At 70.3% G+C, this 115,343-nt stretch carries 102 protein-coding genes, 1 tRNA gene and 1 riboswitch (1 of these 104 running past the window's edge); of the genes, 42 read left to right on the top strand and 61 right to left on the bottom strand.

What is annotated here, in order from left to right; genetic code table 11:
- The 3 genes from ABD987_RS38485 to ABD987_RS38495 all read right to left on the bottom strand — a co-directional run.
- On the bottom strand, positions 1–1,867 hold a 1,867-nt coding region (locus tag ABD987_RS38485), incomplete at its 3' end, for an ALF repeat-containing protein (RefSeq protein WP_345406337.1).
- 341 nt (positions 1,868–2,208) lie between these two features.
- On the bottom strand, positions 2,209–3,570 hold the full coding sequence (radA, locus tag ABD987_RS38490; protein WP_345406341.1) for a DNA repair protein RadA: 1,362 nt from the start codon (positions 3,568–3,570) through the stop codon (positions 2,209–2,211).
- 31 nt (positions 3,571–3,601) lie between these two features.
- Positions 3,602–4,288: a copper chaperone PCu(A)C domain-containing protein gene (locus tag ABD987_RS38495; protein ID WP_345406344.1), complete on the bottom strand. Its 687-nt coding sequence runs from the start codon at positions 4,286–4,288 to the stop codon at positions 3,602–3,604.
- A 299-nt stretch (positions 4,289–4,587) separates the two neighbouring features.
- Between ABD987_RS38495 and ABD987_RS38500 the strand changes: the two genes are divergently transcribed.
- The 12 genes from ABD987_RS38500 to ABD987_RS38555 all read left to right on the top strand — a co-directional run bounded on the left by ABD987_RS38500 (position 4,588) and on the right by ABD987_RS38555 (position 14,873).
- Positions 4,588–5,079, top strand: coding sequence for a CarD family transcriptional regulator (locus ABD987_RS38500; RefSeq protein WP_345406347.1), 492 nt, complete (start codon positions 4,588–4,590; stop codon positions 5,077–5,079).
- Positions 5,080–5,133: 54 nt separating this feature from the next.
- Positions 5,134–5,787, top strand: a complete 654-nt coding sequence (locus tag ABD987_RS38505) for an IspD/TarI family cytidylyltransferase (RefSeq protein ID WP_345406350.1) — start codon at positions 5,134–5,136, stop codon at positions 5,785–5,787.
- Positions 5,784–6,260 carry a 2-C-methyl-D-erythritol 2,4-cyclodiphosphate synthase gene (ispF, locus tag ABD987_RS38510; RefSeq protein WP_345406353.1) on the top strand — a complete coding sequence of 159 codons (477 nt, stop codon included), beginning with the start codon at positions 5,784–5,786 and terminating at the stop codon, positions 6,258–6,260. The genes ABD987_RS38505 and ispF overlap by 4 nt, the downstream gene beginning before the upstream one ends.
- 28 nt (positions 6,261–6,288) lie before the next feature.
- Complete coding sequence (locus tag ABD987_RS38515) at positions 6,289–6,681, top strand: PPOX class F420-dependent oxidoreductase (protein WP_345406356.1); 393 nt, start codon at positions 6,289–6,291, stop codon at positions 6,679–6,681.
- Positions 6,682–6,715: 34 nt separating this feature from the next.
- Positions 6,716–7,111, top strand: a complete 396-nt coding sequence (locus ABD987_RS38520; RefSeq protein ID WP_345406359.1) for a PPOX class F420-dependent oxidoreductase — start codon at positions 6,716–6,718, stop codon at positions 7,109–7,111.
- A gap of 100 nt (positions 7,112–7,211) precedes the next feature.
- Positions 7,212–7,901, top strand: a complete 690-nt coding sequence (locus ABD987_RS38525; RefSeq protein ID WP_345406362.1) for an HAD family hydrolase — start codon at positions 7,212–7,214, stop codon at positions 7,899–7,901.
- Between the two features lie 63 nt (positions 7,902–7,964).
- On the top strand, positions 7,965–9,356 hold the full coding sequence (gene cysS / locus ABD987_RS38530) for a cysteine--tRNA ligase (protein ID WP_345406365.1): 1,392 nt from the start codon (positions 7,965–7,967) through the stop codon (positions 9,354–9,356).
- Between the two features lie 38 nt (positions 9,357–9,394).
- Positions 9,395–10,351 carry a 23S rRNA (guanosine(2251)-2'-O)-methyltransferase RlmB gene (gene rlmB / locus ABD987_RS38535; protein ID WP_345406368.1) on the top strand — a complete coding sequence of 319 codons (957 nt, stop codon included), beginning with the start codon at positions 9,395–9,397 and terminating at the stop codon, positions 10,349–10,351.
- 377 nt (positions 10,352–10,728) lie between these two features.
- The gene (locus ABD987_RS38540) at positions 10,729–12,162 is read left to right on the top strand and encodes an MBOAT family O-acyltransferase (protein WP_345406371.1); all 1,434 of its coding nucleotides are present in this window, start codon (positions 10,729–10,731) and stop codon (positions 12,160–12,162) included.
- A gap of 420 nt (positions 12,163–12,582) precedes the next feature.
- The gene (locus ABD987_RS38545; RefSeq protein ID WP_345406772.1) at positions 12,583–13,464 is read left to right on the top strand and encodes a hypothetical protein; all 882 of its coding nucleotides are present in this window, start codon (positions 12,583–12,585) and stop codon (positions 13,462–13,464) included.
- A gap of 5 nt (positions 13,465–13,469) precedes the next feature.
- A complete protein-coding gene (locus ABD987_RS38550) occupies positions 13,470–14,108 on the top strand; it encodes a hypothetical protein (RefSeq protein WP_345406374.1) in 639 nt (212 codons plus the stop codon).
- Between the two features lie 87 nt (positions 14,109–14,195).
- Positions 14,196–14,873, top strand: a complete 678-nt coding sequence (locus ABD987_RS38555) for an HD domain-containing protein (RefSeq protein WP_378214098.1) — start codon at positions 14,196–14,198, stop codon at positions 14,871–14,873.
- Positions 14,874–14,885: 12 nt separating this feature from the next.
- On the opposite strand, the gene ABD987_RS38560 is transcribed toward ABD987_RS38555, so the two are convergent.
- The 6 genes from ABD987_RS38560 to ABD987_RS38585 all read right to left on the bottom strand — a co-directional run bounded on the left by ABD987_RS38560 (position 14,886) and on the right by ABD987_RS38585 (position 20,927).
- Positions 14,886–15,533 (bottom strand): class II aldolase/adducin family protein, encoded by a 648-nt coding sequence (locus ABD987_RS38560; protein WP_345406380.1) that lies wholly within the window; start codon positions 15,531–15,533, stop codon positions 14,886–14,888.
- The gene (locus ABD987_RS38565; protein ID WP_345406383.1) at positions 15,534–16,982 is read right to left on the bottom strand and encodes an FGGY family carbohydrate kinase; all 1,449 of its coding nucleotides are present in this window, start codon (positions 16,980–16,982) and stop codon (positions 15,534–15,536) included.
- Positions 16,979–18,019, bottom strand: a complete 1,041-nt coding sequence (locus ABD987_RS38570) for a 2-hydroxyacid dehydrogenase (protein ID WP_345406386.1) — start codon at positions 18,017–18,019, stop codon at positions 16,979–16,981. The genes ABD987_RS38565 and ABD987_RS38570 overlap by 4 nt, the downstream gene beginning before the upstream one ends.
- A 74-nt stretch (positions 18,020–18,093) precedes the next feature.
- The gene (locus ABD987_RS38575) at positions 18,094–18,549 is read right to left on the bottom strand and encodes an RpiB/LacA/LacB family sugar-phosphate isomerase (RefSeq protein WP_345406389.1); all 456 of its coding nucleotides are present in this window, start codon (positions 18,547–18,549) and stop codon (positions 18,094–18,096) included.
- A 1-nt stretch (position 18,550) separates the two neighbouring features.
- On the bottom strand, positions 18,551–20,242 hold the full coding sequence (locus tag ABD987_RS38580; RefSeq protein WP_345406392.1) for a dihydroxyacetone kinase family protein: 1,692 nt from the start codon (positions 20,240–20,242) through the stop codon (positions 18,551–18,553).
- A 1-nt stretch (position 20,243) separates the two neighbouring features.
- Positions 20,244–20,927, bottom strand: a complete 684-nt coding sequence (locus ABD987_RS38585; protein WP_345406395.1) for an HAD family hydrolase — start codon at positions 20,925–20,927, stop codon at positions 20,244–20,246.
- A 74-nt stretch (positions 20,928–21,001) separates the two neighbouring features.
- Between ABD987_RS38585 and ABD987_RS38590 the strand changes: the two genes are divergently transcribed.
- The 4 genes from ABD987_RS38590 (at position 21,002) to ABD987_RS38605 (ending at position 25,616) form a co-directional block, all read left to right on the top strand.
- A complete protein-coding gene (locus ABD987_RS38590) occupies positions 21,002–21,619 on the top strand; it encodes a histidine phosphatase family protein (RefSeq protein WP_345406398.1) in 618 nt (205 codons plus the stop codon).
- Positions 21,620–21,623: 4 nt separating this feature from the next.
- Positions 21,624–22,415 carry a DeoR/GlpR family DNA-binding transcription regulator gene (locus ABD987_RS38595; protein WP_345406401.1) on the top strand — a complete coding sequence of 264 codons (792 nt, stop codon included), beginning with the start codon at positions 21,624–21,626 and terminating at the stop codon, positions 22,413–22,415.
- 427 nt (positions 22,416–22,842) lie between these two features.
- Positions 22,843–24,177 (top strand): MFS transporter, encoded by a 1,335-nt coding sequence (locus ABD987_RS38600; protein WP_345406404.1) that lies wholly within the window; start codon positions 22,843–22,845, stop codon positions 24,175–24,177.
- Entirely contained in the window at positions 24,174–25,616 is a 1,443-nt protein-coding gene (locus ABD987_RS38605) for an FGGY-family carbohydrate kinase (protein ID WP_345406407.1), read from the top strand. The genes ABD987_RS38600 and ABD987_RS38605 overlap by 4 nt, the downstream gene beginning before the upstream one ends.
- Positions 25,617–25,623: 7 nt before the next feature.
- On the opposite strand, the gene ABD987_RS38610 is transcribed toward ABD987_RS38605, so the two are convergent.
- Positions 25,624–26,481 (bottom strand): coiled-coil domain-containing protein, encoded by an 858-nt coding sequence (locus tag ABD987_RS38610; RefSeq protein ID WP_345406410.1) that lies wholly within the window; start codon positions 26,479–26,481, stop codon positions 25,624–25,626.
- Between the two features lie 134 nt (positions 26,482–26,615).
- On the opposite strand from ABD987_RS38610, the gene ABD987_RS38615 reads away from it, so the two are divergent.
- The 3 genes from ABD987_RS38615 to ABD987_RS38625 all read left to right on the top strand — a co-directional run bounded on the left by ABD987_RS38615 (position 26,616) and on the right by ABD987_RS38625 (position 30,495).
- Positions 26,616–27,845 (top strand): DUF445 domain-containing protein, encoded by a 1,230-nt coding sequence (locus ABD987_RS38615; RefSeq protein WP_345406413.1) that lies wholly within the window; start codon positions 26,616–26,618, stop codon positions 27,843–27,845.
- A 117-nt stretch (positions 27,846–27,962) separates the two neighbouring features.
- Positions 27,963–29,138, top strand: coding sequence for a DUF445 domain-containing protein (locus ABD987_RS38620; protein WP_345406775.1), 1,176 nt, complete (start codon positions 27,963–27,965; stop codon positions 29,136–29,138).
- A 58-nt stretch (positions 29,139–29,196) separates the two neighbouring features.
- Positions 29,197–30,495, top strand: a complete 1,299-nt coding sequence (locus tag ABD987_RS38625; protein WP_345406416.1) for a DUF445 domain-containing protein — start codon at positions 29,197–29,199, stop codon at positions 30,493–30,495.
- Here ABD987_RS38625 and ABD987_RS38630 read toward each other — a convergent pair.
- From ABD987_RS38630 to ABD987_RS38640, 3 genes are read right to left on the bottom strand one after another with little or no spacing between them, the layout of a single operon-like run.
- A complete protein-coding gene (locus ABD987_RS38630) occupies positions 30,482–31,372 on the bottom strand; it encodes a metal ABC transporter permease (protein WP_345406419.1) in 891 nt (296 codons plus the stop codon). The two genes, ABD987_RS38625 and ABD987_RS38630, sit on opposite strands and share 14 nt — an antisense overlap.
- Before the next feature lie 3 nt (positions 31,373–31,375).
- Entirely contained in the window at positions 31,376–32,224 is an 849-nt protein-coding gene (locus ABD987_RS38635; RefSeq protein ID WP_345406422.1) for a metal ABC transporter ATP-binding protein, read from the bottom strand.
- Between the two features lie 2 nt (positions 32,225–32,226).
- The gene (locus ABD987_RS38640; protein WP_345406425.1) at positions 32,227–33,135 is read right to left on the bottom strand and encodes a metal ABC transporter solute-binding protein, Zn/Mn family; all 909 of its coding nucleotides are present in this window, start codon (positions 33,133–33,135) and stop codon (positions 32,227–32,229) included.
- 188 nt (positions 33,136–33,323) lie between these two features.
- Here ABD987_RS38640 and ABD987_RS38645 point away from each other — a divergent pair, with 188 nt between their 5' ends.
- The 4 genes from ABD987_RS38645 (at position 33,324) to ABD987_RS38660 (ending at position 36,992) form a co-directional block, all read left to right on the top strand.
- Complete coding sequence (locus ABD987_RS38645; RefSeq protein WP_345406778.1) at positions 33,324–34,424, top strand: LacI family DNA-binding transcriptional regulator; 1,101 nt, start codon at positions 33,324–33,326, stop codon at positions 34,422–34,424.
- 128 nt (positions 34,425–34,552) lie between these two features.
- Positions 34,553–35,056 carry a beta-class carbonic anhydrase gene (locus ABD987_RS38650; RefSeq protein ID WP_345406428.1) on the top strand — a complete coding sequence of 168 codons (504 nt, stop codon included), beginning with the start codon at positions 34,553–34,555 and terminating at the stop codon, positions 35,054–35,056.
- Between the two features lie 10 nt (positions 35,057–35,066).
- The gene (locus tag ABD987_RS38655; RefSeq protein WP_345406431.1) at positions 35,067–35,942 is read left to right on the top strand and encodes an HhH-GPD family protein; all 876 of its coding nucleotides are present in this window, start codon (positions 35,067–35,069) and stop codon (positions 35,940–35,942) included.
- 87 nt (positions 35,943–36,029) lie between these two features.
- A complete protein-coding gene (locus ABD987_RS38660) occupies positions 36,030–36,992 on the top strand; it encodes a peptidoglycan recognition protein family protein (RefSeq protein WP_345406434.1) in 963 nt (320 codons plus the stop codon).
- A gap of 67 nt (positions 36,993–37,059) precedes the next feature.
- Here ABD987_RS38660 and ABD987_RS38665 read toward each other — a convergent pair whose 3' ends face one another.
- A complete protein-coding gene (locus tag ABD987_RS38665; RefSeq protein ID WP_345406437.1) occupies positions 37,060–37,833 on the bottom strand; it encodes an alpha/beta fold hydrolase in 774 nt (257 codons plus the stop codon).
- A 70-nt stretch (positions 37,834–37,903) separates the two neighbouring features.
- Here ABD987_RS38665 and ABD987_RS38670 point away from each other — a divergent pair, with 70 nt between their 5' ends.
- Entirely contained in the window at positions 37,904–39,340 is a 1,437-nt protein-coding gene (locus ABD987_RS38670; protein ID WP_345406440.1) for a M1 family metallopeptidase, read from the top strand.
- Between the two features lie 80 nt (positions 39,341–39,420).
- On the opposite strand, the gene ABD987_RS38675 is transcribed toward ABD987_RS38670, so the two are convergent.
- On the bottom strand, positions 39,421–40,641 hold the full coding sequence (locus ABD987_RS38675; RefSeq protein ID WP_345406445.1) for an FAD-dependent monooxygenase: 1,221 nt from the start codon (positions 40,639–40,641) through the stop codon (positions 39,421–39,423).
- A gap of 90 nt (positions 40,642–40,731) precedes the next feature.
- Here ABD987_RS38675 and ABD987_RS38680 point away from each other — a divergent pair, with 90 nt between their 5' ends.
- Both ABD987_RS38680 and ABD987_RS38685 read left to right on the top strand, forming a co-directional pair.
- Complete coding sequence (locus ABD987_RS38680; RefSeq protein WP_345406448.1) at positions 40,732–41,040, top strand: antibiotic biosynthesis monooxygenase family protein; 309 nt, start codon at positions 40,732–40,734, stop codon at positions 41,038–41,040.
- Complete coding sequence (locus ABD987_RS38685; protein ID WP_345406451.1) at positions 41,033–41,884, top strand: SIR2 family NAD-dependent protein deacylase; 852 nt, start codon at positions 41,033–41,035, stop codon at positions 41,882–41,884. The genes ABD987_RS38680 and ABD987_RS38685 overlap by 8 nt, the downstream gene beginning before the upstream one ends.
- A gap of 27 nt (positions 41,885–41,911) precedes the next feature.
- On the opposite strand, the gene ABD987_RS38690 is transcribed toward ABD987_RS38685, so the two are convergent.
- Entirely contained in the window at positions 41,912–42,865 is a 954-nt protein-coding gene (locus ABD987_RS38690; RefSeq protein ID WP_345406454.1) for an endonuclease/exonuclease/phosphatase family protein, read from the bottom strand.
- Positions 42,866–43,041: 176 nt separating this feature from the next.
- Between ABD987_RS38690 and ABD987_RS38695 the strand changes: the two genes are divergently transcribed.
- Entirely contained in the window at positions 43,042–44,019 is a 978-nt protein-coding gene (locus ABD987_RS38695) for an ATP-binding cassette domain-containing protein (RefSeq protein ID WP_345406457.1), read from the top strand.
- The gene (locus ABD987_RS38700) at positions 44,016–44,819 is read left to right on the top strand and encodes an ABC transporter permease (RefSeq protein WP_345406460.1); all 804 of its coding nucleotides are present in this window, start codon (positions 44,016–44,018) and stop codon (positions 44,817–44,819) included. Before ABD987_RS38695 ends, ABD987_RS38700 begins: the two co-directional genes overlap by 4 nt.
- Before the next feature lie 32 nt (positions 44,820–44,851).
- Here ABD987_RS38700 and ABD987_RS38705 read toward each other — a convergent pair whose 3' ends face one another.
- On the bottom strand, positions 44,852–48,055 hold the full coding sequence (locus ABD987_RS38705; RefSeq protein ID WP_345406463.1) for an ATP-binding protein: 3,204 nt from the start codon (positions 48,053–48,055) through the stop codon (positions 44,852–44,854).
- A 177-nt stretch (positions 48,056–48,232) separates the two neighbouring features.
- Here ABD987_RS38705 and ABD987_RS38710 point away from each other — a divergent pair, with 177 nt between their 5' ends.
- Positions 48,233–49,678, top strand: a complete 1,446-nt coding sequence (locus ABD987_RS38710) for a M1 family metallopeptidase (protein ID WP_345406466.1) — start codon at positions 48,233–48,235, stop codon at positions 49,676–49,678.
- 77 nt (positions 49,679–49,755) lie between these two features.
- Entirely contained in the window at positions 49,756–50,397 is a 642-nt protein-coding gene (gene pcp / locus ABD987_RS38715) for a pyroglutamyl-peptidase I (protein ID WP_345406469.1), read from the top strand.
- 10 nt (positions 50,398–50,407) lie between these two features.
- Here pcp and ABD987_RS38720 read toward each other — a convergent pair whose 3' ends face one another.
- Together ABD987_RS38720 and ABD987_RS38725 are read right to left on the bottom strand one after the other, a co-directional pair.
- A complete protein-coding gene (locus ABD987_RS38720) occupies positions 50,408–52,231 on the bottom strand; it encodes an Hsp70 family protein (protein ID WP_345406472.1) in 1,824 nt (607 codons plus the stop codon).
- Positions 52,232–52,517: 286 nt separating this feature from the next.
- Positions 52,518–55,076 (bottom strand): ATP-dependent Clp protease ATP-binding subunit, encoded by a 2,559-nt coding sequence (locus ABD987_RS38725; RefSeq protein WP_345406475.1) that lies wholly within the window; start codon positions 55,074–55,076, stop codon positions 52,518–52,520.
- 386 nt (positions 55,077–55,462) lie between these two features.
- Here ABD987_RS38725 and ABD987_RS38730 point away from each other — a divergent pair, with 386 nt between their 5' ends.
- Positions 55,463–56,287 carry a (2Fe-2S)-binding protein gene (locus ABD987_RS38730; RefSeq protein WP_345406478.1) on the top strand — a complete coding sequence of 275 codons (825 nt, stop codon included), beginning with the start codon at positions 55,463–55,465 and terminating at the stop codon, positions 56,285–56,287.
- An 857-nt stretch (positions 56,288–57,144) separates the two neighbouring features.
- Here ABD987_RS38730 and ABD987_RS38735 read toward each other — a convergent pair.
- Both ABD987_RS38735 and lysS read right to left on the bottom strand, forming a co-directional pair.
- Positions 57,145–57,498 carry a histone-like nucleoid-structuring protein Lsr2 gene (locus ABD987_RS38735; RefSeq protein ID WP_345406481.1) on the bottom strand — a complete coding sequence of 118 codons (354 nt, stop codon included), beginning with the start codon at positions 57,496–57,498 and terminating at the stop codon, positions 57,145–57,147.
- Positions 57,499–57,648: 150 nt separating this feature from the next.
- Complete coding sequence (gene lysS / locus ABD987_RS38740) at positions 57,649–59,160, bottom strand: lysine--tRNA ligase (protein WP_345406484.1); 1,512 nt, start codon at positions 59,158–59,160, stop codon at positions 57,649–57,651.
- A gap of 93 nt (positions 59,161–59,253) precedes the next feature.
- Here lysS and ABD987_RS38745 point away from each other — a divergent pair, with 93 nt between their 5' ends.
- The 4 genes from ABD987_RS38745 to ABD987_RS38760 all read left to right on the top strand — a co-directional run bounded on the left by ABD987_RS38745 (position 59,254) and on the right by ABD987_RS38760 (position 61,791).
- The gene (locus tag ABD987_RS38745) at positions 59,254–60,027 is read left to right on the top strand and encodes a class I SAM-dependent methyltransferase (protein ID WP_345406487.1); all 774 of its coding nucleotides are present in this window, start codon (positions 59,254–59,256) and stop codon (positions 60,025–60,027) included.
- Between the two features lie 89 nt (positions 60,028–60,116).
- Positions 60,117–60,803, top strand: a complete 687-nt coding sequence (locus ABD987_RS38750) for a class I SAM-dependent methyltransferase (RefSeq protein WP_345406490.1) — start codon at positions 60,117–60,119, stop codon at positions 60,801–60,803.
- Positions 60,804–60,893: 90 nt separating this feature from the next.
- A riboswitch (guanidine-III (ykkC-III) riboswitch) is annotated at positions 60,894–60,957 on the top strand.
- A gap of 25 nt (positions 60,958–60,982) precedes the next feature.
- Positions 60,983–61,297 (top strand): DMT family transporter, encoded by a 315-nt coding sequence (locus tag ABD987_RS38755; protein ID WP_345406493.1) that lies wholly within the window; start codon positions 60,983–60,985, stop codon positions 61,295–61,297.
- 68 nt (positions 61,298–61,365) lie between these two features.
- On the top strand, positions 61,366–61,791 hold the full coding sequence (locus ABD987_RS38760) for a DUF6640 family protein (RefSeq protein ID WP_345406496.1): 426 nt from the start codon (positions 61,366–61,368) through the stop codon (positions 61,789–61,791).
- A 119-nt stretch (positions 61,792–61,910) separates the two neighbouring features.
- On the opposite strand, the gene ABD987_RS38765 is transcribed toward ABD987_RS38760, so the two are convergent.
- The 7 genes from ABD987_RS38765 to ABD987_RS38795 form a co-directional block, all read right to left on the bottom strand.
- On the bottom strand, positions 61,911–62,693 hold the full coding sequence (locus tag ABD987_RS38765; RefSeq protein WP_345406499.1) for a type III pantothenate kinase: 783 nt from the start codon (positions 62,691–62,693) through the stop codon (positions 61,911–61,913).
- 44 nt (positions 62,694–62,737) lie between these two features.
- The gene (gene panD, locus ABD987_RS38770) at positions 62,738–63,232 is read right to left on the bottom strand and encodes an aspartate 1-decarboxylase (protein ID WP_345406502.1); all 495 of its coding nucleotides are present in this window, start codon (positions 63,230–63,232) and stop codon (positions 62,738–62,740) included.
- Positions 63,233–63,244: 12 nt separating this feature from the next.
- On the bottom strand, positions 63,245–64,156 hold the full coding sequence (panC, locus tag ABD987_RS38775; RefSeq protein ID WP_345406505.1) for a pantoate--beta-alanine ligase: 912 nt from the start codon (positions 64,154–64,156) through the stop codon (positions 63,245–63,247).
- The gene (locus ABD987_RS38780) at positions 64,153–65,106 is read right to left on the bottom strand and encodes a Rossmann-like and DUF2520 domain-containing protein (RefSeq protein WP_378214097.1); all 954 of its coding nucleotides are present in this window, start codon (positions 65,104–65,106) and stop codon (positions 64,153–64,155) included. Before ABD987_RS38780 ends, panC begins: the two co-directional genes overlap by 4 nt.
- Positions 65,107–65,283: 177 nt before the next feature.
- Positions 65,284–66,450, bottom strand: a complete 1,167-nt coding sequence (locus tag ABD987_RS38785; RefSeq protein WP_345406511.1) for a PrsW family intramembrane metalloprotease — start codon at positions 66,448–66,450, stop codon at positions 65,284–65,286.
- Between the two features lie 63 nt (positions 66,451–66,513).
- A complete protein-coding gene (locus ABD987_RS38790) occupies positions 66,514–68,559 on the bottom strand; it encodes a DUF6779 domain-containing protein (RefSeq protein ID WP_345406514.1) in 2,046 nt (681 codons plus the stop codon).
- Positions 68,560–68,628: 69 nt separating this feature from the next.
- The gene (locus ABD987_RS38795; protein ID WP_345406517.1) at positions 68,629–69,090 is read right to left on the bottom strand and encodes a DUF3180 domain-containing protein; all 462 of its coding nucleotides are present in this window, start codon (positions 69,088–69,090) and stop codon (positions 68,629–68,631) included.
- A 101-nt stretch (positions 69,091–69,191) separates the two neighbouring features.
- Here ABD987_RS38795 and ABD987_RS38800 point away from each other — a divergent pair, with 101 nt between their 5' ends.
- Positions 69,192–70,133: a helix-turn-helix domain-containing protein gene (locus tag ABD987_RS38800; RefSeq protein WP_345406519.1), complete on the top strand. Its 942-nt coding sequence runs from the start codon at positions 69,192–69,194 to the stop codon at positions 70,131–70,133.
- 324 nt (positions 70,134–70,457) lie between these two features.
- On the opposite strand, the gene folK is transcribed toward ABD987_RS38800, so the two are convergent.
- From folK to dacB, 13 genes are all read right to left on the bottom strand, one after another.
- A complete protein-coding gene (gene folK / locus ABD987_RS38805; protein WP_345406522.1) occupies positions 70,458–70,952 on the bottom strand; it encodes a 2-amino-4-hydroxy-6-hydroxymethyldihydropteridine diphosphokinase in 495 nt (164 codons plus the stop codon).
- Positions 70,949–71,326, bottom strand: a complete 378-nt coding sequence (folB, locus tag ABD987_RS38810; RefSeq protein ID WP_345406525.1) for a dihydroneopterin aldolase — start codon at positions 71,324–71,326, stop codon at positions 70,949–70,951. The genes folK and folB overlap by 4 nt, the downstream gene beginning before the upstream one ends.
- Entirely contained in the window at positions 71,316–72,125 is an 810-nt protein-coding gene (gene folP / locus ABD987_RS38815) for a dihydropteroate synthase (protein ID WP_345406781.1), read from the bottom strand. Before folP ends, folB begins: the two co-directional genes overlap by 11 nt.
- Before the next feature lie 38 nt (positions 72,126–72,163).
- Positions 72,164–72,772 carry a GTP cyclohydrolase I FolE gene (gene folE, locus ABD987_RS38820; protein WP_345406528.1) on the bottom strand — a complete coding sequence of 203 codons (609 nt, stop codon included), beginning with the start codon at positions 72,770–72,772 and terminating at the stop codon, positions 72,164–72,166.
- Positions 72,747–75,161 carry an ATP-dependent zinc metalloprotease FtsH gene (gene ftsH / locus ABD987_RS38825; protein ID WP_345406531.1) on the bottom strand — a complete coding sequence of 805 codons (2,415 nt, stop codon included), beginning with the start codon at positions 75,159–75,161 and terminating at the stop codon, positions 72,747–72,749. Before ftsH ends, folE begins: the two co-directional genes overlap by 26 nt.
- Before the next feature lie 196 nt (positions 75,162–75,357).
- Entirely contained in the window at positions 75,358–76,197 is an 840-nt protein-coding gene (locus tag ABD987_RS38830) for an ESX secretion-associated protein EspG (protein WP_345406534.1), read from the bottom strand.
- 88 nt (positions 76,198–76,285) lie between these two features.
- Entirely contained in the window at positions 76,286–77,086 is an 801-nt protein-coding gene (locus ABD987_RS38835; RefSeq protein ID WP_345406537.1) for an ESX secretion-associated protein EspG, read from the bottom strand.
- A 58-nt stretch (positions 77,087–77,144) separates the two neighbouring features.
- A complete protein-coding gene (locus ABD987_RS38840; protein WP_345406540.1) occupies positions 77,145–78,551 on the bottom strand; it encodes a hypothetical protein in 1,407 nt (468 codons plus the stop codon).
- A 23-nt stretch (positions 78,552–78,574) separates the two neighbouring features.
- A complete protein-coding gene (locus ABD987_RS38845; protein WP_345406543.1) occupies positions 78,575–78,940 on the bottom strand; it encodes a hypothetical protein in 366 nt (121 codons plus the stop codon).
- A 181-nt stretch (positions 78,941–79,121) separates the two neighbouring features.
- Entirely contained in the window at positions 79,122–79,673 is a 552-nt protein-coding gene (gene hpt / locus ABD987_RS38850) for a hypoxanthine phosphoribosyltransferase (protein ID WP_345406546.1), read from the bottom strand.
- Positions 79,674–79,676: 3 nt separating this feature from the next.
- Positions 79,677–80,654, bottom strand: coding sequence for a tRNA lysidine(34) synthetase TilS (tilS, locus tag ABD987_RS38855; RefSeq protein ID WP_345406549.1), 978 nt, complete (start codon positions 80,652–80,654; stop codon positions 79,677–79,679).
- Positions 80,651–81,676: a zinc-dependent metalloprotease gene (locus ABD987_RS38860; RefSeq protein WP_378214095.1), complete on the bottom strand. Its 1,026-nt coding sequence runs from the start codon at positions 81,674–81,676 to the stop codon at positions 80,651–80,653. Before ABD987_RS38860 ends, tilS begins: the two co-directional genes overlap by 4 nt.
- Positions 81,677–82,445: 769 nt before the next feature.
- Positions 82,446–84,728, bottom strand: coding sequence for a D-alanyl-D-alanine carboxypeptidase/D-alanyl-D-alanine endopeptidase (gene dacB / locus ABD987_RS38865; RefSeq protein WP_345406555.1), 2,283 nt, complete (start codon positions 84,726–84,728; stop codon positions 82,446–82,448).
- Between the two features lie 170 nt (positions 84,729–84,898).
- On the opposite strand from dacB, the gene ABD987_RS38870 reads away from it, so the two are divergent.
- On the top strand, positions 84,899–85,417 hold the full coding sequence (locus ABD987_RS38870) for an inorganic diphosphatase (RefSeq protein ID WP_345406558.1): 519 nt from the start codon (positions 84,899–84,901) through the stop codon (positions 85,415–85,417).
- An 83-nt stretch (positions 85,418–85,500) separates the two neighbouring features.
- On the opposite strand, the gene ABD987_RS38875 is transcribed toward ABD987_RS38870, so the two are convergent.
- Together ABD987_RS38875 and ABD987_RS38880 are read right to left on the bottom strand one after the other, a co-directional pair.
- The gene (locus ABD987_RS38875; protein WP_345406561.1) at positions 85,501–87,156 is read right to left on the bottom strand and encodes an MDR family MFS transporter; all 1,656 of its coding nucleotides are present in this window, start codon (positions 87,154–87,156) and stop codon (positions 85,501–85,503) included.
- A 91-nt stretch (positions 87,157–87,247) separates the two neighbouring features.
- Positions 87,248–88,201 (bottom strand): Lrp/AsnC family transcriptional regulator, encoded by a 954-nt coding sequence (locus ABD987_RS38880; protein WP_345406564.1) that lies wholly within the window; start codon positions 88,199–88,201, stop codon positions 87,248–87,250.
- Between the two features lie 71 nt (positions 88,202–88,272).
- Here ABD987_RS38880 and ABD987_RS38885 point away from each other — a divergent pair, with 71 nt between their 5' ends.
- Entirely contained in the window at positions 88,273–89,178 is a 906-nt protein-coding gene (locus tag ABD987_RS38885) for an inositol monophosphatase family protein (RefSeq protein WP_345406567.1), read from the top strand.
- Here ABD987_RS38885 and ABD987_RS38890 read toward each other — a convergent pair.
- The 5 genes from ABD987_RS38890 to ABD987_RS38910 all read right to left on the bottom strand — a co-directional run bounded on the left by ABD987_RS38890 (position 89,166) and on the right by ABD987_RS38910 (position 93,656).
- On the bottom strand, positions 89,166–90,434 hold the full coding sequence (locus ABD987_RS38890) for a serine hydroxymethyltransferase (RefSeq protein ID WP_345406570.1): 1,269 nt from the start codon (positions 90,432–90,434) through the stop codon (positions 89,166–89,168). The genes ABD987_RS38885 and ABD987_RS38890 overlap by 13 nt on opposite strands.
- A 182-nt stretch (positions 90,435–90,616) precedes the next feature.
- Complete coding sequence (locus tag ABD987_RS38895) at positions 90,617–91,045, bottom strand: uL11 family ribosomal protein (RefSeq protein ID WP_345406573.1); 429 nt, start codon at positions 91,043–91,045, stop codon at positions 90,617–90,619.
- Between the two features lie 47 nt (positions 91,046–91,092).
- Entirely contained in the window at positions 91,093–91,617 is a 525-nt protein-coding gene (locus tag ABD987_RS38900; RefSeq protein WP_345406575.1) for a gamma carbonic anhydrase family protein, read from the bottom strand.
- Positions 91,618–91,712: 95 nt separating this feature from the next.
- The gene (locus ABD987_RS38905; protein WP_345406784.1) at positions 91,713–92,939 is read right to left on the bottom strand and encodes a M14 family metallopeptidase; all 1,227 of its coding nucleotides are present in this window, start codon (positions 92,937–92,939) and stop codon (positions 91,713–91,715) included.
- Positions 92,940–93,068: 129 nt separating this feature from the next.
- Complete coding sequence (locus tag ABD987_RS38910; protein ID WP_345406577.1) at positions 93,069–93,656, bottom strand: TetR/AcrR family transcriptional regulator; 588 nt, start codon at positions 93,654–93,656, stop codon at positions 93,069–93,071.
- A gap of 133 nt (positions 93,657–93,789) precedes the next feature.
- Between ABD987_RS38910 and ABD987_RS38915 the strand changes: the two genes are divergently transcribed.
- Positions 93,790–94,248, top strand: coding sequence for a GreA/GreB family elongation factor (locus ABD987_RS38915; protein WP_345406580.1), 459 nt, complete (start codon positions 93,790–93,792; stop codon positions 94,246–94,248).
- On the opposite strand, the gene ABD987_RS38920 is transcribed toward ABD987_RS38915, so the two are convergent.
- Together ABD987_RS38920 and ABD987_RS38925 are read right to left on the bottom strand one after the other, a co-directional pair.
- Positions 94,185–94,634 (bottom strand): hypothetical protein, encoded by a 450-nt coding sequence (locus tag ABD987_RS38920; RefSeq protein WP_345406583.1) that lies wholly within the window; start codon positions 94,632–94,634, stop codon positions 94,185–94,187. The two genes, ABD987_RS38915 and ABD987_RS38920, sit on opposite strands and share 64 nt — an antisense overlap.
- 350 nt (positions 94,635–94,984) lie before the next feature.
- Positions 94,985–95,061: transfer RNA gene (locus ABD987_RS38925), tRNA-Thr, on the bottom strand.
- Positions 95,062–95,198: 137 nt separating this feature from the next.
- Between ABD987_RS38925 and ABD987_RS38930 the strand changes: the two genes are divergently transcribed.
- On the top strand, positions 95,199–96,878 hold the full coding sequence (locus ABD987_RS38930) for a hypothetical protein (protein ID WP_345406586.1): 1,680 nt from the start codon (positions 95,199–95,201) through the stop codon (positions 96,876–96,878).
- 72 nt (positions 96,879–96,950) lie between these two features.
- Here the strand turns inward: ABD987_RS38930 and ABD987_RS38935 are convergent, their stop codons facing one another.
- From ABD987_RS38935 to topA, 6 genes are all read right to left on the bottom strand, one after another.
- Complete coding sequence (locus tag ABD987_RS38935) at positions 96,951–98,156, bottom strand: DNA polymerase III subunit delta' (RefSeq protein WP_345406589.1); 1,206 nt, start codon at positions 98,154–98,156, stop codon at positions 96,951–96,953.
- Positions 98,153–100,264: a bifunctional MFS transporter/dTMP kinase gene (locus ABD987_RS38940; protein WP_345406592.1), complete on the bottom strand. Its 2,112-nt coding sequence runs from the start codon at positions 100,262–100,264 to the stop codon at positions 98,153–98,155. The genes ABD987_RS38935 and ABD987_RS38940 overlap by 4 nt, the downstream gene beginning before the upstream one ends.
- A 138-nt stretch (positions 100,265–100,402) precedes the next feature.
- Positions 100,403–101,029 (bottom strand): hypothetical protein, encoded by a 627-nt coding sequence (locus ABD987_RS38945; protein ID WP_345406595.1) that lies wholly within the window; start codon positions 101,027–101,029, stop codon positions 100,403–100,405.
- A 293-nt stretch (positions 101,030–101,322) separates the two neighbouring features.
- A complete protein-coding gene (locus tag ABD987_RS38950; RefSeq protein WP_345406598.1) occupies positions 101,323–102,108 on the bottom strand; it encodes an ESX secretion-associated protein EspG in 786 nt (261 codons plus the stop codon).
- On the bottom strand, positions 102,101–102,892 hold the full coding sequence (locus tag ABD987_RS38955; RefSeq protein WP_345406600.1) for an ESX secretion-associated protein EspG: 792 nt from the start codon (positions 102,890–102,892) through the stop codon (positions 102,101–102,103). The genes ABD987_RS38950 and ABD987_RS38955 overlap by 8 nt, the downstream gene beginning before the upstream one ends.
- 277 nt (positions 102,893–103,169) lie before the next feature.
- Positions 103,170–106,040: a type I DNA topoisomerase gene (gene topA, locus ABD987_RS38960; RefSeq protein WP_345406603.1), complete on the bottom strand. Its 2,871-nt coding sequence runs from the start codon at positions 106,038–106,040 to the stop codon at positions 103,170–103,172.
- Positions 106,041–106,364: 324 nt separating this feature from the next.
- Between topA and ABD987_RS38965 the strand changes: the two genes are divergently transcribed.
- Positions 106,365–107,201, top strand: a complete 837-nt coding sequence (locus ABD987_RS38965; protein WP_345406606.1) for a S1 family peptidase — start codon at positions 106,365–106,367, stop codon at positions 107,199–107,201.
- Between the two features lie 6 nt (positions 107,202–107,207).
- On the opposite strand, the gene ABD987_RS38970 is transcribed toward ABD987_RS38965, so the two are convergent.
- The 3 genes from ABD987_RS38970 to ABD987_RS38980 form a co-directional block, all read right to left on the bottom strand.
- Positions 107,208–107,834 carry a hypothetical protein gene (locus ABD987_RS38970; protein WP_345406608.1) on the bottom strand — a complete coding sequence of 209 codons (627 nt, stop codon included), beginning with the start codon at positions 107,832–107,834 and terminating at the stop codon, positions 107,208–107,210.
- Positions 107,835–107,882: 48 nt separating this feature from the next.
- Positions 107,883–108,362: a hypothetical protein gene (locus tag ABD987_RS38975; protein WP_345406611.1), complete on the bottom strand. Its 480-nt coding sequence runs from the start codon at positions 108,360–108,362 to the stop codon at positions 107,883–107,885.
- A gap of 282 nt (positions 108,363–108,644) precedes the next feature.
- A complete protein-coding gene (locus tag ABD987_RS38980; protein ID WP_345406614.1) occupies positions 108,645–110,945 on the bottom strand; it encodes a sodium-translocating pyrophosphatase in 2,301 nt (766 codons plus the stop codon).
- 413 nt (positions 110,946–111,358) lie between these two features.
- Between ABD987_RS38980 and ABD987_RS38985 the strand changes: the two genes are divergently transcribed.
- Positions 111,359–113,980, top strand: a complete 2,622-nt coding sequence (locus tag ABD987_RS38985) for a DEAD/DEAH box helicase (protein WP_345406787.1) — start codon at positions 111,359–111,361, stop codon at positions 113,978–113,980.
- A gap of 31 nt (positions 113,981–114,011) precedes the next feature.
- Here the strand turns inward: ABD987_RS38985 and ABD987_RS38990 are convergent, their stop codons facing one another.
- Positions 114,012–114,638: a bifunctional DNA primase/polymerase gene (locus ABD987_RS38990; protein WP_345406617.1), complete on the bottom strand. Its 627-nt coding sequence runs from the start codon at positions 114,636–114,638 to the stop codon at positions 114,012–114,014.
- Between the two features lie 404 nt (positions 114,639–115,042).
- Positions 115,043–115,343, bottom strand: partial view of an Rv3654c family TadE-like protein gene (locus ABD987_RS38995; RefSeq protein WP_345406620.1) — the 3' portion only. 83 nt of this gene lie beyond the right edge of the window; 301 of the gene's 384 nt are visible here — the last part of the coding sequence; its start codon lies off the right edge, out of view — the gene reads right to left on this strand; the stop codon is at positions 115,043–115,045.

The raw sequence follows: 115,343 nt of genomic DNA on the forward strand, positions 1-115,343 counted from the left end.
CGCCGGTGGCCGTGTTCGCCGCGCACCTGGCCGCGCTCGCCGCGGTCCGCGCGGTGGTCGCGTCGTCGCGGGCCTGCCTTGCCGCCGCGTCCGCGGGCACCTGGTAGCCGCCCCCACGAGCCGCCGCGGCGCCCGCCTCCATGGCCGCCGCGCGTGCCTCGGCCGCCAGTTGTGCCTTCTCTGCCGCGAACGCGCGGTCACGGGCTCGGTTGGCGTTGGTCTCCTCATCGCCGGCCTTACGCTCGTAGTCGGCGGTGATCCCGTCCTGCCTCTCGGCGTCCTGCCGCGCCCCCAGCGCGATACCGGCCTGGCGATCGGCTTCCCGCCGCGCCGCGTGCGCGGCCGCTGCCTGCTTCTCGGCCTTTCCCCGTGCCGCGGCGGCGTTCGCACGTTCCCGCTCCGCAGTGGCGCGCGCGGCCGCCGCGTTCTGTGCTTCACGTTCGGCGGTGATCCGGGCGTTGCGCGTCCGCTCCGCCGCCGCCCACGCCCGCGACTCGGCGGACTCGGCTGCCTGCCGGGCCGCCTTCGTCCTGGCCGCAGCGTCCTTCGCGGCGTTGGCCTGCGCACGGGCAGCTTCGGCGAGCTGAGCCGCCGCCTTCGCATGTTCCTCGGCGTGCAGACGCCACTGCTTCGCTTCTTCGGCGTGCCGCTCGGCCTTCTGCTGCGCGTCGCGTGCCTGGTCGGTGTAGGCGGTCGCGTCGATCGCGTGCTGCGCGGTCTCGGCCGCGTGCACCGCGGCCTGTGCCGCGTCCGCCATCCCCTTGGCGATCTCGGCCCACTGCGTGCCGTACGTCAGCCCGGTTTCGACGAGGATGTTCGCCTGCACCTGGGCGGAAGCCGACGCCTGCTGCGCCGAAGTCGCCGCCTGCCCCGCGTATCCGAGCTGACGGGCGACCTCGTCCTTCACCCCGTTGAACGCGTCCACGGGGTGCTGGCCGCCGGCGTTGTTCGCCGCGAGGATCTGCGCGGCCTTCCGCGCCTCGTTTCCCGCCGACACCAACGCGTTCGACGCGTTCTCCAGTGCGCGCACGCCGTTTCCGTGTGCCACCAGCAGATCGCGCCGCGCCTGAGCCGCCCGCGCGGCCTTGCGCGCCAGCTCGGACGCTTCCTCGGCGGCCTTGTTCCGCGCCTCCTCGTCCTTGATCTGCTGTTCGCGCGCGTCGGCGTCGGCCTTCGCCGCCGTGAGGTAACCGGTGTTCAGGAACTCGATGATCGCCGCGTCACCGGCGTTGAGTGCCTGCTGCGCCGCCGCCTTCACCGCGGGGCTGCCCACCCCGGCCAGTATCTGCACCCTTGTCCGGAGTTCCGCCGCCCGGCGCTGTGCGTCCTGGGTGACCTCCGCGTCCCGCTGCCGCGCGATGTCCTTGCCGTAGGCCAGGAACAGCATCCGATCGGAGTCCGTGCCCGCGAGCACACGCTCGACCTCGGCGTTGAAGTACGGGCCGCCGGTGCCCCGCATCGGCTCGATCTCTGCGCGGTCCTTCCGCGCCTGCTCCTGTTTCCGCGCGGTCGCGCGCCGCTGGGCCTCGGTGAGTCCGCTGTTGAGGAACGCCATGATCGCGTCGTTGCCACCGGCGAGTGCGGCCGACGCGGCGTCCCGGACCTCCTGGTCCTCGGCCAGTTCGGCGTTGTCGACGACGATCTGCCGGATCCGCGGATCGACCAGCAGCTCCGGCGGGATTCCGGTCTTCCCGTCCCACTCGCGATAGAGCGGCTCCGAAGGCGGGTCCGGCACCGGATCACCGTCACCCGCCACGGACGACGCGGCGAGACTCGGCTGGGAAACGGGTGCCGCGGACGGTTGCAGCAGTCCGGCGAACACCGCAACGGCCATGGCGGCAGCCACGGCGGATCTCTTCAGGCTCATGATTCCCCTCACGGAAAGGCATGGCTGGGTGTCCTAAGCAGACAAAGCTCACTCAGGGCATTCAGGCCGTTCTTTTCCACACCCCAGACGAATTCACTCGGCCGATCAGCCCAGTGCGCAACACGCATTCGGACCACTCACCACAGTGCCGAAACCGCCGTGTTTCAAAAGCGGTTTCGGTAAAGCTGAGGTAAGCAGAACACTCACGGACACGGCAAGAGGGAAGAACATCACGATCTCGCCCGTCCGGTAACCAGTAACAAACCGGCCTTCGCGGCGATGAGAAGAAAGATCCCGGTCAGCGATCCATATCCGCTTCCCGGTGAAAACCGTGCCCGGAATCAGCGGGCGTGGCCTGCCGCGTTGAGCGCGCTGGCGACGTCGCCGACTTCGAGAACGCGGATGCCCGACGGGAGCTTTCCGGAGTCCGGCGGCACCAGCGCGTGCGTGAACCCGAGCCGGGCGGCCTCGGCGAGGCGACGGCCGACGTTCGGGACGCGCCGGACCTCCCCGGCCAGCCCCACCTCACCCACCGAGACCAACCGCGGCGAAAGCGCCACGTCACCAATCGAGGAAGACAGCGCGAGCACCACCGCGAGGTCGATCGCCGGTTCGGTGATCTTCATCCCGCCCACGGTCGCCACGTAGACGTCCTTGTCCCCCATCTTGAGCCCGCCGCGCTTCTCCAGCACCGCGAGCACCATCGCGACCCGCGCCGAGTCCAGTCCGCTCACCGCGCGTCGCGGCTGCGGCATCGACGACTGCGAGACCAGCGCCTGCACCTCGCCCAGCAGCGGTCGCTTGCCCTCCACGGTCACCGTGATCGCCGTCCCCGGCACCGGCTCGGCGGTGTGGCTCATGAACAGCCCGGACGGATCGGGCACCCCGGCGATGCCGTCCTCCCGCAGCTCGAAACAGCCGATCTCGTCCGCGGCGCCGAACCGGTTCTTGATCCCCCTGACCAGCCGCAGCGTCGAGTGCTTGTCGCCCTCGAACTGCAGCACGACGTCCACCAGGTGCTCCAGCACCCGCGGCCCGGCGACCGATCCGTCCTTCGTGACGTGCCCCACGAGCACGACCGGCAGCCCGCGTTCCTTCGCCAGCGCGACGAGCCCGGAGGTCACCGCGCGCACCTGCGTCACCCCACCGGGCGACCCTTCGACCTGTGGGGAGGCCATCGTCTGGACCGAGTCGACGATCAGCACGCCCGGCTTGACCGCGTCGACGTGCCCGAGGATCGCCGCGAGATCGCTCTCCGCGGCCAGGAACATGTCCTGGTGGACGTTCCCGGTGCGTTCGGCACGCAGCCGGACCTGCCCCGCGGACTCCTCACCCGTGACATACAGCGCCCGATCGACGGTGGCCGCCCACTGGTAGGCCACTTCGAGCAGCAATGTCGACTTGCCGACACCGGGTTCCCCGGCGAGCAGCACCACCGCCCCGGGCACCAGCCCGCCCCCGAGCACCCGATCCAGCTCGGACACCCCGGTCGGCCGGGCCCGCGCCGTCTCGACGTCGACCTCGGCGATCGGCCGGGCGGGTGCGCTCGGCGCCCCGGCCGCGACCCGCGTGATCGCCGGGCGCGAGGACCCACGCTCCTCAAGCGTGCCCCAGGCATGACATTCCGGACAGCGGCCCAGCCACTTGGCCGCCTCGTACCCGCATTCGGCGCAGCGGTACGCGACGCCGCCCTTCTTCACCACCCGCGCAGGCTAACGGCCGGCACCGACAGAATCAGTGACCCTCGGCCTTGGCCTCGCCGCCGCTGGTGCGCGCGTGCGCCGGCGCGGCGACGGGCAGCTCGACGGTGATCGGGCCGGCGTTCTGGAACACGAACGTCACCTTGATCGTCTGGCCGGGCCACAGCGGGTTCTTCAGGCCCTGCAGCGCCACGGTCCCGACGCCGACGACGTCGCCCGCGGCCGCGCTGCTGCTCGGCGCGGCGCTGGAGGACGGTGCGCCCGACGAGGACGGGGCACCGCTCGACGAGGGGGCGCCACTCGAACTCGGCGTGCTCTGCGGCGAGGACGACGGGGCCTTCTCGGTGGTCGACTCGACCGCGTCACCGGGGCCGATGACGAGGGAGTGCCCGGCCACGACGGCCTTCGAGCCGCCGAGAGCGGCGTTTCCGGTCGCGGCCTCCGAGGTGACCGACACCAGCGTGTCGTCCTGCTTGCCCTGGTTCACGATCGTCAGGGTCAGCGGCGCCGCGGCACCGGCCTGGTAGGCCGCGCCCTTCGCCGGGTACTGCACCGCCGCGTTGCGCAGCGACAGCGTCTTCACCTGCGCGAGGGTGCCGTTGACCGCGGGCTCCTGCGTGTCCGTCTGGGTGATCTGACCGGCACCACATCCGGCGAGCGCCAACGCGGCGCCGAGCGCCAGCACGCCCGCGCCGAACACGCGACGATTCTGCAGCCTCACGTCCGCGGTCCTTCCCTTTCGCCGACTCGTCACCGCGAAGACTAGCCGGGCGTATCCGCCGGGGCAGAACCACCTCCGCGTTGCGAAGCACCGCCATCCAAGATCAACCGTCCACAAAGGAATTCGAACGGGATTCCATGGCTGTCGCGAAAAGCTTTCGGGCTCACCTGCGTGAGCACGGGGCGTTGAGGTTTGTCAACCCCCGCTCAGGCCGCTGACCTGCGAGGACTGCCCCGGGGCGCTAGGTGGGCGTCAACGGCACGTGCTAGGATGGAGTCAGCGAAAGGGGCAGAGGACACATGGTTTTCAAGGTCGGAGAGACCGTCGTCTACCCGCACCACGGTGCCGCACTCATCGAAGCCATCGAAACCCGCGTGATCAAGGGCGAGGAGAAGAAGTACCTCGTCCTCAAGGTCGCGCAAGGGGATCTTACGGTTCGCGTGCCCGCTGACAACGCCGAGATCGTCGGCGTTCGCGATGTCGTCGGGCAAGAAGGACTGGACAAGGTTTTCGACGTACTGCGTGCTCCCCACACCGAGGAGCCCACCAACTGGTCTCGTCGGTACAAGGCCAACCTCGAGAAGCTCGCCTCCGGCGATGTGAACAAGGTGGCCGAAGTGGTGCGCGACCTCTGGCGGCGAGAGAAGGACCGCGGACTTTCAGCTGGTGAGAAACGTATGCTGGCTAAAGCGCGGCAAATTCTGGTCAGCGAGCTCGCGCTCGCGGAGGGCACCGACGAGGGCAAGGCTGAGGTCCTCCTCGACGAGGTCCTGGAAACCGCGACGGCCTGATCCCCGGACGTCCGGAGGAGGCGCCGGACGACCACACTCTACGATCGCGATCTGATGAACTCCGTCGCGTTCGTGACCGTCGCACACCACGCGGCCGACACCGAGCTCGCGCTCACGCCGGTCCACGGTGAAGCTCTACTCACGCATACCGTTCGGGGGCTGCTCGACGTACCGGATTTTCACCCGGTGGTCGTGGTGGCCCCCGTTCGTTGTGCGCCCGCTTTCCGCGAGGTCCTCGCCGGGCTCCCGCGGCGCTGCCGGGTGCTGCCCGGCGACTCGGTCCGCGGTGCCTTCGCGGCCATCGAGGCCGAGCTTTCCCCTGAAGCCATCGTGCTGGTGCACGACGCCCTGCGCGCCTTCACTCCTGCGGAAACGTTCCGTGACGTGCTCGCCACCGTCCGCTCAGGCGCACCGGTCGTCATCCCGGTGCTGCCCATGGCCGACACCGTGAAGGTGACCGACGAGGCCCGGCTGATCACCCGCACCGAGGACCGCACGCACCTGCGCACCGCGCAGACCCCGCTCGGATTCTCCGCCGACGCGTTCCGCGCCGTGTGCGCCGAGGGGGAACCCGATCTCGCGGCCGCGATCCGCGCCGGGGCCGTCACCGTCGACGGCCACCCGGACGCGATGCGCGTCGACAGCCCTTTCGCGCTGACACTCGCCGAGGCCATCGCGGCCGCGGCCGGCACCGAGGAGACCCTGTGAGGATCGGCAACGGCGTCGACGTGCACCCGATCGAGCCCGGCCGGGACTGCTGGATGGCCGGGCTCCACTGGCCGGGCGTCGACGGCTGTGCCGGGCATTCCGACGGTGACGTCGCCTCGCACGCCCTGTGCGACGCGCTGCTGTCGGCTGCGGGGCTCGGCGACCTCGGCGCGGTCTTCGGCACCGGCGATCCCCGGATGGACGGGGCACACGGGGCCGAGATGCTCGCCGAGGTCCGGGAACTGATCACGACGCACGGCTGGCGGGTCGGGAACGCGAGCGTGCAGATCGTCGGCAACGCGCCGCGGATCGGGAAGCGCCGCGACGAGGCGCAGCGCGTGCTGAGCGAGGCCGTCGGCGGCCCGGTGAGCGTCGCCGGGACGACCTCGGACGGGCTCGGGCTGACCGGGCGCGGCGAGGGCATCGCCGCGTTCGCCACGGCGCTGCTCCTACCTGATGGGAACCCGGAATGACCGATCGCCGTCGAGGGTTTTCCCTGGCATGGGAATCCCTCTCGACGAAGCCGTCCGCGAGCTGGTCGACGGCAGGAACTTCGCCACCGCCGCCACGGTGAACCCCGACGGCAGTCCGCAGACCTCGATCATCTGGGTCGGCCGCGACGGCGACGACGTCCTGTTCTCCGCCACCGAAGCGCGGCTGAAGGTCCGGAACCTCCGCCGCGACCCGCGGATCAGCCTGTCGATCCTGGACGGCGAGAACCCGTACCGGTACGCCGAGATCCGGGGCACGGTGACGATCGAAGACGACCCGGCGAGGAGCCTGCCGACAGCGCTTTCGCACAAGTACCTCGGCAAGCCCTACCCCGAGGAGCCGCCGGAGGTCGTACGCGTGATCGTGCGCGTCCACGCCGAGAAGATCGTCTCCTTCCCGTGAACCGGACGGACCGGCGGCGTTTAGGCTCGGCGACATGGCATTGACCTTCAACGAGGCCACCAGGGCCCTCCTCGACGGCAAGAACTTCCCGGTGCTGGCCACACTCAACAAGGACGGCTCGGCCCAGACCTCGGTCCTGTGGGCCAAGCGCGACGGTGACACGCTGATCTTCGCGACGGTGCGCGGCAGGCTCAAGGAACGCAACATGACCCGCGACCCGCGGGTGTCGGTGTCGGTCTTCGATCAGGACGACCCGTACAGCTACGTGGAGATCCGCGGCCGTGCCGAGTTGACCGACGAGGGCGGCCGCGAGCTGATCGACGAGCTGTCGCACAAGTACCTTGGCAAGCCCTACCCCGAGGAGCCGCCGGAGGTCGTACGCGTGCTGGTGCGCGTCATCCCGGAAAAGATCGTCGGCAACGCCGCCTGATTGCACCCTCCGCAACTCGCCGCCGAATGGCTGGATTCCAGTGCGGGCGACGCCACAATTCGGCGGCGAGTCGCAGGTGGACGCGGCTAATGTGGCGGACGTGACCACGATTCGGGCTGTGCTCTTCGACTTCTCCGGCACGTTGTTCCGCCTCGAGCAGGACGAAACCTGGCTGACCGATCTCACCGACCACGAGGGCGAGCGGCTCGACATCGAGGCGCAGGCCGAGCTCATGCGGCGGATGACCGCCCCGGTCGGCCAGGTGGTCGACCTCGATCCCGACCATCTGCACGCCTGGCACAACCGCGACCGCGACCCCGGCCTGCACCGGAAGGTCTACCTCGAAGTGCTGCGCCAGTCCGGCGTCCCGCGTCCCGAGCAGGCCGCCGCGCTGTACGAACGCCTCATCGATCCCGGCCAGTGGACGCCCTACCCCGACACCGAGACCGTGCTCAAGAGCGCCGCGGAGAAGGGGCTGAAGGTGGGTGTGCTGAGCAACATCGCCTTCGACATCCGGCCCGCGTTCACCCAGCGGGGCTGGGACACCCACGTCGACGAGTTCGTCCTGTCCTACGAGGTCGGCGCGATCAAACCGGAGCTGGAGATCTTCCGGAAGGCGGTGGGGAGCCTCGGCGTGCGCGCCGAGGAGACGCTGATGGTCGGCGACAGCGAGGAGGCCGACGGCGGGGCGAGGGCCCTGGGCTGCGAGTTCGCGCTGGTCGACCCGCTGCCCACGACCGAGCGGCCGGACGCCCTGCTCGCGGCCCTGCGAGCGCACGAGCTTTTGTGAGCACCCCCGGTCGCGCGCTGACCGGTTGCGACATCGCCCACACCGACCCCGTACCCTTTGAGGGTGACCCTCCACCTTTTCGACACCGCGACCCGGAGCGTGCGGGAGTTCCATCCCGTCCGTAGCGGAACGGCGTCCATCTATGTGTGTGGGGCCACCGTGCAGGGCGTTCCGCACATCGGGCACGTCCGCGGCTCACTGAACTACGACGTGCTGCGCCGCTGGCTTGTCCACAGTGGACTCGACGTTTTCCTGGTACGCAACGTCACCGACATCGACGACAAGATCCTGACCAAGGCCGCCGACCACGGCAGGCCGTGGTGGGAGTGGGCGGCCACGCACGAGCGCGCGTTCGAGGACGCGTACGACCGGCTCGGCTGCCTGCCGCCGTCGATCAACCCCCGCGCGACCGGGCACGTCACCCAGATGGTGCAACTCATGGAGCGCCTGATCGACCGCGGCCACGCCTACGCTGCGGACGGCGACGTGTACTTCTCGGTCAAGTCGTTCGACGCCTACGGCGCGCTGTCCGGGCAGCAGCTCGACGACGTCCAGCAGGGCGAGACGCCGACCAGGGGCAAGCGCGACCCGCGCGACTTCGCGCTGTGGAAGAGCGCGAAACCCGGCGAGCCGTCGTGGCCGACGCCGTGGGGTGACGGGCGTCCCGGCTGGCACCTGGAGTGCTCGGCGATGGCGACGGCGTACCTCGGCGCGGAGTTCGACATCCACGGCGGCGGCGTCGACCTGGTGTTCCCGCACCACGAGAACGAGCGGGCGCAGTCGAACGCGGCGGGTGACCCGTTCGCGCGGTTCTGGCTGCACAACGCGTGGGTCACCATGTCCGGCGAGAAGATGTCAAAGTCGCTGGGCAACACCGTGTCGATCCCGCAGATGCTGGCGGACTACCGGGCGCCCGAGCTGCGGTACTACCTCGTCCAGCCGCACTACCGCTCGACCATCGAGTACTCCGACGGCGCGCTGTCGGAGGCCGCGCAGGGCTATCGGCGGATCGAGCAGTTCCTCCGCCGCGCCGCGAGCCAGGCCGGGGTGGTGCCGATCGGCGCGCTCCCCGCCGAGTTCACCGCCGCGATGGACGACGACCTGGCCACTCCGCAGGCGTTCGCCGTGGTCCACAACACGGTCCGCGACGGTAACGCCGCGCTGGACGCGGCCGACACCCCCAAGGCACTCGAACTCGCCGCCGCCGTGCGCGCGATGACCGACGTGCTCGGTCTCGACCCGCTCTCCGCGCGCTGGTCCGAGGCGGGCGGTTCCGAGACGCCCACCCGCCAGGCGCTGGCCGGACTCGTGGAAGGGCTGCTCGCCGAACGGCAGCGAGCCCGCGCCGAGAAGGACTTCGCCCGCGCGGACGCCGCCCGTGATCGCCTCCAGGAGGCGGGCATCGTGGTGGAGGACACCCCGAACGGTCCACAGTGGACTGTCAGGAACTCCTGACCGTCCACGGCCGTAACCGAGAACAAGGATCTTTCAGCATGGCAGGCAACTCCCGGCGCCAGGGCGCTATCCGCAAGCCCGGTACGAAGAAGGGCCAGGTCGTCGGCTCCGGCGGGCAGCGCCGGAAGGGCCTGGAGGGCAAGGGCCCGACGCCCAGGGCGGAGGACCGGCCGGGGCACAAGGCGTACCGCGCGGCCAACGCGGCGAAACGCCGTGACGAGCAGCGCGCGAAGAAGGCCGACAAGCCCGAGCTGATCGCCGGGCGCAACCCGGTGGTCGAGGCGCTGCGTGCCGACGTCCCGGCGGTGGCGCTGTACGTCGCGCTGAACATCGAGATCGACGACCGCGTCAACGAGGCCGTGCGGCTCGCGGGCGACAAGGGCATCTCGATCCTGGAGATCCCGCGTGAGGAGCTCGACCGCAAGACGAACCGCGCGATGCACCAGGGGCTCGGCCTGCAGGTGCCGCCGTTCGACTACGCGCACCCGGACGACCTGATGGCGGTGGCGCGGGACTCAGGCCAGACCCCGCTGTTCGTCGCGCTCGACGGCGTCACCGACCCGCGGAACCTGGGCGCGGTGATCCGCTCGGCGGCCGCGTTCGGTGCCCAGGGCGTGCTGCTGCCGGAGCGTCGCAGCGCCGGGATGACCGCGGTCGCCTGGCGGACCAGCGCCGGGACCGCGGCGAAGCTGCCGATCGCGGTGGCGACGAACCTGACCCGTCAGCTCAAGGCGTGGGCGAACGACGGCCTGATGATCGTCGGTCTCGACGCCGACGGCACGGTGGACATCGACGAGCTGGCCCTCGCCGCCGACCCGCTGGTCGTCGTGCTCGGCTCGGAGGGCCGCGGGCTGTCCCGGCTCGTGCGGGAGACCTGCGACGCGACCGTGTCCATCCCGATGGCCGCGGGCGTCGAATCGCTGAACGCCTCGGTCGCCGCCGGTGTCCTGCTCGCCGAGGTCGCCCGCCGCCGCCGCATCGCCGGCCGCGTCTGAGGTTCTTCCGGGGACGAGCGCCCCAATGTGGCATTGGGTGCTCCACTCCTTGCCCCCACCACCACCCTCAACGGAGACGCTCCGCGCCCAGCCCCCAATCCACGCACCCAATGTGGCGTTCGGTGCGTCCAACGCACCGAACGCCACATTGGGGCGCATGAGCCGCGCCGGGGACGGGAGCGAGGGACCTTCGCTACCGCGCCATCGGAGCAGGGGACCTTTACTATCGCGCGGCGGGAGCAAGGGACCTTTGCTACCGCTTCGGCCCCGACCAGCGGGAACGTGACGCTCGTCGCGGCGTGATGCCCGGGCTTCGGCCCACGGGCGTGGGCTATCAGGTTAAGGTCACCAGCGGATAACCGAGGGGGTCCGCGACCGTGTCGTTCATTTCGCCACTGTTCCTGTGGTACTTCATGCCGGCGGTGCTGCTCGCCGTCCTGGTGTGCCCGCGGAGCTGGCGCAACGGCATCGTCGCGGTCGGCAGCCTGCTGTTCTACACGATCGGCGCCGGTTCCTGGCTGCTCCTGCTGCTCGGCTGCATGGTGGTGAACTTCTTCGCCGGGCCGCTGTTGGAGGCCAGCCCGTGGGATCTGCACGGGAAGCGACGGAAACGGATCCTGATCGCCGTCATCGCGTTCGACGTGACGATGCTGGTGATCTGGAAGTACGCCGGGTTCGCGACGCAGCAGATCGCGGCCGTCACGCACTGGTTCGGCGGCGACTTCCCGGTGGCGCACCTGGTGGTGCCGATCGGGATCTCGTTCTACACCTTCCACCACATCTCCTACGTGGTGGACATCTACCGCGGCGAGCGGCACGCGCTGCGCAACCCGGTCGCCTTCGCCGCGTACATCGCGATGTTCCCGCAGCTGGTCGCGGGGCCCATCGTGCGTTACCGCGAGATCGCCGACCAGCTCCCGCAGCTGCGTTCGCACCGTCTCGACGACATCGCGGCGGGATTCCCCCGGTTCGCGCTCGGGCTGTGCAAGAAGGCGATCATCGCCGACTCGCTGAGCCCGATGGTCGAAGCCTGTTTCGCCACCCCGAGCGACCAGATGACGTTCGCGACCGCGTGGCTCGGTGCCATCGGCTACACGCTCCAGCTGTTCTTCGACTTCTCCGGGTACTCCGACATGGCGATCGGGCTGGGCCGGATGCTCGGGTTCCGGTTGCCGGAGAACTTCGCGCGGCCGTACTCGTCGGTGACGATCACCGAGTTCTGGCGACGCTGGCACATGTCGCTGTCGCGCTGGTTCCGCGACTACGTCTACATCCCGCTCGGCGGCAACCGCCACGGCGCCGGGCACACCTACCGCAACCTGTGCGTCGTGTTCGTACTGACCGGTTTCTGGCACGGCGCGCAGTGGACGTTCCTGGTGTGGGGCTGCTTCCACGGCGCGCTGCTGGTCATCGAGCGCGCGTTCGGCCTCGACCTCCAACCGGCGAACCGCGGGGCGCGTATCGCCCGGCGGGCGCTGACGCTGGTGCTCGTCGTGTTCGGCTGGGTGTTCTTCAAGTCGGCCGATCTACCGCACGCGCTGAACATGATCGGCCACATGCTCCTGCCGGACTTCGGCGGCCTCGGTGCCGCCGTCGAAAGCGCGCTGACCAACCAGCGGCTGGTCATCCTGCTCGCCGCGCTCGCCGTCGTCTTCCTGCCTTCGCACCCGGTGACCGGACCGCTGCTGGAGTCCTCCCGCAGCAGGCCCGCCACCGCACTGCGCATCGGCGTCATGACGGTCGGGCTCGTCTACGCCGCCATCCTCGTCGCGACCGGCACGTTCAGCCCGTTCCTCTACTACCAGTTCTGAGCCCGGACGCCGCCCGCGTATTCCCACGCGGTTCTTTCTTGATCCGAAAAAACCTCCTTGCCCTGCCGCCTTTCCGCTGGTGAGAAGCGTCGAACCGCCTTACGACACAGCCCGGGGTTTCGCGCGTTTGGCGGTTAACCACTCACTGACTACGCTTGCACAGCGTGACTTGGTCACTGTCCGGCATTCCCCCGAATTTCTTATTTCATCGTTCACTCCGGGCGCGTAAAGTGACTCCCCGCGCTCGAACAGATACGCACCGCACTTTTTCGTTCGAGCGATCCAAGGAGGTGACCTGTGGCAGCGGACGCCGGGCGGCTCCGCCGTACTCCATTGCACGAGATCTTCTGGACCAGGACGAGTCTTCTGTTGTTCGTGCTCGTCGTGGTCGCCGGCCTCAGTCTGTGGATCGCGAGCACCATGGACGCCGGCGCGGGCAAAACCCTGCTCACGTCATTGGGAAACGGCACCCTGATCTCCGCCGTGGTCGGATTCGGCCAGACCCTGATCACCGCGAGCGCCTCCCAGCGCGCGCTGGTGACGCCGGTGATCGAGGAAAGCCGCCGAGCCATGGAGGATCTCAGCGCCGAATACCGTTCGCTCAACAAGGAGTTCTTCCCGACCCACGTCTTCGAAGCGACCACCGATCCCGACCCCGCCTTCAACCGGGTGCTCATGGCCGACCTCGACGCGACGCGGCAGTACTTTTTCCGCGGCTTCTCCGGTCGGCACGCGGCGGCCCGATTGTTGTTGTCCCGCACGGAAAGGGAGCTCCGGGCCGTCATCGCCGACCCGCGCGACGCCGGGGCGATCAGCGGACGGGCCCGCTACCTGCTGCGCCGCGAGGCGGGCGAGGTCGACCTCGAAGAAATCCAGGGCAGGCTCGACGAGGAAATCCACATCGGTCTCGCCGGCCTGTTCCTCGCGCGCAGCCGATGCGCGCAGGTCGACATCACCGTGATCGCCGATCCGCCGCTGGATCGGCTGGAGATGTTCGACGACAGCGTGTGGGTGACGCTGTACAGCGATGTCCGCGGCGCGACCAAACTGTATCCGCGCACGTTGCGGTTCACCGCGGGTTCGTTCCTCTACAACATGGAGCGGGCCGAGTTCCTGCGCGTGTCGCAGGCACGCACCGGCCGCCAGTTCCGCATCACGCCCGCCACCACGCGGGCGGATTTCCTTGCCCTGTTCGAAAAAATCACCGGATCGGCCTTGACGCCGGAGCATTTCCGCGAGCTGGAAGACAAGTTCCACGCCTTCCGGGCGGAATTCTCCGCCGCGGCCGAGCTAGGGAGCTGAACGACTTGCTCACCCGTCTGTCCCCTCTCACCCCGTTGGCCACCCAGTTGCGATCGGCTGCCTTTCCGCTGACGCAGGACTGGGGCGTAGTGGACGCGTGGTTTCGTGCCTGGGTCGCACAGACCGTCCTGCGTGACGAACTCCGCGGCTGGCTGCGCGCGCTGGACCACAAGAAGGCCGAGGCCATCCTGCGTGGTTCCCGGGAAACGACCACCCATTTCGCCTGGTGCCTGCGCGACGTCCAGGGCGAACCGTTTTCCTTCTGGCTGCACGAGTACAAGGCGCTGGAGGACTGGCGCGAAGGCTACGCCGATTCGGTGCACAACCACAGGTATCACTTCTGCACCACAATTCTCAGCGGAAACTATCTGCACGAGCGTTACAGCACGACACGGGATCCGCTGACCGGAATGATCACCGGGGCCCAGCTCCGGCGGCGCACGGTGTGCCAGACCGGTTCGTGCTCGGTGATGCACGCGGACGAATTCCACCGGATCCCGGAGGCCGCCGAGCGGACGATGACCTTCCTGGTGAAATCACGCCCGGTATCCAGTTTCAGCCTCTCCTTCGATCCGGCCACCGGAACCGGGCATCGTCACATTCCGGTCGAGGTCCGATTGGGGGAACTGGCAACTCGCCTCTAGCTACACCCCGACGTCAAAACCGCATACCATTACTCCACCCGTCTTAACCGAAAGCCGGGATCGGAGAGGTGTATGCGTACGCATCAGATTCCGTTACAGAATCGGACTATTCCCCCGTCGGTCGTCACCGCGGTCGAGCACCGGGTGCGCCAGTTGTGCTGGCGTTACGCCAAGCGACTGCCCTTCCACGGCTGGCATCACGTCAGCTTCGTGCGGGCGAAGGCGCTCGGCTTCGCGGGATACAACGGCGCCGACGGTTCCGTCGTGGAGGTGGCCGCCCTCGTCCACGATGTGAACTACCTGGTATTGCGGAACTCCCCGGCCGCCGCCGGCCGGGACCTGCGGCTGGACATCCTCGCCGAATGCGGCGTGCCCGAGAAGGTCGCACGGTGGATCGACAGGATCGTCGACGAGGCGGAGATGGCCACCCGCGGCCGCGACATCTCGCTGGAGGCCCAGGCGCTGAGCGACGCCGACACCCTGTTCAAGGCGCTTCCGGTGACCCCGGTGGTGCTGGCCCACCGCTACCTCCGCGAGAACGACCTGAGCCTCCGCGAGCTGGCGGACAAGATCGTCGGCGAGCAGTGCGACGTCCACGACGAGGGCTACTACTTCTACAACCCGGAAGCCGCCGCGACCTACTCGCGGTGGGCGATGGCGAACCTCCAGTTGTGGCAGTGCATCAAGGAGGCCGTCGACGATCCGACGGTCGCCGAACTGCTCGACGCGGTCCACGCCGTGGACGCGGAAGCGGCCGCCTCCTGACGCTCCGGCCCGTTATTGGCCGTAGCCGCGCAGTTTCTCGACCACGTGCTCGATCTCCGCGGGTGGCAGCAGGCTCGGGCTGCCCGCGGAGCGCGCGAGCAGCCAGAGCTGGCACACCCATTCCAGCTGCTGTGCCCGGTGGTACGCCGCACCCGGCCCGTCGCCGTAGGTGATGGTGCCGTGGTTGGCCAGCAGGCAGCCGCGACGCTCGTCGAGGGCTTCGAGCATCGCCTTCGCCAGTCGTTCCGTGCCGTAGGTGGCGTAGCGGGCCACCCGCGCGGTGGGCCCGATCGCCGCCAGCATGTAGTGGATCGGCGGGACCTCGTTGACCAGTGTCGACACCGCCGTCGCGTACACCGAGTGGGTGTGCACGACGGCGGTCACCGGTTTGCCGTCCGGATCGGCGGCCTCGTTGTACACGGTCAGGTGCATCGGGAGTTCGCTGGTGGGCTTGAGATCCCCGGCCACGACCGTGCCGTCGAGCGCGACCACCGGGATGTCCGCCGCGGTGAGCGTGTCGTAGTCGACCCCGGTCGGGGTCACCGCGACCCGATCGCCCGCGCGCACGGACACGTTGCCCGAGGTGCCCACGACCAGCCCGTCGGCGGTCATCCGGCGTGCGTACGCGCAGACCTCCGCCCGTTCTTCCGCCAGGATCATTCAGAGCCTCCAGAGTCCGCGCGCGGCCGCGAGACCCGCTTGGTAGTCGGCGTATCCACGCTCGTAGACCTCGATCTCGCCCGGCCGGAACTCCACGGTCCGCGCGTTGTCCGCCCAGCGATCACGATCGTACGGCCGCCCGAGTGCCTCGGCCGCGGTGAGCACCGCGCCGCGAGCACCGACGCCAGGATCGCCGGGAACGACGATCGGACGGCCCAGCACACCGGCGAAGATCCTCGTCCACTCCGCGGAGCGCACTCCGCCGCCGCAGGCGTACAACCGGCCGGAGAGCCCGGCCGCCTCGAAGCAGTGCCGTGCCGCGTACGCGACCGACTCGCACAGCGCGCGCACCAGTTCCGCGCGCCCGGTTTCCAGGCTCAGCCCGGAAAACTGCGCCCGCGCCGTCGCGTCGACGAACGGCGCGCGTTCCCCGGACACGGACAGGAACGGCAACGCCCGCACCCCACCGGCGCCGGGGGGCGAACTCGCGAGAAGCGGGTCGATGTCCGCCACGTCGATACCGAGCAGCCGGCACACCCAGTCGATCCCGGCCGTGCCCACCATCGCGGGCATCGCCCGCAGGTACTCGCCGGGTTCGGGAGTGCACAGGAACATGCCGGCGGGCTCGCCGTCCGGATCGAACCTCGCCTCCCGGGTCAGCACCTGACAGGCGAGGGTGGTGCCCGCGGTGAGGATCCCGTCACCCGGCTCCCGCACACCCGCGCCGATCGCGCTCGCCGGGAGGTCGAACGGGCCCGCCGTGACCGGCAGCCCCGCCGGAAGGCCGAGTAGCTCCGCACCCCGGTCGTCCAGGCGGAAGACGGACTTCGCGGGCGCGGGTTCGGCGAACAGCGCACGCCGGTGGGTGAGACCGCAGGCCGCGATCGCGCTCTCGTCGTACTTCCGCGTCACCGGGTCGAGGAACGGCAGCGAAGCGTCGGAGACGTCGACCGTGATCTCGCCGGTGAGCCGCTGCAGCACCGCGTCCACGCAGTACCCGGCGACCACGGCCCGGTCGAGCACCTCCGGCTCCTGAGTGTCCAAAAAGGACATGATGGCCGCCGCGCAGCCGGGGAACATCCCCGAGCCCGTGCGCCGGAACACCTCGCGGGTGACGCCGTCCGCCTGCCACTTGGCCAGCAGCGCGTTCGCGCGCCCGTCCAGCCAGGAGACGGCGGGCCGCACGGCGGCGCCGCTCTCGTCCCGCAGCCACAGCCCGTCGCCCTGGCCGGTGAGCGCGAGCGCGGTGACCGGCTCCGGGAGCTGGGCGGCGACCTCGCGGACGACGGTGGCGACGGTGCCCAGTACCTGGTCGAGATCCTGCTCCACCCGGCCGCCCGGCAGGTGGTGTACCTCGGACCGGGTGCACGCGCTCACGATCGACACCCCGGCCTCGTCGAAGACCACCGCCTTGGTCAGCGAGGTGCCGATGTCGACGCCGACGATCATGGCCGCTGCCCGAGCACCTCGGGGTTGGCGAGGTTCGCGAGCGCCTCCCCGCGCGCGTACCGGCCGACCTCGGCGGCCACGATCGCGGCGGCTCGCTCGGCGGTCTGCCTGCTGGCGCCGGCCAGGTGCGGGGTGGCGACCACGTTCGGCACGTCACGCAGGGCCCAGTCCGCGGGCGGCGGTTCGACGTCGTACACGTCCAGCGCCAGCGCGCCGAGCCTGCCGCTGCGCAGGGCCGCCGGGAGCGGGGCGTAGTCGAGCAGGCCACCGCGGGCGGTGTTCACCAGGACCGCGCCGTGCGGCAGCAGGGCGAGCTTCTCCGCGTCGATGAGGTGCCTGGTCTGCTCGGTGAGCCGGGCGTGCAGGCTGACGACCTGGCTGTTCCGCAGCAGTTCGTCCAGCTCGACGACCCGGGCACCGTCGACCGTCACCGCGGCCGGATCGGCGTACGGATCCGCCACCAGCACCTTGGCGCCGAACGCGACCAGCACCTTGGCCACCCGCGAACCGATGGCGCCGTAGCCGACCAGGCCGACCGTCGTGCCGTTGAGTTCCAGCCCCGCCTGGTCGTAGGCGTAGTAGTCGCCGCGCCAGGTGCCGCCGAGCAGCTCCGCCGAGGACGTGGAGATCCGCCGCATCGCGGCGAGGATCATGCCGATCGCGAACTCGGCCGCGGCGCCGGCGTTGCGGCCGGGCGCGTAGGTGACCGCGACACCGGCCTCCGTCGCCGCGGCCAGGTCGACGTTCACCGGCCCGCCCCGGCACACCGAGACCAGCTTCAGGTTCTCCGCAGCCGCGAAGACCTGCTTGGTGAAGGGCGCCATCTGGGTCACCACGACCTCGGCGCCGCCCAGCGCGTCGATCACCTGCTGTTCGGTGCCACTGGCCTCGTGTACCTCGGCGACCGGGCCGAAGGGCTCGACCGGCCACGGCAGTTTCAGCTCGGTGATCTCGTGGTCACCACCCAGCTCCGACCGGACCGCACCGACCAGCAGGTCGGGGCCCACGAAATGGTCTCCCGCAGCGAGAATGCGCAACGCTGCTCCTTTCCTCGCCGTTCCAGTAAGAACCCGCACCGCTCGCTCGTCAACCGCGCGGCGGACGTCCGCCCTCAGTGAGCTTTCTCGTACTCGGTGATGTGCGCGACCTTGCTCGCGCTCGGCGATCCCGGGTCGAACCGGTAGCCCACCCATTCGGTGACGATCTTCTTCGCCAGCTCGGGCCCGATCGCGCGGGCGCCGAACGTGATCACCTGGCAGTCGTTCGATTTGATCGACCGCTCCGCGGAGTAGGAGTCGTGTGCCACGGTCGCGCGCACACCGGGCACCTTGTTGGCCGAGATCGCCATGCCGATCCCGGTACCGCAGACCAGCACCCCGCGATCGGCCTCGCCACGGGCGATCGTCTCCGCGGCCGCCAGTCCGAGCAGCGGGTACGCCCGCTCGTCGGCGCCGCTGGCGACACCGAGATCGGTCACCTCGTCGACACGTTCGTCGGCGAGCAACAGGTCCCGCAGCTGATCCTTCAGCCCGACCCCGGCGTTGTCCGCCGCCACCACGATCCGCATGTCAGTCGTTTTCCTTTCCCACAACCGCGCCGACGGCCGTGACCAGCAACGAGAAGGAGACCGCTCCCGGATCGGGGTGCCCCTTGCTCCGCTGTGCCAGCCGCGCCGCACGTCCCTTGGCGGGCACCAGATGCGCGCTCGCTTCGGCCGCGGTCACCGCCGCCGAAGCCGCCTTCCGCCACGCCTGCCCGACGTCGGCGCCCTCCTCGGCCTGCTCCCGCAGCACCGCGCGGAAGGGCTCGATCGCGTCGAGCATCGTCTTGTCACCGGGTTCGGCGCCGCCGAGTTCGACGAAGGCCAGCACGGCCTTGTCCACCGCCGTCGCGAGCCGGACCGCGGTGATTTCGTCGCCGCCGAGGCCACTCAGCCCGGCGCCGGTCTCCGCGAGCAGCACGCCGTACAGCGCACCGGACGCGCCACCCGCCGCGTCGGCGAACGCCGTGCCCGCCGCGAGGAGCGCGCCCGAAATCGACTCGCTGTCCCGGCGCGCCGCGGCGACCGCCGCACGCATCCCCCGGGTCATGCCGAGCCCGTGGTCACCGTCCGCCGCGACGGCGTCCAGCCTGCCCAGCTCGTCTTCGTTCGCCTCGATGCTGTGCAGCGCCGCCGTCAGCGCCCTGTCCACGATCGTGTTTCCCGGCCGCGTTTCGGCCAGCAGCTCGTCCACTGTGGACTCCACGGCGACCGGTGCCAGCGCCGGGCCGGTGGTGCGGTAGCCCGGGGTGTCACACGGCGCGGCGTACAGCTCGGCCAGCTCGTCGTCCAGCACCATGACCGACAGCGAAACGCCCGCCATGTCCAACGAGGTCACGAATTCCCCGACCTCGGTGTGCAGCGGGCTCAGCCCCGCCGCGGCCAGCCGCTCGTGCACCCGGGTGTAGGTGACGAACATTTCCTCGTACTTGGTGCGGCCCAGACCGTTGAGCAGCACCACGATCCGGCCGTCGCCCTCGGGCAGCTCGGGCAGCAGCCCGTCGACCAGCTCGTCGGCCAGTTCGGCCGCGGACAGCCTGCCGACCGTGCGCACGCCCGGCTCGCCGTGGATGCCGAGTCCCAGCTCCATCTCCCGCTCGCCGACGGTGAACAGCGGCTCGGCGGCACCGGGCAGCGTGCACCCGCCGAAGGCAACACCGAACGTCCGGATCCGCGCGTTCGCCTTCTCCGCCGCCGCGTACACCCCGGCGAGATCGTCACCGCGCTCGGCGGCGGCGCCCGCGATCTTGAACACCAGGAAGTCACCCGCGACACCACGCCGTCGCTCGGGATGCTCGGCCGGGCCACTCGCGACGTCGTCGGTGACCAGGATCGTGCGGCTCTCGATCCCCTCGGCGGCCAGCCGGCGCGCGGCCAGTCCGAAGTGGAGCACGTCGCCCTGGTAGTTGCCGTAGCCGAACAGGACTCCGGCACCGTTCTCGGCCGCCCGCGCGGTGCGGTACACCTGCTCGGCGCTCGGGCTGGTGAACACGTCGCCCACCACCGCGCCGTCGGCGAGGCCGGGCCCGACCAGCCCGGCGAACGCCGGGTAGTGCCCGCAGCCACCGCCGATGACCACCGCGACCTTGCCGGGCCGGGTGTCCTCGCGGCGCACGACACCGTAGGCGCCGGGCACCTTGCGGACCGTGCGGCCGTAGGCGGTGGCGAACCCGTCCAGCCATTCGCGCTTGAACGTCTCCGCGGTACCGAGAGTCGTCATTTCAGTCTCCTGCCGCCACCGGCTCACCGGCCAGGTAGGCCAGGAGTTTCACGCGGACGTCGTCGTTGCTTCCCGCCACCGCGCTGGCGAGCTCCAGCGCGTCCGGCTTCGGCGGGTAGGTCGGGTTCGGCAGCGCGATCACGGTGAGGCCGGCCGCCGCGGCCGCGCGGATCCCGTTGCTGGAGTCCTCCACGCCGAGACAGTCCGCGCCGGACCGGCCCAGCCGGGCGGCGGCCTCCAGGTAGACGTCCGGGCTGGGCTTGCCGCGCGCCACCTCGGCACTCGACACCGTGGCGGTGAACTCGCCTGCCAGCGCGTGCTTTTCGAGCACCGCGTCGATCACGCGGCGGGCCGCGGAGGAGGCGAGCGCGACCGGCACCCGCGCGCTGACCTCGCGCACCATCTCCCCGGCGCCCGGCAGCAGCGGTGCCTCACCGGCCTCGATCGAGGCGATCATGCCGTCGACCACGGCCTGCTCCACCTCGCCCGCACGGTCCGGCACGCCGCAGCGGCGCGCCAGGTAGGCGGCCCACTCGGGCGCGCTCATCCCCTGCACCGACGCGGTGTCCTCGGCCGTCCACTCGATCTGGTGCCGGGCCGCGTAGGCGACCCAGTTCTCCTCCCAGAGGTGTTCACTGTCGACCAGGACGCCGTCCAGATCGAAGACCACCGCACCGAGCCCCATCGAGATCCCCTTTCACACGGATGATGTTAAGTTAACATCGAAGATGAGATATTGGCAAGCGCGAGGAGGGCACCGTGGTCGCACGTCTACTGCTGGCCAGGCACGGGCAGACGGAATGGCACGCGGACAACAGGTACGCGGGCAGCAGTGAGGTGCCGTTGACCGAGGAGGGGCTCCGCCAGGCGGAGGCACTGGCGCGGCACGCCGCCGAGCTGAAGCCGACGGCGTTGTTCTGCTCCCCCCAGGCACGCGCCGTGCGGACCATGGCTCCGGCGGCGACCGCGCTCGGGATGACCCCGGCGATCGTGGAAGGACTGCGGGAAGCACACTTCGGCATCGCGGAGGGGCGAACCCGCGAAGAGCTGCGCGAGAGCGATCCCGTTGCACTGGAACGTTTTCTGGCGGATCCGGTGGACGGCGCGTTCCCCGGCGCCGAGTCCCCCGCCGGGGTGGCCGCCCGCGGGGCCGCCGCGCTCCGCGGGATCGCCGCGGACACCGACGGCGGCACCGCGCTCGTCGTCGCACACAACACGCTGCTCAGGCTGACCCTGTGCGCGTTGCTGGACATTCCACTGCGGACCTACCGCTCGGTGTTCCCCCGCGTGGACAACGTCGCGCTCACCGAACTGCGGATCGACGGCGAACACACCGCACTGCTCCGCTTCAACAACCCGGTCCCCGCGCGATACTGAGCACATGACCAGTGAGAAACCGACGAGCGGCAGCGGGCACTCCCGGGACCGTCGCCAGCAGTTGCTGGTCGACACCATCTTCGCGAAGGGCTCGGCGTCGATCCTCGAACTGGTGGAGCTTTCCGGCGTCAGCCACATGACCGTGCACCGCGACGTGGACGAGCTGGTGCGCCGCGGCCTGGTGCGCAAGTACCGCGGCGGGGTTTCGGCCATGCCCTCGACGGTGTTCGAGAGCAACGCCGAGTACCGGATGAACGCGCACGCGGAGGCCAAGGCGTCGATCGCGCGGCGGGCGCTGGAGGAGGTCGAGCCGGGGATGTCGGTCCTGCTCGACGACTCGACCAGCGCGCTGGCGCTGGCCAAACGGCTGGGCGAGGTCACGCCGCTGACCGTCGCGACGAACTACCTCGGCGCCATCGACCTGCTCAAACAGCTCGAAGAGGTCCGGCTCATCTGCATCGGCGGCGACTACTCGAACACGCACGACTCGTTCCTCGGCATGCAGAGCCTGGAGGCGATCGAACGGCTTTCGGTGGACGTCGCCTTCGTCTCGACCTCGGCGATGAACACCGAGCAGACGTTCCACCAGGAGCCCGAGATCGTGATGATCAAGCGCGCGATGCTCGCCAGTGCGCGGCAGAAGGTGCTGCTGATGGACGCGAGCAAGATGTCACGCGCCGCGCTGCACCGGCTCGCCCCGCTTTCGGACTTCGACCTGCTGATCGTCGACGCCGGCACGGACCGGCACGTACTCGACGAGTTGCGCAACCGGGTGAAGGTCGCCGTCGCCGACTGAGATCGCCGGGTTTCCGGCGCTAGTGCCGTGAAGGCCTCCTTCACAGCGGTGAGCGCCGCGAAGGAGGCCTGCACGGTCTTGGGCTGTTTGCCGCGCGGCCTCGCGAAAGCACCGTTCGGGGGCGTACTCGACGCGCCGGGGCCGATGAGCCGAGGGACGCCCTGGGTGCACTGAACGCACCGAGGGACGCCCTCGTCGCAGCCAATGCACCGAAGGCGTCCCTCGGCACTGCCAGGCGGTCGATTGCAGTGAAGGGCGCCCTCAGGGCACTCGATGCCCCGAAGGGGCCCTTCAGCTCATCCAAGATCGACGCGGTGGGTAGCCGCTCGACGACACCCCGAGTTAACAGGAACAAGTTCGAACTAACATCTTGTGTGCGAAGTTAACACGGTCCATGATACGTTGAACTCGACGCATGGAGGCGTGCATGAGCCAGACAACATCGGGGTTGTCCCCGGCGCGAAGCGGGTTCGCTCGCTTGCTCACGAAGTGGGGCCTGCCCGCCCCGCTGTTCCTCGGCTACGTCGGCCTGCTGCTGTTCATGATCGGCGACGGGGTCGAATCCGGCTTCATCGCGCCGTTCATGGCGAACAACGGCGCGGGCACCGAGATCAGGGCGTCCTATGTGATCACCGTGTACGGCGTCGCGGTGATGCTCGCGTCCTGGCTGTCCGGCGCGCTGTCGGACCTGTGGGGGCCACGCCGGGTGATGATGGCGGGCCTCGTCATCTGGCTGGTGTTCGACGTCCTGTTCCTGGCGGCCGCGGTCGGCACCGAGAACTACCCGCTGATGCTGGTCTTCTACGGCATCAGGGGCTTTGGCTACCCGATGTTCGCCTTCGGCTTCCTGGTGTGGATCACCGCGGTGGCCCCGGTCGCGCGGCTCGGCGCGGCGGTCGGCTGGTTCTACTTCGCCTTCACCGGCGGGCTGCCCACCCTCGGCGCGCTCGTCGCGAGCTTCACCAACCCGCTGCTCGGGCACTACGGGACGTTGTGGGTCTCGGTCGGGCTGCTCGCGCTCGGCGGCGTGCTCGCGATCTTCGGCGTCCGGCAGCGCACCGGGTACACCCGGCTGGCCCCGCCGGAGGTGAAACCGGTGCAGAGCCTGGTGTCCAGCGTGTCGATCGCGTGGAAGAAGCCCCGCATCGGGATCGGCATGATCGTCCGTGTCATCAACACCGCGCCCGAGTTCGGCATGCTCGTGTTCTTCCCGACGATCTTCATCAGCCAGATCGGGTTCGGCGAGAGCCGCTGGCTGCTGCTCGTCTCGGTGATCTACGGGACGAACATCTTCTTCAACCTGATCTTCGGCGTGCTGAGCGACAAGATCGGCTGGCGCACCACCATCTTCTGGTTCGGCGCGATCGGCTGTGCGATCTCCATCCTGCTGCTGTACTTCGTCCCGGTGGCGATGGGCGCGCAGTACTACTGGCTCGCGCTGCTCGTCGGCGCGCTGTACGGCGCGACGCTCGCCGGGTTCGTGCCGATCTCGGCGCTGCTTCCCTCGCTGGCACCGGAGCACAAGGGCGGCGCGATGGCGCTGCTCAACCTCGGCGCGGGCGCGGCCGCGTTCGTCGGACCGGCGATCGTGAGCCTGTTCCTCGGCCCGGCGGGCGCCGCCGGCGTGGTCATCATCTTCGCGGTGCTCTACCTCGTCGCGGCGGTCCTGGTGCGTTTCCTGAAACTGCCCGAGGAAACCGAAAAGGCGATCGCCGAGGACGCGAGCCTGCAACAAGCCGGAGAGAAGGTCGCGACAGCGTGAACGAACCGGTCACCATCGGCCTCGACGTCGCCACCGCGGGGGTCCGTGCCCTCGCGGTGCGCGGCGGCGCCGTCCTGGCCACCGCCGCCGAACCGCTCCCCGCGCCGGTCCGGGACGGGCGCGGGCACAGCGAGCAGGACGCGAGGTCGTGGTGGCCCGCCGCGGAAGCGGCGCTGGGCCGGGTCACCGCGGCGCTGCCGGGGAACGGCTCCGAGGTGGTCGCGGTGGCGATCGCGGCCACCTCGGGCACCATCGCCGGTGTCGACTCGCGCGGCGAGCCGGTCGGCCCGGCGCTGATGTACGACGACCGGCGCGGCGCCGGGTACAACGCGAAGGCGGCGGAGCTGGGCGCCGAGCGCTGGCGGGCGCTCGGATCCGGGGTGTCGGCGACCTCGGCGCTCGGCCGGATCGCCTGGCTCGCCGAGCACCACCCCGAGGTCACGAAGATCCGGCACACCGCGGATCTGATCGCCGCGAAGCTGACCGGCGGCCCGGTCGCGGCCGACTGGTCACACGCGTTGAAGAGCGGCTACGACCCGCGCGCCCGGGAGTGGCCGCACGAGGTGTTCGCCGGGCTGGGCGTGCCGGAAGGCCTGCTCCCGCCGGTGGTCCCGCCCACCACCGTGCTCGGCCGGGTCCCCCGGCCCGTCGCCGGGCTTCCGGCGGGATGCGCGGTGGTCGCCGGCATGACCGACGGCTGTGCCGGGCAGCTCGCGGCCGGCGCCGTCGCACCCGGTCAGTTCGTCGGGATTCTCGGCACCACGTATGTCCTCAAGGGAGTGACCGCCGAGCTGGTCCCGGATCCCAGCGGGGTCGTCTACAGCCATCGCCATCCCGACGGCTGGTGGCTGCCGGGCGGGGCGTCGAACACCGGCGGCGAGGCCGTGTCCGATCAGGCGGACCTGCCCGCGCTCGACGCCGCGGCGGCCGCGCGGGGGCCCGCCGGGATCGTCGCCTATCCACTGCGGCGTACCGGGGAACGTTTTCCGTTCGGCAGCGCGGAGGCCACCGGGTTCGTGCTCGGCACCCCGGCCGACGAGGCCGAGCTGCACCGGGCGCGGCTGGAGGGTGTGGCCTTCCTCGAACGGCTCGCACTGGATCACCTGCGCCGGCTCGGCGCGCGGGTGACCGGCCCGTTGCTGGCGGCGGGCGGCGGCAGCCGCAGTCCACTGTGGACACGTATCCGGGCGAGCGTGTCCGGGCTCGGGCTGCGCGTCGCCCCGAACGCCGAGACGGGGTACGGCGCGGCGTTGCTCGCCGCCGCCGGGGTGCTCCCGGGCGGGCTCACCGCAGTGTGCGGGGAGCTGCCCGGGGGCACCGTGATCGAGCCCGTCGTGGCCGAACAGGACGCGCTTTCCCAGTCCTATCACCGTTTCTGCGCGGCCCTGCACGAACGGGGGTGGATCGGCAGCGAGTTGTACGCCGCCACGCGGAGCTGACCCGCGCTCAGTCCTCGCGTGCGGCGGCCTCGTCCGAGGCGGCGGGTTCGGCGGCAGCGGTTTTGGCGGCGGCTTCGGCGGCGGTGTCCTCCTCCGAGGGCGTCAGCAGCCGGACCGCTTCCTGCACGGCGGCGTCGGTGGCGGCGAGCCGCTCGGCGACCTTCGCGCGGAGTTCGAGCGCCAGCGTCCGCTGCTTGTCGGCCTCGGCCTGTTTGGCGGTCGCGTCGGCGAGCGCGGCGTCGGTCTGCGCCTTCTTGGCCGTGATCTCCTCGGCCGCGACGCGGTCGGCCTCGGCGCGCCGGGCGGCCGCCTCCTCCTCAGCCTTCTTGTCCGCCTCGGCCCGCGCGTCCTGCGCGGCCTTGTCGAGCTGCGCGCGCTGCTTACCCGCCTCGGCTTCGAGCCGCTCGATCTCGGCGCGGGCGTCGGCCAGCAGCCTTTCGCGCTCGTCCTGCGCGTCCTTGGCCTGCTTGTCGCTCGAACGCTGGGTCTCGCGGGCGTACTTGTCCGCTTCCTCCCGGGTCGAGGCGGCGTCGGCCGAGGCGGCGGTTCGCAGCTCGGTGGCCTCCTCCTCGGCGAGTTGCATCATCATGCGCACCCGCTCGGCCATCGCACCGGCGCCGGTGGGGCTGGAGTTCAGCCGCACCAGCGCGGCCTTGGCCTCCGCCAGCTCCTGCTGCGCGTAGCTGAGCGCCTTCGAAAGTTCTCCGGATGTCGCGACGGCCTCGTCGCGGCTGTGAGCCGCCTCCTTGAGCTGACCAGTCAGCTCCGTGAGGCGTTCGTCGACCTGACGCTGGTTGTAGCCCCGGACGGTGACCGCGAACTGCGCGGTCTTGGGGCTGGGCTCGGACTTCTCGGGAGCTACCATTGCGCCACCTTAGTGAGCACGGGACCGCGCGGAAATACCGCCGAACGGCTTCATTACGATATTTGGTCCCCCCGGTCACCCATGGCATCCTGCTCTGTTGACGGTGCGCTAGCAGTGGGCGGCGGGAGGCCACAGTGGACATTCCGGCGATCCTCGACGACATCCGCGTCCACTGGCACGTCTACGCCACGATGCCGCTCATCGCGGCCCTCATCGGCTACCTGACCAAGCGCGTCGCGATCGAGATGATGTTCCGCCCGCTGGAGTTCGTCGGGATCCGGCCGGTCTTCGGCTGGCAGGGCGTGATCCCGGCGAACGCGCGGCGGATGGCCACCACCGCCGTCGATCTGCTGACCAAGAACCTCGTCGACCCGCGCGAGATCTTCTCGCGCCTCGACCCGGAGGAAATGGTCAAGGAACTCGAAGAGCCACTGCTGAAGGCCGTCGACGACGTCACGCGGGAGGTGATGGAGCAGTACCAGCCCCGGCTGTGGGAACTGCTGCCCGCCCAGGCGCAGCGGATGCTGATCGGCCAGGTCCGCGCGCAGGCGCCCAAGGCCGTCAAGCGGCTGCTGCGTGAAGTCTCGACGAACATCGACGACGTTCTCGACGTCAACGACATGCTGATCAACGCGATGGTCCGGGACAGGTCGCTGACCAACCGGCTCATCCGCGAGGTCGCCGCGCCGGAGTTCAGGTTCATCGCCCGCTCCGGCGTCTACTTCGGATTCGTGATCGGGCTCGTCCAGTTCGTCGCGTGGGCGCTGACAAAGCAGCCGTTGATCATGCCGGTGTTCGGGTTCGTGACCGGGTTCGTCACCGACTGGCTCGCCCTCAGGATGATCTTCTACCCCCGCGAGCCGCGCGGCTTCGGGTTCTTCCGCTGGCAGGGGATGTTCCAGAAGCGGCGTCGTCAGGTCGCGGCGGACTACGGCGCGCTCATCGCCGACGAGGTGCTGACCGTGCGCAACGTGCTGGAGGCCGTGCTCACCGGGCCGAAGTCGGACCGGCTGTTCGCGCTGATCACCCGCGAGGTCCAGCGGACCGTCGACGCGCAGACCAGCATCGCGAAGCCGCTCGTCGCGCTGACCGTCGGCGGACGGCAGTACCAGGAGATGAAACGCGCCGCCGCGGCGAAGGCGATCGCGTACCTGCCGGAGACCGTGAAGCACGTGGAGAGCTACGCCACCGACGCGCTCGATGTCCGCAACACCATCGTCGAGAAGATGCAGCAGCTCACCCCGATCGAGTTCGAGGGGATCCTGCGGCCCGCGTTCCGCCAGGACGAATGGAAACTGATCGCCGTCGGGGCGATCATCGGCGGTCTGGTCGGTGAGCTCCAGGTGCTCCTGCTGCTGCACTGACCGGCCGGTGCCCCTTCCCGGGCCCGAATCCGGAGCGCCCGCCCCGCACGGGATAACGTTCCGGGAGTGGATGCCGTCATCGCGGACCTGAGCCAGCACTGGCAGGTCTACCTCACGATGCCGTTCATCGCCGCGCTCATCGGCTACGTCACCAAGCGCGTCGCGATCGAGATGATGTTCCGCCCGCTGGAGTTCGTCGGGATCAAGCCGGTCTTCGGCTGGCAGGGCGTGCTCCCCGCGAACGCCGAGCGGATGGCGACCACCGCCACCGACGTGCTGACGACGAACCTGGTCGATCCGAAGGAGATCTTCGCCCGCCTCGACCCGGCCCAGGTCGCCAGGGAGATCGAGCAGCCGCTGCTGCGGGTGGTCGAGGACGTCACCCGCGAGGTGATGGAGCAGTACCAGCCGCGGTTGTGGGAGATGCTCCCCAACACCGCGCAGCGGATGCTGCTCAAACGCGTCCAGGCCGAGGCGCCGAAGGCGATCACCAAGATCATGCGGGAGATCTCCGAGAACATCGAGGACGTGCTCGACCTCAAGCACATGGTCGTGGAGAACCTGGTCCGCGACAAGGCGTTGCTGAACCGGCTGATCCGCGACATCTCCCGGCCGGAGATGCGGTTCATCGCCCGCTCGGGCATCTGGTTCGGTTTCTCCCTCGGCTGCGTGCAGCTGGCGGTGTGGGCGCTGACGAAGTCGCCGATCGTGCTGCCACTGTTCGGGCTCGGCATCGGCTGGTTCACCGACTGGCTGGCCCTGAAGATGATCTTCCTGCCGCGTGAGCCGAAACGCTTCTTCGGCCTCTACACCTGGCAGGGCATCTTCCAGAAGCGCCGGGACCAGGTCGCCGCCGACTACGGCGACATGATCGCGCGAGAGATCATCACGATCCCGAACCTCCTGGAGGCGGTGCTGCGCGGGCCGAAGTCGGACCGGCTGTTCACGATGATCACCCGCGAGGTCCAGCGGACGATCGACCAGCAGGCCAGCGTCGTCAAACCGTTCGTCGCGATCGCCGTCGGCACGAAGCGGTTCCAGGAGATGAAGCAGGTCGCGGCGACGAAGGCGGCGGAACGCGTCCCGGAGACGATCCGGCACGCGGAGGCGTACGCGGTCAACGCGCTCGACGTGCGCAACACCATCGTCGACCGGATGCGCAGGCTGAGCGCGCTGGAGTTCGAGCAGCTGCTGCGCCCGGCGTTCCGGCAGGACGAGTGGAAGCTGATCGCGGTCGGCGCGCTGATCGGCGGACTCGTCGGTGAGCTGCAGGTTCTCGCCCTGTTGCACTGACTCGCCCGGTCCACCGCGTACCCGCTAGGGTTCGGGCTGTCGGCGGGAGGGAGGTCGCGTGGGCGCAGTCCTTGACGACCTCGCGCGGCACTGGCAGCTCTACGCCGCGATGCCGTTCATCGCCGCGCTCATCGGCTACGTCACCAAGCGCGTCGCCATCGAGATGATGTTCCGCCCGCTGGAGTTCGTCGGCGTCAAACCGATCTTCGGCTGGCAGGGCGTCGTGCCGAAACACGGCGGGCGGATGGCCGCGGTCGCCACCGAGCTGCTGACCGCGAACCTCCTCGATATCAAGGAGGTCTTCGCCCGCCTCGATCCGGCGATCGTCACGCGTGAGCTGGAACAACCGCTGTTGCGCGCGGTCGACGACATCGCCCGCGACGTGCTCGAAAAGCACCAGCCGCGGCTGTGGGAGGCGATGCCGACACTGGCGCAGGACCTGCTGATCAAGCAGGTCCAGGCCGGGGCGCCGCGGCTGGTGCGGGAGTTCCTCGACGAGGTCCGCGAGCACCTCGACGACGTGCTTGATGTGCGGCAGATGACTGTCGAGCGGCTGACCAGGGACACTGAGGCTGCCATGAGCGACACTGGCGAAGCCCCCGCTCGTGGCAGCCGATCGGGTGCGGGTGCCCCGCAGGGCACAGCGTTGCTGGTCCGGCTCATCCGCGAGACCTCCCGGCCGGAGATGGCGTTCATCGCGCGGATGGGGATCTACTTCGGCTTCGGGCTGGGGCTCGTCCAGACCGTGGTGTGGGCGCTGACCAAACAGCCGTGGGTGCTGCCGGTCTTCGGCGGCTGCATCGGGCTGTTCACCGACTGGCTGGCGATCAAGCTGATCTTCGTGCCCCGCGAACCGGTGCGGATCGGGCGCGTGATCCTCCAGGGCAAGTTCCAGCGCCGCCGGGCCGAGGTCGCGCGCCAGTACGGCGAGCTGATCGCGAACGAGGTGCTGACCGTGCCGAACCTGCTCGACGCGATCCTCCGCGGCCCGAGGTCGGACCGCCTCGTCGCGCTCGTCGAACGGCTGGTCTCCCAGGCCGTCGACGAACGGGCCAGCGTTGCGAAGCCGATGCTGGCGCTAGCCGTCGGCGGCCGTCAGCTACGGGAGATCAAGCACGCCGCCGCCGAAAGGGCACTCGCCCGGCTGCCGTCGACGGCGCGGTACGCCGAGGGTTACCTGACCGAGGCGATGGACGTCGCGAAGATGGTCGAGCAGCGGATGCTCGCGCTGACCCCGATCGAGTTCGAGGGCCTGCTGCGCCCGGCGTTCCGGCAGGACGAGTGGAAACTGATCGCGGTCGGCGGCGTCATCGGCTTCCTGGTCGGTGAGCTGCAGGTCCTGCTCATGCTCGGGTGAGCAGCTCGCCAAGGGGTTCGGGCGTGGTGGCACGGACGTCCGAACGCCGGTCCCGCACCCACGCGGCGATCCGGCAGATCACGTAGATCAGGAACGAGATCGCGGTGACGAACGCGCTCACCGGGAGCCCCGGCGCGAGGGACAGCACGATCCCGCCCAGCGCGGCGACCTCCGCGAAGACGATCGAGAGCACCGTCGCCTTCCACGGGCTCGCGGTGATCCGCACGGCCGCGGCCGCGGGCGTCACCATCATCGCCACCACGAGCAGCGAACCGACGACCTGGACGCTCAGCGCGGTCGCGACGCCGACCAGCACCGAGAACAGCACGGTCAGCATCGAGACCGGGACGCCGCGCGCGACCGCGACGTTCCGGTCGACGCTGGCGAACAGCAGCGGCCGGTAGACCAGCGCGAGCACCAGCAGGATGGCGGCCGAGGCCACGATGAACATGGTGAGGTTCGTCGAGTCGATGGTGATGATCTGCCCGGTCAGGATGCCGAACTTGTTCGCCGACCGTCCTTTGTAGAGCGACAGCAGCAGCACGCCCATGCCCAGCCCGAAGGACAGGATCACGCCGATCACCGAATCGCGGTCGGCGTCGCGGGTGCCGAGGATGCCCAGCAGCAGCGCGGCCACCACCGCGCCGGCGAGCGCGCCGTACTCGACACCGACGCCGAGCAGCAGCGCCGCGGCACCACCGGTGAGCGCCAGCTCGGAGGTGCCGTGCACGGCGAAGGACATCCGGCGCATCACGATCAGCGGGCCGAGGAACCCGGCGACGACGGCGAGCACCGCGGCGGCCAGCAGCGCGATCTGGACGCCCTGGATCTCGGTGATCAGTTCCCAGGTCTTGGCGAAGTCGAACAGGTTGTCCACGGCTCAGCTCACCCGCTCGTGCTCGTCGTGATGCGGCTGGTCCTCGCACAACGCGCTCTGCGCGCCCGCGATGTGGATCTGTCCGCCGACCTTGAGCACCTCGATCCGCGTCCCGTACAGCTCCGACAGCGTCTCGGAGCTCATCACCTCGTCCGGCTTCCCGATCCGGAACTGGCCGTTGACCAGGTAGAGCACGCGGTCGACGAACCGCAGCACCGGGTTGATCTCGTGGGTCACGAACAGCACCGCGGTGCCCGCCGTGCGCCGCCGCGCGTCGATCAGCTCGCTCACCGCGCGCTGGTGCGCCAGGTCGAGCGAGAGCAGCGGCTCGTCGCAGAGCAGCACCTCGGGGTCGCCGACGAGTGCCTGCGCGACCCGCAGCCGCTGCTGTTCCCCACCGGAGAGTTTCCCGACCGGCTGCCGGGCGTAGCGCGCGGCGCCGACGGCCTCGACCGCTTCGGCGACGCGCGCGTGCCGCGCCCGGATGCCGAACAGTCCGGTGCCCCAGCGGTGTCCGTCGAGGCCGAGGCCGACCAGGTCGACACCGCGCAGGGTCAGCGAATCGTCGATCGCCCGCTGCTGCGGGATGTAGCCGACGTTGCGGTTCGCCCCGCCGGGGCGCCCGCCCGCGATCTCCACCGATCCCGAGGACAGGGCCTGCACGCCGAGCAGCGCCTTGAGCAGGCTGCTCTTGCCGGAGCCGTTGGGCCCCAGCACGGCGAGGAACTCCCCCGGCTCGACGTCGAGGTCGAGCCCGGACCACAGGGTCCGGTTCCCGAAGGCGAGCCCCGCCCCGCGGATGCGCACCGCGGGACGGACCTCCGATCGGACACCGCCGGCTGCCGCGGACACGGTTACTTCACGGCTCCTGCCAGCGTGTCGACAGTCTTGGTCATCCAGTCAATGTAGCCCGTGACACCGGCGGGAAGCGTCTCGGCCACATCGACCACCGCCACCCCGGCGCCCTTCGCGTCGGCCACCACCTGCTTGGTCACCGCGGTCTCCGTCTGCACGTTGTTGACCAGGGCCTTCACCTGCTTGCCGGTGATCAGCTTGCGGAACTGGTCAAGCGCGGCGGCGGGCACGTCGGACTCGTTCTCGACCGCCTTGGCGAACGCCTCCGGGGTCGCGTCGGTGATCTTCGCGGTCCGCAGCAGGTAGTGCGCGACCGGTTCGGTGGCGACGACCTTGGTGTCCGGGTGCGTGGCGCCGATCTCCCCTGCCTTCTTGACCAGGGCGTCGAGCTTGCCCTTGAACGCCTTCGCGTTGTCTTCGAAGGTCTGCTTCGAGGCGGGCTGGATCTCCCCGAGCCCGGCGGCGACCTGGTCGGCGATCTTCCCGACGCCCGGCAGGTCGTACCAGACGTGCTCGTTCTCGTTGCCGGGCGCGGCGATGTCGTAGGCGACGAGCTTCTTGGCGCCGCCGGCCTGACCGGCGAGCTTCTCGAAGAACTTGTCGTAGCCGCCGCCGTTGGCCAGCGTCAGCTTCGCGTTCTTGGCGGCGAGCGCGTCGTCAGCGGTGGTCTCGTAGGAGTGCGGGTCGGCCGACGAGTCGTGGATGATCGAGGTGACCTGGACCTTGTCGCCGCCGATGGCGGCCACGACGCTGCCCCAGACGTCGGTCGCGGCGACGACCTTCACCTTGTCCGTGGCCGAGGCGGCCGGATCCGCCTTGTCGCCGCTGGAGCACGCGGCCGCGCCCAGTGCGAACAGGGACAGCGCCGAGGCGGCGGCGAGCACTCTCGTGGTGCGGCGGAAACTCATCGAAACACTCCTGCGGGATCGAGCCATAGAGCTAATGGAAACCGTTGTCAGATTCACTTTACCCCATCCGGATGATCATGGGGCCATTCGTCCGGGGTGGCCCAGCACACGGAGTAGCGGGAAACGACCGACAGGACTCACATGGGGTGTCGCTTCTGCAAAACGATCTGAACCGTTACGGTTTGCTGATGGGCCGTCCTATTCGCACCAGGAGGCAGGCGACGCTGGCGTCGCTCGCGGCAGAGCTCGGTGTGTCCAGGACTACCGTGTCGAATGCATACAATCGACCGGATCAACTGTCCCCGGAACTGCGCCGACGCGTACTCGAGACCGCCCGGCGGCTCGGCTACCCGGGTCCCGACCCGGTGGCCCGTTCGCTGCGTACCCGCAAGGCGGGCGCGGTCGGGCTCCTGCTGACCGAAAACCTCTCCTACGCCTTCCGTGATCCCGCCGCCGTCGGCGTTCTCGAAGGGCTCGCGCTCGCGTGTGAGGACGCCGGGGTCGGGCTGCACCTGGTCCCCGCCAGCCCCGGCCGCGAGGACGTCGCCGCCGTGCACCGCGCGGGCGTCGACGGGTTCGTCGTCTACTCGGTACCCGACGACGATCCCCACCTCGCCGCGGTCATGGAGCGCCCGGTGCCCACCGTGATCATCGACCAGCCCCGCATCGAGGGCGTCGACCGCGTCGGCCCGGACGACGCGGCCGCGGTGACCGCGATCGCCGAGCACCTCGTCTCGCTGGGCCACCGGCAGGTCGGGGTGGTGTGCATGCGGCTGGCCCGCGAGCGCAACGACGACTTCGTCGATTCGGAGCGGCAGAGCAGCGCGCACTTCCACGTCCAGCGCACCCGGCTGGAGGCGCTGGCCACGGCGTTCTCCTCGGCGGGCGTGGACTGGGCCGGCGTGCCGGTGGTCGAGCGGTTCGACCACACCGTGGACGACGGCGCGTCCGCCGCGCGGCAGCTGCTCGACGCGTACCCGCAGATCACCGCGGTGATCTGCACCTCGGACATCCTCGCGCTCGGCGCGCTCGCCGAGGCCGAACGCCGGGGCCTGCGGGTGCCGCAGGACCTCACGGTGACCGGCTTCGACGGGATCTCCGAGGCAGAACGCGCTGGGCTCACCACGGTGCACCAGCCGGTGCTGGAGAAGGGCAAGGTGGCGGGCAGGCTGCTGCTCGGCTCGGCCGAGCGGGTCGGGCCGAAGGTCATCACGCTGCCCACCGAGCTGCGGGTCGGCCGGACCTCGGCGCCGCCGCGCACGGTCGAGGAGCCCTGGTTCGGCGGCTGAGCGGGGCGCTTCGCACGTATCGGCCCCGTGATGTGCAACAGAAAATATTGCCGTGAGGGGGGCCGGGCGGTTCCAATGGGAGGGACCGCCCGCGACGCGGGGACCTTCCAAGGCCGAAGGAGGCCTCGATGACCTCCATCGACATCCTGCTCAAGCGCAACGAAGAGCTGGGCAATGTCGTCCCCGGTGACCGTTCCTCTCCCCGGCCCTCGCTGCAGGTGGCCATCCTGACCTGCATGGACGCCCGGGTCCGGGTGTTCGAGATCTTCGGCCTGATCCAGGGCGAGTCCCACGTGCTGCGCAACGCGGGCGGCGTCGTCACCGACGACATGATCCGTTCGCTCGCGCTGAGCCAGCGCAAGCTCGGCACCCGCGAGGTGCTGATCGTGCAGCACACCGACTGCGGCCTGTCGATGGTGACCGAGGACGAGTTCAAGGACGAGCTGGAAGGCGCGACCGGACTGCGGCCGACCTGGTCGGTCGAGGCGTTCCGTGTCGTCGAGGACAGCGTCCGGCGTTCGGTGGAGCGGGTCCGGCGCAGCGACTTCCTGCCGCACCGGGACAACGTGCGCGGCTTCGTCTACGACGTCAAGACCGGGACACTGACCGAGGTCGCACCGCAGGGCAACTAAGCTCTGGCGAGTGCCTGTAGACGCCGAGATCCTGCTCGACTGGTTCGCCGCACACGGTCGCGAGCTGCCATGGCGCGAACCGGACTGTTCCGCGTGGGGCGTGCTGGTCAGCGAAATCATGCTCCAGCAGACGCCGGTTTCCCGTGTCCAGCCGATCTGGCTGGAGTGGCTGGCGCGCTGGCCGGTGCCCTCGGCACTGGCCGCCGAGCCGCAGGGCGAGGTCGTGCGGGCATGGGGCAAGCTCGGCTATCCGCGCCGCGCGCTGCGGCTGCACGAGGCCGCCGGGGTCATCGCGGCCGAGCACGGCGACGTCGTACCGTCCGATGTGGACACCCTGCTCGCGCTGCCGGGCATCGGGGCCTACACCGCGCGCGCGGTGGCGGCGTTCGCCTACGGCAAGCGGGCCCCGGTGGTCGACACGAACGTCCGGCGCGTGGTGGCGCGCGCGGTGCACGGTGCCGGGGACGCCGGGCCCGCGTCGAACACCCGCGACATGGCCGACGTCGAAGCGTTGCTGCCCGCCGCCGACGCGCCCGCGGCGAAGTTCTCGGCGGCGCTGATGGAACTCGGCGCGCTGGTCTGCACCGCGCGCTCGCCCCGCTGCGCGGACTGCCCGGTCCACGCCGACTGCGCCTGGCAGCGCGCGGGAAAGCCCGCCTACGCCGGGCCCGCCAAACCGGTCCAGAAGTTCGCGGGCACCGACCGCCAGGTGCGCGGCCTGCTGCTCGACGTCCTGCGCGGTACCGAGGGGCCGGTCGAAAAGGGCAGGCTGGACGTGGTGTGGCACGACGCGGGACAGCGGGATCGCTGCCTGGATTCACTGCTCGTGGACGGCCTGCTGGAGCAGACCGCGAGCGGGCTTTTCGCACTCCCTGGCGAACACTAACGCACCACTACAAAAGTTGGTCAATAGTTGTCATTGACCCGTTCGGGGGCTAACTTCTGCTGAACGCTTTCGGCGAGGGAGGTCCCAATGACCGAGTCGGGTATGGGCCGTCGTTCCTTCTTCAAAGGGGGGCTGACGGTCACCGCCGTGGGGGCGCTCGGGCTGGGCTGGGCGGGCAGAGCCGCCGCGGCCGCCGTGCCGACGCCACGGATCTACAGCACTTCGGAGTGGAACGCGCGCCCGGCGTCCGGCGCGATCACCGTGGAAAACCACAAACCGACCTACATCGTCGTGCACCACACGGTCGATCCGGGCAACAGCTCGGAAACGTCGCTGGAGCACGCGTTCAAGATCTCGCGCGACATCCAGAACTTCCACATGGACACCCGGGGCTGGATCGACACCGGGCAGCAGTTCACGAACAGCCGGGGCGGGCACGTCACCGAGGGCAGGCACAGAAGCCTGGAAATCCTGCGAGGCGGCAAGCAGCACGTCCAGGGCGCCAACGTCGGCAACCACAACAGCGAATGCCTCGGCATCGAGAACGAGGGGCTCTACAGCAAGGAAGACGTGCCGCCCGCGCTGTGGAACTCGCTGGTGAACCTGGTCGCCTACATCGCGCACCAGTACGGCATCGCCCCGGCGATGATCAAGGGCCACCGGGACTTCAACTCCACGGAGTGTCCCGGCACGGTGCTCTACAACCGGCTGCCGGAACTGCGCACCGCCGTCGGCAAGGTCCTCGGTTCGGCCGTCGAACGCGAAGAACCCACGTGGCCGCTGCTCAAACCGGGCGATTCCGGGCGAAACGTCCTCCGGGCCCAGCGGTTGCTGCGGGCCAAGGGCGCCGACGTCCCGGCCGACGGGGTGTTCGGCGCGTCCACAAAGGATGGCGTCGCGGCGTTCGCGGCGCAGCACGGGCTTTCCCGGGACATCTGCGCCGCGACAGCGGCGACCGACGAGACCGGCTTCCTCGGCTCCGACGTCTGGCCCCTGCTGGTCCCGCCCGGTGGTTCCGTGTCCGCCCTGCGCGCCGATCTCAGCGCGTGAAGATGGTCCGTGGGGGCCTCCTTGAGGGACCCCAGGTCCCTCAAGGAGGCCCCCACGGACCGCTAGCTCAGCGACCGAGGACTTCGGAGAGGAAGGCCTCGACGGCGCCGCGGTAGGTCTCCGGCGCCTCGTCGTGCACGATGTGGCCGGAGTCCGGGACGACGAGGTGCCGGGCGCCGGGGACGCGCAGGGCGATCCCGGCCTGCTGCCCGGCGGGCATCGCCGTGCGCTCGCCCTCCAGCACCAGCAGCGGGCAGCGCACGGCGTCCACAATGGACCAGAAGTCGCGGCGCCCCCATTCGGCGGCGATCTCGTAGAGACTGTCCATGTCGGCGATGAGGTGATAGCCGTCCTCGCGCTCCTCGACGCACTCGACGAAGTAGTCCCCGACCTCGCCGAAGAACTCCCGCACGTGCGCCAGCGACCCGAACGGCACCGGCCAGCTCTCGAAGTACCCGCGCCAGGTTTCCACCGTGCGGCCGCGCTGGTCCGGTGCGAAGTCCTCGGACACCACCGCGCGCACCAGCTCGGGGTACTTCGCGGCGGTGGCCCAGGCGTGCAGCCCACCCATGGAGTGCCCGATCAGCACGGCCGGTGTGTCGCCGATCGAGCGCACCGCGTCCGCGACGTCCTCGGCGAACCGCTCGGTGGTCCACGGCCCGGTGCGTACCGCGCGGCCGTGCCCGCGCGCGTCAAGTCCGTACACCCGTCCGTATGGCTTGAGCCACTGGGCGACACGCCACCACGTCCTGGCCCGGCCCATCAGCCCGTGCAGCAGAACGACGGGCACGTGACCCGTGCCGCCGAAGTCGACGAGCATCCCGCCTCCTGTCCCGATCATCGCCGCCGACGCTACCCGGTCGGCCGAACGCGCCCGGCCGGTCGCCGGGCCCCGCCCTAAGCTGGCCCATATGCGCCAACGCGGAATCGCCCTCGTCGCCGGCTGTGTGGTGTTGCTGGCCGCGAGCTGCACCGCCGCGGACAGCAACCCGACGCCGCCACCGCCACCGCCGATGCACCCGGCGCCGGGCGCGGCGAGCGCGGGCGATCCCTACTACCCCGACGACGGCAACGGGGGTTACGACGCGCTCGACTACCACGTCGACGTCGGCTACGACCCGGCGAGCGGCAGGCTCGACGGCGACACCACGGTCACCGTGAAGGCGACCCAGGATCTGAACCGCCTCTCGTTCGATCTGCGTGGTTTGGACGTGCGGAGCGTCGAGGTCGAGGGCAAGCCGGCGACGTTCGCCAGGGAAAAGGGTGTCAAGCTGCTCGTCACGCCCGCCGAGCCGCTGCGTTCGGGAGGCACGTTCCGCGTCCGCGTGCGCTACGACGGCGATCCGGCCAAGACACCGCACGGCGGTGGGAGCGAGAACGGCTGGCAGCGCTCGAAGGACGGCGGCGCGTACATGGTCGGCGAGCCGCACTCGGCCGCGTTCTGGTATCCGGTGAACGAAACCCCGCGCGACAAGGCGACCTTTTCGGTCACCGCACACGTTCCGGACGGCTGGACGGTGCTCTCGAACGGCCGTGAGCAGGGCAGCAACTCGGCGGGTGGGAAGACGACGACGTCGTGGGCCGAACCGAACCCGGTGGCGAGCTACCTGACCACGATCGCGATCGGCAAGTTCACCGTGGACCGGATGACGCTGCCCGACGGCACCCCGATCGTCAACGCCTACGCGCCCGATTCGAGCGGCCACGGCGAACCGTCGATCCGGCTCCCGGAGATCATCGCGTTCCTGGCGAGCAAGTTCGGCCCCTACCCGCAGAGCGCGGCGGGCGGGATCTTCCTCAACGAGGACATCCACTTCTCCCTGGAGACGCAGGGCAGGCCGACCTACGCGAAGTGGGCCGAGCTGCTGACCGTGGTGCACGAGACCGCCCATCAGTGGTTCGGCGATTCGGTGAGCCTGAACTCGTGGTCGGACATCTGCGTCAACGAGTGCATCGCGTCGTACGCGCAGTGGCTGTGGGCCGAGGCCAAGGACAACCAGAACCTCGACGACCGCTACCGCGCGGCCGTGGAGATCTTCGGCAACAGCACGGAGTTCTGGGCGTCGAAGCTGGTCGACATGGGTGCCGGGCACGAGTTCCAGGGCGTCTACGGCAAGGGGATCCTGGCCATCCACGCGCTGCGCCGCAAGATCGGCGAGGACGCCTTCACCCGTGTCCTGCGGGCATGGCCGGCCGAGCACCGGCACGCGAACGCGTCGTGGGCGGACTTCGAGGCCCTCGTCAGCAGGACTTCCGGGCAGGATCTGCGTGCCTTCTTCGACGACTGGTTCCGCGGCACGAAGAAGCCCGCCGACGAGAACCTCTACCCGGGCGCGTTGAAAGGCTGAGAATCCGGCACCGCCGACTTCTCGTCCCGGCAAGTCCGTGAATGCCACATTGAGGGACTCTGAGTCCCTCAATGTGGCATTCACGGACCTTGGGAGCCGACCAGCAGATGCCGGTAGTCGGGGAGTTCGATGCCGTTGAACACCTTGCGCAGGTTGCCGGACATCAGGAGTTTGCCGGGCAGCAGCGGCAGGACGCGCATGAGCTGGTTTCGCAGCCAGATCCCGGCTTTGGTCATGGGCTGCATCAGCTTGAGGTTGGACCGCCCGAAGCGCTGCGTCAGGTCCACCCATGCGCGCATCCGGTGTTCGTAGGCCCGCAGGCCGGCCGCGTGGTCACCCTCGGCGGCGGCGAGTTCGCCCGCGAGGATGTAGGCGCCGACGATCGCGAGGCTCGTGCCCTGCCCGGAAATCGGGGACGCGCAGAACGCGGCGTCGCCGAGCAGCCCGATCCGGCCCTTCGACCAGGACTCCAGGACGACCTGGCTGCAGGAGTCGAAGAAGAAGTCGGACGCCTCGTCCAGCCGCGCGATCAGGTTCGGTGTCTGCCACGCCATTCCGGCGGCCCCGGCACGGACCAGGTCCTTCTGCCGCTCGATGTCGCGGTAGTCGTACTCCACCGCCGCGGACCGGTAGGACAGGTAGACCATCACCTGGGTGTTGTCGTGGATCGTGCGGAGTCCGGCGCCGCGGCCGGGCTCGTCATAGCCGATCGCCCAGTTTTCCAGGCCGAAGGTGTTTTCGGCCGACCAGAACGACAGGTACATCCCCAGGTGCCGGAGAAAACGCGACTCCTCGCCGAAAACCAGCGCACGCACCCCGGAATGCAGCCCGTCGGCGCCGATCACGACGTCGAACCGCTCCTCTTCACCACGTTCAAAGGTGACGTGCACGCCGTCGTCCCGCTCGTCGAGCGCGGTGATCCGGTCGCCGAAGACGTAGTTCACGTCGTCCCTCGTCGCGGTGAGGAACACCTCGGCCAGGTCGCCGCGCAGGATCTCGTACTCGGCGATCAGCCCGTCACCGCCGTAGCTGTCCGCGGTCTGGGTGGACAGGGTCCTGCCGTACCGGTCGACGAACGACAGCCCGCCGGTCTCGGTGCAGGCCGCGCGCACGCTCGGCTCCAGCCCCATCAGCTCGACGGCCCGCCTGGCGACGCCCCTGATGTCGACGGCCTGCCCGCCGGGACGCGGTGAAGGCGCGCGTTCCACCACCGTGACGTCCGCGCCGAAGCGGTGTAACCAGAAGGCGAGCGCCGGACCGGCGATGCTCGCACCGGAGATGAGAACCTTCGTCCCCCGCATATGAGACCCCCCTCACTCCCTTTCCAAGGTAGCCAGCCCTGTGACGGCCGCCAACCCGATTTCGGGCGGCGAAATCAGTACGCTGGGGACATGACAGTCGTGAAGATCAACGCCATCGAGGTACCCGAGGGCGCGGGCCCTGAGCTGGAGAAACGGTTTGCCGCGCGGCTGCACTCGGTCGACGAGCAGCCGGGGTTCCTCGGCTTCGAACTGCTCCGCCCGGTCAACGGGGAAACCCGCTACTTCGTTTACACGAAGTGGGAGACCGAAGAGCACTACCAGGCCTGGGCCGCGGGGCCCGCGCGCGAGGCGCACGCCGGCGAGCGCGCCAAGCCGGTCGCCTCCGGGGCGAGCCTGCTGGAGTTCGAGGTCGTCACGGCCAGTAAACCGGGTGAGTGACCTCGGCAGAGCCGCGGAGCTGATCGCCGGCGCCGGTGCGCTGCTCGTCTGCGCCGGCGCCGGGATGGGCGTGGACTCCGGGTTGCCGGACTTCCGCGGCGGTGAGGGTTTCTGGCGCGCCTACCCGCCGTACGCCCGGCTGGGCCTGCGGTTCGAGGAACTCGCCGACCCCCGGCACTTCGCCGCCGATCCCGAGCTGGCGTGGGGTTTCTACGGCCACCGGCTCGACCTGTACCGGCGGACGGCGCCGCATCCGGGGTTCGGGCTGCTGCGCTCGTGGGGTTCCCGTACCCCCGGCGGCGTCCGCGCCTTCACGTCCAATGTGGACGGACAGTTCCAGCGGGCGGGCTTCGGCGCGGTGGCCGAGGCACACGGGTCGATCCACCACCTGCAGTGCCTGGACGGCTGCACCGACGAGATCTGGGCGGCCGACACCGCCGAGGTCGAGGTCGACGAAGACACCATGCGCGCCCGGTCGCCGCTGCCGTCCTGCCTCCGCTGCGGTGGCCTCGCGCGGCCCAACATCCTGATGTTCGGCGACTTCTCCTGGCAGCCCGCGCGCAGCGAGGCCCAGCTGACCGAGCTGACCGCCTGGCGGCGGGCGCACCGGGACGTCGTGGTCGTCGAGCTGGGCGCCGGTCGCGCCGTGCCGACCGTGCGCCGCTACGCCGAGCTGGCGAGCGCGGCGACCGGCGCGTTGATCCGCGTCAACCCGCGCGAGCCGGAGATCCGGCACGGCCGGGGCGTGTCGATCGCCGCCGGTGCGCTGGAGACGCTCACCGCGCTGGACGAGCTGCTGCGTCAGCCCGCCGCGGTCCGTGGGGGCCTCCCCGAGGGACTCTAGGTCCCTCGGGGAGGCCCCCACGGCGCGTCAGGGGAGCTGGATCTCGGCGTAGACCGCCCGGTGGTCGCTGCCCGGCACCTTGAACACCCGGAAGTCCCGCACCGCGGCCCGCCGGTCCACGACGACGTGGTCGAGCGCGACCAGCGGCGCCGCGGTGTGCCAGGTCGGGGTGAGCGCGTCGCCGCGCTGCTCGGCCGCGTCGAGATAGCCCCTGGACAGCACGGTCCGGAAGGCGGCGTGGTCCAGCGTCGCGTTGAAGTCCCCGGCGAGGATCCGGATCCCGTGCTCGCCCTCGGCGGCGGAGAGGTCCTTCAGCTCCCGCTCCCAGCGCCGAGAGTCGATGTCCGGCGCGATCGGGTGCACCGCGACCACCTCGACCACGACACCGTCGCCGAGATCGACCCGCGCGCCCGGCTGCTTGACCGAGGAGTCCCCGGCCAGATGCGTCTCGGCCAGCGGGAAGCGCGACACGATCCCCGAGCCCTCCACACCGGGATCCGTGTGCAGCACGCGGTAGGGCAGCAGGGTGAACAGCCCGGCCTCGTCCAGCCGCCGGAGTACGTCCGGGGTCAGTTCGACGAGGTTGAGCACGTCGACCTGGTTGGCCCGGACGAGGTTCACCACCTCCCTCGGGTCGGCCGAGCCGATGTACAGGTTCGAAGCGAGCACCCGCAGTGTCCGTCCGTGCGCCGCGCGCTGGTCGATCGCGGACAGCCTCGGCACCACCAGTGCCGCCACCGCGCCGGCCACCATCAGCGCGAGCACCCCGATCCACCAGCGCCGGAGCAGCATCGCGAGCACCGCGAGCAGCACCCCGACCGGCACGACGTAGGGCGTGAGCGACAACGGGGCGATGACGTACCAGTTGCCGTCGAAGCCGACGAACCGCAGCGCGGCCACCCCGGCCAGTGCCAGCAGCACAAGCGTCAGCAGGAAGGTGACCCACCCGCGCCGCGCCCGGACCTCTCCTTCGACCACCATGCGGCCGAGTATGCCGATCCCCGGCCGTCGAGGGCGGCGCACCGGCCGGACCTCCACAAGACCTCCACACCGCGCACGCGCCCTGTCAGCCACCACCGGCCGCTGACAGCGCGGTGTGCGCGGGCTGTCAGCCCCGGGGTCCACAGTGATCCCAAGCGACAGCGAAGGGAGACGTGATGTCGCACGCGATCCGGGCCGAGGGCCTGGTGAAACACTTCGGGGAGACGAAGGCGCTGGACGGGGTTGACCTCGAAGTTCCGTTCGGCAAGGTGGTGGGCGTGCTGGGCCCGAACGGCGCCGGGAAGACGACCGCGGTCCGCATCCTGGCGACACTGCTGCGGCCGGACGGCGGACGCGCGGAGGTCGCCGGTTACGACGTCGTCAAGGATCCGGTCCGGGTCCGCTCGATGATCGGGCTGACCGGGCAGTACGCGTCGGTCGACGAGGACCTCAGCGGTACCGAGAACCTGGTGCTGATCGGCCGGCTGCTCAACCTGTCGCGCCCGAACGCCCGCGCCAGGGCGGCGGAACTGCTGGAGCGCTTCGAGCTGACCGACGCGGCGAAGCGGCCGATCAAGACCTACTCCGGTGGGATGCGGCGGCGGCTGGACCTGGCCGCGAGCCTGGTCGGCCGGCCGGAGGTGATCTACCTCGACGAACCGACCACCGGGCTGGACCCGCACGTGCGCAACGAGGTGTGGCAGGTCGTGCGCCAGCTGGTCGCCGACGGCGCCACGGTGCTGCTCACCACGCAGTACCTGGAGGAGGCCGACCAGCTGGCCGACTCGATCACCGTGTTCGACCACGGCCGGGTCGTGGCCAACGGCCGCGCCGACGAGCTCAAGCGCCGGGTGGGCAGCCAGACGCTCCAGGTCCGCCCCACCTCGGCGGCCGATCTGGACGTGGTGGGCCGCATTCTCGGCGAGCTGACCGGCACGCGTCCACACCGTGACGACGGCACCGGGCTGCTCACCGCGCCGGTGTCGGATCCGGTGCTGCTGTCCACTTTGGTCCGCAGGCTGGACGAGGCGGGGATCACCGCCGACGAGCTGGCGCTGCGACTGCCCAGCCTCGACGAGGTTTTCCTCGCACTGACCGGCCACACGGCCGAAGAGTCCACTCCGGACAAGACACTCGAAGGGAGCGTGGCATGACCGCGGCCGTCGCCGGCGCACCGGCGTCGCACATCAGCCCCGCGCGGGGGCTCCAGAACGCGCTTTCCCTGGCCTGGCGGGGAATCCTGAAGATCAGGAAGAATCCGGAACAGCTGCTCGACGTCACGCTGATGCCGATCGTGTTCCTGGTGATGTTCACCTACCTGTTCGGCGGCGCGCTGGGCGGCAACGTCGGGGCCTACCTGCAGACGCTGGTCCCCGGCGTGCTGGTGATGAACATCCTACAGGCCAGCATGACCATCGGCACGCAGATGAACACCGACATCACCAAGGGCGTGTTCGACCGGTTCCGCAGTATGCCGATCGCGCGCTCGGCCCCGCTGGTCGGCGCGGTGCTCGCGGACATGGTGCGCTACGTCGTCTGCCTGACCGTGCTGATGATCGTGGCCACCGTCATGGGTTTCCGGATCACCACCGGGCCGGCGGAGTTCGTGCTGGCCGTCCTGCTGGCGATCGCGTTCGGGCTGTGCTTCTGCTGGCTCTCGGTGTTCGTCGGGATGGCACTGCGCAGCAGCGGCGCCGTGCAGGGTGTGATGTTCCTGTTCATCATGCCGCTCACCTTCGGCAGCAACGTGTTCGTCGCCAACACCTCGACGATGCCCGGCTGGCTACAGGCCTGGGCCGACATCAGCCCGGTGAGCCAGCTGACGAACGTGATGCGCAGCCTGCTCACCGGGGCACCGATGGGTGGCTCGCTCGCCGGCTCGCTGGCCTGGATGGCAGGCGCCGTACTGGTGTTCTTCCCGCTCGCGACCTTGGCCTACCGCAAGCGGGTGTAAAGGGGAAGGCGCGCCGCGAGTAGGACGATGTCCTACTCGCGGCGTCGCGCGTCGGCAATCGAATCCACAGTGGACATCAGCCGATCGAGAACGTCCGTTTTGGACAGACTTTGGGCCTCGGTGACGATTTCCTCGTAACGCGCGTCGGAAAGCTCACCGCGGAGCGTCTCGATCAGCCGGCGGGTTTCCGGGTCACCGAAGTCGAAGATGCCACGGACCCGCGCGGCGAGGCCGAGCACGGTCGCCGCCTCCTCCGGCCGCCCGCGCCGCAGCAGGATCACGGCGAGCACGTCGGCCGACGAGGCGAGATCCGGGAAGTCCGGGCGCTTGGCGCTCTTCCGCATCGCGGCGAGTGCCCAGGACTCCGCGTCGTCGAGCCGGTCTTCCCCGATGTCCAGCCGGGCCGTGCTGGCACCCAGCCACTCGTCCAGGATTTCGAGGGGAATCGAAAGCTGTTCCGAGCGCTGCCTGATCGCGGGAAGCAGTTCGCGCGCGTTCGCGTAGTCACCGCGCTGCACCAGCGTTTCCAGCTCGCCGAGCATGGTGATGACGTCCAGCTGACGGTTGCCCGTCCCCGCCGCGTACCGCCGCGCGGCCTCGATCTCCCGCTCCGCCGTGGCGAGATCACCCACCCGCACGTACTCGAGCATCAACCGCCACCACTGCTGCGCGGTGTCCTCCGGCGACTTCAGTTCGAGGGCGAGCCGGAGCCCCTCCTGGTACGCCTCGATCGCCTCCGCGCCGTTCCCGCGCCGGGAAAGGTTCATCGCCTGGAAGCTCCGGGCCATCGCCGTCCCCCAGCGGTCCCCGACCTGCCGGAATCCGGCGATCGAGTGATCCAGCGCGACATCGGCGTCGTCCAGCTTTCCCTCGTCGAGCAGGATGAAACCTTCGGCCCAGTGCCCGCCGGCGCGCATCCACGGATCGGCGGCGCCCTTGGCCCGTTCGACTTCTCGCTGGGCCAGTTCCCGGTCACCGCTGAGGAAAGCCATCATCGGGATCGCGATGACGAACGCGGGAAACCGCGCATGCGCGTCCGTGCGCACGCAGTCGTCCAGCAGCACCGCCATCCGTTCCGGCGACGGCAGCTCTGACGGGATGAGCATCATGGCTTCACTCAGGTTCATCGCCGCGTGAACGTCCGGGCGCAGCCGGTCGCCGAACGCGAGCAGCTGCTTGACCAGCTTTTCGGCCAGTTCGCCGTGGCCGAGAGTGACCAGATACCAATACATCCCGCCCATCAGCCGGGACGCGATATCCACTTCGGACAGTGAGATCGCCGAACGCAGCGCGGCGATCAGGTTGGCGTTCTCCTCCTCGTACCGCGCGATGACGTCGAGCTGGTCCCGGCTGCGCAGCCTTGGCTCCAGCCGCTCCACGAACCCGGCGTAGTAGTCGAACATCCGCGTCCGGACGACAGCCTCTTCGTCCACTTCGGACAGTCGCTCCCGCGCGTACACCCGGATCGTCTCCAGCATCCGGTACCGAGGCTCACCCCTGCCGTCCTCCACAGCGTCCACAATGGACTTCTCGACGAGCGAGCCGAGGACGTAGAAGACATCCTGCTCGGGCAACACGCCGTCCGCGCAAACCGCCTCGATCGCTTCGAGACTGGCGCCCGCGGCGAACACCGACAGGCGCCGCGCCAGCGTCAGCTCGGCCTCGGTGAGCAGGTCCCAGCTCCACTCGACCACCGCGCGCAGGGTCCGCTGCCTCGGCAACGCTGTCCGGCTGCCCGAGGTGAGCAACCGGAAGCGGTCGTCGAGCCGGAGGGCGATCTGCGCGACGGTCATCGAGCGCAACCGCGCCGCGGCGAGTTCGAGCGCGAGCGGCATCCCGTCGAGACTGCGGCAGATCCGCGCCACGTCGTCCACAGTGGACGCGTTGAGCACGAAGTCGGGCCGCACCGCGACGGCCCGGTCCAGGAACAGCCGCATCGCGCCCAGCTCGCCCGCCTCCTCGACGGAGGCCCGCTCACCCGGCACCGGCAGCGGCCCGAGCGGGCAGAGCACCTCGCCGGTGATCGCCAGCGGCTCCCGGCTGGTGGCGATCACCCGCACCGAGGGCACCCGGTGCAGCACCGTGTCCACCAGCCGCGCGGCGGCCTCGATCACGTGCTCGCAGTTGTCGAGCACCAGCAACGATTCCGCGCTGCCGAGGAGATCGAAGGCACGCTCCGTCGGCGTTTCGACCGGCTTGCGCCGGATATCCACCTCGGGACCGCGCAGCTCACGGATTTCGAGCGCGTTCAGCAACGCGCCGAGCACGTCCTCCTGATCGCGGACACCCGCCAGCGGCACGAACCACACCCGGCCCCGGTGCTGGGCGGGATGCCGCGACGCGGCTTCGAGCGCGAGCCGCGTCTTCCCCGCACCGCCCGGCCCGACCAGGGTCACCAGGCGTGCCCCGTCGAGCAGTTCGGCGAGCAGTTTCAGCTCGTCGTCCCTGCCGACGAAGGTGGTCAGCCGGGTCGGGAGCCGATCGGCGGCGGACGCGAGCGGGGTGAGCTCGCCGCGCAACGCGGCGAGATGGATCTCCTGCAGTTCGGCGGAGGGATCGACACCCAGCTGGTCGGCGAGCGTCTCCCGGATGGCCGCGTACACGGCCAGCGCCTCGGACTGCCTGCCCGCGGCGGCCAGCGCCCTGATCCGCAGCCCCGCCAGCCGCTCCCGCAGCGGATGGCCGTCGGCCAGCGTGGTGAGGTCGGCGAGCACGGCGGCGTGCTGGCCACCGCGGATCCGCGCGTCGAAGAAGTCTTCGGCGGCTTCGACCCGCAGCTCTTCGAGCCGGGTCGCGGGCGCCGGCGCGTACGGAGCGTCGAGGACGTCGGCGAGCGCGGCGCCGCGCCACAGGTCCAGCGCCTCGGCCAGCAGTTCCGCCGCCCGGCCGTCCCGGCCCTCGGCGAGTTCGCGGTGGCCGTCGGCGGCGAGCCGTTCGAACCGGTGCGCGTCGACGTCCTCCGGCCGAAGCGCCAGCCGGTATCCGGCCGCGCCGGACTCGACGACGCCCGCGCCCAGTGCCTTGCGCAGCCTGGACACCAGCGACTGGAGCGCGTTCGCCGCGTCGGTGGGCGAGGCGTCGCCCCACAGGCCGTCGATCAGCACCTCGGCCGGGACCGGCCGCCCGGCGTCGAGAGCCAGCCGGGCCAGGAGCGTGCGGAGCCGCGCGCCGCCGATCTCGATCGGGGTGCCGTCGTCCTCCACCGCCCGCAACGGGCCCAGCAGCGCCACGCGCATGACACCAGCTTTCCAGAACGGCCCCGCACCAGGTGCCCGACCTGCCCGGAAGCATGCCCGAAGGGCCCGACGTAGGTGTGAATTTTCCGGACAAAAGCGGCGGACGCCCGGGATTCCCGTGGTCCGGGAGATACGTTGCAGCGAGTTCGTGCCCACGCGAGATCGACAGGAGCTTTGATGAGTGGTCAGCGCCGCTGGCGTAAACCGGCCGTGACCGTGGCGGCCGTGCTCGCCGGGATCAGCCTGAGCAGTGGGGTCGCGGTCGCGGGCGAGGACGGCTGGGGGAAGCCGACGCCGGGAAGCGACGGAGCGGGAGACAGCTACTACCCGCAGGACGGCAACGGCGGCTACGACGTCGCCGACTACAACCTCAAGGTCTCCTACGACCCGCCGACGCGTCAGCTCACCGGGGTGCAGGACATCACCGCGCGGGCGACGCAGTCGCTCAGCTCGTTCGATCTGGACCTGAAGGGACTCACCGTCGACTCGGTCGAGGTCGACGGGCGCAAGGCGACCTTCACCCGCACCGGCGACCACGAGCTGGTGATCACCCCGGCCCGGCCGATCCACCGCGGCCAGGGCTTCCGCACCCGCGTCGCCTACCACGGCGTCCCCGCCGCGATCAACGATCCGAGGCTCGGGCCGAACGGCTGGCAGTTCGGCAAGTCCGGCGGCGCGTTCGCCGCTGGCGAGCCGAAGTCCGCGACCACCTGGTACCCGGTCAACGACACCCCGCTGGACAAGGCCACGTTCCACCTGGCTATCACCGTGCCCGACGAATGGGGCGTGATCTCGAACGGCCGCGAGCGCGGCACCTTCAAAACGCCGAAGGGCACCACGCACGTCTGGGCCGAGGAAACCCCCGTGGTGCCGTACATGACCACGGTCGCCATCGACAAGTGGACCTTCGAACGCTCCAAGCGGGCCGACGGGACGCCGATCGTCAGCGCGTACGCGCCGGGCACTTCGGACGCGACCAAGCAGGCCGAGGCCAGGCTCCCGGAGGTCCTCGACTTCCTGGAGTCGAAGTTCGGGCCGTACCCGGTGGACGCGGCGGGCGGGATCTTCCTCGCTGAGCCGATCGGGTTCTCGCTGGAGACGCTCAGCAGGCCGATCTACTCGGGCCGGGCGGGCAACATCGGCACGATCGTGCACGAGAACGCCCACCAGTGGTACGGCGACTCGGTCGCGGTCGAGCACTGGAAGGACGTCTGCCTCAACGAGTGCTTCGCCTCGTACGCGACGTGGCTGTGGTCCGAGGCGAAGGACGGCAAGGACCTCAAGGCCCAGTACCTGAACACGGCGAAGACCGCGCCGGACTCGTTCTGGGCGGGCAAGCTGTACGACATGGGGCCGGGCAACGAGTTCACCTCCGTGTACTCGAAGGGTCCGCTCATGCTGCACGCGTTGCGGAACACCATCGGCCAGCGGGCGTTCGACCGCGTGCTGAAGACCTGGCCGTCGCTGCACCGCGACGGGAACGCGAACATGCAGGAGTTCCAGCGCTTCACCGAACGCGTCGCGCACCAGAACCTGAAGGGCTTCTTCGACGCGTGGATCTACGGGAACGGCAAACCCGCCGACCAGTACCTCTACCCGGGTGACCTGAAGCCCACCGCCTGACCGCAAGCCTCTGAAGGCCACCTTGAGGGAACTAGAGTCCCTCAAGGTGGCCTTCAGCGACTTCGAGGAGTTTGACCGTGGCAAAGGTGCTGGTGACGGGGTTCGCGCCGTTCGGCGGCGAGGCGGTGAACCCGTCGTGGCAGGCGGTGTCCGCGCTGGCGGCACACCGTGACGACGTCGCGGCGGTCGAACTGCCCTGCGAGTTCGGCGCCTCGCTTCCCACGCTGCGCCAAGCGATCGAGCGACACGGCCCGGAACTCGTGGTGTGCGTCGGTCAGGCGGGCGGCCGCCCGGACGTCACCCCGGAGCGGGTCGCGGTCAACCTCGTCGACGCGCGCATCCCGGACAACGCCGGTGCCCAGCCGGTGGACGTCCCGGTGATCGACGGCGGTCCGGCGGCGTACTTCAGCTCCCTGCCGGTCAAGGCCTGTGTGGCGACGATCCGCGCCGCCGGGGTACCCGCCTCGGTCTCGCACACGGCCGGCACGTATGTGTGCAACCAGGTCTTCTACGGCCTCATGCACCTGCTGACCACGGACTTTCCCGGGCTGCGCGGCGGTTTCGTGCACGTGCCCTTCAGCCCGGAGCAGGTCGCCGCCGCCGGGACGGCCGCCCCGAGTCTCGACGTGACACGCACGACCGAAGCGCTCGCGGCGCTCGTCGACACGGCCCTGTCGGTGGCCGAGGATCTCGCCGTCCCGGCGGGCGCGCTGCACTGACGCGGGCGCCTCAGGCCGGTTTGACCTGCTCGGTGAAGTACTTGGCCATGCTCTGCGCGGTCGGCATGGTGGTCCGGTCGAGCAGCACGACGACGCCGACCGCGGGTGTCCCTTCGGCCTGGAACAACACGAATCCCGCGTCCCCGCTGGGCGCGCCTGCCACGTAGCTGCCGCGCAGGCCACTGCCGGTCCAGGTCCCGGTGACGTTGCCCGCCGCGCCCAGGTTCAGGCTCGCCCGCGCGGCGACCGCCGGGGTGTCGATCCCCTGGTAGTAACTGATCGTCGTGACGCGGGAGGCCGTGCCGGACGTGTCGATGGGCACCGTGCAGTCGACCGCCGCGACGGCGTTCAGCGTTTTCGCGGCCGTCGCGTTGCCGGAGCACCGGGTCCGGTCGGGCACGGTCCCGGCCAGCGGGCGCAGGCAGGGCGTGAAGCCGAACTGGTCGAAGGTGCCCGCGGCGGTGCAGTTGTCCGCGGGCTTCGCCGTCGCCCCGCCCCCGCTGTTCACCAGGAGCACCGTGGTCACCGCGATGGCGATCACCACCAGCACGGCGGCACCGATGAGCAGCGGCTTCTTCGCCGAACGCCGGGGCGCGGGTTCCGGTGGCCGCCACGGCCCCGAGCCCGGCGCGGGAGGCGCGGCGGATGGCGGGCCGGGCCGTTGGGGCGCGGGCGGCGGGCCCGGCCAGGACGGCTGGGGCCTCGGCGGCGTCGGTGTCGTCGCCGGACGGACCGGTGCGAAGGCGGGCACGGTGAGGTTCGCGTCGGCACCACCGAGCGGCACGTGGTGCAGCCCGAACGCCACCGCCGTCTCCGGCTGGTCCTGTGTCGTCGGCACGACACCGAGTTGCTGGGCGAGCAGCCCCGCCAGCAACGGCATCCGGCTGGGGCCGCCGACGAGGTAGATGCCGCCGAGCCGCGCGGGCGTCAGCCCGGCCCGTCCGACGGTGGCCGCCAGCAGTTCGGCGCTGCGCAGCAGGCTCGGCCGGACCAGCGCCTCGAGTTCGTCCCTGGTCACCAGGACGTCGCCGAACGGCTCCGGCATCGGCACCTCGGTCCGCGGGTGCCGCGACAGGCTTTCCTTGGCGTCGCGGAGATCCTGCAGCAGTGAACGGCGCAGCCTGCGGTCGGCCGTGGTGCGCGGGCGCAGCAGCCGCTGCCACTGCGCGGGATCGGCGTGCGACACCGACCGTCCGATGTGGACAAGAAGCGCCTGGTCGATGTCGAGGCTGCCGAGGTCGGGCAGCCCGTCCTCGGCGAGCACCGCGAATCCGTGCTCGGTGATCCCGACGACCGAGCAGTCGAAGGTCCCCGCCCCGAGGTCGTACACCGCGATCGGGCCGAGACGGCGGGAGGTCTGGCCGCCCAGCGCCGCGTAGTGCGCCGCGGCCGCCACCGGCTCCGGCACGAGCCGGACGTCGGACAGCCTGGCCTTGACCGCGCTGCGCCGCAGGATCTCCTGCCGGGCCGCGCCCCAGCCCGCCGGATGGGAGATGCGCACCTGGTCCGGTGGCCGGTTCAGCTGACGCTCGGCCTCCTCGCCGATCCGCCGCAACACCGCCGCGAACGCGTCGGCCACCTCGACGACCGTGTCGCCCAGCAACAACGTGCCCTCGTCGATACGGCGCTTGGGATTGGGCTCGAACCGGCTCGGTTCGAGCCGTGCCCGGCGCTCGGCGTCCTGCCCCACGACGAGCAGCCCGTCCTCGGCCGCGTACACCGCCGACGACATCGTGACCGACCCGTCGATCTCGATGGCCCGCGGCCCGCGCCCGAACGCCGACAACACACCCACGGTGCTCGAAGTGCCGAAATCGATCGACAGCACGTCCACGCGCCTCACCCTCCCCGGACCGGCCAGCGCATCGTCTCACGCCGTGAGAGGTGGAGGTTCGCCACCGGCCCACCGCGTCGCGAATGCCGTGAAGGCCTCCTTGCCTACCTTGAGCGCTGGGAAGGGGGCTTTCACGGACGTGCCATGTCCCGAACGCATCGTTCAGGACGCTGAACGTCTCGAACGGAGCTTTCGGGGCATGAACCCGCACAACCCCGCCCGCGCATAGCGAAAGGGCGGTTCCCCGTTCGGGGAACCGCCCTTTCACGTCAGGCTCGGACCGGGATCAGTCGTTCTCGGCCTCGGTGGTGTCCTCACCGCTGCTCGCGCCGATGCTGACCGGCGGGGCGTCGGGAACCGACGTCGGCTTCTTCTCACCGCGGAAGGTGAAGTGTGCCTTGTCGTCCTTCTCGTCCGGGTCGCCGTTCCAGCCCTCGACGTCGACCAGGATGATCTGGCCCGCCTCGACCTCGCCGAAGAGGATCTTCTCCGACAGCTGGTCCTCGATCTCGCGCTGGATGGTCCGGCGCAGCGGCCGGGCGCCGAGCACGGGGTCGAAACCGCGCTTGGCCAGCAGCGACTTCGCCTTCGAGGTCAGCTCCAGCTCCATGCCCTTGATCTTCAGCTGGGTCTCGACCCGGCCGATCATCAGGTCGACCATCTGGATGATCTGTTCCTGCGTGAGCTGGTGGAACACGATGATGTCGTCGATCCGGTTCAGGAACTCCGGGCGGAAATGCTTCTTCATTTCCTCGTTGACCTTTTGCTTCATCTTCTCGTACCGGTTCGTCGAGTCCGAACCGGAACCGAAGCCGAGCGACACGGACTTCGAGATGTCCGAGGTACCCAGGTTCGAGGTGAAGATCAGCACCGTGTTCTTGAAGTCGACCGTGCGGCCCTGACCGTCGGTCAGGCGGCCGTCCTCCAGCACCTGCAGGAGCGTGTTGTAGATCTCCTGGTGCGCCTTCTCGATCTCGTCGAACAGCACCACCGAGAACGGCTTGCGCCGCACCTTCTCGGTCAGCTGGCCGCCCTCTTCGTAGCCGACGTAGCCCGGAGGGGCACCGAAGAGCCGCGAAGCGGTGTAGCGGTCGTGGAACTCACCCATGTCGATCTGGATGAGCGCGTCGTCCTCGCCGAACAGGAACGACGCCAGCGCCTTGGACAGCTCGGTCTTACCAACACCGGACGGACCGGCGAAGATGAACGAACCGGACGGGCGCTTCGGGTCCTTCAAGCCGGCGCGGGTGCGGCGGATCGCCTGGGACACGGCCTTGACCGCGTCCTCCTGGCCGATGATCCGCTTGTGCAGCTCGTCCTCCATGCGGAGCAGACGCGTGGTCTCCTCCTCGGTGAGCTTGAACACCGGGATACCGGTCCAGTTGGCCAGGACCTCGGCGATCTGCTCGTCGTCGACCTCCGCGACGACGTCCAGGTCACCGTCCTTCCACTGCTTCTCCCGCTCGCCCTTCTGGCCGAGCAGCGTCTTCTCCTCGTCCCGCAGCCGCGCGGCGCGCTCGAAGTCCTGCGCGTCGATCGCGGACTCCTTGTCCCGGCGCACGTCGGCGATCTTCTCGTCGAACTCGCGCAGGTCCGGCGGCGCGGTCATCCGGCGGATGCGCATCCGCGCGCCCGCCTCGTCGATCAGGTCGATCGCCTTGTCCGGCAGGAACCGGTCGTTGATGTACCGGTCGGCCAGCGTCGCCGCGGCCACCAGCGCCGAGTCGGTGATCGAGACGCGGTGGTGCGCCTCGTACCGGTCGCGCAGGCCCTTGAGGATCTCGATGGTGTGCTCCAGCGACGGCTCGCCGACCTGGATCGGCTGGAACCGGCGCTCCAGCGCGGCGTCCTTCTCGATGTACTTGCGGTACTCCTCGAGCGTGGTCGCCCCGATGGTCTGCAGCTCACCACGGGCCAGCATCGGCTTCAGGATCGACGCGGCGTCGATCGCGCCCTCCGCGGCACCCGCCCCGACCAGCGTGTGCAGCTCGTCGATGAACAGGATGATGTCGCCGCGGGTCTTGATCTCCTTGAGGACCTTCTTCAACCGCTCTTCGAAGTCACCGCGGTACCGCGAGCCCGCGACCAGTGAACCCAGGTCGAGGGTGTAGAGCTGCTTGTCCTTGAGCGTCTCCGGGACCTCGCCCTTGACGATGTTCTGCGCCAGCCCCTCGACGACGGCGGTCTTGCCGACACCGGGCTCGCCGATCAGCACGGGGTTGTTCTTCGTGCGCCGCGAGAGGACCTGCATGACCCGCTCGATCTCCTTGCCGCGCCCGATCACCGGGTCGAGCTTGCCCTCACGGGCGGAGACGGTCAGGTTGCGGCCGAACTGGTCCAGCACCAGCGACGAGGACGGCGTGCCCTCACCGCGGCCGGAGCCGGTCTCCGCGGACTCCTTGCCGCCCTGGTAGCCCGAGAGCAGCTGTAGCACCTGCTGGCGCACCCGGTTCAGGTCCGCGCCCAGCTTGACCAGCACCTGCGCGGCGACGCCCTCGCCCTCGCGGATCAGGCCGAGCAGGATGTGCTCGGTGCCGATGTAGTTGTGGCCGAGCTGCAGCGCCTCCCGCAGCGACAGCTCCAGCACCTTCTTCGCCCGCGGCGTGAACGGGATGTGCCCGCTCGGCGCCTGCTGGCCCTGGCCGATGATCTCCTCGACCTGCTGGCGCACGCCTTCCAGGGCGATACCCAGCGACTCCAGCGCCTTGGCGGCGACACCCTCACCCTCGTGGATCAGACCCAGGAGGATGTGCTCGGTGCCGATGTAGTTGTGGTTGAGCATCCGGGCCTCTTCCTGGGCCAGGACAACCACCCGCCTCGCGCGGTCGGTGAACCTCTCAAACATGTGCACTCCCTCGACTGCTGCGCCGGCGGCCCGTTTCCATCGCGTGCTTGCACCGCGATGGATTCAGCACCGTGAGACCACTCTAGTAGCCAAGTGGTAGCGCTGGCGTACCACTACGACTCTTCGCGGCCTGATCGCACCCGTACGGCTATCCGTGCGGGCACCACTCATCATCCGGTTGCCCTGCACCTTTACGTCAAGTCCAACGTGCGATCGCCCGTCCGGATTCCACCGGATGGGCCGTGTCCGCTCACCGCGAACAGGTCCGCACCCTGGAAGTTCCCACGTCCTGGTTACCCGATTGGCGTAGTGACGAAAAGTATGTAAGGTTAGGCAGACCTAAGTGACAGGTGGTGTCGAGCTGCGTCGCCGAAGGAGGACCGCGGGTGAACCATCAGCGGTCCCGCCGCGACGCACATGAGGTCGGTGACGGCCTCGCGGCCTCGCTCCGGCGGGTCGACGGGGCGCAGGAGCGTGGGGAAATCCGCCGCGACGCCCCCGAGGGCTGGCTGAGGTGCGCGGACCTGCTCGAGGATCCCGAGCGGTTCGAGAACTGGCGCAAGCTGCTCCACGACTGGCTGCTCACCGAGCACGGCGAGGCCCCGGAGCGCACCACCGCGAGCTACGTCATGTCGTGGTACCTGCACGTGCCCGCGTACGTCGGCGCGCTGCTGCTGCACCACGAGCGCCGGGTCCCCTCGCTGAAGCCGGCGGAGCTGGCGTTCGAGCTGGGTGACGACCGGCCGCACCCGGTCGGGATGGCCGTGCTCGGCGACGGCTTCCACTGCCTGCCGACCGATCCCGGGTCCGCCCGGCCGGAGGCGACGGTCGTGCGCGACGAGCACGCCCTCGCCGCGGTGCTGCGCGCGAACTACGTCGCCCACGCCGCGAAGTTCGTCCGCACGTACGCGCCGGGCAGCAGGCTCGGCCGCCGGATGCTGTGGGCCGCGGCGACCGACGCGCTGGACAACTCGCTGTGGTGGGCGGGCAAGCAGGGCGGCACGGCCGAGGCCGAGGGCGCCGGGGTCGCCGACGCCGCCCTCGTGCTCGACGCCCGGTTCCCGCCGCTGACCTCGGCCTCGACCCTGCGGATGGAGACCGGCCCCGACGGGCACCGCGAGTGGGCCCGCCGCCGCGAAAGCTGCTGCTTCTCCTATCTCCTGCCGGAAGAAACCGAATGCGCGGAGTGCCCGCGCACCTGTTACCGCTGAGCCGACCCTCCAGGCACGCGAGTCGTCCGTCCAGGCACGCGAGTTCTCCATCCAGGCACGCGAGATACCCGAACGGTCACATTGTCGCGGCCCGCCGGGACCACATCGGCAATTCCCGTCGAATAGACGAAATCTCGGCCGAGCACGCGAGCGGGATACCGGCCATCGCGGTCGGTGCCGGTCTCGCACGGCGTGCGAAGGGCGAGGTCGGCCGAAGTGAGCGACACGACGGAATTCGGCCGCGGCGGCCGGGACGAATGCGAATTGGCCGGTCATGCCCCCGACACGCGTCGACACCGAGCTCCCCGGTGCCCGATCGCGATAAACAACACAGCCTCGGCGAGCCCAGGACGAAATAGCACAGACCTCTCGATGCCGCTGGCTGAAGTCTTCGATCCGGCCGCCGGGTGGCGACGGAATCGATCCGGACCGGCCAGGAGATCACGAAATGGCCGAGGCGATCGACAACTTGCTGATCGCAAATTCCCCATGCTTCCCGCCTCGGCCGCACGGGCCGCCGTGGCGGTCGAAACAATCGCGGCCACCCGGCTCGGCTTCCGTTGTCGGCAGCGGCCGTACACCGAACTCGCCGGCCGATCCCCGAGTGGGCCATCCGGGTATATCGGCCGAACGACGCGGTGCGACGGATCGGCGTGACCGGGCCGCCGGATTACGCCGGTCTGGCGGTGCGACTGGGCTATCGTGACCAGTCACACTTCACCCACGATTTCCGCACGGTAACCGACCTGTCGCCCGGCGAGTACGTGAGAAGTGCTCACGAAGATCGGAGACATCCCCGGACACGAAGAAAGCCGCCGGAAGGAGAAATTCCGGCGGCTTGGCGGCGACGCACGCCGTCAGTTCTTCTTGTGGTAGGCCTCGACCACCTCGGACGGGATGCGGCCGCGGTCGGAAACCGCGTAGCCGTTCTTGCGGGCCCACGCGCGAATGGCCTGGTTCTGCTCGCGGTCGACCGTCGCCGGGCGCGCCGACGCCTTGGCTCCGACCGCCGGGCGAATCGGGGCACGCTTACGACCACCGGCACGACGGGCGTGCTCTACATACTGCGCCAGGACGTCCCGCAACTCCTCCGCGTTTTCCGCGGAGAGGTCGATCTGGTAGGCGACACCGTCCAAACCGAACTCGACAGTCTCCTCCGCCTCGGTACCGTCGATGTCATCGACCAGCGAGACGAGCACCTTCTGTGCCATCTGTTTCCTCCTGGGCTTGCTACTCGAAACGATCTGGTTACGGGGCGAGCCCCGGAACAGAAGACTTTGTCTAGCACATTAATACCCGCTGATCGGAGCCAGCGCAAATCTCGTTTGAGATAACCGTCAGCTATCCGTCACACGAGCGGGTTATTCGGGTCGCACGAGGGGGAAGAGGATCGTCTCCCGGATACCGAGCCCGGTCAGCGCCATGAGCAACCGGTCGATCCCCATTCCGACACCACCGCTCGGCGGCATTCCGTACTCCAGGGCGCGCAGGAAATCCTCGTCGAGCCGCATGGCTTCGCTATCACCCTCCGCCGCGAGCCGCGACTGTTCGGTGAGCCGCTGCCGTTCCACGACCGGATCGACCAGCTCGGAGTAACCCGTGGCCAGTTCGAATCCGCGAACGTAGAGGTCCCACTTCTCCGCCACTCCCGGCCTGCTCCGATGCTGCCTGGTCAGCGGCGAGGTCTCCAGCGGAAAATCACGGACAAATGTCGGCGCGTGGAGATGATCACCGACGAGGTGTTCCCACAGTTCTTCCACCAGCTTGCCGTGACCGAGCTTCGGATCGACTTCCAGGCCCCTGGCCTCGGCAAACGCCAACAGCTTGCCGGCGGGCGTCTCCGGGGTGACCTCTTCACCAAGCGCTTCGGACAGCGACTCGTACATTCCGAGAGTCGTCCACTCACCGGAAAGGTCGTAGTCAGAACCGTCGGGGAGTGTCACCACCTGGGTACCGAGCACCGTCTCGGCCGCTTCCTGGATCAGCTCCCGCGTCATGACCGCATTGGTGTCATATGTGGCGTAGGCCTCGTAGTACTCCAGCATCGCGAACTCGGGCGAGTGCGAGGAGTCACTGCCCTCGTTCCGGAAGTTTCGATTGATCTCGAAAACCTTCTCGATACCGCCCACGACACAGCGCTTGAGGTACAGCTCCGGCGCGATCCGCAGATACAGATCGAGATCGAAGGCGTTCGAATGCGTGACGAACGGGCGTGCCGCCGCGCCGCCGTGCAGCGTCTGCAGCATCGGCGTCTCGACCTCGGTGAAACCACGGCGATGGAACGAGTCGCGCAGCGAACGCAGCACTCCGGCCCTGGTACGCACGACATCGCGGGCCTTCGGCCGCAGGATGAGGTCGACGTAGCGCTGCCGGATCCGGGTTTCCTCGGCGAGCTCCTTGTGCGCGACCGGCAGCGGGCGCAGTGCCTTCGAGGTCAGCCGCCAGCCGTCGGCGAGCACGGAAAGCTCACCGCGCTTGGAAGTGATCACCTCGCCGTGCACGAATACGTGGTCACCGAGATCGACGTCGGACTTCCACGCGGCGAGTGCGTCCTCGCCGACCTTCGCGAGGCTGATCATCGCCTGCAATTCGGTCCCGTCACCCTCACGGAGGCTGGCGAAACACAGCTTGCCGGTATTACGGATGAACATGACCCGGCCGGTGACGCCGACCACTTCACCGGTGGCGGTGTCGGCGGGCAAACCGGAATGCGCGGCACGCACCTGCTCCAGCGAGTGCGTTCGCGGCACCTCGACCGGGTAAGGGTCGATCCCCTCCTCGAGGATGCGCGCACGCTTGTCCCGGCGGACCCGCATCTGTTCGGGCAGATCGTCTTCGGGTGGCGTGTCGCCAGAAGGGGGATTGGTGTTCATGGCCCATAGCGTACGAACTCACCGCTCGCCTACGCCAACCGGATTACCGTTCGCGCAGTGCCCCGCGGTATTTCCCTCGTTTACCCTGGGCAGGTGAACGAACCGTCGGCCGGTGACGCGCGGGAACTGCGTGCCATGCGGGCCGCGTCCTTCGGCTCCCACGCGGCCGCATACGCCCGGCATCGCCCCGGCTACCCGCGGAAAGCATTGTCCTGGGGCCTTTCCGGAGCCGCCTTCACGCCTGTTCGGACGGTGGATCTCGCGGCGGGGACCGGCAAGGTGAGCCTCGGCCTCGCCGAACTGGGCCTTGCCGTCACCGCCGTCGAACCCGATCCCGGCATGCGTGCCGAGTTCTCCCGGCTGTTGCCGCAGGTCACCGCGTTGGCCGGGACCGCGGAGAACATCCCGTTGCCCGGCGGTTCGGCCGACGCGGTCGTCGTCGGCCAGGCATTTCACTGGTTCGACACCAATGCCGCGCTCACCGAAATGGCACGAGTGGTTCGGCCGGGTGGAGTAGTCGTGGCGTTGTGGAACCACGACGACGAATCGGTGCCATGGGTCGCCGAGTTCCGCGCACTCACCAGAACCGGGGTCAGCCGGGTATGGCTCGACGATCCGGACGTGGTGCCCGCGCATCCGGCCTTCGGGGCGTTCGAACGGGAGATCTTCCCGCACTCGCAGCGGCGTACCGCAGAAACTCTCGTGGAAACCGTGGCCACGCATTCGCACCTGCTCGTCGCGTCCGCCGAAGAGGCGAACGCCGTGCTGGGCGCGGCACTGGCATTCCTCGAGTCGAATCCGGAGACCGCGGGCGGCGAGTTCGACCTGCCGATCGTCACGTCGGTTTTCCGTGCGCGAAGGGTGTGACCTCGATGGATCGGACGAACTGGGCGGAAGTGTTCACCTCGGTGTTCGGTGAACCGGCGTCGGCGGTGCAGGCCCGCATCCACGCCGAGGTGTTCGGCGACGAATATCCGGCGGGCCTCGACGTCTACAGCTACGTCACCAAAACGGACCTACGGAGATTCACAGCGGAAACACAGGCTTCGCCGAGCGACAGAATTGCCGACATCGGCTGTGGGCGCGGCGGGCCGGGCCTGTGGGTTTCCGCGCAGCGGAATTCATCCCTGATCGGAATCGATATAGCCGAGACCGCGCTGGAGTCCGCGCGACAGCGGGCCGAGACGCTCGGCAGGGCCGATCGGGCGGAATTCCGGCTCGGCAGCTTCGCCGAAACCGGCCTGCCCGCCGCGTCCGTGCAGGCCGTGATGAGCGTGGACGCGTTGTTGTTCGCCCCCGACAAGGCCGCCGCGTGCGCCGAACTGGCCCGAATCCTCGTTCCCGGCGGCCGGCTGGTGGCCACGACCTGGGATTTCCATGGTCAGCCGGTGAATCGCCCGCCACAGGTATCGGATCACCGCCCGCTGCTCGAAGCCGCGGGTTTCACCGTGCTCGCCTATGACGAGACCGAGGCGTGGCGGGAGCGGCAGCTGCGGATCAACGAATTGATGCTCCAGGAGGTGGACGCGCTCGCCGCGGAAAGCGGGGAAGATCCGGTGGAGAGCGCTGCACATCTGAAGCAGCAGCGGATCAACCAGGATCTGATGACGCGGCGGGTGCTGATGGTCGCCGAACGTCGCTGATCGCGCGCAGTACGAAACGTCTTCAAGGTGCCTGCGGTGGCGACCGAAATCACCGGGCGGGGAGGCCGGGCGGTGTTATCGTCGAAGGTGACCGCGCCGCTCGGGGTGGTCCCGGACGAGAGCGTCGTACCCGGTCAGGACAAGACGACGCAGTGGCCACCACTGCGAAAGGTTCGACCATGTCCTGGCTTGTCCTTGTCCTGTCCGGTTTCCTCGAGACCGTCTGGGCCGCCGCGCTCGGCGCCTCGAAGGGCTTCTCGAAACTCCTCCCCAGCGTCACCTTCGGGGTCGCACTGCTGCTCAGCATGGGCGGGCTCGCCTTCGCCCTGCGCGAGATCCCGCTCGGCACCGGGTACGCCGTCTGGGTCGGCATCGGCGCGATCGGCACCGCGATCTACGGCATGGTGTCGCTCGGCGATCCGGTCAGCGCCGCTCGTATCTCATGTCTCGTACTCATCGTGGCGGGCGTCGTCGGACTGAAACTCCTGCACTAGACGCCTTGACCTCCAGTTGACTCGAACTACGAGACTGGGAGAAAACCCATCGACGAACGGGAAACCTCATGCGGGTACCACGGCTGCGCGGACGCGGCATCGGGCGGGCACTGATCTCGGTCACCGCGCTGGCGACCGCTGCCGGGCCGTACAAGGCCGACTGGAACGAGACCCACGTACACAACCCGGCGTGGCCGCCGCACGCCAAGTTCCACAACGGACAGACGATGAGCCTCGGGCTCGCGCTGGGGCTCGGCAGCCTCTACCAGCTCTGGCGCGCCCCAGGATCGGCACGCACGAGCCTCGACACCGGCGCCACGCTGGCGTCGCTGTACTGGCTGACGCAGATCTCGGCGCTCGCCTATCCGGGCAGCAAGGCGGTCGACCCGCCGGGCACCGCACGCTTCCCCCAGGCGAAGATCGCGTTCCCGGCGCTGGCCCTCACCGGCCTCGGCTACCTGCTCGAACGCCGACGGCTGGCCAAAGCCACCTGAGCATCACGACCGGTCGTCTCGCGTTCACGGAAGGTCGGCTCGCGTACCCAGACGGTCGGCCACCCAGCCGACCCTCCAGGTACGCCAACCGACTCCCTGGGTACGCGAGTTCGCCTTACTTACGGGGTCTTGCGGGCGTTGCGCTCGTAGACCAGGCGCAGCCCGAGCAGCGTCAGATCGGGGACGTGCTCGGTGATGGTCTCCGATTCGCCGATCACCAGCGGGGCCAGCCCGCCGGTCGCGAGCACCGCGACCGGCGCGACCCCGTCCGGCGACAGCTCGCGCACGATCCGCCGGACGAGGCCGTCGACCTGGCCCGCGAAGCCGTAGAGAATGCCGGACTGCAGGCATTCCACGGTGTTCTTGCCGATCACCGACCGCGGTGGCACGAGCTCGACCTTGCGCAGCGCGGCCGCGCGGGCGGCCAGCGCGTCCACCGAGATCTCGATGCCGGGCGCGAACGCGCCGCCGAGGAACTCCCCCTTCGCCGAGATCGCGTCCACATTGGTCGACGTGCCGAAGTCGACCACCACGCAGGCGGTGTTGTGCAGGTGGTGCGCGGCCAGCGTGTTGACCAGCCGGTCCGCGCCCACCTCCTTGGGGTTGTCCACCAGCAGCGCGACGCCGGTGCGTACGCCGGGTTCGACCACGATCTTCGGCAGCCTCGGGTAGTACCGCGCCAGCATCACCCGCAGCTCACGCAGCACCGCGGGCACGGTGGACAGCGCGCTGATCCCGGTGACCGCGTCGGCGTACGAACCGAGCAGCCCGCGCATGGTCAGCGCGAGCTCGTCGGCGGTGATGCGCGCGTCGGTGCGCATCCGCCAGTCGCCGACGAGCTCATCGCCCGAATACAGGCCCAGCACGATGTTGGTGTTGCCGACGTCGACCGCGAGCAGCACGAATCTTCCTCACTGCGGCGTCGGCGCCGCCGGTCCTGGGTGGGTCAGCTCTCCGCGTGCAGCAACGCGTCGAGACGGCGCGCGTCCGCGGTCTCGGCGACCGGGAACGCGATAGTGTCCTCCTCCGGCAACGTGACGGTGCCGCTGAGCAGGCCGGATCCCTCCGGCGCGTGACCGGCGTCCGCACCACGCTCGACGATCCGGTTGTCCGCGTCGACGAACACCACCCTCGGCTGGTACGCGGCGGCCTCCGCGTTGTCCATCTGCCCGTAGGAGATCAGGATGACCAGGTCACCGGGGTGCACCAGATGCGCCGCGGCACCGTTGATCCCGAGCACCCCGCTGCCGCGCTCCCCCTTGATGACGTAGGTCTCCAGCCGCGCGCCGTTCGTGACGTCCACAATGGACACCTGCTCGCCGGGCAACAGGTCGGCGGCCTCCATCAGGTCCTCGTCGACGGTCACCGACCCCACGTAGTGCAGATCGGCCTGGGTCACCGTGACCCGATGGATCTTCGATTTCAGCATCGTCCGGTACATCGTGGACTCTCCCTATTCCCCTGCGTCCAACTCAGCTGCCTCCGGATGCTCGGCTGCCTTGCCGAGCAGCACCGGAACGTTGTCGATCAGCCGGGTGCTCCCTACCCGGGCAGCGATCAGCAACCGTGCTTCACCGTCGACGGGCGCGGGCCCGAGGTCGGTTCCCCTCAACTCCAGATAGTCGACATCGACCGCGGGCCGCGCGGCCAGTGTCCGGTTCGCGGCGTCGAGCACCGCTTCGCCACCCTCGCGCCCGACGAACGCCCCCGCGGTGAGGGCGGCCGAAAGCACCATCGCGTCCGCACGCTGTTCCGGCGTGAGGTACACGTTGCGCGAGGACAACGCGAGCCCGTCCTGCTCACGCACGGTCGGGACCCCGAGCACGCGGGTGGGGATGTTCAGGTCCGCCACCATGCGCTTGATCAGTACCAGCTGCTGGTAGTCCTTCTCCCCGAAGAACGCGTAGTCCGGACGTACCAGGTTGAACAGCTTCGCCACGACCGTCAGCACCCCGGCGAAATGCCCCGGCCGGGACGCGCCCTCCAACTCGTCACCGAGCGGTCCGGGATGGACGGTCACCGTCGCGCCCTCGGCGTAGAGATCCGACGCCTTCGGCACGAAAGCGATTTCCGCGCCCGCTTCTTCGAGCGTGCGCAGATCGTCGTCGAGCGGGCGCGGGTAGGCCTCGAAGTCCTCGCCCTCGCCGAACTGCAACGGGTTCACGAAGATCGACGCCGCCACCACCGCGTTCGGGATCCGCTTCGCGCGGCGCAGCAGTTCGCGGTGCCCGGCGTGCAGCGCGCCCATCGTCGGCACCAGGGAGATCTTGCGGCCCACCGCGCGCAACGCGCCGGTGACCTGGCTGACGTGCTCGGGCGGCTGGAACGTGTTCAGCGTGCCGCGGGTGAATTTCGGTGTGGTCACTGGATCTGCTGCCCTTCGGCGGGATCGTCGAGAAGATCGGAGAGCTCGGCGGCCGCGGCACCGCTCAGCAACCCGGCGGTGACCGAGCGCGCGACCGTGCGCCTGGCGAGCGCGCGATAGGCCGGGGCCACCTCGGGTGCCTGCCCGGCGAGCACGGCAAGGTGCTCACGGACGGTGCCGAGATCGCCGCGGGCGACCGGGCCGGTCAACGCGCGATCGCCGTGCCGCAGCACATTATCCAATGCCGCCGACAACAACGGTGCGACGAGTCGCTCGGACTGGCCGATCCCGGCCGCCCGCAACAGTTCCGCGCAGTCCGCGACGAGCGTCATCAGGTGGTTCGCGCCGTGTGCCAGCGCGGCGTGATACAGCGCACGCGCGGATTCGGGCACCCGCACCGGTTCCGCGCCCATCTCGACGGCGAGCGCCTCGCCGACGTTCCACGCGGCCTCGTCCGCGCCCGAGGCGGTGATCCCGATGCTGCACGCGGCCAGTCGTTCGAGGTCCTCGGGCCGGCCGGTGAACGTCATCACCGGATGCAGGGCCAGCGGCAGCACGCCCGCTTCGGCGGCGGGGGCGAGGATGTCGACGCCGTGGGCCCCGGAGGTGTGCACGACGATCTGTCCCGGCCGGAGCGATCCGGTGGCGACCAGGCCGCGCACCATGCCGGCCAGCGCGTCGTCGGGCAGCGCGAGCAGGACCAGGTCCGCGCGCCGCACCACCTCGTCCGGCGGCAGCAGCGGCACGTCGGGCAGCATGCGTTCGGCCCGTGCCAGCGAGGCCGAGGACAGCCCCGACGCGGCGACCACGGCGTGGCCCGCCCTGGCGAGCGCGGCACCGAGCACACTGCCGACCCGGCCGGCCGACACGACGCCCACCGCGAGGCGGGCGGGCCGCGTCATGGCGTACGTCCGTGGACGCTCATGCGATCGACCCGCTTCGCGAGACAGTGTTGAATCCTTTTTGGCGCATGATATCCATGATTCGCTCGCAAGCGTCGCTCATGCGAGAACTCCCTTGCTCGTTCCAGTCCCGTTTTCTTCGCACGGGTACCAGACGACGCGGCGAGAGTAGCCCCGATCCGCCCGGAGCACGGACCTCAGGTGACAAGCTTCACCCGGACCGGGTCACCCCGACCGGGCGCTCTTGGCGAGCCGGACGGCCTCGGCCCGGGCCGCCTTCAACGTCGCCAACAGCTCGGCCTGACGCTCCCGGTCGTCTTCCGTGCGCAGGCCACGACGGTACAGAAAGGCCAGCTCGGTCACGCTCGCCTGGTAGAGCCCGACCGCCTTCGCGGCCTGCTTCCCGGATTCGCGCCGGGCCTGACGCCGCCAGTCACGGCGTCCCGAAAGGCTGGAAAGCAGGTCCACCTCCGACGGCGCGATCCAGCGGTTGGTGACCATCTTGGGCAGCGCGGCGGCCACGATCCGCTGTTCCCGGCGTCGTTGGAGAACCACCAGGTAGAACACCGCGATGAAGAGCGGGACCATGATCAGGAAGTACACGGTGAGGAAGGTCTTCGACCCGCCGATCAGCGCGGAACCGTTCCACAGCGCGTGCAGGCACACCGCGGCGAGGTAGCCCCCGAGCGGCGCCAGGATCCGCATCGCCTTGCTCGCGGTGGTCGCGGCCACGCCGATGCCGATCCCGGTCAGCACCGCGAACAGCGGATGCGTGAACGGCGACAGCACGCCCCGCAGGAAGAAGGCGGCGAGCACCCCGGAGTTCTGGCCGTTCCCGAATCCGTGGTCGGCGAACGCGCGGCCGAAGTAGTAGATGTTCTCCATGAAGGCGAAGCCCGCGGCGCTGAACCCCGCGTAGACGACGCCGTCGACCACGCCGTCGAACTCGCTGGTGCGCCGCCACAGGATGAGCAGCACGAAGGCGCCCTTCAGCGCCTCCTCGACGATCGGCGCGGACACCACCGCGCTGAACGTGCTGCCCTGCCCGCTGCCGAGCAGCAGGTCACCGACGGCCTCCGCGGTGCTGTTGATGAGCAGCGCCGCGATCGTCGCCACACAGGCGCCCCAGAAGAAGGCGAGCAGTAGCAGCTTCGCGGGTTCGGGCTCCCAGCGGTCGACCCACAGGAACGTGGCGACGACCACCGCGACCGGCACCAGCGCCGCGACGGTGCCGATCCCCACCGCGACCACTCCGACGCGGGTCGTGGCGAGGCCGAACAGGAACAGGCCGCACAGGGCGATGGCGATGAGCCCGAGCACGGGCAGCAGGACGGTGATCCGTCGCGACACGCGCCCGCGGTCCAGAGTCGTCGCCGTGGAGGATCCGCTCACAGCGAGTCACCCTACGCACACCGCGCCGGGGCGGGTCCGCTCACCCGGACGCCACACGCCGGCTCAGTCCTCGGCACGCCGACGGCGCCGGGGCGTCGAGGAGCCGCCGCCGTGCGCCGCGAGCAGCTCGTTGACCGATCGGCCCGCGGCGTGCGAACCACCGGCGTCCTCCGGCTCCGCGGCCCGGCGGCCCCTCGGCGCCGAGCCGTTGGTCTCGGCCTCGGCGTCGGCGTGGTGTCCGGCGGCCCCGTTGACCGCGCCGCCGTCGTTCTCCGGTTGCTTACCGTGACTACCGGACGGGCGTTCGGTGACCAGACCTTCCCAGGCCGGCGGCTCGCCGTCGGGACGGCGCCTGCGGCCACCGCCCGACCCGGGCGCGGGCGTCGGCGGCTGCTCGTCCTCGGCGCGACGGCGACGGCCGCCACTCCGGCCGCGTTCCGCCGGTGCCGGCGCCGGAGCGGCGGGCTTCGGCTCCTCGGGCGCCTCCTCGGCGGGCGTGCGATGCGCGCCGTGCCGGTTCGCCGGGGTCTCGAGGATCGGCGAAAGATCCGCCCGCGAGAACTGCTCCAGCTTGGACGGCTTACGCGGTTCGGGCTCGGCGGCGGCCGGCGGCTCGGGGCGCGCGGGCGGCAGATCCGTGCGCGAGGGCTGCCGGGCGGCGAGCGGCTGTTCCGGGGTCGGCTCGGTCGCCGGTTCGGCGGGCGGCTGGGGCCGCTTCGGCCGGGCACGCTCGGCGAAGTCGTCCCGGTTCGGGAACGCGGCGCTCAGGTCGGAGACCGCGCGGTCCGGTGTCCGGGACCCGGCCCAGCCGGGCTGCCACTCGGCGGTGTTCTCCTTGGGCGTCTCCGGCTCCGGGCGCGGACGCGCGGGCGGCGCGACGCTCGAAGCGGGACGGCCGCGCTCGGACGGCTTCATCGCGGGCCGGGTCAGGTCCGCCTCGGCGGGCCGCTGCTCGGTCACCGGCATCCCGGGACTGCTCTGTTCGGCGTTCGGACGGGGCCCGAACCGGCCCTTCGGCGCGGCCGCGCGGGGCATCTCCGGCCGCGAGGCCTCCGCCGGGCGCATGCCCGGACGCGACAGCTCGGCGGCGGGGGCGTCCGCGCGGGGCGCCTCCCGGCGGGTGGCCTCGGCGCGGACCGGTTCCGGCCGGGCCGCCTGCTTCTTCGGCTCCGGCGGGCGCTGCCGTTCGGCGCGCGGGGCCTGCCCTCGGTCGGACGCGGCGGCCTGCCGTCGCGCGGCCTCGGCACGCTGCTCGGCGTCCTTCACCGCGCGGGCGGCGGCGGTGTCGGCCAGCGGATCCGCCGGCGCCGCGGGTTTCGCCTCCGCGCGGGCGGGCTTCGGCCGGGAGATCTGCTGGGTGCGCTGGAGGTCACCGGCGCCGTTGTTCCCGGTGGCGGGTTTGCGGCGACGGTCCGACATCGGGGCCTTGTCGCGGACGCGTTCGATCAGCTCGGTGGGCCGCTCGGCAGGCTCGGCGGGCTTCTTGGGCTTGGTGCCGCGCCCCTTGTTGCGGTCGCCGTTCCCGTTTCCGACGTCGCCCCCGTCGAGGGTGGCGCTGAGACCGCCGTTGCCGCCGGGCCCGGCGAGCAGCTGGGCGGGCACGGACTTGCCGAGTTCCTCGCCGCCGGTGACGAGACGGTTCTCGTCGTGCAGCGAGCGCATCCTGGTCGCCTGCGCGGTGAGCGCGACCCGCTCCAGCAGCACCTCGCCACCGAAGAGGGCCTGCAGGTTCTCCCGCAGGGCGAGGACCTCGGCACGCAGCGCCTCGAGCTCCTCATGGGACCTCGAGTCGGCGGCGGCCCTGCTCTCCGCTTCCATCTCCAGCTCGTATTCGCGGCGAGCCGCAATCTCCCGCTCGAGTTCGAGTTCGTACACCGCCTGCGCCTCGGCGACCGCGTCCTCGGAATGTGCCGCGTGCTTGCGATAACGCACCGCCAGGAAGCCGCCGATCAGGGCGGCCCAGAGGGCGGCGACGATGCCGAGCCGGAGGTAGCGAAGGTCATCGCTGAGCACGAGCGCGAGGGTGGCGCCGATGGCGAGGATCAAGCCGACAACTAGCCACGGCCTGCCCAGTAGGCGGCCGCGCGAGTCGTCACCCACGCCGGTCATGACAGACACCGTACCTTCTAGTAATCCGAACGAGACCTAGTCGGTACTTCGAGCGGTCCGATCCGGGCGTTAACCGGTCGTTCGCCCGGGGTGCTCCCGATCACTGTCCGACGGCGTCCGGCAGCAGTGCTCCAGCCACAAAGCCGCAGCTACGAGCAGCACCGAGGACCCGACGCCGATCACCGTCGCGGGGGTGTCGGCCACCGCCGCGACGAGTTCGTCACGCCGGGGAAAGACGTAGGCGAACGCCGCCAGCCACGCACCCGCCATGAACGCGCCCGCGAGCGAACTCGCCTTGGCGAGTGCCACCGAACGTGCGACGCCGATCGCGGAACGTAACCGACCGGCCCGGACCCGGGCTCGGACGACGAACGCCAGCACGGCTTCGATCACGGCCAGCACCGCGAAGGTGACCCCGGCGAGGGCGGGCAACTGCGGCAGCGATCCGTAGGAAACCAGGAACAGCAGGTAGCCGAGGACCAAACCGAGCAGCCCGGCCACCACCAGGTCCCGTGGCCGGGTGAAGTGCATGCCCCCACGGTACCGAGTCGGCGATGCGGCACTCCGCCGATGCGTCCTCGACGGTAGAACATGTCTCGGAACTTGACTCTCCACCGACTGGAGACTTCATCATGCGAGCTGTGGGTACTTTCACCATCGGCGAACTGGCCAGGCGGACCGGCCTGCCGGTGAAGACGATCCGGTTCTATTCGGACGAGGGCCTGCTGCCCCCGACCGAGCGGACCGGCGCCGGGTACCGCCTTTACGACACCAGGGCACTGGCCCGGCTGGAGCTGGTCCGCACGCTGCGCGAGCTCGGCCTCGGCCTCGCCGAGGTCGAACAGGCGCTGAGCAGGCAGGCGACGGTGCGTGACCTGGCGGTCCGGCACGTCGAAGCGCTCGACGAGCAGATCCGGCGGCTGCGGCTGCGCCGGGCGGTGCTGCGCGCGGTGGTGAAGCGTGATTCCGAGTTGGAGGAAGTGAAACTGATGAACCGTCTCGCGTCGATGTCCGACGAGGAACGCAGGAGACTGCTCGACGAGTTCTGGGCGGAGATGTCCGAGGGGCTCGAAGTCGACCCGGAGTTCTACGCCCGGATGAGCTCGGCGAAGCCGGACCTCCCGGACGATCCGAGCCCGGAGCAGCTGGAGGCGTGGATCGAGTTCGCCGAGCTGATCCAGGATCCCGGCTTCCGCGCGCTGATCCGCGACATGAGCACCCGCCACTCCGAGCAGCGGAAGACCGGTGAACAGCCGGCGATCGGCGCCGCCCAGCAGGAACACTGGTTCTCCTGGAGCACCCGCGCCCAGGAGTGCCTTGACGGCGGGATCACCCCGGACTCGCCGAAGGGCCGCGAGCTGGCGGAGGAGGTCTTCACGGCGTCGGCGTCGCCCAGTCGCGACGCCGCCGACCCGGCCTACCGGCGCGAGCTGGCCGAGACGATCGCCGCGGGCGCCGACCCGCGTGCCGAGCGGTACTGGACGCTGCTCGGGATCATCAACGGCTGGCCGCCCTTCCCGAGCCAGGCCGCCCCGGCGCAGTGGATCGTCGCGGCGCTCAAGGCCCACGCCTGACGACCGCCCCCACCTTGTCCACAACCACCCGGGTTGTCCACAGATTCACCGGACACCCCATTTCCCCAGGTCAACCACGATAAGCTGGTTGCAGGGGTGCCCCCGGGAGGGTGGGGGAATGCCCAGGGGACTGCCCCTGAGTAACGATGGGTATGGGCCCGATCCGGCGCGGCGGCGAGGTTCCGAATGTGCCGCTGAGGACAGTGCACGAGGCCGACAGCGAAGTCCGGCGCCCGGGTGTGCTGAAGGACGCCTTAGGTGCGCTCGATGCACTGAAAGCGTCCTTCAGTGCGCCCACCGCACTGAAAGCGTCCTTCAGCGCTCTCAGGGCAGGACGAGGTCGGGGCGGAGCCGGACACCGGCGCGATCGGCCTCGGGCAGGGCCGCGAGCAGATCCGCGACGGGGCCGTGGCCGGGCAGTGTCGCCCCCGGCTCGATCTCCAGCCACGGGACGAGCACACTCGCGCGATCCGGCGTGCCGGGATGCGGCAGCAGCAGTTCGGGATCGTCCGAGCGCACACTGTCGACGGTCACTATGTCGACATCGAGCGTCCGCGGCCCCCACCGCAGCTCCCGCACCCGGCCCGCCGCGCGTTCGGCGGCCTGCCCGGTGCGCAGCCAGTCCCAGTGATCCCGCGCCGGATCGTCCACCAGGCAAACGGCGTTGAGGAAGTCCGGCTGGTCCTCCACACCCCACGCCTTCGTCTCGTACACCCCCGACACCGCGACCAGCGCCGGGCGCACCGCCTCGACCGCGATCTTCAGGAATCCCAGCCGATCACCGAGGTTCGAGCCGAGCGAAAGGAGCGCCCGGCTCATCGCTGTCGCCGGACGGTGACGGCGACGTCGTCGAACGTCAGCGGGATCGGCGCGGACGGCTTGTGCACGGTGACCTCGACCGCCGACAACCGCTCGTCGGCGACCACCGCGTCCGCGATCCGGCCCGCGACACTCTCGATCAGGTCGTACGGCTCGCCCGCGACGATCCCCGCGGCGAGCTCGGCCAGCTCCCCGTAGTGCAGCGTCTTGGTGAGATCGTCGGACGCCGCGGCCGGGCCGAGATCCAGCCACACGGTGATGTCGACGACGAACTCCTGCCCGTCCCGCTTCTCGTGCTCGAACACCCCGTGGTGCCCGAACACCCGGAGCCCGGTCAAGGTGATCCGGTCGGTGCTCGTCGGATCAGTGCTCATCCGGTCTTCCTCTCCGCCAAGCCGCCGCGACGGCGACCGCGTCCAGCGACGCGCCGACCTCGTGCACCCGCACACCCCACGCCCCGGCCGCCGCGGCCAGCACGGACACCGCCGCGGTGGCGTCCTCGCGGCCGTCCGGCGGCCGTGGCTTACTGTCCTTGTCGGACAGGAGCCGCCCGAGAAAACGTTTTCGCGAAGCTCCGACAAGCACCGGGAAACCGAGCGACAGCAACGAATCCAAGCCGTGCAACAGGGCCCAGTCGTGCTCGGCGTCCTTCGCGAACCCGAGCCCCGGATCGAGCACGATCGCGCCTTCGTCCACTCCGGACCGGATCGCTTCGTCCACTCTGGACAGCAGTTCGGCGCGGACCTCCGCCACGACGTCCCGATAGGACGCGAGCCGCTGCATGTCCCTGCTGTGCCCGCGCCAGTGCATCAGCACCCACGGCGCCCCGCTCTCGGCCGCGACCCGCGCCATGTCCGGATCGGCCAGCCCGCCCGACACGTCGTTGATCACCCGCGCGCCGGCTTCGAGCGCCGCCGCGGCCACCGCCGCGCGCGTGGTGTCCACGGAGAGCACGATCCCCTCGCCCGCGAGCGCGCGGATCACCGGGAGCACCCGAGCCAGTTCGGTTTCCGCGTCCACCCGGGACGCGCCGGGCCGCGTCGACTCGCCGCCGACGTCGATGAGATCGGCGCCGCGGGCCCACATCTCCCGTGCGTGGTCGAGCGCCTGCCCGACGTCGAGATAGCGACCGCCGTCGGAAAACGAATCCGGCGTGACATTGAGGACGCCCATCACCGCGCAGCGCCCCGGGGAAGGCAGCGAAGGCGGGTTCACCGGCGCCCCTTGATCAGATCGAGCGCTTCGGCCCGCGAAGAGGCCGACGTCTTCAACAGCCCACGTACCGCCGACGTCGTCGTGCGGGCGCCGGGCTTGCGGATCCCGCGCATGGCCATACATAGGTGCTCGGCCTCGACCACCACGATCACCCCGCGCGGCTCCAGCTTCCGGACCAGCGCGTCGGCGACCTGCGAGGTCAGCCGCTCCTGCACCTGGGGTCGCTTCGCGTAGAGATCCACCAGCCTGGCCAGTTTGGACAGTCCGGTGACCTTGCCATGACCATTCGGAATATAACCGACATGCGCGACACCATTGAATGGCACTAAATGGTGTTCACAGGTCGAAAACATCGGGATGTCGGTGACGAGGACGAGTTCCTCGTGCGCCTCGTCGAAGGTCCTGTCGAGGACCGAATCGGGATTGGTGTAGAGCCCGGCGAACATCTCGCGGTAAGCGCGGGCGACCCGGGCGGGCGTGTCGAGCAGACCGTCCCGGTCCGGGTCCTCACCGCAGGCGAGCAACAGTTCGCGAACCGCCTTTTCCGCCCGGTCCTGATCGAAGACCGGGCGGTCGGCGTCACTGCCTGTTGTCGTCTCGTCCATCCACGTCACGGCGGTGCTGTCCCTCGTCATGCTGCTGGCCACCGGCCGGGTCGGCGGGCCTGCCGTGCTCGCCACCGCCGGGGTGCCAGGGCTGCTGCGCGGACTGCCCGCCCGGCGAGGTCGCCGGCGTCCATCCCGGAGGCGCCCCGTAGTTCGGCGGGCCGCCGGGCGCACCGGCCTGACCACCCGGGTGATATCCGCCCGGCTGCTGACCACCATAGGCCTGCGGCCACGGGCCCGCGCCGTTCGGCCCGGTGTTCGGACGACCACCGTTCGCGTAGCCACCGGGCGGCGGCGGGGCGTACGGGTTCGCGTTCGGGTCCGCCGCAACCGGGTACGGCGGCGGCGCGGGCAGCTCGCCGACGGCACCGGTACCGCTGCCGACCGGGGTCGGCGCCGGCTGCGACACCTGCTTGGGCTGCTCCTTCTCCGGCGGCGGCCACGGCTCGCCGCGCTCCATCGCCAGCTCGCCCGGGGTCTTGATCGGCGGCTTGTCCGACGGGGTCCGCTCACCGAACTCGTTGAAGACGGTGATGTGCGGGCGCTTCTCGACCGTGGCGAAGATCCGCTCCAGGTCCTTGCGGGTCAGCGTCTCCTTCTCCAGGAGCTCGATGACCAGCTCGTCGAGCACGTCGCGGTAGGTGTTGAGCACGTGCCACGCCTCGGTGTGCGCCGTCTCGATGAGCTTGCGCACCTCCTCGTCGATCTCGTGCGCCACTTCCAGCGAGTAGTCCGCCTGCCGTCCGGCCGACCGGCCGAGGAACGGGTCACCCTGCTCCTGGCCGTACTTGACCGCGCCGAGGCGGGCACTCATGCCGTACTCGGTGACCATCGCGCGGGCGATCTTTGTCGCCTGTTCGATGTCGGACGAGGCGCCGGTGGTGGGCTCGTGGAAGACGAGCTCCTCCGCCGTGCGGCCACCCATCGCGAAGACCAGCCGCCCGATCATCTCGGAGCGGGTCATCAGGTCCTTGTCGTCCTCGGGGACGAGCAGGGCGTGTCCGCCCGTGCGGCCGCGCGGGAGGATCGTCAGCTTGTACACCGGCTCGATGTCCGGCATCGCCCACGCGGCGAGCGCGTGCCCGCCCTCGTGGTAGGCGGTGATCTTCTTCTCCTTCTCGGAGATGATCCGGCTCTTGCGCGCCGGGCCGCCGACCACGCGGTCGACCGACTCCTCCAGCGCCGCGTCGGTGATCACGTGCCCGTTCTGGCGGGCGGTGAGCAACGCGGCCTCGTTCAGCACGTTCGCCAGGTCCGCGCCGGACATGCCCACGGTCCGCTTGGCGAGGCCGCCCAGGTCGGTGCCCTGCGCGATCGGCTTGCCCTTGGCGTGCACCTCGAGGATCGCGCGACGGCCGCGCATGTCGGGCGCGGACACCGGGATCTGCCGGTCGAACCGGCCGGGGCGCAGCAGCGCCGGGTCGAGGATGTCGGGCCGGTTGGTGGCGGCGATCAGGATGATGCCGCCGCGGGCGTCGAAGCCGTCCATCTCGACGAGCAGCTGGTTCAGGGTCTGCTCACGCTCGTCGTGCCCGCCGCCGAGACCGGCGCCGCGCTGACGGCCGACGGCGTCGATCTCGTCGACGAAGATGATGCACGGCGCGTTCTGCTTGGCCTGCTCGAACAGGTCGCGGACACGCGAGGCGCCGACACCGACGAACATCTCGACGAAGTCCGAACCGGAGATCGTGTAGAACGGCACGCCCGCCTCGCCGGCGACGGCGCGCGCGAGCAGCGTCTTACCGGTACCGGGCGGGCCGTAGAGCAACACGCCCTTCGGGATCTTCGCCCCGAGTGCCTGGTAGCGCGCCGGGTTCTGCAGGAAGTCCTTGATCTCGTACAGCTCTTCGACGGCCTCGTCGGCGCCGGCGACGTCACCGAAGGTGGTCTTCGGCATGTCCTTGTTGAGCTGCTTGGCCTTCGACTTGCCGAAGTTGAGGACGCGGTTCCCGCCGCCCTGCGCGTTGTTCATCATCCACATCAGCAGCCCGAGCACGAGCGCGAGCGGGATGGCGAAGATCAGCAGCTGGGTCAGGAAGCTCTGCTGGGTGACCTTGGTGGTGAACTTGATCGGCGCGTCGCCGTTCTTCGCGGCGAGCAGCTTGCTGTAGATGTCGTAGGAGGCGTCCGCGGGGTACTGCGCGAGGATCTGGTCGGTCTGCTGACCGTCGTAGTCGATCTTCTGCGTGAGCAGCAGCTTGACCGACTGCTCCTTGTCCTCGAGATTCGCTTCCTTGATGTGGTTCTGGGTGATCTGCTGGTTCGCCACCGAGATGGGCACCTGGGTGTACCCACGATCGCTGTCGAAGATCGTGTTGTATGCGAACAACGCCAGCAACCCCGCGACGATCCAAAGCAGTGGGTTCCTGAGCACGCTCTTCCGGTTCATACGACTCGGCCCTGCTGGCCTCGACCCTCCCTGGTTGGGCGGCTCCTGTGATACCCGCCATGCGATCTTGACAGCCGTGGTGCCTGGACACCCGTCCCATCAGGGTACCGTCCGCCCGGGCGAACGAACCCTCTGAGCCTCTGGGTCAACGGCGGACAGCGTGCCGGGGTTCCCTGGCGGGCGTGCGGCGGTCACCCTAGCGTGTGTCGACCGCCACGCTGGAGACCATCTCACCGAGCCGGGTGCGCAGTGTTTTCGGGTCCGCCGGGGCTACGGTCACCCACTCCCGCCCGTCGGTTCCCGCCCGTGACAGGCTCAGATAACGCCCGGTAGCGGTGTCGAACCAGGCCAGCACCCTGGAGCGCTGCCGCGCGCCGACCTGCGAGCGGCTGTTCGCTGCCAGCTGACCGCCGCACAGCCGGGGCTGCCCCGAGAGCCGGGCGTAGGCCTCACGCGGGTCCACTGTGACGCGCTCGCTCAGTGATGTCCGTCTCGGTGCTTGGGACCGTTCTTTCCGCTTGCCCTTTTCCGCGGATTCCGGCGGTGTCGCGCTGACCGGGACACGCATCGGCGCGGTGCGCAGCGCCTCGTCCAGCGGCAGGGTGATCGGGGCCTCGGAGCCGCGCCGGCCGGCGGGCAGCAGGTCGACGACGGTCGAGACGAGACCGTCCGGCGGGGCGCTCCGCAGCCAGACGCCGTCGTCGTCCTGGATGGCCACGACGCCCTTGCGCCCGTCGCCCGCGGCGAGCAGCCCGACGGTCGGGGCCTCGAACCGGGGGATGTGCAGGGCGTCGATCGTCAGCGGCGCGCGGGCGATCAGGTGCAGCACGTCCTCGATGTCCGGTTCGAGCCTGCCGCGCGCGTCCCGGACTCCGCGGGCGGACAGCTCGGCGTCGACGCGGTGCCGCAGCGACACCCGCTCGTCCTCGTCCGCGCCGTGCGACCGGATCCGCAGCGGATACGGCAGCTCACCGAGGCCGGCCGACTCCCACAGGAAGTCGAACGCCAGCGGGGAAAAGAACTCCTGAAACCCCAAAACAACTCTCCACGTTCGTGCTCTTGCTCAGCGTAACGACGTCACCGTGCCCGCGGTAACGCCTTCCCCGCGATGGGCCGCCGGGCCGTCAGAGCGAGGCGGCGGTGGCGTTGCCCGCCGAGGTCAGCATCTCGCCGAGCCGGTGCCGCAGCGTCGCGGGGTCGGCCGGGGCGATGGTGATCCAGTCGCGGCCGTCGCGGCCGCGGGAAGCCTGGGTGAAGTAGCGGCCGGTCTCGGTGTCGAACCAGCTCAGCACCGGTGTCCTCGTCCGGCCGCCGAGGCGGCCGCGCGCGTTGGCGCCGATCTGCCCGCCACGCAGCCTGCGCTGGGCGTGCAGCCTGGCGAGTGCCTTGCGGTCCTCGTCGACGCTCGCGCGGCCGTCGCCGTCGACGTGGTTCCCGCGCCGCTGCAGGAAGTCCACCCCGGAGCTGCCGACGAGCTGTTCGAGCGGCACGGTGATGGACTTCTCGGTGCCGCGCGGTGCGCCGGGCAGCAGCGAGATGATCGCGCTGGCCAGCCCGTCGGCCGGGATCGGCTGCAGGTGCAGCCCCCTGCCGTCCTGCACGGCGAGCAGGCCCTGCCCGCCCAGTGCCCCGGCGACCGCCAGCAGTGGTTCGCTCTCCGGGTCGAGCAGCTGGACGATGTCGAGGCTCACCTCGGGCGAGGCGAGCAGCCCGAAGTAGTCCTCGAGATGCGGTTCCGGACGGCCGCGGTGATCGGCGAGCCCGCGCCGGACCAGGCCCTCCAGTGTCTGCCGCCGCAGCGCGGCCCGCTCGTCCAGTGTCACGCCGTGGGAACGTCCCCGCAGCGGGTAGGGCAGCTCCCCCACCGCGGCTTCCTCCCACAGGAAGTCCAGCTCGAGCAGGGTGAGCAGCTCGGCGGTCGGCATCGACCAGCCCCTCCCAGGATCGGGGCGGGCGCGCGGTTCCCCGCGCGCCCGCCCGGTCTCAGCGGTCGTCTTCCTCCGACCACGCGCCGATCACCGGCGGCGGGGTCGCTTCGTTGGCGCCGAAGGTGTCGTCGGGGTCGGGCTCGATGAGGAACGAGGCGTGGGTGTGCTCCTCGTCCTGCTCGGCGTGCGCACCGTGCGCGCCACCCATCCCGCCGCCCATGCCGCCACCCATCGGGTTCATCCCCGGCGGCGTGCCCTGCGCGCCGATGGTGCCCGCCGACGGGACGACGCCCTGCTGCGGCGCGTTGGCCGAAGCCGCGCTCTGCGCCGCGCCCTGCTTCTCGGCCGCCGCGGCGGAGGTCTCCGACTCGGACTTCGCGCCGGTCCGGCCGCCCTGGCCCAGCGCGCGGCCACCGGCGAGGCCGAGGCCGCCGCCGAGCGCGCCGGCGCCCAGCGCCTGGCCGAAGCCGCTGCCCGCGCCGCCGGTGGGCACCGAGGGGGTCGCGGGCGCGGCGGGGACGGCGCCCGTGCCGACACCGGCGCCGCCGGAGAGGGGGTTACCGCCGGTGTATCCCGAGGTCCCGAACGTCCCGGAGTCCGGCACGTGCCCGGCCGGGGCGCCGGAGGACCCGCCCACGACGGCGCCGTGGCTGCCGAAGGAGGTGCCGCCGCCGCTGACGCCGTGGCCGACCGAGGTGGCGTGGACCCCGCCGACGTTGCCGAAGCCGCCCACCGAGTTGTGCGTCGGGGTCGGCTTCATGCCGAGCGATTCGGGACCGAAGCTCGGGGTCGAGCTGTCCACCTCGCTCATCGACTTGGTGTAGTTGGTGAAGAACTGGACCTGCTGCTGCTTGACCGCGTCGGCGGCGTCGGCCGCCGCCTTCTGGTCGACGACCATGGCCGCGGGGCCGCCCGCGAGCGCGTCGATCATGCCGGTCTTCGGGTTGTAGCCCTTCGGCTGCGGCATCTTCTTGACTTCTTCGGCCGCCGCGGCCTGCTTGGCGAGGCGGTCCGCCATGGTGTGCGCGGCCTCGGACGCCTGCGAACCCGAGTTCGCGATGGCGACCAGCGCGCTCTGCGCGGACGCCGCGCCCTGGCCGATCCACACCGCGCCGAGCTCGGAGATCGCCGAGTACAGGTCGTTGGACGCCTGGCTCAGCTCGCGGCCGTGGTGGCTCCAGGTGTGCCCGATCGACTGCGCCGTCGAGGGCACGTTGTTGTCGGTGGCCATCTTGTAGAGCTGCAGGCTTTCCTGGCCCTGCCAGTTCGGCGGGCTGCCGATCGCGCGGTCGCCGCCCATCTCGAAGCCGTCGGAGCGGCCGCGGGCGGCGTTGACGATGTCCTGCGACGCCGAGTTGTCCCCGAGCGGGACCTTCGACGGGTTCGAACCGGTCGACGACGGCGTGGGCAGGGGCGAGGACGAGTCGCCGCCCAGCCCTTCACTGCTGTGCTTGGGTGCCATGACTACGGAATCCCCCTCGGATGTCAGGCGTGCCGGAACGGTTCGGCGGCGGCGTGGTCGATCTCGTGGTAGCGCGCCATCGCGGTGACGATGCCCTGCTCGGCGGCCTCGTACTGACCGAGCAGGTTGCGCAGGGCGGCGGCGTAGGAGTCGTTGCCGCCCTCGGCACGGTGCTCGAACTTGGCCGCCATCGCCTGACCGACCGGGTTGGCGCCGAGCTGCGGCTTCTCCGCGAGCGCGCCGGCGTTCGCGAGCAGCGTCTCGACGGCGTCCTTGCCCGTGCGGATCTTGTTCAGTACGGTCTGGGCCGCGTCGGGGTCGATCCCCACCTGACCCGCCACTGCCGCTGCCTTGAACGCGTTCGCGTCGGCCACGCTGCTTGTGCCCATCTGCCCTCTCTCCGTTCCCCCTGGCAGGCCCTCGTCGGCCCCATGGCCTGGACTCTTTGCTTAGGTTAACCGACCAGATCGGCACCTATGACGCAATGGCGATGCTCAGGGTTCCGCATCACCGCCCGTGACCGCAAGCAGTTCCGCGAAGAAGGGTCGAGTCCCCGTTCAGCGGGCGAGGTCAGGACGTGTAGACGTGCGGATCCAGGGTCCCGATGTAGGGAAGGTCGCGGTAACGCTCCGCGTAGTCGAGGCCGTAGCCGACGACGAACTCGTTCGGGATGTCGAAGCCGATGTACTTGACCGGTACGTCGACCTTGACCGCCTCCGGCTTGCGCAGCAGCGAGACGACCTCGAGCGAGGCCGGGTTGCGGCTGGCCAGGTTCTTCAGCAGCCACGACAGCGTCAGGCCCGAGTCGACGATGTCCTCGACGATCAGGACGTCCCGGCCCGCGATGTCGCGGTCGAGGTCCTTGAGGATGCGAACCACCCCCGAGGAGGAGGTCGACGAGCCGTACGACGAGACGGCCATGAACTCCAGCTGCGTCGGCAGCGGCAGCGCCCGCGCGAAGTCGGTCATGAACATCACGGCGCCCTTGAGGACGCCGACCAGCAGGAGCTCCCCGCTTCCGTTGGCCGGGTAGTCGGCGGCGATCTTGGCCGACAGTTCCGCGATCTTGTCCTTGATCTGCTGCTCGGTGACGAGCACGGAGGCGATCTCGCCTTCGTACACGGGTCATTCCCCTCGTGTGGTGGATTGAGGTTTCAGGCAAAGCCTGCCATGCGCCCGGCGGGCCTCCAACTCGCCGGGTAGCCAAACGCCGCCCTGACCGCGCCAGCGGCCGATCAACGCGTCGACGGCCCGCAGGTGCGCGTCGGTCAGCTCGCGGACGCCGCCGAGCAGCAGCCACCTGCGCAGGACCCGGCGCCGGAGTGCGGGCGGCTCCGCGGCGAGGACGGCCACGTCGAGGCCGTCGCCGGTGTCCGAACGGGACAAGAGCGCGTCGGCGAGTGTGTCCAACGCCTCGTTGTCCTCACGCAGCTGCGTCGCGGTGCGGGCGAGCGCGGCGGCGACCCCGCCGCTGAGCACGTCCTCCAGCAACGGCAGGACCTCGGTGCGCAACCGGACGCGGGTGAACCGCGAATCGGTGTTGTGCGGGTCGTGCCATGGCTCGACGCCGAGCTCCGCGCAGGCCCGCGCCGTGGTCGCCCTGGTGACGTCGAGCAGCGGCCGCCCCCATGGCGGGTTGTGCGGGCGCATCCCGGCGAGCGACCGGGGCCCCGAGCCGCGGCCGAGGCCAAGCAGGACCGTCTCCGCCTGGTCGTCCCTGGTGTGGCCGAGCAGGACGAGTGCGTCGGCGGGGGCCGCCCGGCGCAGCGCGTCGTACCGCGCCCTGCGGGCCGCGGCCTCCGGGCCGCCGGGGCCGTGGACGGTCGCGGTGAGGATCTTGGCCTCGTCGGCACCCAGCGCGCGGGCCGTGGCGGCGGCGTCTTCGGCGGTCTTCCCCGAACCCGCCTGCAGGCCGTGATCGACCACGAGCGCGCGGACCCGCAGCCCGGCCCGGTGCGCGGCGTGCGCGGTCGCTTCGGTCAGCGCGAGGGAGTCCGCGCCACCGGACACCGCGACGTCGATCCGGGACGGCGGCCGGGTGACGGCGAAGAACTCCCGGACGGCGAGCCGGACCGCCGCGACCGCCTGGCCGGGGCCGGTCACCCGTGCAGGCGCCGGACCCATCCGGCGGGGTCGGTGATTTCGGCGCGGGTGGGCAGGGTGTTGGGGGACGTCCAGACGGCGTTGAACCCGGCCATGCCGACCTCGTCGACGACGTACCGGGTGAACTTCGCGCCCTCCTCGTACTGCCGGATCTTCGCGTCGATGCCGAGCAGCGCGCGAAGCAGCTTGTCGAGCGGGCCGCCGCCCTTGCGCCGCGCGCTGAACCGCGCGCGGATCGTGTCGACGGACGGCACGACCCGGGGGCCGACGGCGTCCATGACGTAGTCCGCGTGGCCTTCGAGCAACGTCGAGAGCGCGAGCAGCCGGTCGAGCACGGCGCGTTCGGCCGGGGACTGGAGCAGATCGACGAGCCCGCCGCCGAACCGGCCGCGCCCGGCCTGCTTGATCACCTCGGGCAGCTTGCCGACCAGGTCGGACAGGCCGTCGGCGTCCCGCCCGGCGAGGCCGGCGAGGAGCCGTTCGACCTCGTCGGCGAAGTAGTCGCGCAGCCAGGGCACCGCGGTGAACTGCAGGCGGTGGGTGCATTCGTGCAGGCAGACCCAGAGCCGGAAATCGTGCGCGGACACCTTCATCGCGCGCTGCGCGGCGACGACGTTGGGCGCGACGAGCAGGAGCTGGCCCGTCTTCTCCGGCCCGCCGAAGGGGTCGTACTGGCCGAGGATGCGGGAGGCGAGGAAGGCGAGCACCACCCCGGTCTGCACGCCGGCGCCGGACGCCAGTACCGGGCCGAGCGGCCCGCCCTGCGCCTCGGGGAGCGCGCGGCCGGTGAGCGCGTCGAGCCCGGCCGCGGCGGACCGGACCCAGCCCGGCCGGTCGACGACCTCGCCGGGCAGCAGCGGCAGGTCGAGCCCGAGGCCGGTCAGCTCGCGGACGTGCCCCTCCGCCTCGGCGGTCAGCTCGCGGAGGTCGGCGACGGCCGCTTCGGCCTCCTCGCGCGGGACCTGCGGGCCACCGCGTACCAGGAACGCGGCGGTCGACGCGGCGAGCGACCAGTCGACGATCGGGCGACGGCGGGTCTCGGTTTCCTGACTCACCCTTTCGACGCTACCCGTCTCCGGCGGCTTTTCCGCCACGACTTCCGTACCGATCTCCTGTCGGTGTCGCGATTCCCGGCGCGCTCGCGGTGGTGAGCCTCATGGCGGCGTGGGAGCGAGGGACCTTTGCTGTCGTTTTCGCGGACGTTCCGGGTGACTGAGGGGCTGGGGTGGCCGGGTGTGCTGAAGGACGCCTTCGGTGCACTCGATGCACTGAAAGCGTCCTTCAGTGCGCCCAACGCACTGAAAGCGTCCTTCAGCACCATCTCCCTCCAGGCCCCCACGCCCCACGCTCCACAAAGGACGAACCCGGCGAACCCCGCGGCTCAACGGCATACTGTCGCGAACGGCCCGTTCGCGACGGCCCGGCGCCCCCGATACACATTCTCGCGGTTCGGGTGTCCGATCCGGTGGGCCCGTGCGGTTCCGGGCCCGAGTTGTCCACAACGGAACCACCTGTCCACAGATTCGCCGAGCCCCCGTTTCCGCACCCCCAACGGCGATACGCTGGTTATGGGGGGGGACCCCGAGGGCCCGCGTTCCGGGCGGGTCGTGGAGCGCCGGGGTTCCGGTGAGCGGCGGGCGGTGTCTTGTCCCGAACGCTCCGTTCGGGACGTTCAACGTCGGTGACGGAGCGTTCGGGACGTCCCCAACGCGTCGTTCGCGGCGGGTAAGCACACCGGCCTGGCTCCCAAACCGCGGAAACCAAGCCGCCGGAACCTGCCGGGAGAATGGCTCAGTGGCAGCCGCAGGTGCGCAGGGTGGCGGCGACCACGTCCAGGGCGGCCTTGCCCGGCTTGTCGTCCGAGCCCTTGGACATCAGCGCGAACACCAGCACCCGGCCGTCGGCGTCGAGGACGTAGCCGGCGAGCGTGTTGACCTCGGAGAGGGTCCCGGTCTTCGCCCGGACCCAGCCCTTGCCCTTCGCCGAATCCGGCTTCCCGTACCGCCCGGCCAGCGTGCCGGACCCACCGGCGACCGGCAGGCCGGTCAGCAGCGGCCGCAGCTTCGCGGTGTCCGGGTTCTTCCCGTCCGGCTCGGCCGCGCGCGTGAGGACCTGGGCGAGCAGCTTCGCCGGGATCTTGTTCTGCACGGACAGCCCGCTGTTGTCCGACAACTGCACGCCCGTGGTGTCGAAACCGTGTTCCTGCAACACCTTCAGCGTCGCGGCGGCCGCGCCGGAGAACGACGGCTCGGTCCCCTTCTCGATCGCCACCTGGCGCGCGACCGCGTCCGCGAGCAGGTTGTCGGACAGTTGCAGCAGGTCGTAGGTGAGCTCGGTCAGCGGCGCCGACTTGACCTCGGCCAGCACCTTCGCGTCCGCGGGCGCGGTCGCCGGGCCGCCCGCGGACGCGCTCAGCTTCTGCGCGATGAGCTGTGTCAGCGCGGTGGCCGGGTTGGCCGTGCGCATCGCGAGGTCGTTCTTCGGGTCCGTGCGGCCGCCGTCGGCCATCACGGGCGCGACCTGCGCGGCGAAGGTGGACGGCGCGTCCGTGGGATCCCAGCCGGGCGCGGTCGCCGGGCCCTTGAACGCGTTCAGGTCGACCTGGACCTTCTTGACGTCGTTCCCGGCGACCTTCTTGACCTGCGCGACGAGATCGTCCACATGGGCCGCCCCCGGATACAACGGCGAGTCGGTGCCCAGCGGCAACGTCGTCAGCGTGACGTCACCACCCGCGACCAGGATCACCGTGCCCGGCTCCGCGCCCTGCACGATCTTCGTGCTCAGCTGCTTCTCGTGGCCCAGCGCCAGCAGCGCCGCCGCGACGGTGAGCACCTTCGTCGTCGAAGCCGGGGTCAGCGGCTGGCCCGAGTTGCGGTCCCACAGCACGGTTCCGGTCGCCGGGTCGATCACACTGCCGGTGAGCGTGCCCAGCGCGGCACTGCCCGCGGGCCCGGCGAGCGCGGACTGGATGGCTTCGGGCGTCGGCGCCGCCCCCGAGGTGCTCGGCCCCCGCAACGCGGCCTTCGCGACCGCGGGCTCGGGCATCGCCGCCTTGGGCGCGTTCGGCGCCCAGGGGAATCCGAACCGGTTCGCGATGCTCGGCCTCGTCGCCGTGACACCGGCCGCGACCAGCAGCACGACCACCACCAGCGCGCCGATCAGCAGTCCCCGCCGACGCTTGCGCGGCGGCTCCGCTGCCGCCGCCTGCTCCGGGCTCGGCGGTTCGGGCGGTGGCACCGCGGCGGGCTCACCCGCCGCCTCGGCACCGGTCGTCGCCTCGGCCGGGGCCTGCTCCCCGCCGGGCCCGATCCGCATCGGACGCGCCAGCGTCGCGGACGAAGCGGGCGGCGGCACCGCGCCGCGGGGCGGCTCGGGCGGCAGGCCACGGAGGTACTCGGTCGCCTCGGCCGGATGCCGCTCACCGGGCGTCTCCCGCAGGTCGACGCGCTGCGCCCAGACCGTGTCGGCCTCGGCCGCCGCGTCCTCCGCCTCCCGCTGCCGGGCGGGTGACGGCTCCGGCCGCGACTGCTGCGACTGCTGCGACTGCTGCGGATTCGAGGACTGCGCCGCCGAGGACTGCGGTCCCGGAGGCCGCGACGAACCCGAGGGCTGTGACGCCCGCGGTCCGGGCTCCTCGGCGAACGGCGTCGCGCGTTCGATCGGCACCCACGGCGTCGCGGGCCGCACCGGCAGCTGCTGCGTGTTCTCCTCGGACTTCCCCGGCGGTTCCTGCTCGGGCCGTCGCTGGGCGGCCTGCTCGGCAGGCCCCGGATCGGACGTGTGCCCCAGCCGGTCGGCCAGATCCCGTGGACGGCGTGGTGCCGCGGGCGGTGTGGCGGGCGGCGGTGTGCCCGGCGCGGGCAGCGGTTCGGGCGCCACCACGGGCCGGAACCACGAACCGGCGCCGTCTTCCGGTGTGAGATTCGTCTGGGGCGCTGTGACGTTGGGCACGGGCAACGCGTCCGTCGCGCCCGGATCGGCCTTCGCGTGCGGCAGCCGAGCGGTCGCCCCGCCGTCGCCGGAGGACCCGTCCTCATCGGCGGAAGGCCACCTAGGCTCGTCGTTTTGCGACACGCACCCACTCCTTACGCAGCTGCCCCGGCCGGGTCGAGCCCCAAGACCGCGCGGCCGACATCCGTCCGGCCGCCCCTGGCGGGCGTAGTCCACACTAGTGAGGTCAAGAGTGTCAGCACGGTGGCCGCCCGACACGCGGGTGGCCGAGAGCGGGAACAGCGAGGACCGGCGTGGAGTTCGACGTCACGATCGAAATCCCCAAGGGGGAGCGCAACAAGTACGAGGTCGACCACAAGACCGGTCGGATCAAGCTGGACAGGACCCTGTTCACGGCGACCCAGTACCCGGCCGACTACGGCTTCATCGACGACACGCTGGGCCAGGACGGTGACCCGCTGGACGTGCTCGTCCTCGTGCAGGAGCCGACCTTTCCCGGCTGCCTGATCCGCTGCCGCGCGATCGGCATGTTCCGGATGACCGACGAGAAGGGCCCGGACGACAAGGTCCTCGCGGTCCCGACCAACGACCCGCGCCTGGAGCACCTGCGCGACATCCACCACCTCAACGAGTTCCACAAGCTGGAGATCCAGCACTTCTTCGAGGTGTACAAGGACTTGGAGCCGGGCAAGAGCGTCGAGGGTTCGAGCTGGGTCGGCCGCGCCGACGCCGAGGCCGAGATCGAGCGTTCCCTCGGCCGTGAGCGTGACCGCATCGCCAAGGAAGAGGCGAACGGCGGCGCCGCCCACTAAGGCGCTGAACGGTCCGTGGGGGCCTCCTTGAGGGACTCTAGGTCCCTCAAGGAGGCCCCCACGGACCGTTTACGGCCTCGGCGTCAGTGCGCCATGGCCAGCGCGGGGGCATCCGCTTCGGCGTCGGCCCGCTGCTCCAGCGCCGACTTCTCCGAAAGCGGTTTCTCCCGGAGCAGCCACACCAGCGCGAAACCGACCGTCAGCACGGCCCCGCCGACCAGGAACACGGTGCTCATCGAGCTCGCGAACCCGTCGAGGATCGGCCGCGCCAGCACCGGGTCCAAAGTGGACAGGAACGACGTGTCGTTGATGTCCACCCCGCCACCGGCCATCCGCCGCGCGAACTCCGGATGCTGGGCCAGCGCCGCCGCGTAGGCGGGCGAGGCCGCCGCGGAGCGGACCGCCGCCGCGATGCGGTCCCCGACCGTCGCGAACAGGATCGACAGGAACACCGCGGTACCCGCCGTGCCACCGATCTGCCGGAAGAACGTCGCCGACGAGGTCGCGACGCCGATGTCGGACGGCGGCACGTCGTTGGTCGCGGCCAGCTGCAGCGTCTGCATCGAGGCGCCAAGACCCAGCCCGATCGCGAACGCGATCGCCATGACCACCGCCATCGGCGTGTCCACCCCGATCGCCGACAGCGCGAACACCGACGCCGCCATCACGCCGAGCCCGGCCACCGCGAACGCCTTGTACCGACCGGTCCGCGAGATCACCGACCCGCTCGCCATGCTCGCGATCATGATCCCGAGCGTCAGCGGCAGCATCTGCAACCCCGCCTGGGTCGGCGTCGCGCCCTTCACGATCTGCAGGTACAGCGGCAGTGACATCATCGCGCCGAACATCCCGACGCCCTGGATCACCGTGACCAGCGTGGCGACCCGGAACACCGGCCGCGAGAACAGCCGCAGCGGCAGCAGCGCGGCGTCGCCCATCCGGCGTTCCTGCCAGACGAACGCGGTCACACCCAGCGCGCCGACGACGTACATCGCGATCGACCCCGGGGAACCCCAGCCCCACTCGCGGCCCTGCTCGGCCACGATCAGCAGCGGCACCAGGCCGACGATCATCGTCACCGCGCCCCAGTAGTCGATCTTCTGCTCGACCCGGGTGTGCGGCACGTTCAGCACCTTGCTCACCACGACCAGCGCGGCCAGCGCGATCGGCACGTTCACCAGGAACACCCAGCGCCAGCCGGTGACCCCGGCGAAGGAGTCGAGCCCGGCGAAGAAGCCGCCGACGACCGGACCGGCGACACTGGAGACGCCGAACACCGCCATGAAGTACCCCTGGTAGCGGCTGCGCTCACGCGGGGAGGTGATGTCGGTGATGATGGCCAGCGCCAGCGACATCAGACCACCGGCCCCGAGTCCCTGGAACGCGCGGAACGCGGCCAGTTCGTACATCGACCCCGCCATCCCGCTGGCCAGGGAGCCGACGAGGAACAGCGAGATCGCCGTCAGGTACATCGGTTTCCGGCCGTAGAGGTCGGAGAGCTTGCCGTACAGCGGCGTCGAAAGCGTCGCCGTGATCAGGTACGCGGTGGTGGCCCATGCCTGGAGGCTCTGACCGTGCAGTTCGTCGGCGATCGTCTTCATCGCCGAGGACACGATCGTCTGGTCCAGCGCCGCCAGGAACATGCCGAGCATCAGCCCGGACAACACCGTCAGGATCTGCCGGTGGGAGAGCTTGCCCTTCGTAGCGGTCTCTCCTTCCGCCGTGGATGTCGCACTCATGTGGATCTCCCTCGGTAAGTCTTCGGTAGTTGCTTGTACCCCTCAACTACTTGCCGAAGACAACTGTCCTCCAGAAGCTTGTATCAAGCAATCAAATTGACTGTGACGCTCGTCGCCCCGCCCGCTTGACGGCCTGCGCGACCACCGTGACCTCGGCGGATGGCACGTCGAAGGCGCCGAGGCCGGTCACGAACGCGTACAGCGCGGGCAGGTTACGGCAGAACACCGCGGCCATCAGGTTCGACGTCCCGGTGGTCGCGAGCGTCCCGTGCACGAGGGGATGACGGGCCAGCGCGCGGCCGATGGAGTCGAGGTCGCCCGGCGGCACGGTCATCCAGACGTTCGCGTCCACGGCCAGGCCCAGCGCCCGGACGTCGATGTCGGCGTAGGTACGCAGCCTGCCGGCCTCGGTCAGCCGGTCGAGCCTGCGGCGGACCGTCGACTCCGGCGCCCCGGTGGCGGTGGCCAGCTCGCCGGGGCCGGTACGGGCGTCCGCGCTCAGCAGGCCGAGCAGCCGCCGGTCGAGGTCGTCGGGAGTCAGGTCCAGCTCGGCGGTGGGCGGGGCGAGCGCGGCGGCCTCGTCCGCGGTGAGCAGGCCCGTGCGCCAGCTGGCGGCGTCGGAGAAGACGTGCAGCACGGAATGCGCGCGCACCTCGGTCACCGCCGACGTCGCCGGGAGCTGGTCACGCACCAGGCGGCCGTCGGGCCCGCCCACCGCCACCGCGCTGATCTCCTCGCCCCCGGCGAGGACGTCGACGAACAGCACGTCCGCGCGGCGCGCGAGGGCGTCCGCGAGCACGTCGGCCCGGCCGCGCAGGACACGGATCCGCAGGATGAGCGCGCCACGCAGGCCGTGCTCGGGATTGGGGACCGCGACCACCCGCAGCCGCCCGTCCGCCCGCAGCCGCGCGATACACCGGGAAACCGTGCGCGGCGAGATGCCGAGGACCTCCGCGACGCGGCCCGGCGCGGCACGTCCGTCGAGTTGGAGCGCGGAGACGATGCGTTGCTCCAGCGCGGACATAATCGCCGAATCAACGGTCATACTTGTCCTCTTCCGCTCACTATTGGCTACTGGAGTGCGGCTTCCTGCCGTCCGAGCGTAACCCTGGGCGCATGACGACGAACGCGCTCAAGCCCGTGATCGAGCTCGTGGAAGCACTTTCCGCGGATCTCCCCGCCCACCGGCCCGCCACCCCGCCCCGCGACCTCGAAGAACTGGACGCGCTGTTCCACGCCGTGGACGATCCGCTGGCCGCGCGGCTGCGCGCGGGCCTGGCGGAGATCCGGCCCGAAGCCGGTTGGGCGGACGACGAGTTCGCGCCGGGCGGGGCTGGTGGCGAGTACTGGGTGGTCGACGCGCTCGACGGCGCGGTGCAGTTCCTACAGGGACTGCCGCAGTGGTGCGTAACGGTGTCACTCGTGCGCGACGGCGAACCCGTGCTGGCGGTGCTGCACTCCCCGTCACTGCGCGAAACCTACGCGGCCGAACGGGGTGCGGGCGCGTGGCGGGACGGGCGGCCGATCACGCCGTCACGCAAGACGTCGCTGGACGCGGCCGTGGTCGCGACGAGCCAGCCGCCGTTCGTCACCCGGCAGCGCGAGGCCGCCGCGAGGGCCGGACGCGCACTGCCGGAAATGCTCGGCCGTGTGGTGGCGGTCCGGAACCTCGGCCCGACGTCGTGGCAGCTGGCCGACGTCGCCTCGGGACGGCTGGACCTGTTCTGGCAGTACGGATCCGACGCGGCGAACCTGCTCGGCGCCGCACTCGTCGCCCGCGAGGCCGGCGCACTGGTCACCACGTGCGCCGGCACCCCGTGGACGTCCACTTCGGACAGTTTCCTCGCCGCCCCGGCCGCCCTGCATCCCGCCGCGGTCGAGATCCTCACCGAATTCCCGGCGGACATGCGCCCCAATGTGGCGTTCGGTGCACTCAACGCACCGAACGCCACATTGGGTGCGTCCAACGCACCGAACGCCACATTGGGGCGCTCGACCGCGAGCAGCGATCAGGCGGTGTAGCCGGGGATCGGGAACGGGGCGAGGAACTCCCGGATCTCCGCGGCAATGGTGTCCAAAGAGGACTCGTCGGACGCGGCGGCCGCGGTGACCGTGCGGTCGATCCAGTCGGCGACCTGGGCCTGGTGCTCCGGCTTGAGCCCCCGCGTGGTGATCGCCGAGGTGCCCAGCCGGATGCCCGACGGGTCGAACGGCTTGCGCGGGTCGAACGGCACCGTGTTGTAGTTCAGCTCGATCCCCGCGCGGTCCAGCGCCTGCGCGGCGGGTTTGCCGGGCACGGCCTTGTTCGTCAGGTCGATCAGCAGCAGGTGGTTGTCCGTGCCGCCGGACACCAGGTCGTAGCCCTTGGCGAGCAACGCCTCCGCCAGCGCCTTCGCGTTCGCGACGATCGTGTGCGCGTACTCGCTGAACGCGGGCTGCTGCGCCTCGCCGAGCGCGACGGCGATCGCGGCGGTGGTGTGGTTGTGCGGGCCGCCCTGCAGACCGGGGAACACCGCCTTGTCGACGGCCTTCGCGTGCTCCGCGTCGGAAAGGATCATCGCGCCACGTGGGCCACGCAGCGTCTTGTGCGTGGTCGTGGTGATGACCTGCGCGTGCCCGACCGGCGACGGGTGCGCGCCGCCCGCGACCAGCCCGGCGATGTGCGCGATGTCGGCCACGAGCACCGCGCCGACCTCGCGGGCGATGTCGGCGAACGCCGGGAAGTCGATCGTGCGCGGAATCGCCGTGCCACCGGCGAAGATCAGCTTCGGCCGGTGCTGGCGGGCGAGGTCGCGGACCTGGTCGAGGTCGACGCGGCCGGTCTCCTTGGCCACGCCGTAGCGCACCGGCGTGAACCACTTGCCGGTCGCCGAAACGCCCCAGCCGTGGGTCAGGTGCCCGCCGTCGGGCAGCGCCATGCCGAGCACGGTGTCCCCGGGCTGGGCGAACGCGAGATACGCCGCGAGGTTCGCCGGGGAACCGGAGTACGGCTGGACGTTCGCGTGGTCGGCCCCGAACACGGCCTTGGCGCGCTCGATGGCCAGCCGCTCGACCTGGTCGATGAGCTGCTGGCCCTCGTAGTAGCGCTTGCCCGCGTACCCCTCGGAGTACTTGTTGGTGAGCACGGTGCCGGTCGCCTCGAGGACGGCCTGCGACACGTAGTTCTCCGACGCGATGAGCCGGATCTTGTCGTGCTGGCGTTTCGCCTCGTCCTCCACGAGCCCGGCGATCCGCGGGTCCGCGGCGGCGAGCGCGGAAAGGGCTGGCTGGTGCGTCAAGGGCCTTCTCCTGCCGTGACGGCCGGACCCAGGCGCGCGGTGCCGGCCTCGTCGTCGCTTCCCGGTGGTGCTCCACCTCGTGGCGCCAGTCGCTGCTGCCCGCCCAGCCTAGTCCACGTGACCGGTGGATAGTTCGAAGTGAGATCGGTGCGGGCCAGGCCACTTTCGGGTGCTCGCGCGCGTCAGTCCACGATCGTGACACCCATCGAGCGGGCCGTCCCGGCGACGGTACGCATGGCCGCCTCGACGTCGGCGGTGTTGAGGTCGGGCAGCTTGCGCTCGGCGATCCCGCGCAGCTGGTCGCGGGTGAGCTGCCCCGCCGTTTCGTGTCCGGGTCGCGCGGATCCCTTGCCGCCCAAGGCTTTCCGGATCAGGAACGCCGTCGGCGGTGTCTTGAGCCGCAGCTCGAACGAGCGATCCTCGAACACCGACACGACGACAGGGACGACCTCGCCACGCTGGGCGGCGGTCGCCGCGTCATAGGTCTTCTTGACCTCGACGAGGTTGACCCCGGTCTGCCCCAGCGTCTTGCCGAGGTCGACGACCGGGGCGTTGCCCGCGTCGAGGTGGAGCGTGACCTGGTGGGTCTGCTTCTTCGTCTTCGGTGCCATACCGCGACGCTAAAGTCTCCGGTAACCGGAGAGTCAAACCCGAAAAGTCAGCCTTCGATCGGCTTGATCCCGGCCGCGTGCCGCCGGGCGAGCTGCCGGTAGACCTCGCCGTTGTGATCGACCCACAGCCTGGCGCTGTCGGTGAGCGGCACGAACTTCTTCGCCGGGCTGCCCATGGCGATGTGCTCGGCCGGGACGACGGTGCCCGGTGTGACGGTGGCACCCGCGGCGACCAGGGCCCGCTCGCCGATCCGCGCCTTGTCCAGCACGGTCGACCCGTTGCCGATCAGGGCCTGCTCGCCGATCGTGCAGTCGTGGACGAGGCACTGGTGCCCGACGGTGACGTTCTTCCCGACCTCGCACACGCCGTCGTTGACGTGCAGGACCGAGTTGTCCTGGATGTTCGCCCCCTCGCGGACGACGATCTTCCCGAAGTCGGCGCGGAGGACCGCGCCGTACCAGATCGAGACGTCCTTTTCGATGACGACGTCCCCGATCAGCGTCGCGGTGGGGGCGATCCACGCGTCCGGGTGAATCTGCGGGCTGAGCCCCTCGAAGGAGAACAAAGGCATGCCCGCACCCTAACCGCGCACCGATCACCGACGTGCTCTGAAGGCCACCTTGAGGGCGTCCAGGTCCCTCATGGTGGCCTTCAGAGACTTGCGGGTCAGCCGGTGATCGCGGCGTTGATGATGATGTCGACCGCCTTGTCGTTGCGGGTCGTCTGCGGCACGATCGCCGAGTCGGGCGGGTAGAAGCCAGGGCTGCCGCCCCGCGGGTACATCTCGAAGGTGTAGCTCCAGATCCGGTTCGTCGCCCACATCCAGTCGTTCATCGAACCGTCGGTGATGTACAGCTGGCTGGACTGCTCGGGCGTGTAGCCGTTCGTCGCCGCCATCTGCCTGCCGAGGTTCTGGAACTTCGCCGCCTCGGCCTGGGTCATCCCCGGCCCGGTGGCGTCGTAGGTGTAGCCCCACGGCCAGAGCACCAGCTCGGAGTAGGTGTGGAAGTCGATGTGCGTCTTGATCCGCTGCACACCGTTGACCTTGTGCGCGTTCACCCAGTTCGACACCGCCTTGGTCTCCGGCGCGGAGAACGCCGACGGGCCGCGGTAGGTCTCGTTGCTCGGCGAGCCGGAGGAACCGCCGCAGCAGCCCCACTTGTAGCCCCAGTTGCGGTTGGTGTCGGTGCCCTGGCCCTGGCGGTTCTTGCGCCAGGAGTGGAACCGGCCGCCGGATATGTCGTACTCCGACCCGTCCGGGTTGACGTTCGGGATCACGAAGATCGCCGTGCTGTCGACCATCTTCTTGATCGCCGGATCGGTCGCGTACCCCTTGGTGAACCGGTCCACGATGCGCAGGCACATCTCGGTCGTCAGGTGCTCACGGGCGTGCTGGTTGCAGGTGAACAGCACCTCGGGCTCGTTCTCGTCGGCTTCGACGTTCTTGCTGATCTTGAGCACGTTGAGGGTGCGTCCCTCGTACGATTTGCCCGCGCTGGACAGCTTCGCGATCGCCGGGTAGTTCGCCTGCGCCTTCTGCAGTTCGGTCGTCACCTCGGCATAGGTGTGGTAGCCGGTGTACCCGGGCGGGAACTCCGCGGGCGCCGCGCTCGTGCTCGGCGAGCGGTCGACGGGCCCGCGCGATTCGAGGGTGAACCCGAGCGCCCGCAGCCGCGCGGCTTCACCGGGGTTGGCGATGATCGTCGTCGTGGCGCCGGACGTCCCGAGCACGTCGACCCCGGTGCGCGCGACCTCGGTGCGCAGCTGTGGGGTTCCGGTGCCGAGGACCTCGTAAATCTGCGGCCCGTCGGGCTGCCGCGCGGGTTCCGCCGCCGCCTGGCTCGCGGCGACCCCGCTGGCCAGCACCACCAGGGCGGCCAACGCCGCCGCCACGCACCGTTTCTTGCGTTTGTTCGCAAGCATCACGCCTCCTGCTCTCTTGGCAGCCTTCGGCTTCGATCGACCTTGGCGGGAGCGGAGGCAGGGGAACAATCCGTAGCGGTACGGATCTATTGGGCGTTTCTAGCCGTAGTTCGCGAAACAGAGCGCCTCGATGTCACCGCGCACCGAGGCGAACGGCCGTGGCCGTACCCGCTGCTGGACGACGGCCCCGAGCAGGTAGGAAAGCAGTGCCCGCGCGCGGGCACGCGGATCGTCGACGTCGAGTGGCGCCAGCAGTTCGGCGAGCAGTTCGGTGATCGAGGTCAGCATCGCGTCGATCGCCTGCGGATGCTGGGCACGCCCCGCCGCGATCCAGTATTCGAACCACAGGAAGGCGCCGTTGGGGCGAGCCGCGAACTCGGCGAGATAGGCCTCGGTGACCCCGAACAGCCGCGCACGCGGATCGTCGTGCCGGGCGGCCGCCTCGCGCAGCCCGGCGGCGAAGGTGTTGATGTGCGCGGCCATCGCCCGGTCGATGAGGACATCGATGTCGGCGAAGTAGTAGTGGACGGCGCTCTTGGTGAGCGGCCCGGCCTCGGCGATGGCGCGGACCGTGCAGCCGGCGAGACCGTCGCGGGCGAGCACGACACGGGCTGCCTCGACGATCTGTTCCTGCTTCTGGAGCTGGTTGGGCGACAGCTGTTCGCTGCGACCGGGAACGACACTCACGGTGATCCTCGTTACTAATTCCGGGACGCCAGGCCCAAAGTCTAGGGCAGACGTCCCATTCGTCGCCGGAGGGTGACCGGCATCCCGAAAACCGGATTGGCCACCCCGGTCCGGACAGCGGACAATTCCCGTCATGGTGATCTCAGGGGACAAGGGGCTGAGTGCGGCTACGCGCCGTCAGCTGGAGAAGGAACTGGACAGCTTGCGTGCGCAACGGGCCGCGCTGTCGCCGCAACCGGGCGAGCTCGAACGCACCGGTGACGCGGCGGACCAGGCGGACGTGATCGACCGCGCGGAGGCCGCCGCCCGGCTCGACCGCCAGATCGCCGACCTGAGCGCGAAGATGGAGCACGGCGCGGCCAACAGCTCGCTGGTGCCCGACGGCACCAAGGTGTCCCTGCGCTTCGACGACGGCGACGAGGAGACCCTCCAGGTCGTCACCGTGCCGGGCGAGGACCCCGACGCGGTCACCTCCGACAGCCCGCTCGGGCTCGCGCTCGTCGGCGCCAAGGAGGGCGACAAGGTCACCTACCGCACCCCGCGCGGGGAAATCACCGTGACCGTGGTGAAACTGACTCCGCCGAAGGGCTGACAACGTCCTTTGTGGACTTTCCAGGGCGGCGCCGGGCACCCCGGCGCCGCCCTGTCGTCGTTCCTGCCCTGCACGGCCGGAGGGCGTGTCTTGCCGCGAGGCAGCGGCACCGCGCGCCGCGCCCGGCGGGACCGCACCGCGCGCACGGCTCCCCAGCCGGCCACGAGCGCCGCCGTGGCGCCGCCCAGCACCTTCACCACCAGCGCGGGCAGTACCGCCGCGGCACCGCCGGACAGGCAGGCCGCGAGCAGTACCAGCGCGGCGAGCACCATCGCGAGCGCGATCAGGCCGTCACGCCGGATCAGCGGGTCCCGCACCCAGCGGTCGACGATGCGCCACGCCTGCGCTTCCCGCCCCCGTCCGGAACGGCTCGGCTCCGCGCCCATAGCGCCGCGCTCCTCACCCGGCGCAGTACGTGCGCCGTTCACCCACGTCCGATGGTGCGAACAACGACACCTCCGCCCGCTGGGCAGAAGGTCCATGGGCGAGAGGACCGCTTGAGGCGGGCCATTACGCGATTCCCCCAAGTTGGTCCGTTCGAGTGACACAACAAGCCTCACCGGTTCGAGTGAAATCCAGCGAGAAGGAGACACCACGGAACGAAGCCCCCGAAAGCCCGCAACCACGATGGGGGTCCGGGGGCGAAGCCCACCGGGCGGGGTCTGGGGGTTGCACCCCCAGAAAACACAGCGGAGCGAGCCAGTTCGCGCCCTCCGCGAACACAGCTCACCCCGAGTGGAGCCGCCTAGGGGAATCGAACCCCTGACCTATTCATTACGAGTGAATCGCTCTGGCCGACTGAGCTAAGGCGGCAAGCACCGGACTGTCGCCCGGAACCGGATGCAAGTGTAGCGGAGCCCGCGCGCGTCACTTTCCCGGGGCGCCCTCGTTAGGGTCCTATGACGTCGGTCTCACTCCCCGACCGACCTACCTCTTGGAGGACCTGGCACATGCGGCGAAGACTGCCCCGCTCGGTTGCCCTGCCGGCCGCCGCGGCGCTGCTCCTGCTGACCGCGCCTGTCGCGACGGCCCAGACGATCCCCACCACGCCGATCCCGGAGCCGGCGAACCCGGGGCAGCCGCCCGCGTCCGCGCCGATCGGGCCCCAGCCGCTCGGCCGCGCCGTCGGCGACGCGGGCACGGCGCTCGGGGTGCTGCGGTTGTTGCCGAACGCGGTACCGACCGGCTCGATCATCCCCGGCTACGACAAACAGCTGCCGAAGCAGTCGGCGCTCGAAGCGGGCATGGGCTTGTCGAGCGCGTCGGCGAACTCCGAGGCGTACCTGAGCTACGAGAAGGCGATCGCGCAGGCCTCGCCGTTCGGGCTGTCGGTGGGTGGCAACGCGCCGCAGACACCGGGCAGCGTCGTGCAGACGGCGTTGCCGGACAACCCGCAGCCGATCAGCGGCGGCCTCAACGGCCCGCCCAACCCGCTGCTCAACGTCGGCCTGCTCAACGGCAGCGCGCACGCGCGCTGGAGCCAGCCCCTCGGACCGTGTGTCGACACCATCGCCGACGCCAGCACGTCCGTGGCCAGCCTGTCCCTGCTCAACGTCATCCCGACGATGCCCGGCCTCGGCCTCGACGCGCTCAAGCCGAAGCTCGACCCGAGCACTCTCGCCCAGGGCTTCGACCTGACGAAGGGTCTGCAGAGCCTCGGCGGGCTGCTGCAGGGCGGCGGGCAGACCGCGGCGGACGGCACCGGATCGCTGCTGAGCCTGCCGAACACGCTGTCCTCCCGCTCGCAGGTCAAGCTGGTCGACATCCCCGGCTCGAAGAACAAGGCCGTCCAGTCGACCTCCACGATGCAGGGCGCCGACATCGAAATCCTCAAGGGCACCCCGCTCGCGCTGAGCATCAAGGTGGCCAGCCAGCCGACGCTGAAGGTGACCTCCACCGGCGACGAGAAAACGTCCAAAGTGGAGTACACCGCGCCGGTGCTGACCATCGAGGCGGGCGGCAAGGTGCTGTACACGCTGGACGCGGCGCACCCGACCAAGGACATTCCCCTCGGGCTGCCGCTCAAGGGCCTGAGCGACCAGTTCGGGCAGCTCAACGACATCCCGGTGGTCGGCGGGCTCGTCTCGACGGCGACCAAGGGCCTCCAGCAGGTCGGCAACACCGCGGGCACCGTGCTCGACCTCGGCGTGCTGCGGCTGAGCATCGCCGGGCTCGACCAGAAGGGCGCGCAGCTGAACGAACCGTTCGCCGGGTACCAGCTCGGTGCCTCGGCCCGGCTGTTCGACCTGCAACTGCTGCCCACCAGCAAGTTCAAGGACCTGCTGCCCGGCGACGCGGCGAAGAACCTGCCGTCCTCGCTGGCCCAGGTTTCCCTCGGTGAGCAGATCGCGCGGGCCTACGCGCCGAACGGTGGCGTGGTGTGCGGGACCGCGACGACGCCGGCGCCCCCGCCCGGCGGTGGCGAAGCACCGCAGGGACCGGCGAAGAACCTGGCCTACACCGGCGCGTACGACACCGTGCCGATGTTCTGGACCGGCACCGCGATGCTGCTGGTCGGTGTGGTCATGGTGGCCGCGATGCCGGGCCGCCGTCGCCGTCCGGCCGCGCTCACGCTGACCCCGGCGAAGGAGCCGGAGCCGTTCAAGCCGTCGCCTCGCCCACGGGACTAGTCACCCCGGGTCCATCCACAAAGGACGGCCCTTCATCCCGCACGGGATGAAGGGCCGTTCGCTGTCCCGGGCTCAGCCCTGGCGCAACGTGGTGACCATGGCCTCGACGGCAATGCGCGGTTTGACGTTGAGCTCGATCGCTTCGCGGCATTCCAGGACGGCTTCGAGCCGCCGCAACGTCGATTCCGGGGTCCACGCCGACGCGGCCGACGCGATCTGCTCGGCGTGGTCCGGGTGGTTGAGCGTCGCCCCGGACCCGGTGGTCGTGACCAGCACGTCGCGGTAGAACGCGGCGAGGTCGACCAGCGCCAGGTCCAGGGTGTCCCGCTGGGTACGGGTCGCCCGGGACTTCTGCTTCTTCTCCAGCTGTTTGACCGCGGCCTCGGCGGCCCGCTTCGCTCCCGCGACGCCCTTGCCGGTGCCGTCGCCCCCCATGGCCGTCCGCAGTTCGGCACGCTCGTTCTCGTCGCGGGCCTTGCTCGCCTCGCCCGCGTCGGCCTCTGCGGCGCTGATCAGCTGATCGGCGCTGGTGAAGATGTCCGACGGGCGGCGCAGCCCCAGCGGGATGCGCAGCACGGTGGCGCGGCGCTGCCGGGCTGCCTCGTCGGTGGCGAGCCGCCGCGCGCGGCCGACGTGCCCGCCGCAGACCGAGGCGGCCCACCGCGCCTGCTCCGGATCGACGCCGTCGCGGTCGACGAGCACCTGCGCGATCGCGGCCGCGGGCGGCGTGCGCAGCGGCACCAGACGGCAACGGGAGCGGATCGTCACCGACACGTCCTCGGGATGGTCCGAGGGCGCGCAGAGCAGGAACACGGTGCGCTCCGGCGGCTCTTCGACCGCCTTGAGCAACGCGTTCGACGCGCCTTCGGTGAGCCGGTCGGCGTCCTCGATGACGACCACGCGCCAGTTGCCCGTCGTCGGGCGCCGGGCGGCGGCCTGGACGAGCGCGCGCATCTCGGCGACCGAGATCGACAGCCCTTCGGGCGCGACGAGCCGGACGTCACCGTGCGTGCCTGCCATGGTGGTGCGGCAGCCCGAGCATTCCCCGCAGCCGGTCCCGGTGCTGCACTGCAACGCCGCGGCGAACGTCCGCGCCGCCGTCGAACGGCCCGAGCCGGGCGGGCCGGTGAGCAACCACGCGTGCGTCATCGCCGCCGGGGCGACCGGCTCACCCGCGACGATCTTCGCCGCGGCCGCGGCGGCCGACGCGAGCGTCTCGGCGGCCGGTTCCTGGCCGACGAGCTGCCGCCAGACACCGATCCGTACCTGTTCTGTCACTTCGCCTCCGCCGGAGCTTCCACGGGTTCGGCCGGTGGCTCGGGCGCCCCGGCCGGGGCAGCGGCGTCGCCCACCGGCGCGAGGGCGGCCAGCCGCCCGACGAACACCGCGCGGACGGCCTCACGGACCCGTTCGGCGACCTCGTCGTCGGTGCCGTCGGCCTCGACCACGACGTAGCGGTCCGGATCCGCGGCGGCCATCTCGGTGAGCAGGTGCTGCACCCGCCACTGGTCGTTCATCGTCTCGGACCGGTCCCTCGGCTCCCCACCGGGGGCGGCGTCGAGCAGGACCGTGAGGTCCGGGCGGAGCCGCCCGGTCGCCCAGTCGGCGAGCCCCTCCAGCTCATCGCTGTCGAGACCGGCGACGGCGGAAAGGTGCGCGAGCGGCGAATCGACGAACCGCTCCATCACGACGACCGAGCCGGCGTCGAGCGCGGGCCGCACGTGTCGCTCGACGATGTCGGCGCGTACCGCGGCGGCGGCGAGCGCCTGCGCGCGGGCACCGGTCAGCGATGCGCTGGTCAGTAGTTTTTCCAGGCGCTGATCGTCGAGCGCGGGATCGGCGGCGAGCACGACGGGCCGGGTGCCGGTGCCCAGCCAGTCGGCGAGCCCGGCGGCCTGCCGCGCGGTGTCGGTCGCCGTGGTGCCCTCGACCGCGATCAGGTAACCGTTGACACGGCGCGGATTGCGGCGCAGCGCGTTGCGCAGATCGCTCAGGATCGGCTCGGCGCGGCGGTCGTCCATCTGCCGGTAGGCGAAGATGCCCGCCAGCACCGCGAGCACGGCCCCGCCGAGCAGCACCGGCCGCGTGCCGTCGATGGTGAGCGCGTTGCCCCAGACCTCGATCCGGCGGGGCTGGACGAGGCCGATCAGCAGCGGCGCGGTGATCGTCGCGCCGAAGACCACGATCTTCAGCATCGACTGGTAGATCGCGTTGATCCGGCCGCGGATGGCGTCCTCGACACGGGAGCCGATGATCGTCACGCCGGTGAGGAACGCGGCCCCGGCCGCGATGCCGACCACCACCACCGCGACCAGCGACACGGCCAGGTGCGGGGACAGCGCGACCACCGCGAGCGCGAACCCGGCGGTGACGATCGAAATGCCGAACAGCCGGTCGTGCGCCAGCCGCCTGGCCAGCTTCGGAGCGACCGCCATCCCGGTCGCCAGCCCGAGAAACACCGAGAGCACCAGCATGTTGAACGACGCGTCGCCGCCAAGCAGGCTCGACGAATACGGCTTCGCCGAGCCGATCACCGCGCCGCCGGCGGCGAAGGCGCCGAACGCGCCGATCAGCAGGCCGCGCACCAGCGGGGTGCTGCGGACGAACCGGATGCCGTCGCGCAGCATCGCGCGGAGGCCGAGTTTCTCCTCGTCGGCCTTCTTGACCGTCGGATCCGGGGTCTCGTGCACGTTGCGCAGCGACAGCTCGGGAATCCGGGTGGCGATGAGAATCGCGCTGGTCAGGTACAGCAGGCCGTTGATGACGACGACCATCTTCGCGATGTTGAGGTCGGCGCTGCCGCCGGGGAACAGGTGGAACGTCGTGTTGATGCCGGTGAGCACGGCGTTGGCGCCGGCCGCGGTGATCACCGCGAGGCCGTAGGTCATCACCATGCCGAGCTGGTTGGCGGTCTCGACCTGGTCCGGGCGGCGCAGCAGGTTCGGTACCGCCGCGTCCTTCGACGGGATCCACATCATCGAGCAGCAGCCGACCAGGAAGTTGCCGACGAACAGCCACCAGGGCGCGCCGACGAACGCGATGGACAGCAGGAAGCCACAGCGGCCGAGGTCGCAGAGCACCATCACCTTGCGCCGGTCGAACCGGTCGGCGAGCAGCCCGCCGACCGGGGCGAACAGCAACCCCGGCAACAGCGCGGTGAGCACGACCGCCACGAACGCGAAGTTCTGCGCGGTGTAGTCGTCGAGCAGCTTCGTGGCCAGGCCGGTCAGCGCGAGCAGGTTCAGCCAGTCGGCGACGCTGCACAGATACGTGACGCCCCAGAGGCGGCGAAAAGGTTTGATCGCCAGTACCCGCCGGACGCGGTGGATCGTGGACGCCTCGGCACCCGACGATCCACCCGGGCCGGGCCCGGGTACTGATCGCATGCCCTCGCTGATGCTGCCCACCCCACTCGTCACCGCGGCGTCGGGCGACCCGGCAGGGTCCCCCGACCGTGTCGCCAGAGTAACCCTGGTAACAGGTGGGGCGCGGCAGTGGCCCGGATCGAGGGCGCGGCGAGCGCGTTAGTTGAACAATCCCGTCACGCTGCTGACCAGGCTCGACACCATCTGGATGGCGACGACCCCGAAGACGATCAGCAGCACGACCGCGAGCACGACGCCCGCGGTGCTGGCCGACGGACGCCCGATGCTGATGCTGGGCATGCTCACCGACGGCAGCTTGCGCTTCTTCTGCGCGGCCGCCTCGATCTCCTCGTCGATGTCGTCGTCGGCGGGAGGAATCTGCTTCGTCCGCCGGACCTGACGCAGCAGCTGCGGCGGCCGGGCGGGCCAGGTGCGCTGCCGGGGCAGGACACCGAGCGGCGGCGCCACCTGCTCGCCGAGCGTTCCCGTGGTGCCCGCGGGCGGGATCGCGCCGGGCGTGTGCGGTGCACCGCCCTGTTGCGCGTCCTCCTGGAGTGCGGCGGCGACCATCTGCCGCACCACCTCGGGGTCGTGCTGCACCGGACCGGACACCGGGATCGCGGGCGTTCCCGCACCGTTGGCCGTGCCGGCCGGCGGGGCGTCCGCCGAGGTCACGAGCCCGGAAAGGGGATCGGCGAACGAGTCGCCCGGCGTGCCGGCCAGCGTGCCGTCACGCGAGGGTGGCTCCGGAGAACTGAAGAAGGGAGCCTCACCGCTGTTGCTCATGGGGGACCACCTCACTGTGTGTGTCGCGGTGGGAGTGCCCACGTTCACCGTGAACAGTCACTAGCCGTGAGCGCACCGAGACTCCGTTCCGCGACAACTCCACTGTCGAATGTCCTCGCCTTTCAGGGTAGCGACGTGGGCGCAGAGCGCATCCGCCCAATGGGCCAGATATCCGTTACGCCTTGCGTACTGTCCGTCGCGTTCACAGGCAGTGTCCAGCCATCCGGAACTAAGGTCGACCTTTCTTTGTGACAGATCGTAGTGATTCCGGTCACAGATCGGCCACGGGTCTGTCACGGCGGCTCCACCGGCCCGGCGTCGACGACCTCGCGGAACCAGCCGATGAGCATGTCCCTGCTGAACGGCGCGAGCACGAGCTGCCGCCGCCCGCCACCACGGTGGATGGCACACAGGACGTGCCTGCCGAGATCGGTGTCGAGCAGGACGAACCCGTGCTCGGGGAACTCGGCGCACAGCCCGCCGAAGGCGAACAGGTCGAGCACCGCGGTGCCGCTGCGCGGACGGGCCAGCAGCTCACGCAGCTCCCCGACCTCGTCGTGCTGGCCGTGGATCAGGCCGTGTTCGTCGACCGAGAGCCAGATCTGCCGGGACTCGCCCTCCGGCGCGTCCGGCAGCGCCTCGACGAGCAGCTCCGGCAGCCGGGCGTACTCGTCGAGGTGGATGGCCGTGTGATCGGGCAGCGAGGCCATCACGAGCGCGTGCTCGCCGTCGGCGTAGCAGCGGATGTCCGCGGTCTCCGGGCCTTCGGAAAACACGCCGCTCACCGCCGCGCGCACCGAGCCGCGCAGGATCAGCGACACCACCTCGTACCCGACCTCGGTCAGCTCGCCGTCGTCGCCGAACGGCGTGCCCTCGAGCGCGGCCGCCCACGCCGCGTGCCGCTCGACCTCGGCGACCAGATCGGCCGGATCGTCGGACACCGTGCCGTGGACGCGGATCTCCTCGTCGGTCACCTCCGGGTTGTAGAGCCGGTCGACCGGATCACGCTCCGGCATCGCCGCCAGCACCGGCGCGGCCGCGAGTTCGAGCAGCTCCAGCACCGCGGTACGGCTAGACATGGCTCTGCACCGCCTTGACGATCCACTGCTCCGCGGTGCTGCGGGTGGCCGGGCCCCAGGTGATCGTCCAGCTGCCGGACCGGCCGACGGCCGCGCTGAACTGGTAGCGGCCGAGATCGTTGTCCACCAGCCCGAACGCGCCGTGCGGGTACTTGGCGAGAATCGCGTCCCGCACCGCGAGATCGACCAGCACGGTGCCCTGCCGGGGCCGGGCCGCACACTCGCGGATGACCGAAAGCTCTCGTTCCCACCGCGCCGGGATGAGTCCGCGCTCGTCGGTGTGGATGCGCACCGATTCGCCGGGCCCCGGCGGACGGTCGGGCAGATCGTCGAACACCCAGCCCGGCAGCGAGCTGAGGAAACCCGAGCGCAGCCGGGCGCGGTGCCCCAGCTTGTTCAGCACGGTGGTGTAGTCCTCGTCGCCGAAGAAGCGGACCTCCCACGGCTCCCGCCGCGTGGGGAACACCCCGGTGACGACGCCACGGATGAACCCGCCGCGCAACGCGCGGTACAGCCCGAGCGCCTCCGGCGTGACCTCGCCGCCCGGCGCGAGGCCGAGCGCGGCCATGCCCGCGACGAACCGGGTGTACTGCTCGACCTCGTCGGCCAGGCTGAGGCCGGGCGGCGGTTCGGCGTCGGCGAGGACGGGCGGCACTTCGAACTGCGGGTCGTAGAACTCCATCACCGAAGGCCGCTCCGGCACCTCGGCGCGGAGCGGGGCGATGACTTCGTCGATGACGTCGAAGACGGCGAGTGCTGAGTTGCTCACCCCTGCATTGAACACCCTGGCACCGACAATTTCTCGAACAAAGGTTCGAGTGAGTGACGCCGTTCGGTGAGCGGTTCCGATGACGCTGTGAAGGGCTTTCACCCGCTTCGCGGTGACGCTCCGGGGTCGCTTCGCGGGGACGGCTCGTCCGCCGCGCACCGGGACCGGGCTGGAGCGAGGGACCTTTGCTATCGCCCCGGCCGCGCGCAGCCGCCAGCACCCCGAAACGCCGTGGAGGCCTCCTTACCGGCGCTCAGTGCCGGTAAGGAGGCCTTCAGGGACCTGACGAGAACTACTTCGACTTCGCCGTCGTGGTGCGCTTCTTCGCGGTGGTCGACTTCGTGCCGGTCGACTTCGCGGCCGCCGACTTGGTCGTCCCCGACTTCGCCGCGGTGGACTTCGACGCGGACGACGCCGTCTTGCGGGCCGGCGCCTTGCGCTTCGGGGCCGGGCCCTTCGCGCGCTTCTCCGCCAGCAACTCCGCGGCCCGCTCGGCGGTCAGCTCCTCGATGCTGTCGGTCTTCCGCAGCGTCGCGTTGTACTCGCCGTCGGTCACGTACGGGCCGAACCGCCCGTCCTTGACCACCATCGGCTTACCCGACACCGGGTCGTCGCCCAGCTCCTTGAGCGGCGGCTTCGCCGTCGCCGACCGGCCACGCTGCTTCGGCTCGGAGTAGATCTTCAGCGCTTCCTCGACGGTGATCGAGAACAGCTGGTCCTCTGTGGACAGTGAGCGCGAGTCCGTGCCCTTCTTCAGGTACGGCCCGTAGCGCCCGTTCTGCGCGGTGATCTCGTCGCCGGATTCGGGGTCCTTGCCGACCACGCGCGGCAGCGAGAGCAGCTTGAGCGCGTCGTCCAGCGTCATCGTCTCGATGGACATGCTCTTGAACAACGAGCCCGTGCGCGGCTTCGGCTGCTTCGCCTTGGCGGCCTTCTTCTGCGCGGCGGTCGCGCCCTCGGGCAGCGGCTCTGGCTCCGGCAGCAGCTCCGTGACGTAGGGCCCGAACCGGCCCTCCTTCGCCACGATCTCGTGCCCCGACACCGGATCCGTGCCCAGCACGCGGCCCTCCTGCGGGGTCGCGAACAGCTTCTCCGCGATCGCCGGGGTCAGCTCGTCCGGCGGCAGGTCCTCGGGCAGGTTCGCCCGCTGCGACGTCCCGTCGACCTCACGCTCCAGGTACGGCCCGTACCGGCCGACCCGGACGACGACGGTGTGCCCGTCGGCGTCGCTGAACAGCGGGATCGAGTTGATCTCACGGGCGTCGATGTCCTCGACGCTGGAGCCGACGAGCTTCTTCAGCCCGCCGAGCCGCCCGACCGAACCGTCGACGCCCATGTCGCCGCCGAAGTAGAACTTGCCCAGCCACTCGGTCCGGTGCTCGGCACCGGCGGCGATGCGGTCGAGCTCGTCCTCCATACCCGCGGTGAAGCCGTAGTCGACCAGCCGCTCGAAGTGCCGTTCCATCAGTCCGATCACGGCGAACGCGACCCAGGAGGGCACCAGCGCGGAGCCCTTCTTCCACACGTAGCCGCGGTCCTGGATGGTCTTGATGATCGACGCGTACGTCGACGGGCGGCCGATGCCCAGCTCTTCCAGCTTGCTGACCAGGCTCGGCTCCGAGTAGCGCGCCGGCGGCGAGGTGGTGTGCCCGTCCGGGGACAGCTCGGTCGCGGTCAGCGCCTGGTCCTTGGCCAGCCGCGGAAGCCTGCTCTGCTTGTCGTCGGCTTCGCCGCCGGTCTCGGTGTCGACCGCCTCGACGTAGGCCTTCAGGAACCCCGCGAAGGTGATGGTGCGGCCCGAAGCCGCGAAGGTGCATTCCTCGCCGCTCGTGGCCGTGCCGACGATGCGCACCGACATCGTGGTGCCCTTGGCGTCGGCCATCTGCGAGGCGATCGTGCGCTGCCAGATCATCTCGTAGAGCCGGTACTCGTCGGTGTCCAGATCCTTCGCGACCTGTCCCGGCGTGCGGAACACCTCGCCGGAGGGCCGGATCGCCTCGTGGGCTTCCTGCGCGTTCTTGACCTTGCGGGTGTACTGGCGCGGCGACGGCGAGACGTACTCCTTGCCGTATAGCTGCGTCGCCTGGCTGCGTGCCGCCGAAAGCGCCGACTCCGACAGCGTCGTCGAGTCGGTACGCATGTAGGTGATGTACCCGTTCTCGTACAGCTTCTGCGCGATCCGCATGGTGCGTTCGGACGAGAACCGCAGCTTGCGGCCCGCCTCCTGCTGCAGCGTCGAGGTCATGAACGGCGCGTACGGCTTGCGCGTGTACGGCTTCTCCTCGACGCTCGCGACCTTGAAGTCACGCTGGTCCAGCGCCTGCGCGAGCCGGACCGCGTCGGCCTCGGCGAGCACCCTCGCCTCCGCCGAGCCCGCCTTGAGCTGCCCGTTGGAGTCGAAGTCGCGGCCGGTGGCCAGCTTCGCGCCGTCGATCGCGACCAGCCGCGCCGGGAACGCGCGCGGCGTCGCGTCGGCACCCGCGTCCATCGTCGCCGAGATGTCCCAGTACGAGGCCGAGGTGAAGCGCATCCGCTCGCGCTCCCGCTCGACGATGATCCGCGTCGCCACCGACTGGACCCGGCCTGCCGACAGCTTCGGCATGACCTTCTTCCACAGCACCGGTGAGACCTCGTAGCCGTAGAGGCGGTCGAGGATGCGGCGGGTCTCCTGCGCGTCGACCAGGTCGGCGTCCAGCTCGCGGGTGCTGTCCGCGGCGGCGCGGATGGCCTGCTCGGTGACCTCGTGGAAGACCATCCGGCGGACCGGGACCTTGGGCTTGAGCGTCTCCAGCAGGTGCCAGGCGATGGCCTCGCCCTCGCGGTCGGGGTCGGTGGCGAGGTAGAGCTCGTCGACGTCCTTCAGGAGGCCCTTCAGCTCGGTGACCTTGGACTTCTTGTCCGGCGTGACGACGTAGAGCGGCTTGAAGCCGTTGTCGACGTCGACGCCGAGCCGCGCCCAGGCCTCTCCCTTGTACTGGGCGGGGACGTCGGCGGCGCCACGTGGCAGGTCGCGGATGTGCCCGACCGAGGACTCGACGACGTAGTTCCCGCCGAGGTAGGGGGCGATCTTGCGGGCCTTCGTGGGCGACTCGACGATCACCAGCCGCCGACGCCCGGAGGCGTCCGCTCCGGTGCCGTTCTTCTTGGTCCGTGCTCCTGCCACGCTTCGCCTGCTCTCCGCTCATCTCCGGCCGCCGCGGCGGCGGCCCGCCCCTCGACGCCGGGGCCACGCCCGTGTCTCCGACCTGTCAGTGTGCACGCTCGTACCACCCGAACGGCGCCGAGGTGGCACAACACGCCGCTTCAGGAGTGTCCAGCACATCGCCAGTGACCTCGGCGATGTTTCTTTTCCACACCTAGCACGTGACGTCGGACACGCGCAGTGCAGGGTGCGAGAGTAACCGGCCAGATACCCTCCGTTCGACGGTGGTGGGCGTCACGCGTCGCCGATTGACTTACTAGCTCGTCGAGCTGAAAGGGCCCCACCATGATCCGACGACTCCTCGGCGCACTCGCCGTCGCGGCGACCGCGACCGCGGTACTGGGGACTACCCCGGCACTCGCCGCCACCACCACCTTCGCGGGAACGGTGGCGCTGTCCAACTGTTCCGGCTCCGTGGTCAAGCCGGCCGGCACCCCGGACACCGCCCCCGCGCTCGTGCTGTCCAACGGGCACTGCCTCGAAAGCGGCATGCCACGACCCGGTCAGGTCATCGTCAACCGGGCCTCGTCACGGAGCTTCAGCCTGCTCTCCCCGGACGGTCAGCGCTCGCTCGGGGCACTGCGGGCGAAGAAGATCGTGTACGGGACCATGACCGACACCGACGTCTCGTTGTACCAGGTGAGCACGACCTACGCCCAGATCAAACGGCAGTACGGGATCACCGCGCTGGAACTGTCCAACGCGCACCCGGCCGACGGCGTGCGCATGGACGTGGTGTCCGGATACTGGAAACAGATCTATTCCTGCACGGTCAACGGCTTCGTGCACGAGCTGCGCGAAAACGGCTGGGTGTGGAAGGACTCGATCCGGTACACCCCGGACTGCCAGACCATCGGCGGCACCTCGGGTTCCCCGGTCGTCGAAACCTCGACCGGCAAGGTCATCGGCGTCAACAACACCAGGAACGAAAACGGTGAGGAGTGCACGCTGAACAACCCGTGCGAGGTCGACGAATCCGGGAACGTCACGGTGCACCCGGACACCCCGTACGGGCAGGAGACCTACGGCATCCCCGCCTGTCTCACCCAGGCCAACGAGATCGATCTCGCCAGGCCGGGCTGCTCGCTGCCGAAACCGCTGGCGGTCGACGCCGCCGCCTAGCCGCGCTCATCCGGCACGCCTGGCCGGGACCGTTTCCGGCCAGGCGGCCTCGGCGCCGCTCGGCGGCTCACCGATGAGTTCGAGAAGGCTTTCCAGCCGGCGCCGCCCGGTCACCCGGACGGCGGGGGTGTCCGCCTTGGGTCCCAGCAACCGGGCCGGTACCCCGAGCGGCGCGAGCGCGGCCGCCAGCCTGGCGTGCGTGCCGGGAGCCAGCGGATCGAGGGCGAGCAGGTAGGCGCTGCCGCCCTGCCTGCCGCCCGCCAGCGCCCACATGCGCAGCATGGCGCCGCTCAGCCGGAAGCCGTCGGGCACCGCCTTGCCCGAATCGTCCTCCGCCGGGCCGGTGCACCCGGACCGCAGCCAGCGGGACGCCAGCGGCAGCAGGTCCACCCGGAACGCCGTGCGCACCTGCGGGTGGCCGCAGTCGGCGGTGCCGACCTGCGCGTCGGCGCCGCGCCTGCGGCACTCGCCTGCCAGCGCGCGGGCGCGCCACGGCTCGTCCACGACCACCGACAGCCGCGCCGCGGTACGGCCGAACCCGGCGATCTGGCCGTGCCCGCACAGCAGCCCGGCCAGATCGGCCAGCCCCGGCCCGCTCGCCTCGGCGGAGAAGAACGAGATCGTCCGATCCACTCGGGTATACTAGAACACAAGTTCGATTCGGGCGAGGGTCCGGTGAGGTCACCGAGGTGCGGCGGGCACCGTCAGCTGCTGACAGCCGGGGGCCCGCTTGCTCGCCGCGTCGAGGTCGGGCACGTCCTGAAGGCCCTTGAGCACGTTGAGCCCGGCGATCTCGTCGAGCGCCGCCCGCGCGTCGCCGAGGGCGTCCCTGGTCACGGCGGGGTCGGCGCGCCCGTCGTCGATGCGCTTGCGCACGTCCTGCGCGCGCTGCCGGATGCCGCCGAAACGTCCGACCATGTCCGCTCGCGCCTGGTCCGCGGCGGGCGCCGGTGGCGCGTCGAGCGCGCGGAGACCGGCGATGGACTGGTCGAGCCCGCCGACCACCGCGCCGAGCAACGCGCTCGACGTCTTCGCGGCCTGCTGGGCCGTGCTGGGATCGACGGTGGGCAGTGTGGCCAGTGCGCGCACCAGGTGCGTGACCGCACCGCAGTAGCCGTCCGCCCATCTGCCCGCCGGATCGGCCTGCTCCGCGGCACTCACGGGGTTGTCCTCTCGTGCCTGCGAAGTGACCGCCGGCTGCTGTCCGCATCCGGCGAGACCGATCCCGATTCCTGTTGCTAGCGCGGCAAGAACGGTCAACCGCGGCCGCACTCTCACACCTCCTGCCCGTCGACGTCAGCAGCCCCGACCGTACCGACCCGGGCATGCTTCGCAAGTCGCCGGGCATTCCCCGGGATCGGATCACACACCGGAGACGACCGGTTACCACACGACGCGGCCCGGCATGCGTAACCGCACACCGGGCCGCGTCCTGGGAAAAGGTCAGACTTTCGCTTCCGCCGGGCTGTCGGCGATGACGGAACCCCGCCGCTTCGACACCACGATAGCCGCGATGATCACCGCGACCGCCACGAGCGAGATGACCAGCCGCACCGTCAGGTTGGCCTGCTCACCGATCGAGAACTGCACGACGGCGGGCGCGATCAGCACCGAAACCAGGTTCATCACCTTGATCAGCGGGTTGATCGCCGGGCCTGCGGTGTCCTTGAACGGGTCACCCACGGTGTCACCGATGATGGTGGCCTCGTGCGCGTCCGAACCCTTGCCGCCGTGGTTGCCGTCCTCGACGAGCTTCTTCGCGTTGTCCCAGGCACCACCGGAGTTGGCGAGGAAGATCGCCATCAGGGTGCCGCACGCGATCGCGCCGGCCAGGTAACCGGCGAGCGCGCCGGTGCCGAGGCCGAAGCCGACCGCGATGGGGGCGAAGACCGCGAGCAGACCGGGAGTGGCCAGTTCGCGCAGCGAGTCACGCGTGACGATGTCGACGACGCGTCCGTACTCGGGCCGCGTGGTGCCCTCCATGATCCCCGGGATGTCGCGGAACTGGCGGCGCACCTCGTAGACGACCGCGCCCGCGGCACGGGACACCGCGTTGACCGCGAGGCCGGAGAACAGGAACACGACCGCCGCGCCGACGATGATGCCGACCAGGGTGTTCGGGCTGACCACCTCGTTCACGAAGAGGTTGATCGCGCTCGTGCTCGCCTGCGCCGCCTCCGGGATCGACTTCAGCGCCTTGCTGATCGCGTCCTGGTAGGACCCGAACAGCGCCGTCGCCGCGAGGACCGCGGTGGCGATCGCGATGCCCTTGGTGATGGCCTTGGTGGTGTTGCCGACCGCGTCCAGTTCGGTGAGGATCTGCGCGGCCTTCTCGTCGACGTCGCCGGACATCTCCGCGATGCCCTGCGCGTTGTCCGAGACCGGGCCGAAGGTGTCCATCGCGACGATGACGCCGACGGTGGTCAGCAGACCGGTACCGGCCAGCGCCACCGCGAACAGCGCGACGCCGCCGCCGAGCAGGTACGCGCCGAACACGGCCGCGCCGATGACCAGCGCGGTGTACACGGCGGACTCGAAACCGACCGAGATACCGGACAGGATCACCGTCGCCGCACCGGTTTCCGACGTCTTGCCGACGTCCTTGACCGGCTTGTGCTCGGTGCCGGTGTAGTACCCGGTGAGCTTCAGGATGATCGCGGCGAGCACGATGCCGATGATCACCGCGACGGTCGCGATGACCGCCGGGTTGCCCGACAGCCCGGCCTTCCCGCCGGTGAGTTCGAGTTCGGAGAACGAGCCCGGCAGGTAGACGAACGCCGCGATCGCCGAGAGCACCGCGGAAATGACCGCGGAGATGTAGAACGAGCGGTTGATCGTGACGAGGCCGCCCTCACCCGACTTGGCCTTGGTGATGTAGACGCCGATCACCGCGGTGATCACGCCGATCGCGGGCACGATGAGCGGGAAGATCAGGCCGTGCACGCCGAACGCCGTGCTGCCCAGGATCAGCGCGGCCACGAGCATGACCGCGTAGGACTCGAACAGGTCCGCGGCCATCCCGGCGCAGTCGCCCACGTTGTCACCGACGTTGTCGGCGATGGTGGCCGCGTTGCGCGGGTCGTCCTCGGGGATGCCCTGCTCCACCTTGCCGACCAGGTCCGCGCCGACGTCGGCGGCCTTGGTGAAGATGCCGCCGCCGACACGCATGAACATCGCGATCAGCGCGGCACCGAAACCGAAGCCCTCCAGCACCTTCGGCGCCTGGCCGGTGTAGACGAGCACGACGATCGCGGCGCCGAAGAGGCCGAGGCCGACAGTGATCATGCCGACCACACCGCCGGTGCGGAAGGCGACCCGCATCGCCTTCTCGCGTCCGCCCTCTTCCCGTGACGCGGCCGCGACACGCAGGTTCGCCTGGGTGGCCAGCCACATGCCGAGATACCCGATGCAGAACGAGAACACCGCGCCGACCAGGAAGAAGATCGACCGGCCGATCCGCTCGTTCCAGTCGTCGGCCGGGAGCGCGAACAGCAGGAGGAACACGATCACCCCGAAGATGGCGAGGGTGTTCCGCTGCCGTTTGAGATAGGCAGCCGCGCCTTCCTGCACTGCCTTCGCGATGTCCTGCATCTTGGTGGTGCCCTGGCCCGCGGCCAGCACCTCCTTGAGCAGCACGTAGCCGATGACCAGTGCGGCAAGGGCGACCACGGCGACCACACCGACGATGGTGTAGCCACCTCCGGAGAGCGTGAATCCGCCCTCCGCGAGGAACTGCCGGGACATTCGTCCTCCTGGAGACGTCGCCGTTCGCCAACGACGAACCCGCCGATCTCCGGCGTGCCGGCGCTGGCATGGATCTGTACCGATCGACACGCTAGCCGTACGGGGACGTACGTCTCACATGACGCTCGCCACAGAGAGTGTGGATTGCGGGAGTGTATTGGTAGTGGCGAACCGCGAGGCAAGGTGTCCTGATCACAATACGATCCGTGATCTTGTGAGACTGATCACTGGATCGATCAGTGCGGCGCCTGTGCCGTTCGTTACCGGGTTCGACGGCAGCCATGGCGGAAACGGGTACCTACGAGCAGGTCAGCCGCGGCCCGTGTCCGTCTACCTTCTCTTCGGATCGGCGAAAGCAGCACCGACCAGGGTTGTCGTACCCCTGTGCCAAGCTCGACGCCGTGGTGGACGGCATGACGGGCGCGCGCGGGCGGCGGCTACTGGACCGGGTGACCGCGGGCATCCCGGCCAGCGAGAACCCGATCACTCATGTGGCCGAGCTGCCCGCCCGGCCGCCGGGGCACGCGCCGTGGCCGGACTGGGCCGCGGCGCCGGTGGTCGGCGCGCTGCGCGCGAACGGCGTCGAACGGCCGTGGACGCATCAGGCGGAGGCGGCCGGGCTCGCGTTCTCCGGGCGGCACGTGGTGATCTCGACGGGCACGGCGTCGGGGAAGTCGCTGGCTTACCAGCTGCCGGTGCTCACGGAGATCGCCGCAGGCGGCCGCGTCACCGCGCTCTACCTGTCCCCGACGAAGGCGCTCGGCGCCGACCAGCTGCGCTCAGTGTCCTCTTTGGACATCGAGGGCGTCCGCGCGGCCGCGTTCGACGGTGACACACCGATGGTGGAGCGGGACTGGGTGCGCGCGCACGCGAACTGGGTGTTCACCAATCCGGACATGCTGCACCGGGGCATCCTGTCGGCGCATGGGCGCTGGTCGGGGTTCTTCCGGCGGCTGCGCTACGTCGTCGTCGACGAATGCCACAGCTACCGGGGTGTTTTCGGTTCGCACGTGGCACTGCTGCTGCGCCGGTTGCGACGGGTCGCCGCGCACTACGGCGCCTCACCGGTGTTCGTCCTCGCCTCGGCGACGACGGCGGCGCCCGCCGAGTTCGCCACCCGGTTGACGGGGGTGGACTGCGCGGCGGTCACCGAGGACGCTTCGCCGCGCGGTGCGCGCACGGTGGCGTTGTGGGAGCCCCCGCTGTTGCCCGAGCTGTCCGGGGAAAACGGTGCCCCGGTCCGCCGTTCGGCCGGGGCGGAGACGTCGCGGATCCTGACCGAGCTGGTGGTCGAGGGCGCCCGATCGCTGGCGTTCGTACGTTCCCGTCGTGGTGCCGAGCTGACCGCGCTCGGTGCGCGGCGGCTGCTGTCCGAAGTGGATCCCGCGCTCGTGGGCACCGTCGCCGCCTACCGCTCCGGGTACCTGCCGGAGGAGCGCCGGGCGCTGGAGGCGTCGTTGTTGTCCGGGCGGCTGCTGGGGGTCGCGACCACGAACGCGCTCGAACTCGGCGTGGACATCGCCGGCCTGGACGCGGTGGTGCTCGCGGGATATCCGGGCACGCTGGCGTCGTTCTGGCAGCAGGCCGGGCGGGCGGGCCGCACCGGTGACGCGGCGCTCGTGGTGTTCGTGGCGCGGGACGATCCGCTGGACACCTACCTGGTCCACCATCCGGCGGCGTTGCTCGACCGGCCGGTCGAGACCGCGGTCCTCGACCCGTCGAACCCGTACGTACTGGCGCCGCAGCTCGCCTGCGCGGTCGCCGAGCTACCGCTCACCGAGCCGGAACTGGCCACGTTCGGGGGCGAGGCCGCGCGCGAGGTGCTGGCCGAGCTGACCGCGGAACGGTTGCTGCGCCGCCGTTCGAGTGGCTGGTACTGGATCTCCCGGGACCGTCCCCACGCGGATGTCGGCATTCGTGGTTCGGGCGGTGACCAGGTCGCGGTCGTCGAGGCGGATTCGGGGCGGATGCTCGGCACGGTCGATCCGGGTTCGGCGTGTTTCGCGGTGCATCCCGGCGCGGTCTATCTGCATCAGGGTTCGTCGTACGTGGTGGACGAGCTGGATCTGGAGCAGGGGCTGGCACTGGTGCACGCCGAGGACCCGGACTGGAACACGTCGCCGCGTGAGGTCGTCGACATCTCGGTGTTGAACACGGTGGAACGTTGTGTGCACGGCGGGGTGAGTGTGTGTCTCGGGGAGGTGGCCGTGACGTCGCAGGTGGTGGGTTACCTGCGACGTCGTCCGTCCGGTGAGGTGCTGGACCACACGCCGCTCGACCTGCCGGAGCAGCGCCTGCACACCCGCGCCGTCTGGTACACCATCTCCACCGACCTCCTGGGCCCCGAAGCCACGAAGCCGGTGGGGACCGAGGGCTCCGGGTCGGGGCCCGAAATCAAGGAACCGATGGGGACCGAGGTGGAAAACCCGGTGGGGAACGGGAATTCCGCGGCGGGGACCGAGGAAGTTCGACAGGCGACCGAATCACCCGAGGCAACCACGATGGGGGTCCGGGGGCGTGCCCCCGGGCGGGGTCTGGGGGTTGCACCCCCAGAAGACACTCGGAGCGAGCCCGGTGAGTGCCGCCAGGCACGAACAGAGCTCGCCCACTCGCGCAGGGCACCGGGGAGCGCCGGGTTGGTTCCGGCGCGTGTCCCCGGTGCCCTGCATGCCGCCGAGCACGCGGCGATCGGCCTGCTACCGCTTTTCGCTACGTGCGACCGCTGGGACATCGGCGGGGTTTCTACCGCGTGGCACGGAGACACCGGGGAGGCGACGGTGTTCGTGCACGATGGGCATCCCGGGGGTGCGGGATTTGCCGACCGCGGTTTTGCCGCAATTGTCCCGTGGCTGGCCGCAACGCGGGAGGCGATCGTCTCCTGCGAGTGCCCGACGGGGTGCCCGTCCTGCGTCCAGTCGCCGAAGTGCGGGAACGGCAACGAACCGCTGGACAAGGCGGGGGCAGTGGCCGTCTTGGATTCCGTGCTCGGGGCTTTGCGTCAACACGGGGACCAATGCGGCCACGGTGGTACTTGATACCGAACGCTGTCTGCCGGGATGGGACCGGTCAGGCGGCGGAGGACTCGACCAGCTGCGGGCCCGGCCGGGCCTCGTTGCGGAGCGCGCGAACCAGGACGTCGTGCACCTCGGTGGCGTCCGGCAGCTGCCAGCCACACACCTCGGGCTTGACTCGCCAGTGCACGACACCGTGCTGGAAGGGGGACGGGGGCAGCGGGATCCAGCTGCCGGCACCGTGCCACTGGACCGAGGCACGCGCGGCGAGCTGGGCCGGGACGTGGTCCGCGACGGTGGTGAGGAACAGCCAGCGGCCGTTCGGCATGGCGACGATCGGGGCAGGGTGCCCGAGCGTGCGCAGCAGGCGCGCGGCCCGCTTGCCCAGCTCGTCGTCCACCTCGATCGCGTCGAGGACGGTGCCGGTGGCGACCAGCAGGCTGTGGGTCCGGTCGGAGAACCAGGTGGCGACCTCGTGGGCGTGCGTGCCGATCCGCTCACGCCAGTCGTCGTGGGCGGGCACCGGGCGACGCCAGGTCAGGTCGTCCCGCTCTCCGGTGATCGGGGCCGGGCTCGTCCCGGGCAGCACCGGCCAGCCACGCCAGGCGAGACCGATCGCCTCCGCCCGCAGTTCGATGCGGAAGGCGCCCCGCCAGCTGTCCGGCCAATTCGCGTCCAACATTGCTTTCCTGCCTTCAAGTTCCGGTTCTCGCGCTACCCGGGGCCGTTGGCCGGTGCCGTGGTGGCGCACATCTCACTAAACGGCAAGTTGCACTTTGCGGGGAGCCCCTGCGCGACAACCGGTGGTTACCGGGCGATGAACGCCCGGTAGTTCAACCGCCGAACCGAACCCGCCGAGCCGATCATCGGCCGACGACGACCGGTCTCAGGCCGCTCGTCGCAGCCTGCTCCTCGCTCCGCAGGGGCCGCGGGACGACCGCGTGGCCGCCGCGGTGCGCCCGTTCAGCTCACCCGACCGGGTTTTCGACCGTTCGTCGACAGTCAACGACCGCTGCCCGTGCGGTCCCCCGTCCGTCGACCGGACCGGCGGACCCGCCCGGCGGCCAGGCGGCGACGGGCGACCGGTCAGGGCGCGGGGCCGACCGGCCCGGCCCGCGCCCGCGCGGAGGGCGCGGGCAACCAGGCGGGACGGCCGCCGCTCGCCGAGCCGACCTCGACCAGCGCGTCGCTCCGCTCCCATCGGCAGCTCAGCACCACGGCGGACAGGTGCTCCGCCACCCATCGCGCGCGCTCGCACGCACGCGCAGGCCCCTCCGCCGCGTGCGAGGCCGCCGCGAGGGCACCCAGGTCCGCGGCCGCTTCGAGCCGATGCCGGGCCGCCATGGCCGCGCCGAGGAGGAAGACCAGCGCCGCGACGCTGACCAGC

Origin of the sequence: Amycolatopsis samaneae, from assembly GCF_039541975.1 — a bacterium.
GTDB lineage: Bacteria > Actinomycetota > Actinomycetes > Mycobacteriales > Pseudonocardiaceae > Amycolatopsis > Amycolatopsis samaneae.

Coding starts and splice junctions, on each gene's coding strand:
- ABD987_RS38500 (WP_345406347.1), top strand. CDS start 4,588: ATGGTTTTCAAGGTCGGAGAGACCGTCGTCTACCCGCACCACGGTGCC.
- ABD987_RS38505 (WP_345406350.1), top strand. CDS start 5,134: ATGAACTCCGTCGCGTTCGTGACCGTCGCACACCACGCGGCCGACACC.
- ABD987_RS38515 (WP_345406356.1), top strand. CDS start 6,289: ATGGGAATCCCTCTCGACGAAGCCGTCCGCGAGCTGGTCGACGGCAGG.
- ABD987_RS38520 (WP_345406359.1), top strand. CDS start 6,716: ATGGCATTGACCTTCAACGAGGCCACCAGGGCCCTCCTCGACGGCAAG.
- rlmB (WP_345406368.1), top strand. CDS start 9,395: ATGGCAGGCAACTCCCGGCGCCAGGGCGCTATCCGCAAGCCCGGTACG.
- ABD987_RS38545 (WP_345406772.1), top strand. CDS start 12,583: ATGGACGCCGGCGCGGGCAAAACCCTGCTCACGTCATTGGGAAACGGC.
- ABD987_RS38560 (WP_345406380.1), bottom strand. CDS start 15,533: ATGATCCTGGCGGAAGAACGGGCGGAGGTCTGCGCGTACGCACGCCGG.
- ABD987_RS38565 (WP_345406383.1), bottom strand. CDS start 16,982: ATGATCGTCGGCGTCGACATCGGCACCTCGCTGACCAAGGCGGTGGTC.
- ABD987_RS38575 (WP_345406389.1), bottom strand. CDS start 18,549: ATGCGGATCGTGGTGGCGGCGGACAACGCCGGGGTCGGGCTGAAGGAT.
- ABD987_RS38580 (WP_345406392.1), bottom strand. CDS start 20,242: ATGACGACTCTCGGTACCGCGGAGACGTTCAAGCGCGAATGGCTGGAC.
- ABD987_RS38585 (WP_345406395.1), bottom strand. CDS start 20,927: ATGGGGCTCGGTGCGGTGGTCTTCGATCTGGACGGCGTCCTGGTCGAC.
- ABD987_RS38595 (WP_345406401.1), top strand. CDS start 21,624: ATGACCAGTGAGAAACCGACGAGCGGCAGCGGGCACTCCCGGGACCGT.
- ABD987_RS38600 (WP_345406404.1), top strand. CDS start 22,843: ATGAGCCAGACAACATCGGGGTTGTCCCCGGCGCGAAGCGGGTTCGCT.
- ABD987_RS38610 (WP_345406410.1), bottom strand. CDS start 26,481: ATGGTAGCTCCCGAGAAGTCCGAGCCCAGCCCCAAGACCGCGCAGTTC.
- ABD987_RS38620 (WP_345406775.1), top strand. CDS start 27,963: ATGCCGTTCATCGCCGCGCTCATCGGCTACGTCACCAAGCGCGTCGCG.
- ABD987_RS38640 (WP_345406425.1), bottom strand. CDS start 33,135: ATGAGTTTCCGCCGCACCACGAGAGTGCTCGCCGCCGCCTCGGCGCTG.
- ABD987_RS38645 (WP_345406778.1), top strand. CDS start 33,324: ATGGGCCGTCCTATTCGCACCAGGAGGCAGGCGACGCTGGCGTCGCTC.
- ABD987_RS38650 (WP_345406428.1), top strand. CDS start 34,553: ATGACCTCCATCGACATCCTGCTCAAGCGCAACGAAGAGCTGGGCAAT.
- ABD987_RS38660 (WP_345406434.1), top strand. CDS start 36,030: ATGACCGAGTCGGGTATGGGCCGTCGTTCCTTCTTCAAAGGGGGGCTG.
- ABD987_RS38665 (WP_345406437.1), bottom strand. CDS start 37,833: ATGATCGGGACAGGAGGCGGGATGCTCGTCGACTTCGGCGGCACGGGT.
- ABD987_RS38670 (WP_345406440.1), top strand. CDS start 37,904: ATGCGCCAACGCGGAATCGCCCTCGTCGCCGGCTGTGTGGTGTTGCTG.
- ABD987_RS38675 (WP_345406445.1), bottom strand. CDS start 40,641: ATGCGGGGGACGAAGGTTCTCATCTCCGGTGCGAGCATCGCCGGTCCG.
- ABD987_RS38680 (WP_345406448.1), top strand. CDS start 40,732: ATGACAGTCGTGAAGATCAACGCCATCGAGGTACCCGAGGGCGCGGGC.
- ABD987_RS38690 (WP_345406454.1), bottom strand. CDS start 42,865: ATGGTGGTCGAAGGAGAGGTCCGGGCGCGGCGCGGGTGGGTCACCTTC.
- ABD987_RS38695 (WP_345406457.1), top strand. CDS start 43,042: ATGTCGCACGCGATCCGGGCCGAGGGCCTGGTGAAACACTTCGGGGAG.
- ABD987_RS38700 (WP_345406460.1), top strand. CDS start 44,016: ATGACCGCGGCCGTCGCCGGCGCACCGGCGTCGCACATCAGCCCCGCG.
- ABD987_RS38705 (WP_345406463.1), bottom strand. CDS start 48,055: ATGCGCGTGGCGCTGCTGGGCCCGTTGCGGGCGGTGGAGGACGACGGC.
- ABD987_RS38710 (WP_345406466.1), top strand. CDS start 48,233: ATGAGTGGTCAGCGCCGCTGGCGTAAACCGGCCGTGACCGTGGCGGCC.
- ABD987_RS38725 (WP_345406475.1), bottom strand. CDS start 55,076: ATGTTTGAGAGGTTCACCGACCGCGCGAGGCGGGTGGTTGTCCTGGCC.
- ABD987_RS38735 (WP_345406481.1), bottom strand. CDS start 57,498: ATGGCACAGAAGGTGCTCGTCTCGCTGGTCGATGACATCGACGGTACC.
- lysS (WP_345406484.1), bottom strand. CDS start 59,160: ATGAACACCAATCCCCCTTCTGGCGACACGCCACCCGAAGACGATCTG.
- ABD987_RS38755 (WP_345406493.1), top strand. CDS start 60,983: ATGTCCTGGCTTGTCCTTGTCCTGTCCGGTTTCCTCGAGACCGTCTGG.
- ABD987_RS38760 (WP_345406496.1), top strand. CDS start 61,366: ATGCGGGTACCACGGCTGCGCGGACGCGGCATCGGGCGGGCACTGATC.
- panD (WP_345406502.1), bottom strand. CDS start 63,232: ATGTACCGGACGATGCTGAAATCGAAGATCCATCGGGTCACGGTGACC.
- ABD987_RS38790 (WP_345406514.1), bottom strand. CDS start 68,559: ATGACCGGCGTGGGTGACGACTCGCGCGGCCGCCTACTGGGCAGGCCG.
- ABD987_RS38795 (WP_345406517.1), bottom strand. CDS start 69,090: ATGCACTTCACCCGGCCACGGGACCTGGTGGTGGCCGGGCTGCTCGGT.
- ABD987_RS38800 (WP_345406519.1), top strand. CDS start 69,192: ATGCGAGCTGTGGGTACTTTCACCATCGGCGAACTGGCCAGGCGGACC.
- folK (WP_345406522.1), bottom strand. CDS start 70,952: ATGAGCCGGGCGCTCCTTTCGCTCGGCTCGAACCTCGGTGATCGGCTG.
- folB (WP_345406525.1), bottom strand. CDS start 71,326: ATGAGCACTGATCCGACGAGCACCGACCGGATCACCTTGACCGGGCTC.
- folP (WP_345406781.1), bottom strand. CDS start 72,125: ATGGGCGTCCTCAATGTCACGCCGGATTCGTTTTCCGACGGCGGTCGC.
- folE (WP_345406528.1), bottom strand. CDS start 72,772: ATGGACGAGACGACAACAGGCAGTGACGCCGACCGCCCGGTCTTCGAT.
- ftsH (WP_345406531.1), bottom strand. CDS start 75,161: ATGAACCGGAAGAGCGTGCTCAGGAACCCACTGCTTTGGATCGTCGCG.
- ABD987_RS38835 (WP_345406537.1), bottom strand. CDS start 77,086: ATGCCGACCGCCGAGCTGCTCACCCTGCTCGAGCTGGACTTCCTGTGG.
- ABD987_RS38840 (WP_345406540.1), bottom strand. CDS start 78,551: ATGGCACCCAAGCACAGCAGTGAAGGGCTGGGCGGCGACTCGTCCTCG.
- ABD987_RS38845 (WP_345406543.1), bottom strand. CDS start 78,940: ATGGGCACAAGCAGCGTGGCCGACGCGAACGCGTTCAAGGCAGCGGCA.
- ABD987_RS38875 (WP_345406561.1), bottom strand. CDS start 87,156: ATGAGTGCGACATCCACGGCGGAAGGAGAGACCGCTACGAAGGGCAAG.
- ABD987_RS38880 (WP_345406564.1), bottom strand. CDS start 88,201: ATGACCGTTGATTCGGCGATTATGTCCGCGCTGGAGCAACGCATCGTC.
- ABD987_RS38885 (WP_345406567.1), top strand. CDS start 88,273: ATGACGACGAACGCGCTCAAGCCCGTGATCGAGCTCGTGGAAGCACTT.
- ABD987_RS38895 (WP_345406573.1), bottom strand. CDS start 91,045: ATGGCACCGAAGACGAAGAAGCAGACCCACCAGGTCACGCTCCACCTC.
- ABD987_RS38900 (WP_345406575.1), bottom strand. CDS start 91,617: ATGCCTTTGTTCTCCTTCGAGGGGCTCAGCCCGCAGATTCACCCGGAC.
- ABD987_RS38915 (WP_345406580.1), top strand. CDS start 93,790: ATGGTGATCTCAGGGGACAAGGGGCTGAGTGCGGCTACGCGCCGTCAG.
- ABD987_RS38920 (WP_345406583.1), bottom strand. CDS start 94,634: ATGGGCGCGGAGCCGAGCCGTTCCGGACGGGGGCGGGAAGCGCAGGCG.
- ABD987_RS38930 (WP_345406586.1), top strand. CDS start 95,199: ATGCGGCGAAGACTGCCCCGCTCGGTTGCCCTGCCGGCCGCCGCGGCG.
- ABD987_RS38940 (WP_345406592.1), bottom strand. CDS start 100,264: ATGCGATCAGTACCCGGGCCCGGCCCGGGTGGATCGTCGGGTGCCGAG.
- ABD987_RS38945 (WP_345406595.1), bottom strand. CDS start 101,029: ATGAGCAACAGCGGTGAGGCTCCCTTCTTCAGTTCTCCGGAGCCACCC.
- ABD987_RS38950 (WP_345406598.1), bottom strand. CDS start 102,108: ATGTCTAGCCGTACCGCGGTGCTGGAGCTGCTCGAACTCGCGGCCGCG.
- ABD987_RS38965 (WP_345406606.1), top strand. CDS start 106,365: ATGATCCGACGACTCCTCGGCGCACTCGCCGTCGCGGCGACCGCGACC.
- ABD987_RS38980 (WP_345406614.1), bottom strand. CDS start 110,945: ATGTCCCGGCAGTTCCTCGCGGAGGGCGGATTCACGCTCTCCGGAGGT.
- ABD987_RS38985 (WP_345406787.1), top strand. CDS start 111,359: ATGACGGGCGCGCGCGGGCGGCGGCTACTGGACCGGGTGACCGCGGGC.
- ABD987_RS38990 (WP_345406617.1), bottom strand. CDS start 114,638: ATGTTGGACGCGAATTGGCCGGACAGCTGGCGGGGCGCCTTCCGCATC.